The sequence below is a fragment of the Bradyrhizobium ferriligni genome (assembly GCF_056837965.1).
In genome coordinates, this window is record NZ_JBXEJO010000011.1 from 56,827 (window position 1) to 138,836 (window position 82,010).

63 protein-coding genes (1 of these 63 running past the window's edge) are annotated in these 82,010 nt (G+C 64.3%); 37 read left to right on the top strand and 26 right to left on the bottom strand.

The features are described 5' to 3' along the window. From AC1VNY_RS08730 to AC1VNY_RS08750, 5 genes are all read left to right on the top strand, one after another. Positions 1 to 636, top strand: partial view of a peptidase domain-containing ABC transporter gene (locus AC1VNY_RS08730; RefSeq protein ID WP_482404852.1) — the end only. 1,602 nt of this gene lie to the left of the window's left edge; 636 of the gene's 2,238 nt are visible here — the last part of the coding sequence; its start codon lies beyond the left edge, outside the window; the stop codon is at positions 634 to 636. Continuing rightward, positions 626 to 1,972: an HlyD family type I secretion periplasmic adaptor subunit gene (locus tag AC1VNY_RS08735; protein ID WP_026192529.1), complete on the top strand. Its 1,347-nt coding sequence runs from the start codon at positions 626 to 628 to the stop codon at positions 1,970 to 1,972. The genes AC1VNY_RS08730 and AC1VNY_RS08735 overlap by 11 nt, the downstream gene beginning before the upstream one ends. Beyond that, entirely contained in the window at positions 1,972 to 4,005 is a 2,034-nt protein-coding gene (locus AC1VNY_RS08740; protein ID WP_482404886.1) for an SEL1-like repeat protein, read from the top strand. The genes AC1VNY_RS08735 and AC1VNY_RS08740 overlap by 1 nt, the downstream gene beginning before the upstream one ends. A gap of 322 nt (positions 4,006 to 4,327) precedes the next feature. Further along, a complete protein-coding gene (locus tag AC1VNY_RS08745) occupies positions 4,328 to 6,538 on the top strand; it encodes a glycosyltransferase WbsX family protein (RefSeq protein ID WP_038387935.1) in 2,211 nt (736 codons plus the stop codon). Between the two features lie 12 nt (positions 6,539 to 6,550). After that, the gene (locus AC1VNY_RS08750; RefSeq protein ID WP_038387934.1) at positions 6,551 to 7,474 is read left to right on the top strand and encodes a glycosyltransferase family 2 protein; all 924 of its coding nucleotides are present in this window, start codon (positions 6,551 to 6,553) and stop codon (positions 7,472 to 7,474) included. Between the two features lie 95 nt (positions 7,475 to 7,569). Here AC1VNY_RS08750 and AC1VNY_RS08755 read toward each other — a convergent pair whose 3' ends face one another. Next, entirely contained in the window at positions 7,570 to 8,730 is a 1,161-nt protein-coding gene (locus AC1VNY_RS08755) for a glycoside hydrolase family 71/99 protein (RefSeq protein WP_482404853.1), read from the bottom strand. Between the two features lie 169 nt (positions 8,731 to 8,899). On the opposite strand from AC1VNY_RS08755, the gene AC1VNY_RS08760 reads away from it, so the two are divergent. Further along, positions 8,900 to 9,868 carry a hypothetical protein gene (locus tag AC1VNY_RS08760; protein WP_482404854.1) on the top strand — a complete coding sequence of 323 codons (969 nt, stop codon included), beginning with the start codon at positions 8,900 to 8,902 and terminating at the stop codon, positions 9,866 to 9,868. A gap of 102 nt (positions 9,869 to 9,970) precedes the next feature. Here the strand turns inward: AC1VNY_RS08760 and AC1VNY_RS08765 are convergent, their stop codons facing one another. The 3 genes from AC1VNY_RS08765 to rfbA form a co-directional block, all read right to left on the bottom strand. Next, on the bottom strand, positions 9,971 to 10,519 hold the full coding sequence (locus AC1VNY_RS08765) for a hypothetical protein (protein ID WP_482404855.1): 549 nt from the start codon (positions 10,517 to 10,519) through the stop codon (positions 9,971 to 9,973). Between the two features lie 285 nt (positions 10,520 to 10,804). Beyond that, on the bottom strand, positions 10,805 to 11,872 hold the full coding sequence (rfbB, locus tag AC1VNY_RS08770; protein ID WP_028345287.1) for a dTDP-glucose 4,6-dehydratase: 1,068 nt from the start codon (positions 11,870 to 11,872) through the stop codon (positions 10,805 to 10,807). Further along, entirely contained in the window at positions 11,862 to 12,773 is a 912-nt protein-coding gene (gene rfbA, locus AC1VNY_RS08775) for a glucose-1-phosphate thymidylyltransferase RfbA (protein ID WP_482404856.1), read from the bottom strand. The genes rfbB and rfbA overlap by 11 nt, the downstream gene beginning before the upstream one ends. A 109-nt stretch (positions 12,774 to 12,882) precedes the next feature. On the opposite strand from rfbA, the gene rfbC reads away from it, so the two are divergent. Both rfbC and rfbD read left to right on the top strand, forming a co-directional pair. Beyond that, entirely contained in the window at positions 12,883 to 13,437 is a 555-nt protein-coding gene (rfbC, locus tag AC1VNY_RS08780; RefSeq protein WP_016841672.1) for a dTDP-4-dehydrorhamnose 3,5-epimerase, read from the top strand. Beyond that, complete coding sequence (gene rfbD / locus AC1VNY_RS08785; RefSeq protein WP_482404857.1) at positions 13,437 to 14,348, top strand: dTDP-4-dehydrorhamnose reductase; 912 nt, start codon at positions 13,437 to 13,439, stop codon at positions 14,346 to 14,348. The genes rfbC and rfbD overlap by 1 nt, the downstream gene beginning before the upstream one ends. A gap of 238 nt (positions 14,349 to 14,586) precedes the next feature. Here the strand turns inward: rfbD and AC1VNY_RS08790 are convergent, their stop codons facing one another. Then, positions 14,587 to 15,894, bottom strand: coding sequence for a UDP-glucose dehydrogenase family protein (locus AC1VNY_RS08790; protein WP_212055175.1), 1,308 nt, complete (start codon positions 15,892 to 15,894; stop codon positions 14,587 to 14,589). 227 nt (positions 15,895 to 16,121) lie between these two features. Between AC1VNY_RS08790 and AC1VNY_RS08795 the strand changes: the two genes are divergently transcribed. Then, the gene (locus AC1VNY_RS08795; RefSeq protein ID WP_482404858.1) at positions 16,122 to 18,470 is read left to right on the top strand and encodes a glycosyltransferase family 2 protein; all 2,349 of its coding nucleotides are present in this window, start codon (positions 16,122 to 16,124) and stop codon (positions 18,468 to 18,470) included. Here AC1VNY_RS08795 and AC1VNY_RS08800 read toward each other — a convergent pair. Continuing rightward, on the bottom strand, positions 18,411 to 20,966 hold the full coding sequence (locus AC1VNY_RS08800) for a glycosyltransferase (protein WP_482404859.1): 2,556 nt from the start codon (positions 20,964 to 20,966) through the stop codon (positions 18,411 to 18,413). The genes AC1VNY_RS08795 and AC1VNY_RS08800 overlap by 60 nt on opposite strands. A 25-nt stretch (positions 20,967 to 20,991) precedes the next feature. Beyond that, entirely contained in the window at positions 20,992 to 21,915 is a 924-nt protein-coding gene (locus tag AC1VNY_RS08805) for a hypothetical protein (protein WP_028345282.1), read from the bottom strand. A gap of 194 nt (positions 21,916 to 22,109) precedes the next feature. Here AC1VNY_RS08805 and AC1VNY_RS08810 point away from each other — a divergent pair, with 194 nt between their 5' ends. From AC1VNY_RS08810 to galE, 5 genes are all read left to right on the top strand, one after another. Next, positions 22,110 to 23,345 (top strand): glycosyltransferase family 4 protein, encoded by a 1,236-nt coding sequence (locus AC1VNY_RS08810; RefSeq protein ID WP_016841665.1) that lies wholly within the window; start codon positions 22,110 to 22,112, stop codon positions 23,343 to 23,345. 15 nt (positions 23,346 to 23,360) lie between these two features. Beyond that, positions 23,361 to 24,023: a ParA family protein gene (locus tag AC1VNY_RS08815; protein WP_028345280.1), complete on the top strand. Its 663-nt coding sequence runs from the start codon at positions 23,361 to 23,363 to the stop codon at positions 24,021 to 24,023. Positions 24,024 to 24,241: 218 nt separating this feature from the next. Beyond that, complete coding sequence (locus tag AC1VNY_RS08820) at positions 24,242 to 24,871, top strand: transglutaminase-like cysteine peptidase (protein WP_482404860.1); 630 nt, start codon at positions 24,242 to 24,244, stop codon at positions 24,869 to 24,871. 158 nt (positions 24,872 to 25,029) lie between these two features. Further along, complete coding sequence (locus AC1VNY_RS08825) at positions 25,030 to 25,287, top strand: hypothetical protein (RefSeq protein ID WP_482404861.1); 258 nt, start codon at positions 25,030 to 25,032, stop codon at positions 25,285 to 25,287. Between the two features lie 139 nt (positions 25,288 to 25,426). After that, on the top strand, positions 25,427 to 26,422 hold the full coding sequence (galE, locus tag AC1VNY_RS08830; RefSeq protein WP_482404862.1) for a UDP-glucose 4-epimerase GalE: 996 nt from the start codon (positions 25,427 to 25,429) through the stop codon (positions 26,420 to 26,422). A gap of 120 nt (positions 26,423 to 26,542) precedes the next feature. Here galE and AC1VNY_RS08835 read toward each other — a convergent pair whose 3' ends face one another. Continuing rightward, positions 26,543 to 27,529 (bottom strand): UbiA family prenyltransferase, encoded by a 987-nt coding sequence (locus tag AC1VNY_RS08835; protein ID WP_482404863.1) that lies wholly within the window; start codon positions 27,527 to 27,529, stop codon positions 26,543 to 26,545. Between the two features lie 35 nt (positions 27,530 to 27,564). Continuing rightward, complete coding sequence (locus AC1VNY_RS08840; RefSeq protein WP_482404864.1) at positions 27,565 to 29,145, bottom strand: hypothetical protein; 1,581 nt, start codon at positions 29,143 to 29,145, stop codon at positions 27,565 to 27,567. Between the two features lie 126 nt (positions 29,146 to 29,271). On the opposite strand from AC1VNY_RS08840, the gene AC1VNY_RS08845 reads away from it, so the two are divergent. After that, positions 29,272 to 30,429: a hypothetical protein gene (locus AC1VNY_RS08845; RefSeq protein ID WP_482404865.1), complete on the top strand. Its 1,158-nt coding sequence runs from the start codon at positions 29,272 to 29,274 to the stop codon at positions 30,427 to 30,429. Next, positions 30,426 to 30,659 (top strand): hypothetical protein, encoded by a 234-nt coding sequence (locus tag AC1VNY_RS08850; protein ID WP_245313984.1) that lies wholly within the window; start codon positions 30,426 to 30,428, stop codon positions 30,657 to 30,659. The genes AC1VNY_RS08845 and AC1VNY_RS08850 overlap by 4 nt, the downstream gene beginning before the upstream one ends. An 18-nt stretch (positions 30,660 to 30,677) precedes the next feature. Here the strand turns inward: AC1VNY_RS08850 and AC1VNY_RS08855 are convergent, their stop codons facing one another. Continuing rightward, positions 30,678 to 31,037 carry a VanZ family protein gene (locus AC1VNY_RS08855; protein WP_482404866.1) on the bottom strand — a complete coding sequence of 120 codons (360 nt, stop codon included), beginning with the start codon at positions 31,035 to 31,037 and terminating at the stop codon, positions 30,678 to 30,680. 410 nt (positions 31,038 to 31,447) lie between these two features. Here AC1VNY_RS08855 and AC1VNY_RS08860 point away from each other — a divergent pair, with 410 nt between their 5' ends. The 3 genes from AC1VNY_RS08860 to AC1VNY_RS08870 all read left to right on the top strand — a co-directional run bounded on the left by AC1VNY_RS08860 (position 31,448) and on the right by AC1VNY_RS08870 (position 35,638). Continuing rightward, positions 31,448 to 32,110 carry a response regulator transcription factor gene (locus tag AC1VNY_RS08860; RefSeq protein WP_016841655.1) on the top strand — a complete coding sequence of 221 codons (663 nt, stop codon included), beginning with the start codon at positions 31,448 to 31,450 and terminating at the stop codon, positions 32,108 to 32,110. Positions 32,111 to 32,438: 328 nt separating this feature from the next. Then, positions 32,439 to 33,815: an ATP-binding protein gene (locus tag AC1VNY_RS08865; RefSeq protein WP_482404867.1), complete on the top strand. Its 1,377-nt coding sequence runs from the start codon at positions 32,439 to 32,441 to the stop codon at positions 33,813 to 33,815. Between the two features lie 428 nt (positions 33,816 to 34,243). After that, on the top strand, positions 34,244 to 35,638 hold the full coding sequence (locus tag AC1VNY_RS08870) for a hypothetical protein (protein ID WP_225641916.1): 1,395 nt from the start codon (positions 34,244 to 34,246) through the stop codon (positions 35,636 to 35,638). 196 nt (positions 35,639 to 35,834) lie between these two features. Here AC1VNY_RS08870 and AC1VNY_RS08875 read toward each other — a convergent pair whose 3' ends face one another. After that, positions 35,835 to 36,158 (bottom strand): DUF1127 domain-containing protein, encoded by a 324-nt coding sequence (locus AC1VNY_RS08875; protein ID WP_028345270.1) that lies wholly within the window; start codon positions 36,156 to 36,158, stop codon positions 35,835 to 35,837. A gap of 155 nt (positions 36,159 to 36,313) precedes the next feature. On the opposite strand from AC1VNY_RS08875, the gene AC1VNY_RS08880 reads away from it, so the two are divergent. The 11 genes from AC1VNY_RS08880 (at position 36,314) to AC1VNY_RS08930 (ending at position 50,554) form a co-directional block, all read left to right on the top strand. Beyond that, positions 36,314 to 37,894 (top strand): winged helix-turn-helix domain-containing protein, encoded by a 1,581-nt coding sequence (locus AC1VNY_RS08880; protein ID WP_092079683.1) that lies wholly within the window; start codon positions 36,314 to 36,316, stop codon positions 37,892 to 37,894. A 224-nt stretch (positions 37,895 to 38,118) separates the two neighbouring features. Next, positions 38,119 to 38,319 (top strand): DUF6494 family protein, encoded by a 201-nt coding sequence (locus AC1VNY_RS08885; protein WP_027547784.1) that lies wholly within the window; start codon positions 38,119 to 38,121, stop codon positions 38,317 to 38,319. Positions 38,320 to 38,377: 58 nt separating this feature from the next. Next, positions 38,378 to 38,746: a VOC family protein gene (locus tag AC1VNY_RS08890; RefSeq protein ID WP_482404868.1), complete on the top strand. Its 369-nt coding sequence runs from the start codon at positions 38,378 to 38,380 to the stop codon at positions 38,744 to 38,746. 542 nt (positions 38,747 to 39,288) lie between these two features. After that, positions 39,289 to 40,428, top strand: coding sequence for a c-type cytochrome biogenesis protein CcmI (ccmI, locus tag AC1VNY_RS08895; RefSeq protein WP_482404869.1), 1,140 nt, complete (start codon positions 39,289 to 39,291; stop codon positions 40,426 to 40,428). Between the two features lie 47 nt (positions 40,429 to 40,475). After that, positions 40,476 to 40,973, top strand: coding sequence for a cytochrome c maturation protein CcmE (ccmE, locus tag AC1VNY_RS08900; protein WP_038382192.1), 498 nt, complete (start codon positions 40,476 to 40,478; stop codon positions 40,971 to 40,973). After that, the gene (locus AC1VNY_RS08905) at positions 40,970 to 42,952 is read left to right on the top strand and encodes a heme lyase CcmF/NrfE family subunit (RefSeq protein ID WP_482404870.1); all 1,983 of its coding nucleotides are present in this window, start codon (positions 40,970 to 40,972) and stop codon (positions 42,950 to 42,952) included. Before ccmE ends, AC1VNY_RS08905 begins: the two co-directional genes overlap by 4 nt. After that, complete coding sequence (locus AC1VNY_RS08910; RefSeq protein ID WP_482404871.1) at positions 42,952 to 43,458, top strand: cytochrome c-type biogenesis protein; 507 nt, start codon at positions 42,952 to 42,954, stop codon at positions 43,456 to 43,458. The genes AC1VNY_RS08905 and AC1VNY_RS08910 overlap by 1 nt, the downstream gene beginning before the upstream one ends. Before the next feature lie 171 nt (positions 43,459 to 43,629). Then, entirely contained in the window at positions 43,630 to 45,216 is a 1,587-nt protein-coding gene (locus AC1VNY_RS08915) for a Do family serine endopeptidase (protein WP_057020253.1), read from the top strand. A gap of 265 nt (positions 45,217 to 45,481) precedes the next feature. Beyond that, complete coding sequence (locus AC1VNY_RS08920; protein WP_482404887.1) at positions 45,482 to 46,162, top strand: winged helix-turn-helix domain-containing protein; 681 nt, start codon at positions 45,482 to 45,484, stop codon at positions 46,160 to 46,162. Beyond that, entirely contained in the window at positions 46,146 to 47,600 is a 1,455-nt protein-coding gene (locus AC1VNY_RS08925; protein WP_038379574.1) for a sensor histidine kinase, read from the top strand. The genes AC1VNY_RS08920 and AC1VNY_RS08925 overlap by 17 nt, the downstream gene beginning before the upstream one ends. Continuing rightward, on the top strand, positions 47,597 to 50,554 hold the full coding sequence (locus AC1VNY_RS08930; protein WP_482404872.1) for a bifunctional [glutamine synthetase] adenylyltransferase/[glutamine synthetase]-adenylyl-L-tyrosine phosphorylase: 2,958 nt from the start codon (positions 47,597 to 47,599) through the stop codon (positions 50,552 to 50,554). The genes AC1VNY_RS08925 and AC1VNY_RS08930 overlap by 4 nt, the downstream gene beginning before the upstream one ends. A gap of 152 nt (positions 50,555 to 50,706) precedes the next feature. On the opposite strand, the gene AC1VNY_RS08935 is transcribed toward AC1VNY_RS08930, so the two are convergent. The 5 genes from AC1VNY_RS08935 to AC1VNY_RS08955 are packed head-to-tail and all read right to left on the bottom strand — an operon-like array spanning position 50,707 to position 56,682. Next, complete coding sequence (locus AC1VNY_RS08935; protein WP_028331549.1) at positions 50,707 to 50,928, bottom strand: formate dehydrogenase subunit delta; 222 nt, start codon at positions 50,926 to 50,928, stop codon at positions 50,707 to 50,709. Beyond that, complete coding sequence (gene fdhD / locus AC1VNY_RS08940; protein ID WP_482404873.1) at positions 50,912 to 51,748, bottom strand: formate dehydrogenase accessory sulfurtransferase FdhD; 837 nt, start codon at positions 51,746 to 51,748, stop codon at positions 50,912 to 50,914. Before fdhD ends, AC1VNY_RS08935 begins: the two co-directional genes overlap by 17 nt. Before the next feature lie 2 nt (positions 51,749 to 51,750). Next, complete coding sequence (fdhF, locus tag AC1VNY_RS08945) at positions 51,751 to 54,627, bottom strand: formate dehydrogenase subunit alpha (RefSeq protein WP_482404874.1); 2,877 nt, start codon at positions 54,625 to 54,627, stop codon at positions 51,751 to 51,753. 13 nt (positions 54,628 to 54,640) lie between these two features. Continuing rightward, a complete protein-coding gene (locus tag AC1VNY_RS08950; protein ID WP_482404875.1) occupies positions 54,641 to 56,209 on the bottom strand; it encodes an NADH-ubiquinone oxidoreductase-F iron-sulfur binding region domain-containing protein in 1,569 nt (522 codons plus the stop codon). Further along, entirely contained in the window at positions 56,206 to 56,682 is a 477-nt protein-coding gene (locus AC1VNY_RS08955; RefSeq protein WP_482404876.1) for a formate dehydrogenase subunit gamma, read from the bottom strand. Before AC1VNY_RS08955 ends, AC1VNY_RS08950 begins: the two co-directional genes overlap by 4 nt. Before the next feature lie 256 nt (positions 56,683 to 56,938). Between AC1VNY_RS08955 and AC1VNY_RS08960 the strand changes: the two genes are divergently transcribed. From AC1VNY_RS08960 to mdoH, 3 genes are all read left to right on the top strand, one after another. Continuing rightward, positions 56,939 to 57,835 carry a LysR family transcriptional regulator gene (locus AC1VNY_RS08960; protein ID WP_038382181.1) on the top strand — a complete coding sequence of 299 codons (897 nt, stop codon included), beginning with the start codon at positions 56,939 to 56,941 and terminating at the stop codon, positions 57,833 to 57,835. 241 nt (positions 57,836 to 58,076) lie between these two features. Next, the gene (locus AC1VNY_RS08965; RefSeq protein WP_482404877.1) at positions 58,077 to 59,543 is read left to right on the top strand and encodes a glucan biosynthesis protein G; all 1,467 of its coding nucleotides are present in this window, start codon (positions 58,077 to 58,079) and stop codon (positions 59,541 to 59,543) included. Beyond that, positions 59,531 to 61,651: a glucans biosynthesis glucosyltransferase MdoH gene (gene mdoH, locus AC1VNY_RS08970; protein WP_482404878.1), complete on the top strand. Its 2,121-nt coding sequence runs from the start codon at positions 59,531 to 59,533 to the stop codon at positions 61,649 to 61,651. Before AC1VNY_RS08965 ends, mdoH begins: the two co-directional genes overlap by 13 nt. Before the next feature lie 9 nt (positions 61,652 to 61,660). Here mdoH and AC1VNY_RS08975 read toward each other — a convergent pair whose 3' ends face one another. Both AC1VNY_RS08975 and AC1VNY_RS08980 read right to left on the bottom strand, forming a co-directional pair. Then, a complete protein-coding gene (locus AC1VNY_RS08975) occupies positions 61,661 to 63,982 on the bottom strand; it encodes a sensor histidine kinase (RefSeq protein ID WP_482404879.1) in 2,322 nt (773 codons plus the stop codon). Positions 63,983 to 64,175: 193 nt separating this feature from the next. Then, entirely contained in the window at positions 64,176 to 65,564 is a 1,389-nt protein-coding gene (locus AC1VNY_RS08980) for a cation diffusion facilitator family transporter (RefSeq protein WP_482404880.1), read from the bottom strand. A gap of 461 nt (positions 65,565 to 66,025) precedes the next feature. Between AC1VNY_RS08980 and AC1VNY_RS08985 the strand changes: the two genes are divergently transcribed. The 3 genes from AC1VNY_RS08985 (at position 66,026) to AC1VNY_RS08995 (ending at position 70,032) form a co-directional block, all read left to right on the top strand. Beyond that, the gene (locus tag AC1VNY_RS08985) at positions 66,026 to 66,622 is read left to right on the top strand and encodes a TetR/AcrR family transcriptional regulator (RefSeq protein ID WP_482404888.1); all 597 of its coding nucleotides are present in this window, start codon (positions 66,026 to 66,028) and stop codon (positions 66,620 to 66,622) included. Positions 66,623 to 66,714: 92 nt separating this feature from the next. Then, positions 66,715 to 67,566, top strand: a complete 852-nt coding sequence (locus AC1VNY_RS08990; RefSeq protein ID WP_482404881.1) for a DMT family transporter — start codon at positions 66,715 to 66,717, stop codon at positions 67,564 to 67,566. A gap of 444 nt (positions 67,567 to 68,010) precedes the next feature. Continuing rightward, positions 68,011 to 70,032, top strand: a complete 2,022-nt coding sequence (locus AC1VNY_RS08995; protein ID WP_482404882.1) for an alkyl/aryl-sulfatase — start codon at positions 68,011 to 68,013, stop codon at positions 70,030 to 70,032. 11 nt (positions 70,033 to 70,043) lie between these two features. On the opposite strand, the gene AC1VNY_RS09000 is transcribed toward AC1VNY_RS08995, so the two are convergent. Next, a complete protein-coding gene (locus AC1VNY_RS09000) occupies positions 70,044 to 70,187 on the bottom strand; it encodes a hypothetical protein (protein WP_482404883.1) in 144 nt (47 codons plus the stop codon). A gap of 208 nt (positions 70,188 to 70,395) precedes the next feature. Between AC1VNY_RS09000 and AC1VNY_RS09005 the strand changes: the two genes are divergently transcribed. Then, entirely contained in the window at positions 70,396 to 70,890 is a 495-nt protein-coding gene (locus AC1VNY_RS09005; protein WP_304499480.1) for a septal ring lytic transglycosylase RlpA family protein, read from the top strand. Positions 70,891 to 71,079: 189 nt separating this feature from the next. On the opposite strand, the gene AC1VNY_RS09010 is transcribed toward AC1VNY_RS09005, so the two are convergent. The 7 genes from AC1VNY_RS09010 to AC1VNY_RS09040 all read right to left on the bottom strand — a co-directional run. Then, positions 71,080 to 72,048, bottom strand: coding sequence for a zinc-binding dehydrogenase (locus tag AC1VNY_RS09010; RefSeq protein ID WP_482404884.1), 969 nt, complete (start codon positions 72,046 to 72,048; stop codon positions 71,080 to 71,082). Between the two features lie 207 nt (positions 72,049 to 72,255). Continuing rightward, on the bottom strand, positions 72,256 to 73,251 hold the full coding sequence (locus AC1VNY_RS09015) for an NAD(P)H-dependent flavin oxidoreductase (protein WP_283062544.1): 996 nt from the start codon (positions 73,249 to 73,251) through the stop codon (positions 72,256 to 72,258). Positions 73,252 to 73,497: 246 nt separating this feature from the next. Next, the gene (locus tag AC1VNY_RS09020) at positions 73,498 to 73,932 is read right to left on the bottom strand and encodes a CBS domain-containing protein (RefSeq protein ID WP_028331534.1); all 435 of its coding nucleotides are present in this window, start codon (positions 73,930 to 73,932) and stop codon (positions 73,498 to 73,500) included. 315 nt (positions 73,933 to 74,247) lie between these two features. Continuing rightward, the gene (oxlT, locus tag AC1VNY_RS09025; RefSeq protein WP_304499482.1) at positions 74,248 to 75,564 is read right to left on the bottom strand and encodes an oxalate/formate MFS antiporter; all 1,317 of its coding nucleotides are present in this window, start codon (positions 75,562 to 75,564) and stop codon (positions 74,248 to 74,250) included. Between the two features lie 237 nt (positions 75,565 to 75,801). Continuing rightward, positions 75,802 to 77,097: an oxalate/formate MFS antiporter gene (gene oxlT / locus AC1VNY_RS09030; RefSeq protein WP_304499483.1), complete on the bottom strand. Its 1,296-nt coding sequence runs from the start codon at positions 77,095 to 77,097 to the stop codon at positions 75,802 to 75,804. Between the two features lie 258 nt (positions 77,098 to 77,355). Further along, on the bottom strand, positions 77,356 to 77,493 hold the full coding sequence (locus tag AC1VNY_RS09035) for a hypothetical protein (RefSeq protein ID WP_016848357.1): 138 nt from the start codon (positions 77,491 to 77,493) through the stop codon (positions 77,356 to 77,358). A gap of 188 nt (positions 77,494 to 77,681) precedes the next feature. Then, on the bottom strand, positions 77,682 to 82,010 hold a 4,329-nt coding region (locus tag AC1VNY_RS09040; protein ID WP_482404885.1), incomplete at its 5' end, for an autotransporter outer membrane beta-barrel domain-containing protein.

Below are 82,010 nucleotides of genomic sequence, written 5' to 3' on the forward strand. Positions count from 1 at the left end.
CAGCGCCTGCACTCCGACTATGGCGGGTTGATCAAGGTCGACGGTATCGATGTTCGGGAATACGATGTCGACCATCTGCGGCGCAACGTCGGCGTCGTGCTGCAGGAGAACTTCCTGTTCAGCGGCACGATCCGCGAGAATATTGCCGCGGCAAAGCCGGACGCGACCTTCGACGACGTCGTCAGGGCGGCGCGATTGGCCGGCGCCGAGGAATTCATCGACAAGCTGCCGCGGGGTTACGAGACCTATGTCTACGAGGGCTCCACCAACCTCTCCGGCGGACAGCGTCAGCGCCTCGCGATCGCGCGCGCGCTGATCGTCAATCCGCCCATCCTGATCCTGGACGAGGCGACCAGCGCGCTCGATGCGGAGAGCGAGACGATCGTGAATGCGAACATTTCGCGGATCGCGCACGGCCGCACGCTGATCATCATCTCGCATCGCCTGTCGTCGCTGACCAAGGCCGACGCGATCCTCGTGCTCAATCGCGGCGTGGTCAACGATATCGGTCGCCACGAGGAACTTCTGGAGCGCAACGACATCTACAGCTCGCTCTGGTACCAGCAGAACACGCATCTCGTTCCGTCGGGCCGCAACGACAAGCCTAACTTCAGGAGTCCGACCCTTGTCTCCTAATCAAGCTTCGCTCGCGACCGTTCGCCAGTTCCAGTCCGAAACCGACGCCATCCGCGAGGCGCCCGAGCCGATGTTGGCCCGTGCGACGCTGTTCGTGCTGTCGGCGCTGCTGGTATCCATCGTGGCGATCATGTGCCTGACGCGCCTCGATCGGGTGATCACCAGCGTCCGCGGCAAGATCGTTCCGGTCGATCAGATCAACGTGCTGCAGGCCCTTGACCCGTCGATCATCAAGACGATCGATGTTCGGGAAGGCGAGCAGGTCGACACGGGACAATTGCTTGCGACCCTCGACTCGACCTTCACGGCGGCCGATGTCACCCAGTACAAGCTGCAGATCGCGAGCCTCGATGCGCAGGTTGCGCGTGACGAGGCCGAATTGTCCGGAAAGCCGCTGTCGTATGGCAACGCCAAGGATCCGGATGCCGCCAGGTACAACGCCTTGCAGAAGGCGCTCTACGACCAGCGCGTCGCCCAGTACAGCGCGCAGGTGACGAGCTACGATTCCAAGATCAGCCAGACCGAAGCGACGATCTCGAAGGCGAAGAAGGACGACGAGCGGTATGGTCAACGCGCCGAGATCGCCGGCAAGATCGAGGACATGCGCTCGACCCTTGCCGAAAGCGGCAGCGGGTCCAAGCTGAACCTGTATCTGTCGCAGGATACGCGCCTGGAGTTGTTGCGTCAGATCGACAACACGCACAACACGCTGCTGGAAGCGCAACACCAGCTCGACTCGCTGAGGGCCGATCGCAAGGCCTTCATCGAGCAGTGGAACGCGCAGCTGAGCCAGGATCTGGTCACGACGCGCAACAATTTGGATACGGCCCGGGCAGCCTACGACAAGGCCATCAAGCATCAGGACCTGGTCCGATGGACGGCTGCCGAGCCGTCGGTCGTCCTCACCCTTGCCAAGCTCTCGGTCGGATCCGTGCTGAAGCCGGGCGATCCCTTCATCACGCTGATGCCGCTCAAGACGCGGCTGGAGGCGGAGATCCAGGTGCTGTCCCGCGACGTCGGCTTTATCCGGCCGAATGACCCCTGCACGTTGAAGGTCGATGCCTTCAACGCGGCGGAGCACGGCACGGCGGCGGGCAAGATACGCTGGATCAGCGAAGGCGCCTTCACCACTGACGACGACGGAAAGCCCGTCGATGCCTACTACAAGGCGCGATGCTCGGTCGACCAGAGCAACTTCACCAATGTTCCGAACAATTTCCGCCTCATCCCGGGCATGACGCTGCAGGGCGACGTCAATGTCGGCACCCGTTCGGTGGCGATGTATCTGCTCAGTGACATGCTGCGCGGCATGACGGAAGCGATGCGCGAGCCATGATGGAGTCGACGAGATCCCTGCTCGAGTTGTTCCGGCCCGACTCCTCCCGTTCAGACTCAAAGCAGTTTGAACGGGGACTGGAGGCTTACGAGAACGGGCGATACCTTGAAGCCCTGCGCTTTTGGCGGCGTGCCTCGCGGGCGGGCAACCCTGAGGCGGATTACCGGATCGGGCTGCTCTATGCGCGGAACGAGGGCGTTATCGGCAGCATTCCGGACGCGGTAGCGTGGTATGAGCGCGCCGCGCTGAATGGACATCTGGATGCGCAATTCCAGCTTGGCCTGATCTACCTCAACGGGGTCAAGGCCACGCTCGGTCCGAACAGGCCCGAGATGTGGCGGCAATCCACTGCGGCCCGTCTCGGCGACAAGGCGATCAACCTCCACGATCTGGTCTTCCCGAACGGGATAGGCGTGGCCAAGGACGTCGACGCCGCATTCCTCTGGATGTCGGTGGCGGCGGAAGCCGGCAAGGCGGAGGCGCAATCGATTCTTGGCAACATGTACGCCAACGGGCAAGGTTGCGAGCGGGATCACGCTGCAGCGCTGCGCTGGTATCAGGCCGCGGCCGAGCAGAAAGCGGCGTCCGGCGAATTCGCACTCGGCGATGTGTATTATCAGGGCCGCGGCGTTCCCGTCGATTTCGCGCAGGCCGCAATCTGGTATCACAAGGCCGCCGAGCAGGGACATGTTCGCGCACAGGTTGCGCTGGCTTTCATGTGCCTCAAGGGTACCGGGCTTCCCGAAAGTGTCGAAGAGGCCGCACGGCTGTTCCAGAGCGCCGCTGCGCATGACGATTCGATCGCGCTCTACAACATTGCGCTGTTGCGGTTGAGCGGCAAAGGGGCTGTCAAGGATCTCGACAGGGCCGAGACCGCGTTGCGCAAGGCGGCGCGGAAGGACTATTTGCCGGCGATCCAGGCGCTCGCCGAATTCTATGCGCTCGGGACTGCCGCCGAGCCGGATCTGCGCGAGGCGGCGTATTGGTATGAGAAGGCGGCCGAGCGCGGCGATACGCAGGCGCAGTTCCTGACCGGACGCTTCTATGCCACCGGCACCGGCGTTCCGCCCAGCATTCGTCAGGCTGCGAAATGGTTCGAGCGTGCGGCGGAGGGCGGCCACGCCACCGCGGCCCACAACATTGCGGTGTTCTATCTCAATGGCAGGGGCGTGGCGCGCGATGTCGCGACTGCGATCAAGTGGTTCGAGCGCGCGTCCGAGGGAGGCATCAGCGCCGCCGGCGTGCAGCTCGGTCGGCTCTACTCTGCCGGCAACGGCGTGCCGCGCGATCAAGCGCGCGCCGCGGAGTGGCTCAGCAAGGCGGCCAACGGCGGCGATGCCGACGCGAAGACGGCCTATGCGATGTTTCTCATCCAGGACGAGCCGTCCGCGGAGCGTCTTGCGCAAGCACGTGCGCTGCTGACCGACGCTGCCGAGGCGGGCCATCCGGCTGCGGCATTTCAGCTGGGCGGGCTTCACATGGGCAGATCCGGCGGCGCCGTCGATCTTCCGGCCGCAGCCCAATGGTTCAAGCGTGCGGCAAGCGCCGGGCACGTCGAAGCCCAGCACACTTTGGCGCTGCTGTATTCCGACCCCAAGAGCGGCCTCAAGGATCCGCAGGCCGCCGCCGGCTGGATCGTCAAGGCTGCGGACGGCGGCAACGCCGCGGCGCAGTTCAAGCTTGCGGTGATGTATTGCACCGGGCAGGGCGTCGAGCAGGACCTCGCCAAGGGCGTCACGTGGTACGAGGCGGCGGCGCGCCAGGGCCACACGACAGCGCAATACAACCTTGCCGTGATGCTCGGCCGGGGACAGGGGCGCGATGCCGATGCGGCGAAGGCGGCCGAATGGTTCGAGGCCGCGGCGAAGCAGGGCATGGTCGAAGCCCAACTCGCGATTGGCGATGCACTGCGCGCCGGCGACGGCGTCGCGCAGGACCGCGATCAGGCGTTGCATTGGTATCGACAAGCGGCACAGCAGAACAACGAAGGCGCGCGACGTCGTCTGCAGGCAATGGGCGAGAGTGTTGGCTGAGATTGCTGGAGGCGGGCTTCGCACGCGGCCGCAGGCGCTGAGCGGCGGCTTTGTTTTTAGGCGCGAAGGCAACGAAGCAGGCAGCTTCGCGCGACAATCTGGGCAGAACTAACGGTGGCTTTCATATCGACGACAGAGAGATTGCGTTAATGTGGACGTCGCCAACAAATACTCATTGTGGTTGTGTGAAGTTGACTGATAAGCATCAGGTCACGATCCGGGGCAGGTTCGAACGGCAACGCGATCTCGGGATATCGATCTTCCGCACGGCTGAGAAAGAAACTGGAACCAACGTTAGACGTTGGTAGGAGATTGAGAAGCGATGAACAAGATGGTGGAACGGAGCGTCAGGGATACGAAGGATATGTTGCCCGTTGCCAGTCCGGTTCAGCAGGACGATCAATCGCAGAGCGTATTCCTGGATCCCGATGTCGGCGATCTCCAGTCGGGACCGAGGCTGCGTGGTGCGATCCTCGAGCACTCCGGACGAGTGATCTCCGGCTGGATTGTGGATGCGCAGTCGCCTGCTTCGACCGTTGCGATATCGCTTTTTGTTGCTTCCCACTGTGTCGAAGAGGGACGGACGGGCCGGTCTGTGCCGGCCAGCGTCGGTCCGCACACTGTGATCGGGCGTCCCGGATTTCGCATCAATCTATCCACGCCGGGCGTACGCCGTCGTCTGGCTCGCGCCCTGAAGAATACGCTGCTGGAACGCAAGCCTGTGCAGATCTACCTGCGCATCAGCCTGAACGACGGCGAATACTACGAAATACCGCTGTTCGAGAAACTCGAGTCGAACGAGGTGGTCGTCGCGCTCGGCTTCTCGACCGACGATTACGACGATCTGTTGTTTCCGAACAACGACAAGAAATTGGTCGCCGCCATGGCAGGTGCCGCCTCCGTGAAGGAGGTGCGCTACGTCTGCTTCTACCTGCCGCAATTCCATTCGTTCGCGGAGAACGACCGTTGGTGGGGTCCTGGCTTCACCGAATGGACCAACGTCTCCCAGATGCGTCCGCAGTTTCCCACGCACCAGTCGCCGTGGTTGCCCGCGGATCTCGGCTTCTATGACATGAGACTGGTCGAGACGCGCCAGCAACAGGCAGACCTGGCTCGCCGTTACGGCGTTCACGGCTTTTGCTATTACGCCTACTGGTTTCAGGGGCGAAGATTGCTGGAGCGGCCGCTGAGGCTTTTGCTGGAGGACGGCGAGCCGAACATCCCGTTCTGCATCTGCTGGGCGAACGAAAACTGGTCACGGCGATGGGATGGATCTGATACCGAGCTGCTGCTCGGCCAGAACCACTCCCTCGAGGATGATGTCCGCTTCATTGACGATATGGCCGATATCCTCCTGGATGATCGCTACATCACCGTTGACGGTCGCAAGATCCTTCTCATCTACCGTCCCTCGCTGATCCCGGACAAGGAACGCCTGTTCCAGACCTGGCGTGTGCGTGCAAGGCAACTCGGCATCGGCGAGCTGCTGATTTGCAATGCGATGACCTTCGGCGAGTTCGATCCACGAGAATTCCATTGCGATGCCGCCGTGGAATTCCCGCCCCATACCGTCAATGCGCGGGAGCTGAGCCGGGCGGAGGTCGAGACGCCGACGGAGTTCTCCGGCAAGCTCTACGACTATCTCGAAGCCATGCGCTCGACGCTCGGCAAGGTCTATGAGTTTCCGTTCTTTCCAACCGTGATGCCGCGCTGGGACAACACGCCGCGCAAGGGCTCGCGTGGACATGTGTTCGTGAGATCAAGCCCCGAGGCATTCGAAGTCTGGCTTCGCGAGGCGACCGAGCGGGCTCGCCGGAGTTCTTTCGAACAGCCGATCGTCTTCATCAATTCGTGGAACGAATGGGCCGAGGGAGCCCATCTGGAGCCGGACTCGCGTTTCGGCCGTGCCTATCTCGACGTCGTCAGGCGTGTGTCGGCCGGCGAGTCGATCTCGGCAGAACTGCGCTCGAACTCCGCGCTGCTGGACTGCTTGAGCCGATCGGAGCTCGAGCAGACGATCAAGAGCGCTGCAGTTCATGTCGAAGTACTCGCCAATTTGCAGCGCAATGAAGTCGCGCTCACCGGGTTCCAGAGCATTCGCGAAGGCTTGCCGGTCGAAATCGAGGGAGCCATCGCAAGTCCGGATGGCTCCATGTTCGTGATCGAGAACATCAATTCGCAGACGGAGGAGCGCGTGGTGGTTGACCCGCGCTACAGAGTGCTGGTCCGAGGGTGGGTTTTTGCCAAGGATGGCTTCGAGCCCCTGCGAAACCGCATCTCGTTTCTGGTGTTGTCTCCGGAAGGAGAGACGAACGCCGGCAAGAGCGGGTACTGCCTCGTCATCGATTGGCACGAGCGAATGGATGTCACGGAGTATATGAAGGCGACCGCTCGCGAGTGCTGCTTCGGCTTCGAGGTCAGCTTCATGCTCAAGGGACTGCCGGACGGAGAGTACAGGCTTTCGATGCTTGAGGTTGGCGAAGGAGAAAACCTGCTGGTTGGATCAAGCCATTCCCTGGTCGTTCGGCATTGAGTTGAGAGTCCTATGTTAGCCAGCGTGGTGATTGCTTGTTACAAGCACGAGGCCTATCTCGAGCATTGTCTCGAGACGGTCTTCGACCAGACCTATCCCAAACTTGAGCTGATCATTGTCGACGACAATTCGCCGGACAACAGCTTCCAATTGGCCGAAAGGCTTCTGAAGCGGAAGTCGTTCGCGAAGCGTTTTGCATCATGCAAACTGCTCAAGAATCCCACCAACATGGGAGCTCACTTTACCTGGAATCGCGCGCTGTCCCTTGCAAAGGGCGAGATGCTCTTCCTGCTCAACTCGGACGACGCCTTTTCGAAAGAGCGGGTCGAGACATTTGTCGGCCGCCATGGCGCTGAAAAGCTGTTCTTCGGCTTCTCCGCGATCGAACCAATCGACGAGAACGGGAAGTCCATCAAGAGCTTTCAGTTTCCGGCGCGTCTCAGATACGCAACGAGCCAGGCGGTAAGCGCCGATCGCCCGCTGTCGTGGTCCTTTCTGGAGTCGCAGATCGCCGCCTCGACGGGAAATTTTGTGTTGAGCGCCGAACTGTTGCGGCAGGCCGGGTGGTTCGCGGACCTCAAATATTGTCACGATTGGGAATTCGCGCTGCGCGCGATCACGATCGTCGAACCAAAATACGTGGAATCCGATCAATACATGTATCGATTGCATGCGACCAACAGCTTCCGTGGACTAAGTTCGGTGGCCGAAAGCGAAACGCGGGCTTGCATGCACAGCTATTCACTGCGCGCGATGACGTCCAAGCCGCCGAACGGGACCTGTCTCAGTCCGCTCAACATGGGGGAGGCGTTCTACAAGCTGATCAGGAACTACCCGAACTTCCGCTTCTGGATGCGGCAGCTCTACGCACCGTATCTGGCCGAGCACAGGACCGTGGAGCTGAACCAATGGACGGTCCCGGCCGAATGGCGCTAGCACAGCGCGGCTGACGCCAGATCACGCGCCAAGTCACGGCTGACGCCCGGTCGCAGCTGAAGAAGCTCGCGGGCGCCAGCCTCAGCACATCAGTGCTAACAAAGGTTTGGCCTTTGCTTGGATTGCGGGTCTTTCAGGACCTTGCGCAAGGCCTCCAGGCGCTCGGTCTTGCAGGGCAAGGTGGGGACAAGCCATCCGCCTTCGTCGTTTTCGTTCCAGGCATAAATCAGGATCGCAGGAGACTTCATCTCACCCGGCTGAGCAGCCCTCCATTCGATGGAGCGGTGCAGATGATCCGACAGCTCCGCCCCAGTCGGCGCAATGAAGAAGTTTTCCATTCCCACGCCCGGGCGCTGCTTGGCTTCCCAAGGCACTGGGCGTTCGATGCGTGGACGGCGATCCCAGCCGGTCATCACGGTGGGGATGACGGGAAGCCGGCTCTTGGCCAGTTCATTCCAGTCTCGCTCCGCGCCGCGCGTGAGGTCTGCGTAGGAACCACGGACGCTCCCGTAAACGCCGGCATAGGAACTGACCGCGTCGGCAGTCAGGAAAGCGCCCTGTTCATTGAGCAGTTTCTTGTCACCGGTGAGCACCAGGTACGGATCTCCGTGTCCCGCGGCCTTTACACGCGCTCTGAACTGCTCGATCTGGGCTCGAAGGTTCTCGAACCCACCCCATCGTTTTTCAACGTCGGCAACATGTATGAAGCCGAGAAAATACAGCGGTCTTCCGCCCGCTACTTTCAGGTAGTTGCTGTCGCCCATGAGTTTGACGTGTTCGTCAATCAGCGGGCTGACCTTGTCGTGGGAGCCCCATCGAGGGAACTCGGTAAAGATGCAGTAGGAAATCTCGTTCTTGATCGGGCTTTCCCTGAAGACTTTCAGAGCCCTCGACATCGGATCGGCGGAGCCGTAGGCGACAAACGCCCAGTAGTCGATGCCTGCGAAAACGGCCTGCTTGATTTCCTTGTCGATCGTCTGTTGCGTGATCTCCGGAAAGGCAACTTCACTGCGGCTCTTTCCGGTGGTCTCCTTCGCAAAGAATGGAACTCGCCAATGGTACTGCTGGGGAGAGAGTGATGTTTCAACCGCCTTGGTTGGCGTTGATCCGGGGGCATACCAGGCGTCCCACCGTAGCGCGCCCACCAGAGGCCGATCGGTGCGCGCAGCCACTTGCTGGGCGGCCAGGGCGCGCTCAACCGTATAGCTAAGGGCTCCAGCTGAACCCAGGGCCAGAAACAATCGTCGTGTCAGCATCTTCGAGCGCTCGCCGTTGTTTTCCCAAACATCCTGTTGATTCTCTTCAAAAACGCCCTAATGATCCACTGACAGTGCGGCTAATGATGGGCCAAACTTTTTCTGCGCGATGAGCTTAGATTGGCTAAAACCAGTCGATGTTGATTGCAACGCACAGGGACCGTGTTTGATGCAGCTGGTTGCATGGGAAAATGAATCTACGGCGATTTGCGATCGCATCCGGAGCAGCCATGGAGCGCTCAAGATCGTTCTCAAGACCAAGGATGATCCGTTTTTCCTTGCGGATTGGGTAGACCATCACAGGAAAATCGTGGGCGATGCGAACCTGATCATTTTTGACAACGGATCTTCCGACAGCAAGGTCTTGTCGGTTTACGAAGAGCTGGGGCCGGACTTGCTGATCGCGAGTTTCGGCGGATTTCACAACAATCTGCACAACCCCAAAAACTTCGAGGAGCTTTACGCCAGCCTGTCGGCTTCTTCCGATTTCCATTGCTTCCTGGATACGGACGAGTTTCTGGCGTTCTATGATGGCGAACGCTTCACGAGCGACGCTTCAATATTGCGTCACCTGAACGACAAGGAAGGTGGTGCGTTTATCCCGTCGACTTGGCTGTACAACGCGCCTTCCTATCGCGACAGAATGTTGTGCGGCACCGATTTGGGGACGCTCCGGAATGGCCTCACCTGGGGCAAGCCGTTGATCCGGTCGGCTGCCGCGCCTTTCTCGGGAGAGGTGAATCACAACTGCCAGATCGCCAAGGGAAAGAAGCCTCCCGCGCCGTTGTTTGGATTTTTCCTGCTGCATATGGCGACCTTGTCGCCCGCGCAGAGGATCCGCGCCAATCTAAACAAGCTGATTGCCCGCGGATTCATGCAGCGCGGAGACTCCCTTGAGAAAGTATTGGAGCGGGATATATCGCGGGCGACAGAGAACGAGAAGCTGTACGTGACCGAGATCAAGCGGATGCTGTCTCTTCGAGAGGACCGCGGTCCCGAGACGGCTCCCTTGGGAACCGGCTCGATGCGAATTGATCAGTCGGGCAAAGTTGAATTTGCGTCGCCCACCGAGGAGCGCGTCTTTGCCGAGTTCGCCGCATCCTTTGACGCGCTATGCGCGCAAACACTGCCTTCTTGAGGTGGGATCTACCCGCTTCGCCGGGGCATTGCCGCCTTTAACGCCCAGGCGGCAAGCCATGGTGCAACGTAGCCTTTGACGTCTATCGGGAGAGCTCGCCGCTCAGGACGGCTCTCCGCTGAACGACTGAAGGATGGCTTGGGCAGCCTCTCTGTTCGCAAGCGGCATGAAGAACGACATATCGCCGGCCGTCGCGATTTCGCGAGCTATCTCTCTGACGCAGTGATAGGCGGGGCGAGAGCTGAAGTCGTGCATGCCGATGATTGCAGTTGGGCCGCAGTGCAGGACGATCTGGGCGAAGCATGCGACCCTGAAACGACCGTCGACGAGATACAGATCAGCATTGGCGCTTTTCGGCGTTTCCCAGATGGTCGAGTGATAGTCCGGCCAACGCGGCTTTGTTGATGGGTCGACCGGGAAACCCCAATCGCCAGTCCGTCCGATGTCGATGAACGTCAAATGAGGTTTCGTACGAGCTGAGGCGCACGCACGATCCACCTGATCCAGCCAGTCCTGTGAGGAATCGATGGACAGTATCGAGTTCGTGACGTGCTTTGAGGCGATGACCGTACTTCCGCCTGTGCCGAATTCGACGTAATCGCGGCTATTTCTCACAAACGACAAGAACAGTTCCGCTTCTTCCCGCGACATTCTTGGTAGCAATTGACGTCTCCTCGTTGTTCGCAACCCCCGGGACAATTTCTCCTCACCGGGGGCGTTGGACGTGTCTGATCCCAGCACGTCTTTGCATATTCAGGCCGCGCCGCAGTTCATCAACGCCAGGTCATCAACGCCAAGTCATCACCGCCGAGTCACGGTCGCCAAGGCTTGCATCCTTGCACCCGATCGGCGGACATCTTCCGGCCGAGGGATATTCAGCAAGTCCCACGATGATCGGCGCTGCCACCGTTGCTGATGATCCGCGGTGATCGGCGGCTACTGGTTCAGGCCGACACGCTCCACCTTGTAGCCGCCCTCCAGGATGGAACGCCACCAGGGTTGCTCGTCGACATACCAGCGCACGGTCTTGGCGATGCCGGTCTCGAAATTCTCCTCGGCGCGCCAGCCGAGCTCGGTTTCGAGCTTGGTGGCGTCGATGGCGTAGCGGCGGTCGTGGCCGGGCCGGTCGGCGACGAAATTGATCAGCTGGCGGCGCGGGCCTGCTGCGGCCGGCACGACCTCGTCGAGCAGGTCGCAGATGCTCTCGACCACGTGCAGGTTGGTGCGCTCGTTGCGGCCGCCGACATTGTAGGTCTCGCCGACCTCGCCGCGCTCCAGCACAAGCGTCAGCGCCTTGGCGTGATCCTCGACGAACAGCCAGTCACGGATGTTCTTGCCGTCGCCATAGACCGGCAGCGGCTCGCCGGCGAGCCCCTTGATGATCATGTGCGGGATCAGCTTTTCCGGGAAGTGATACGGGCCGTAATTGTTGGAGCAGTTGGTCACCAGGGTCGGCAGCTCGTAGGTCTCGCGCCAGGCCCGCACCAAATGATCGGACGATGCCTTGCTGGCCGAATAGGGCGAGTTCGGCGCATACGCCGTGGTCTCGGTGAACAGCCCTTCGTCGCCGAGCGACCCGAACACCTCGTCGGTCGAGATATGCAGGAAGCGGAAGCGGTCGCGCTTCTCGGGCGAGAGCGAACGCCAGTGACGCAGCGTCTCCTGCAGGATCGTGAAGGTGCCGACGATGTTGGTCTGGATGAATTCGCCGGGGCCGTCGATCGAGCGGTCGACATGGCTTTCCGCGGCAAGGTTCATCACCGCATCGGGCTGATATTTCTCGAACAGCCGGCGCAGGTTCTGTGCCTCGCAGATGCAGGCCTTCTCGAAGGTGTAGTTCAGGCTTTCGGCGGCACGGGGCAGGGAAGCCAGGTTTGCCGCGTAGGTCAGCTTGTCGATGTTGACGACGCGGGCGTGGGTGTCGCGCAGCAGGTGACGGACCACGGCGGAGCCGATGAAGCCGGCGCCGCCGGTGACGAAAATCGTCGATCCCTTAAACCGCATGTTTGAATACCTCCGCCGCGCGGGGCTCGCCGTGGAACGAGCGGTAGACCGACAGCAGGTACTCGCCGTAGCTGCTCTTGGCGGTCTTCTGTGCGACCCTCGCGAAGGCTTCGAGCGAGATGTAACCCTGGCGCAGCGCGATCTCCTCGGGGCAGGCGATGCGCAGGCCCTGGCGCTGCTCCAGGATCTGGACGAAGTGACTGGCTTCGACCAGCGAGGAATGGGTGCCGGTGTCGAGCCAGGCAAAGCCGCGGCCGAGCACCTCGACATAGAGGTCGCCGCGCTCGAGATAGGCCCTGTTGACGTCGGTGATCTCGATCTCGCCGCGCGGCGATGGCCTGATGCCGGCCGCGATGTCGACCACATCATTGTCGTAGAAGTAGAGGCCGGTGACCGCGACGTTGGACTTCGGCCGCTTCGGCTTCTCCTCGATCGAGAGTGCCCGGCCGGTGCCGTCCAGCTCGATCACGCCGTACTGCTCCGGCGCGTTCACGACGTAGCCGAACACGGTGGCGCCTTTCTTGCGGATCGAGGCGGCGGACAGCATGCTCGGCAGGCCGTGGCCGTAGAAAATGTTATCCCCTAACACAAGGGCAACAGAGTCATCGCCGATGAAGTCGCGTCCGACGATGAAGGCGTCGGCAAGACCCCGCGGGGTCTCCTGCGTGGCATAGGCGAACCGGACTCCCATCTCGCTGCCATCGCCGAGCAAGCGCTGGAACAGCGGCTTGTCCTGCGGCGTGGAAATGATCAGGATATCGCGGATTCCGCCCAGCATCAGCGTCGACAGCGGATAGTAGATCATCGGCTTGTCGAAGACGGGCAGCAGTTGCTTGGAGACGACTGTCGTCACCGGATAGAGGCGCGAGCCGGTGCCACCGGCAAGGATAATGCCTTTCATGGTCCCTCACAATTTGACTATCAGAACATAACATATAGCGTGCGCTGCACAAGTTTGTTATGAGAGGGAAATTAACATTTCAAGCGCGTCAAACTGGAACAAATGTTAGATGAACGTCATCAAGACCGAGCTTCCTGAAGTCCTGATCGTCGAGCCGAAGCTGTTCGGCGACCAGCGCGGCTTCTTCCTCGAGACCTACCAGTCTCCGCGTTATGTCGAGCACGGCATCACGCGTCCCTTCGTGCAGGACAACATGTCCCGCTCGGCCTATGGCGTGCTGCGCGGGCTGCATCTGCAAAACCCGCTCACCCAGGGCAAGCTCGTGACCGTGCTGCGCGGCAAGGTGCTGGACGTTGCCGTCGACGTGCGCGTCGGCAGTCCGAATTTCGGCAAGCATGTCGCGGTCGAATTGAGCGAGGACAACCGCCGGCAATTATGGGTGCCGCGCGGCTTCGCCCACGGCTTCGTGGTGCTCTCGGAGACCGCCGACTTCTTCTACAAATGCGACGATTTCTACAGCCCCAAGGACGAGCTCTCGATCCGGTGGAATGATCCCGCGATCGGGATCAAATGGGGCGTCGACAAGCCACAGCTGTCGGCCAAGGATGCGGACGCGCCGCTCCTGGCCGACGCCAGCAATCTTCCGACCTATGGACAAATCTGATGCGGATCTTGTTGACGGGAACACGCGGCCAGGTTGGCAGTGCGCTCAAGCCTCTGCTGGAAAGCCACGCCACGATCATCGCGCCGCCCACCGCGGAGTTCGATCTGTCGAAGCCGGAGATGTTGACGAGCCAGCTTGAGAGTCTGAAGCCCGATCTCATCATCAATCCGGCGGCCTATACCGCCGTCGATCGCGCCGAAGACGAGCGTGAGCTGGCGTTCCTGGTCAACGCCAAGGGACCTGAAGTAATCGCCAAATGGGCTGCGGCGAACCGCGTGCCGCTGGTGCATTTCTCCACGGACTACGTCTTCAATGGTTCGGGCGACAGGCCGTGGCGCGAGGACAGCCCGACCGAACCGCTGTCGGTCTACGGCGCCAGCAAGCTTGCCGGCGATGTCGCGATCCAGGCGGCAGGCGGGGCGCATCTGATCGCGCGCACCTCATGGGTTTACGCCGCAAAGGGCACGAATTTCCTGCGCACCATCGCGCGGCTCGCCGGCGAGCGTAAGGAACTACGGATCGTGGCCGATCAGATCGGTGCGCCGACCACGGCATCAGCGATCGCCAGTGCGGTCGCCGGCATCGTCCTGCCGAACCTCACCACGTTGCACGATCAGCTCGTGCGCAGGGGTGGTGTCGTCAATCTCGTTTGCGCCGGCGAAACCAGCTGGCACGGCTTCGCAACCGCCATTGTCGGCGGGCTGAGGTCTCGCGGCGTCACGCTGGCGGTCGAGAATATCGCTCCGATCGCAGCGACCGATTTTCCGACCAAGGCGGTGCGTCCGGGCAATTCGCGGCTGGACTTGTCGCGGCTGCAGGCGCAGTTCGGCGTGGCGATGCCGACCTGGCAGGAAGCGCTGGCGCGCGAACTGGATGCATTTGTCCAGCTCGGCGCGCCCGCCCACGCCTAGAGCGTTTTCGAGCGAAGTGGATGCCGATTCGCGTGAAGAAAACGCGTCAAAACAAGAATCTAGAGCCCCGTTCCGATTCCATCGGAACGGGAAAAGCTCTAGGGCGGCTTCGGAAGCGGATGCCGGTGCGCGTGAAAAAAATCGTGTCAGACAAGAAGAGAGCCTTGGTTCTGATTTGATCAGAACCAAGGCTCCAGGATTGAACCGACCGGCGGCTATTGTCGTCAGGCGCGAGCGCTCAGCGCGGCCGACCGATGCTGTCGTAGGTGAAGCCGTGCGCGGCCATCTCGTCCGGACGGTAGATGTTGCGCAGGTCGACGACGACCGGATGCTTCATCTCCTGCTTGATGCGCTTGAGATCGAGCGCGCGGAACTGGCGCCACTCGGTCACGATCACCAGCGCATCCGCCTGGCGCGCGCATTCATAGGCATCCTTGCAGTACTCGATCTCCGGCAATTCCTTGCGCGCCTGCTCCATGCCGATGGGATCGTAGGCGCGAACCTTGGCGCCGAAGTCGATCAGGCCGTTGATCAGCGGGATCGAGGGGGCCTCGCGCATGTCGTCCGTATCGGGCTTGAAGGTCAGGCCAAGCACGCCGATGGTCTTGCCGCGCAGCTCTCCGCCGAGCACGTTGGCGACCTTGCGCGCCATCGCGCGCTTGCGGTTGTCGTTCGCGGTCAGCGTGGCTTCGACGATTTTCAGCTGGACGTCGTGGTCGAGCGCGGTCTTGAACAGCGCACGGGTGTCCTTCGGGAAGCAGGAGCCGCCATAGCCGGCACCGGCATGCAGGAACTTGGTTCCAATCCGGTTGTCGAGCCCGATGCCGCGCGCGACCTCCTGCACGTTCGCCCCGACCTTCTCGGAGAGATCGGCGATTTCGTTGATGAAGGTGATCTTGGTGGCAAGGAAGGCATTTGCGGCGTATTTGATCAATTCAGCCGTGCGTCGCGCGGTATAGAGGATCGGCGCCTGGTTGAGATAGAGCGGACGATAGACTTCGCCCATCACCCTCTTGGCCCGATCGTCCTCGGTGCCGACGACGATGCGGTCGGGGTGACGAAAATCCTGGATTGCGGCGCCTTCGCGCAGAAATTCGGGGTTCGACGCAACGGCGAAATCGGCGTCGGGATTGGTTTCGCGGATCAGGCGTTCAACCTCGTCGCCGGTGCCAACGGGCACGGTCGACTTGGTCACCACCACGGTGAACTTCTTGAGCGCTGCGCCGATCTCCTTGGCAGCAGCATAGACGTAGCTCAGGTCCGCATGGCCGTCGCCGCGCCGCGAGGGCGTTCCGACCGCGATGAACACGGCATCGGCGTCCGCGACGGCGCCCGCGAGCTCCGTCGTGAAGGTCAGCCGTCCGGCCGCGGCGTTGGTCTCGACGAGCTTATCGAGGTCAGTTTCGTAGATCGGGATCTTGCCGCGTTTCAGGGCTTCGATCTTGCCGGCGTCCTTGTCGACGCAAACGACCTGATGGCCGAAATCGGCAAAACACGCTCCGGACACGAGACCTACATATCCCGTTCCAACCATTGCAATCTTCATGAATCCGCTCGTCGATCAGTGTGGAGAGGAGGAGTTAGCACTAGCACAAATGGCGCCGATAACGCCAAGTTTTATAGCGTATAGTTTGTGTTGGAGCTCGGCGGCTTTTTGTGCAAACGGTGATCGCCTCGGTGCAGCTGAGCGCCCGTTAGTCACCTCGGGCGCACCATGGACACATTCTCAACTTGAAATCGACCGACAATCGAGCCGCCGTTTCAGGGGTGGACATGAGCACGAAGACGATTGGCAAGCAGAAGCCCTCGGGAGCTGGATACGCGTCGTTGCAAACGCAGTTCTCCAAATGCGATCGCACGACGTTTTCCGGGTTCGTCTACGATCGCGCCGATCTCGGCCGACGCTACACCGTCGACCTGCTCGTCGACGGCGAGCCATACATGTCATCATTGTGTGACGAGTTTGTAACGGAGCTTGCCGACGCCGGGATCGGCGATGCGCGATTTGGCTTTACCTTCAACGTGCAGGATCAGGTCAGCGCGAACGCCACGATCATTGAGGCAAGGCTGGCAAATATCGGCAGTCCGGTCGGGGCTCCGATTCGTTGCGATGTCGCCGCGCCGGAAGCGCGCTGGCACCGGATCGGCGATATCGAGTGGGTCGGAGGTTTGCGCTTCGAAGGCTGGCTTGCTCAGGACATCGACGAGGACATCGAAATCCTGATCGCGCAGCGCCCGGTGATGACCGTGAAGCCGACCGGGTGGACCAACGTCGCGCGGGGCGGCGAGTTCGGCGTCGGCCGCCGGATCGATTTTCATCTGCCCGAGCATTTTGCGGATGGCCGCATGCGCGGACTATCCGCGCGGACGATTTCGGGACGGAGCCTGATCTCGGAGCCGATTTCCTTTGTCGCTTTCGATCGCGGATTGGAGCAAACACTCGCGGATCTCGGGCGCTGGGATAGCGAGCGGCTTCGTGGAGAGCTGTTTGACCGGGTGCTGCCGGCCTCGATGCCGTTTCACGCCTATCGCGGCTGGAAGGAGCGCTTCTCGCCGACGGCACAATCTGAACAGTCTGACGTCGCATCCGAGGCGGCGGTCGTCCTGATCGGCGACGTCAGGGTGGACGAGAGCATCGAAAGCCTCGAAGCTCAACGGCATTCGGCCTGGTCGGCGGTGTCCCTGCCGGCGCGGGCGTTCAGTCAATTCGATCCAAAAGCAGCGCGCGAGTTTGTCGACGGCGATGCCGCCGGCAGCGCGTTCTTCGTGTTTTGTCTGAGCGGAACGATCCTCGCGGAAGACGCCTTGCAGCGCTTCGCCGATCTGTTCGCATCCGAACCCGGCTGCGATCTCGTCTATGGCGACGTCGAAGTTGCTGCGGGCGCCGGCGCTGTCTGGCCGCTGGCGTTTTCGGCATTCGATCTCGAGCGCGCGCTCGAGCAGGGCTATGGGGCGTATTGTTTTGCAGTGCGCCGGGAACGTGCCCTGGACGCGCTGCGATCGGCGACGTCGCTCTACGACATCTTCCTTTGCTGCATGGAGCCTGGTCGAACCTATCATCTTCCGGGATCGGTTGCGGCGTTGCCGCGGATTGATGCATCGGCCGCAACCTCCGAACTGGCCGCCGCAAGCAAGGCGTATTTTGCCAGGGCCGGCATCGAGACCAATGTCGAGCCGCGAAAAGCGGGTCTTCTTCCGGCCGTTCAGGTCAAGCGCGCCGTCGATTGGAACGAGCGCACCACCATCATCATCCCTACCAGAAATCGCGCCGAGCTGCTCAAGCGATGCATCGAGACGGTCATGCCGGCGGCAAATGAGACGAACGCCCGGATCCTTGTCGTCGACAACAGCTCAACCGAGCCGGAAACGCTGGACTATCTGGATGGCCTGTCGGGGCAGGAAATCGACGTCATCTCGGTCGAGGGGCCCTTCAACTTCGCATTCATCAACAACGCTGCCGTCGCTTGCGTCGATACGGAGAACATCTGCTTTCTCAACAATGACGTCGAGGCGCTCGACGACAGTTGGTTGGCGGAGATGCTGTGGCGGCTCGCGGCTCCCGACGTCGGAGCCGTCGGTGCAAAGCTGCTCTGGCCGAGCAGCGTCGTGCAGCACGGCGGAGTGGTGCTGGGGGCCAATTTCTCGGCCGCGCACGCCTTCAACGACCGGATGGATGGCGATCCCGGCTATGGCGATCTGCTTCAGGTGGCGCACGAATGTTCGGCGGTGACGGGGGCGTGCCTTTTGATGCGCAAGCGCGACTTCGTGGCCGTCGGCGGCATGGACGAGATCCGCTTTCCGATCAGCTTCAACGATATCGATCTGTGCCTGAAGCTGCGCCAGCTCGGAAAGCGGATCGTGTTCACGCCGGACGCGAAACTCGTTCATTTGGAGTCGGCAAGCCGCGGTCGCGATTCCGCGCCGGATCGCAGGGCACGCTTCAGGCGCGAGCTGTCGATCCTGCGCGCGAAGTGGGGAGAGGTGCTGCTCGACGATCCCTATTACAGCCCGCTGCTGGGGCTGGATTCGACGCCGTTCTCTTCGCTTGCATGGCCGCCGCGATCATGGAAGCCGCGCGCCAACCTGCCGCCGGTGCCGACCGCTCCTCCGATCGGGTTGTAGCAGGACGTCCTCGACCACCCAGTCGCGTACGGCAGCAATCGTTGCATCGGTATCAAAGCCCGGCTGCAGCTTCAGGTCCGTGCTTCGGCCATGCCCCGGGGGAGTAGGGCTCCATTCCGTCGCGGCGATCGGCAGCCCGGTTGCCAGCAGCGCGTCCACCAATGGATGGCCAAACGCCGGTTCGCCGATGTCGAGAACCAATTTCGTGATGCCGTGACCTTCGATGAGCGTGGCGACGTCGTCGACGACAATATCGCCGGTGACAATGACATTGGTGCGCTGCATCAGCTTGAGATCGTCGAGGGTACTCCCCAGCACGATGATCTCGACCTCTTCGTCGGCGTCGGCCAGTTGATCGCTCAACGCTCGTATGAAGCGAAATTCCGCGGCGTTGGCGTGCAGGACCAGCAGGCCGAGACGCGCGGGGCCGCTCACGGCGGGATACAGCGCCGGCGGCGCAGGCGGGTCGCTCAGCCTCACCGCTTGCAGGCCGAGAACGGCTTTCGAAAAGGCTGCGCCGTCGTCACCGATCGCAGTCACGCGCCGCGCCCCGGCGACCAGGCTTGTCCAATCCGGATCAACGCCTGATCCAACCGCCGCGCGCATCGCAAGCGCGGTGTCGGTGATCAGGAGGTCGTAGGCAAAGCGTTGCGTGAGCTGCACCAGCCATGCGCCGGGAATGCGGTTCGGCTCTGCGATCTCGAGCGACCGGATTCCGAGATCGGCGAGAAACGTCAGAAGAGCTTCGCGGCCCTCAGGCGTCGCAACATCGAGTGCGATCGACTGCGGCGCTCCGCCATCCGGATCGAACATCGCCGCCAACTGGCGTTGTCCCTCGGAGCGGATCTGCACGACCAGGCCGTGCTGACCCTCTGAAGCCAGCTGCCGGCAGCGTTCGATGGCAATTGCGCGGCCGGCGAACGAGCCGCACAGGATGACGGATGGGCCGGCGGCGACCTGCTGGTTCGTGAGCAGCTTGAGCTCAAGCGCGGCCCGGCAATCGCGGAGTGGATCGGCAAGCAGGAATGCGGCGCAGTCCGTCGCATAGCGCCGGTAACGGTGTTCGAGAACGCGAAGATTTCGCATCACGAGCGAACGCTTCTCGCCCAGAAACGAGCGCGAGCCCTCGTGCCCGACGAAGACCGAAGGAATGCACACGTTGCGGAAGCCGGCCTCCGCTGCGCGCAGGCAGAAGTCGACGTCTTCGAGATAGCCGCGATAGAAGTCATCGGAGAGCTCGCGCACGGCGTCGAGGCATTCGCGGGTAATGTAGAGGCAGAAGCCGATGCCGTTGGGGATGTCGATCGCAATCCCGGAATTTGCCCTGCCTGCAAGTTCATCCAGCAATTCGATCTCGCCGGGCGGGGGCAGGGGATTTGACCGGTTCGGGATTGGAAAGCTGGTGTATTCGCCGTTGTTCGACAGCGGGGTCGCCGTGCCCACGCGCGGCGTCGATTGCACGGCGCTTCGCAGGCGTTGCAGCGCGTATTTCGGCACGATCGTGTCCGAGTTCAGCAGCACGACGTCGCCGGCGCCGGTCTCGCCGAGCGCACGGTTGACCGCGCCGACAAAGCCAAGATTGTGCTCGTTGGTCAGCAGCCGGATGCGGAACTCGGCGGCGAGCTCGTTGAGCAGGCGCTTGATGTCGGGCTCGGGCGACGCATCATCCACGACGACGATGGTCGAGCCCGGCGTGCAGGCGAGCGCATTCAACGCGCTGTCGATGCAGGCTCGTGTCGCGGCCAGATCCCGGTATACCGGGATGATGATGGTGAGCGGAGGAGGTTCGCCGTTTCGAAGGCGAGCCGGCCGGCGTGGTGCGGCCCGGTGATCCGGAACGCGGTTGGCCGGGAGTTGAACACTTGCGATCACCCGGTCCGCCTGCGTGATCTGCAGGCGCTGCGAGGTCGCGGACGCGGGCCGGATCAGACGGAAGCTCGCAGCCTGCCTCCCGTCACGCGCGAATCTGTGGCGTGGATCGGCGGGAAGCTGGATCATGCTGGATTGATCCGCCTGCGCCAGCGAAAGGTGCGGGTCGTCCGGCCCGCGCCACGTCACCCATCCCTTCACCTCTTCATCGAGAAAGTCGATGCGGGCGCAGCTGTCCTGGCCGCTCTGTTCGAGCAGTAGCAGGGCGCCCCTGACCGAATCCGGATCGTCATCACGCCGCGTGACGCTTCGCGCCGCCTCGATCTGCTGAAGGTCGTCGCCCCAAGCCATCATTCGGCGGGCAGCGACCAGATCGTCCGGCTCGAGCTCGAGCGCTCTCGCCACGCCGGCGATCGCCGCATCCCTGAGATCGAGGTGAAACAGCGCTTCCGCGCGCAGCAGATGGGCGCGGGCGCCCGGATGCGGCAGGATCCGGCAGCGGCGGTCGGCGAGCGCGAACGCCAGGCGGAAATCACGCGCCTCGAGCGCCCCGACAGCGGCACGCTCGAGATCGACGTGGTGGAGCGTTTTGGACGTAAAGGCGATCCTGCGCGCGTCGGCGGTCAAGTGGCGCCCTTATCTGCCCGCATGGTCAGCCTGCCGTCTTGACGGCGCCCTGCCGGCTCCGGAACACCCGCACCCGTCCCTCGAGGCGTGGTTCCTCGTGGCGCGGCATCGGAGCGGCGGGCTCGACCCGCCTCGGCTGCTGGGGCGCGAGAGGGGCTGCCTGCACCCGGCGCTCCTCAAGATTGAGCTTGAGGCCCACCAGCGGTTCCCGTCCCGAAGGACCCGACACCACGATCCGGTTCCCGGTGACCCGCAGGGCGGGAGCCCCCAGGAAGATGGTTTCAGCCGCGATGGCGTAGCGATCCGCGCCGGGACCCGTGGCCTCCAGCGAGAACCCCGTGATGGCCAATGCGCGTCCCCGGGTTCCGGCAAAAGTTCCGAGAGGAACGAACTGGTTGTCGCCCCGCTGCGGCCTGGCGAACTTGACGGCATATTGCAGCTGGAGATCGTGCGGCTTGTTGGGCCATTCGAGCGAAATACCCTCGATCCGCGCCGGAGCGGACGGTCCGGCAATCCAGACATTCGAGCCGACCGTCACGTCGCCGAGGCCCGCGACATGCGCGAGCAGCTTGAGGTCGCTCAATTCGCCGGGGCCAGCCTCCGGCTCGAACATGTCGAATGGCTGGCTGGCCGGCTGCTCAGCCGGCTGTCCCTGGGTGAGCGGCTCGATCTTGATATTGGCGGCGGTCGACCCGCCGACGCGCCCCGCGGTGACCTCGACGATCAGGCGGCTCGGCCGCGCGACCGACACGACCAGCGCGGTCTCGGGCGCGAACAGGGTTCCATTGACCACGTCCGGCCCGGTAATGATATTACAATTGTTAAGACTGGCACGATCCGCGTATACGCGCACCACCGGAGGTGACACCTTATCATCTGCGCCATTGTACCGAACCAGGAAGAGACCCCGTGCCAGATCAATGGTTTTCTGCTGAATCTGTTCGTTCATTGTCGCCTGCGAGCCTAACGGAATGGATTGATAAGTCTCCTGCAGTGTGCCCCAAAAATCTGTGTGATAGAAGGGGTCTTAATGTTAATCCGGTAAGATAGTTTCGCTCGCCAATCGATGACACACCGCCGGTGATGATGCAGACCCTGACCCCAATCGAAGACCGCGCGGCCGGGGGGCGCGCTCGCCCGCCAATGAACGTCCTGTTCGTCCACAATAACTTTCCAGCCCAGTACCGCCACATTGCGCGCGCGCTCGCAGAGCAGCCCGGCAACAGGGTCGTTGCCGTCGGTTCATCGACCGCGAGCACGACGCCGGATATCCGGCTGCTCAAATATTCGACGACCAAGACGGATTCCGCCGTCGTCCATCCGTTTGCCCGGCGCTTCGATGTCGAATCGCGGCGTGCCGAAGAGGTTCTGTACGCGCTGTCGTCGCTGTCGGGGCAGGGCTTCGTGCCCGACCTGATCTTCGCGCATCCCGGTTGGGGCGAGACGCTGCCGCTGCGCACGATGTTTCCGCGCGCGCGGATCATCCTCTATTGCGAATTCTATTACGGTGCCGAGGGCAGGGACGTCGGCTTCGATCCCGAGTTTCCCATGACGGGCCTTGATGGCAATGTCGCGCTCCATCTGAAGAATGCGACCACGCTGCTGGCGCTCACGGAGTGCGATACGGGCGTTTCGCCGACGCCATGGCAGCGATCGACCTTTCCCGCCGAGTTTCAGAGCAAGATCGAGGTCATCCACGAAGGCGTCGACACCGACGAGGTGAAGCCCAATCCGGTCGCGCGGTTTCAGCTTCCGAACGGCGCGACGCTGTCGGCGGACGACGAGGTGATCACCTACGTCTCGCGCAACCTCGAGCCGGTGCGCGGATTCCATGTCTTCATGCGGTCCCTGCCGAGGATCCTCGCCGCGCGGCCGAATGCGCAGGTTGTGATCGTCGGCGGCAGCGGAACATCCTACGGCGCGAATCCGCCCAAGGGCTCAAGCTGGAAGTCGATGTTCCTGGACGAGATCAAGTCGGACATCGACCTGCGCCGGGTGCATTTCCTCGGCCGGATTCCTCGGGAACCGTATCTCGAGCTGCTGCAGATTTCCTCGGTGCACGTCTATCTGACCTATCCCTTCGTGCTGTCCTGGTCGCTGCTGGAGGCGATGAGCGCGGGATGTGCGGTGGTGGCGTCCGACACCGCCCCGCTTCGCGATATCATCTCGGACGGCAACGGCCTGCTGGTGCCGTTTTTTGATATTGATGCGTTGTCGGATCAGGTACTCTCGGTGCTGTCACGGCCCAAGGCCTTCAAGAAGATGCGGATGAAGGCGCGCAGCTTCGTGCGGGACAATTACGACGCAAAGCGGGTCTGTCTGCCGCGGATGCTGACGCTCGTTGATGAAGGTGTCCTCCCGCGCACGTACGGGGGATAACGCCAGGAGTTTGCGATGCCGCTTGTCATCTCGGTTGCCCAGCGCAAGGGCGGGGTCGGAAAGACGACCCTTGCGGTCTTGCTCGCCGCGGAACTGGATCGGCGCACGGGCGTGGTGGGACTGGTCGACGCCGACTCGCAGGCGTCCGCGTGTCACTGGGCCGAGCCCGGCAATCTGTCGTTCCCCGTCTACCAGCTTGATCCGGAAACCCGGCCGGTCGCCGAATGGGCCAAGCTGATGCGCCAGATCCCGCATCAGATCATCGTGGTGGACTCCGCGCCGAACGATCGGGTGCTGGGCGCCGTGCTCGCGGTCGCCAATATCGTGTTGATGCCATGCACGCCGTCCGGCCTTGATATCGAGGCCACCGCGCGGACGCTCGACATCGTGCGGGAAGTGCGTGCCACGCGGCGAACGGCGCTCCGTGCCATGATCGTGCCGAACCGCGTCGACCAGCGCACGCTCGAAGGCCAGCAGCTGATCGAGGAACTCGATACGCTCGACGAGGAGATCGGGCCGATGATCGGCAGTCGCTCGGCCTATGTTCGCGCCGTCGCCTTGGGGCAATCGGTCGCCGATTTCGCCGGCGGGACGCCCGCGGATCTCGAGATCAAGATGCTTGCCGACCTCGTGATGAGCTGGTGCGGGATCGCGCCCAGGCAGCGGGTGGCGATTTAACAGAGGGCGCCGGCTTTCACGACAGGCCAACCATGCCGGCATGGGAACGAGAGATTTCGGGCTGCAACCGGCGCTTGATCTGACGGCGTCCGCTGAAACGGCTTGGTTAACGGACTGCTCGCGCGCACGCTCGCATTTGAAACAAATGCCGCCGCGCGCTTGAGCCCAAGCTCAAGACATTTCCCGTACATGCTTCCCGTCACTGTGGGGAGTGAAGAATGTACAACGTCAAGAGAGTGATGGCCCTGGTTCTGGCCGTCCTTGCGCTCGGGACAAGCGCGCAGAACACCCAGGCTGGAATGGTCGGATTCCCGCTGCCGCTGCGCGGCGTGATCGAGAAGATCCGCTTCAGCGAGCCGACGCTAGCGCCGATGGCCTACACCATGTTCTGCATGCGCTATGCCGACGAATGCAAGCCGAAAGCCCGCGCCCGGATGGTGTTCCGTGGCGGCGCCACACGCCTGACCAAGCAGCGCATCGCCGACCTGATCGAGGTCAATGCTTCGGTCAATCGAAGCATCGTGCCCCAGCGCAACGAACGCGGCCTCGCCGGCGAGGAATGGCTGATCAATCCGGCGCGCGGCGATTGCAACGATTATGCGGTCAGCAAGCGCCACGAGCTTTTGGCGCGCGGCTGGCCGATGCGCGACCTTCTGCTGAGCGAGGTTGTGACCTCCTCCGGCGAGCATCATCTCGTGCTGGTGGTCCGCGCCAGGGGTGGAGACATCGTGCTCGACAATCTGAATGCGCAGATCCGCAGCTGGTCGCAGGCGCGTTATCGTTGGGTCAGGATGCAGACCCCGGCGAACCCCGATCACTGGGCCGCCATCGCGCAGGCCGGCGCCTGAATTTCTGAACGAGCCCCGTCGATCGAGAATGGCGCGGCGAGACATTTCGCCGCGCCATTTTTCGCATCAGAGACGATCGTCAGAGCGATGCGGCGACATTGCCGGAACGATTGGAGGCATCAACGGTTGACTCCGGTCCAACCCATCGAGGCATCGACATGCAGCTGGCCGGTCTTGTCACAACAGCGGCGCTGGTCGTCGCCCTAGCCACGCCGGTGCTTGCACAGGGCACCGGACAGACCACGCAGGGCGGAACGCGCTATTCGATCGATGGACCGGGCGGCGGCGTTCCGACGTCGCGGCCGCAGGCGACCCAGCCGGTCCCGCCGGCAACACCGGCTTACCCCTATGGCAGACCGTCGCGGCACGCGCCGCCGGTCGGTCAACGGACCAACGTGCCGCTGGGGTCGCGCTAGCCGTCGCTTCGGCTGCAAATCCGTTCGGTCTTAACGCTATTCCCATCGTCATTTTGCCGCCTCGGACGGAATGTCGTACCGATGCGATCACTGCGCCGGTTGAGGCGCGGGATTGGTTCGCGCAGGGACGACACTTTCAATGGCGAGCAGGGGTTCGATCCTGATCACGGGTGGCGCGGGATATATCGGGTCCCATTGCGCCAAGGCGGTTGCCGAGGCCGGGTTTCTGCCGGTCGTCTACGACAATTTGTCCACCGGTCACCGTGATTTCGTGCGATGGGGGCCGCTCGTGATCGGCGACGTCGCCGACCACGACAAGATCGCCGCCACCATCCGCGAGCACAACGCGCTCGCCGCGATGCATTTCGCTGCGTTCAGTGCGGTCGGCGAGTCCGTGGCGGATCCGCAGAAGTACTTCACCAACAACGTTGCCGGCACGCTCGGCCTGTTGCGCGGCATGCGGGAGGCGGGCTGCGACCGCCTGGTGTTTTCCAGCACCGGCGCGGTCTACGGCAACGCCGGACGCGATCCAATTCCCGAGAGTGCCGCAGGGCCGACCGTCAATCCCTACGGCCGCTCCAAGTTCATGATCGAGCAGATCCTGGCCGACTACCGCGCGGCCTATCGGTTCAACTCGGTCTGCCTGCGCTATTTCAATGCCTGCGGCGCGGATGCCTCCGTCACCATCGGCGAACTCCGCGATCCCGAGACGCATTTGATTCCGCGCGCGCTGATGGCGCTGCTGGGGCACGTGCCGGACTTTGCCATCTTCGGCGAAGACTATGACACGCCTGACGGCACCGCGGTGCGCGACTACATCCATGTCGATGACCTCGCGAGCGCCCATATCGCGGCGCTCGAGTTGCTGCTGAGGGGAGACGCCGGCGGTGTGTTCAATCTCGGCACCGGCACCGGCTATTCGGTGCGCCAGGTGCTCGACGCGATCCGCGCCGAGACCGGTGAAGCAGTGCCGAGCGTGGTGCGCGAGCGCCGGGCCGGCGATCCGCCGATCCTGGTGGCCGATCCCTCCAGGTCGGAGCGCGGCCTCGGCTTCAAGGCCAGCCGGTCCGATCTCGGCTACATCATTCGCTCGGCCTGGGCCTGGCATCAGAAGGCGCATCCGCGCCGGCGGTGAGCATGATCCGGACCCGGAGGGCCGCGTCAGCGCAAAGTGCGAAGCGGTTTTCCCTCGCGACAAACGCGGAGCGCGTTTGCGCGGAGATCATGCTCGAATAACGATCAAGCCGCGAGGGCCTCAGTTCAATGTGATGTAGTGCTGTTCGGCCAATCGCGCGAGGAACGGCATGTCGACAAGGCTTGCCACCAGGAAGACGGCGACCAGCGCCAGCACGAGCAGCATCAGGCCACGCTCGCCGTAGAGCTTCTCGGGCTTCTGCGCCGACGACCCCGGCGATGTCGACATCGAGAAGTAGGTGGTGAACAGCATCACCACCAGCGGCATCGCAAGGACATACTCGATGCGGTACTTCACCAGGAACACCGAGAGGAAGAACACCGAGAACAGCGAATAGCTGAGGCACGAGGCCGTCAGCGACACCTCGGTATAGTGCGCGAAGCTCGCGCGGTAGCGCGCCAGCAGCTCCCTGCCATGGGACGCGGCAATCTCGCGATATTCGGACAGCCGCTTGGCCGCCATCAGGAACGCGCCGCCAAACCAGTAGCACAGGATCACCGAGCCCGGCGGCAGCGAGGTCGGGTCGATCATCGCCCAGCCGATCAACAGCCGCAGCGGATTGTTGACGGATTCCGAGATGACGTCGAAATAGGCCTTGTCCTTGCTGCGCAGCGGCGGGACATTGTAGACGATGCCCTGCAGGGCGAAGATGCCGGTTGCGAACAGCATCAGGCGGCTGCTCGCGGATGCGCAGACGAGGCCGAGCGCGACCAGCAGCAGCCACTCGATTCCGATGATCTTGCCGTCCATCGCACTCTGGACCGCGGAGCGCTGCGATTTGGTCGGGTGATGCCGGTCGAAGTCGCGGTCGAACCATTCATTGATCACATAATTGGCCGACGCGATGCAGATCGCGGCCACGAGGCCGAGGACGATCGCGCTTGCAACATGCTCGCCTCTCGGGCCGCGCAACAGCCAGGCGAGGACAATCCCGGGAACGATGAAGATGTGCTTGGTGCTGTGATCGAGCCGCAGGATGGCGAGATACTGCCGGATGCTTGCGGCCGGCGGCTTGCCGGCTTCGACCTTGCTGTCCATCAGCGCCATCGCGCGGTCCTTTTCTGTCGTCGTTGATCGATCGCCTAGTTGAGGAGGTAGACGTCGAAACTCTCGTCGGTTTTGGCGGGGCCGAAGCGGCGGAGCATTGTGGTCGCTTCGCGGAAATCGCGGATCTGCGCCGCTGAGGCACGGAACGTCCGCCAGTCCTTGCCTTCGTCGTAGATCCGGTCGGGCGTGATCTCATCGAGGCGGTAGGCCAGCAGGACGATGACGGGCGCGCGGCTCGTGTCGCGAAGCTCGCGGGCAAGGCGCAGGGTCTCGCCGAGATCGCTGTCCATCTTGCCCTTGCGCGAGAAGATCACGACGCTGCCGAATTTGTGGTCGCGCGCGAGATAGACGGGGTTCTTGACGTAATAGGGCAGCGCCTCGACCAGCCATTCCGGCTCGCCGAGGATGACCGCGTCAGCCAGATCGGCGCGCGAGGCGATCAGGCGGCCGAGATCGGCGCTGCGGCTCGCGACCACGCCGGTCACTGCGTTGCGCAAATCGTTGATGCCGGCGGCGGTCTGGATCGCGAGCACCAGCAGGAGCGACACGCGTCCGATCGCCGGCAAGCGCCGGTCGAGCCATGCGCGAGAGACGGATGGCGCGGTGACCCGGCTCCAGCCGATCCAGTAAAGCGCGATCAGGAAGCTCAGCCAGACCGCGGCATGTCGGTAGGCGCCGTTGGCGGCGACGGCGAAGAACAGCGACGTCAGGAGCAGCGCGGCGATGGCGGCAAGAAAGGCCGGTCGTCGCGGCAGCAGCCCGAGCGTCGCGCCGAACAGCAGCACCGATCCCGCGATCCCCGGCAGCAGATTGGCAAACAGCGCGCCGAGCGACGTCGCGCCGGGGTTCACCAGCGAAAGGATTGCCGCCGCCAGCGGTGACTCGTGCGACCAATCCCGGGCCGCGGCGTCATTATAGGTCGGCAGCATCGTCACGGCGCAGATGACGACGCCAATCGTCGCGATCGTTGCATTGATCGCGAAATTGGCGAGTGGCGGCGACCAGCGCCAGCCATGGCTCACGAGTTGGGTGTCGAGCAGGTCGAGCAGCCAGAACAGCAGGAATGCGCCGGCCATGATCGCGCCGACGACGTTGGTGTTGGCGAGCAGGAATAGCAGCGCGCCGATCAGGACGCCGCGATCTCGGTGGGCCCGATAGCAGGCCGCGATCGCGAACAGGAACAGGGCTGAGATGCCGTAGTTTCTGGCCATCACGACATATTCAAACAACAGCGCATGGCCCGTGATCAGCAGCAGGACCAACGGCCGCGGGAATGGCGACCGGAAGATCAGCAGTGCGACCGTGATGAGCCCGACCACGAAGGCGACGGCGGGCAGCACCTCGACCCGATCGAATACGGCATGCGCGCCGCGGAGCAGAAGGTACCAAAGGGCAGGGTGGCCCTCGCCATGCAACCCTCTCAGCATGGCGACCGGATCGTCGCCGTTCAGGGCAATGGTGAGCGCGCGGACCTCGTCGCGCCACATCACGTGACGGCCGATCTGGAAGCCGACCAGCGCGACCCATCCTGCGAGGAGCAGGACGTCCGGCCAGGATCGGCGGTCCCGCTTGGGCGCGAACAACCGATGGTCCAGGATGTGCAGAGAACGGGTCAATGAATCCTGCTGCTGCTCGGATCGGGACGGTCAAACCGTGGCGTCATCCGCCGGCCTGGTGGTTTGTGTTAACAGTAAAATCCACATAGAATGTTGTAACATTATGGGCAAACCAGACTAACATTTATGACGCCGACGCCGGCCCAGAGAACGGTCAGGGACATCGGTCCTGCGCACCCCGAGGTGGAGTTCGCGCTGGTGCTGGCGCGAACCATCGATTCCGTGAGCGCCGACCCGCAGCAGCTGCGCAGCGCGGTCTACGAGCTCGCGCGTCAGAAGCTGCAACAGCTCGTGCACGAGGATCCGACGGAAAAGCAGCGTCTGATGCAGGCGCTGGAGGTGGCGATCGAAGGCGTCGAAGCGCACACGAAGAGCAATGTGATCGAGAAATTCGAGGTGCCGCCGGCGCGGGCGCTGCCCGCATTCCTCGAGGCGGCGGGCGCTGCACGGCGGATCGAGGCGCCGCCCCGGATCGATGCCGAGGCGGCATTTGTCACGACCCTCGATCGCGTCGAGCCTGCCGCGGTGTCGCGCCGTCCGCGATGGTCGTCGTCGGCGCCGTTGCGTTACGTTGTCATGCTGGCCTTCTTCGGGCTGATCGCGGCCGTTGTCCTGCTGCAGCAACGCGGCGTGTCATTGGCCGCGGCCCGCGCGATGATTGCCGGCACGCTGGCATCGGCGCCGCCTGAAACCCAAAGGCCGGCGGTGGTCGCGGCCGTGCCGGCGCCGGCCGTTGCGGCCGAGCCGCCGGCGCCGAGACGGCCGCTGCCGACCGCGTACGGCGTTTACGCCGAGAGCGACGGCAAGCTCTACGAGCTGCAACTGATCCAGGGGCGTGCGCCGGATCCGCGGGTGGCGATCTCGGCGGCGATCACGCGGCCGAGCGAGACGATATTGCCGGACGGACATCTCCGCTTCATCGTGTTCCGGCGCGAGGGTGCTGGCGGCGCCTCCGATCCGATCGATGTGCGCCTGATCGCGCATGTGAGCCAGCAGACCACGTTCGACGCCACCGGCAAGCCGGTTGTTTCGCCGGGCGACGACAGCTGGGTGATCCGCAACATCTCGATCCCGTTCCGCGCGGCGCCGCTCAAGGACGATCCGCAGATGTTCGAGGTCCTGCCGCGCGACGACGCGCCGCTGCCGCCGGGACGCTACGCGCTGATCCTGAAGGCCCAGGCCTACGATTTCACGGTCGAGGGCGCGGTCACCGACAAGCGGCACTGCCTGCAGCGGCTGGCAGCCGCCAATGGCGTGTTCTACTCGGAATGCGAGAAGCCGTGAGCGGGGTGTCCGTCCGGTTCAGCGCCGTGCTGGCGCTCCTGCTGGCGTCGAGTGCCGCCGTCGCCGCACCCGCCGCCGAGACCGCAAAGCGCTGCCTGCGCGCGGCCTACATGGTCTACCCCTACAAGCGACCGGGGGCCGTGCCGATGAACGGCGACCGGCTGCACTTCTTTCAGCAATGCATGGCGCAGGACGGCACGAGGTCAGCGGAAGCGCCGAAGCGCGATTGAGCGCAATGCGCCGGCCGCTCAGCTCGCGGACTGCTCCACGCCCGCCCTCAGCCGGCCGAACTGGTTGCGCAGCACGAGCAGCATGAAGCGCCCGACGCCGACGCCGGCGAGACCTCCCGCCACCTTGACGATCGCGTCGATCAGGCGGCCGTGACGGTCCGGTGTCAGGAATTGCATCGCTTCGAGCGTGAACGCGCTGAAGATGACAAGGAGCACGATCAGCGCGGTGCGCCGCGGGTAGCCCAGCACGAAGGCCAGCGCCATCACGGCGAACGCCGCGAAATGCTCGATCTGCGGATGGAATAGCGAGGGACGGTCCTGGATCGGGGACAGTGTCACGAAGGCGATGAAGGCAAGCGCAAGCCAGCCTGCAATCACGCCGAACCTCCGTATTTTTGAAACAAGCAACGCGTTCTTCCCGGTCCATGTGCGCTCGGCGCGCCGCCGTTGAATTAGCGCATCGCTCGTGTCAGCGACATGAAAATGGTCGTCGAAGGTTAACTTGCCGGTCGACTGTAAATGACCCGACATGTTCTCGGTGCCCTGGTCCGCCGGAAGGTTGCCAGCAACAATTGTCTTCAAGTTTAAGGTATCAAGATACCCTCAACTGAAACCCGATCTCATTTCGCGCGCATCTCATGGAGGGAACCAGGGGTGCTTGCGCGGGTTCCCGGGATGGTGCAACTGACGAAAAAATAAGCCGCGCTTGCGGGTCCATTCATAAGCCGTTCACGGCGGGAAGCCTCATTTGATGCCGGATATCGCAATGCTCACTCTCGGAGGCCAATGTGCGTCTGCTCGTCGTTGAGGATGACCCGGATCTGAACCGCCAGCTCACCACCGCGCTGACGGACGCCGGCTATGTGGTCGATCGCGCGTTCGACGGCGAGGAGGGGCATTTCCTTGGCGACAGCGAGCCCTATGACGCGGTCGTCCTGGATATCGGCCTGCCGAAAATGGACGGTATCTCGGTGCTCGAGGCCTGGCGGCGGAACAAGCGGGTGATGCCGGTGCTGATCCTCACCGCGCGCGATCGCTGGAGCGACAAGGTTCAGGGCTTCGACGCCGGCGCCGACGACTATGTCGCCAAGCCCTTCCACCTCGAGGAGGTGCTGGCGCGGATCCGCGCGCTGCTGCGCCGCGCGACCGGGCATGCCCAGGTCGAACTGAACTGCGGGCCGGTGGCGTTGAATACCCGCACCAAGCGTGTCACCGTCAACGGCAATCCGATCAAGCTGACCTCGCACGAGTACAATCTGCTCGACTATCTGATGCACCACACCGGGCGGGTGGTCTCGCGCACCGAGCTGGTCGAGCATCTCTACGACCAGGACTTCGACCGCGACTCCAACACAATCGAGGTGTTCGTCGGGCGCATTCGCAAGAAGCTGGAAGTCGATATCATCCAGACCGTTCGCGGCCTCGGGTACATGCTGTCGCCGCCGACCTAATATTACAGTTGCGTTTCATTCGGTGTCATCGTCCGCGAAAGCGGACGATCCAGTATTCCGAGACGCCGATGTTTTATCGAGGGGCCGCGGCGTACTGGATTCCCCGCATGTGCGGGGAATGACGATTGTAGTGCTGGAACGTCTTCGCGTGAAGAAAGCGCGGACCAAACAACGGGATAAGAGCATGTCCTATTCAATCGGATCATGCTCTTAAGGTGCTTGATCGCGATGCGGGCATTGGCATGATCCGCGCCAGGAGGACTGGATTCGCCATGTCTGAACTCGCCTTGTCGCGGCCCGCTGACGCGATGTTCGAGCTCGTGCCTTGATGGGCGGCAGCTCGCTCGCGACACGCCTGTTCGTCTCGGCGACCGCCTGGGTGGTGGTGATCCTGGCGATCACGGGCGTCATCCTGTCGTCGGTCTATCGCGACGCGACCGAGCGCGCCTTCGACCGGCGGCTCAATCTCTATCTGCGTACCCTGATCGCCGAAGTGGCGACGCCAGACGAGCCGGCGGACCGCCAGTTCCAGTCGCTCGGCGAGCCGCTGTTCGACCTGCCATTGTCAGGCTGGTACTGGCAGATCACCCGGACCGATACCGAAAAGGGCGAGACCCGCGCCTCGCGCTCGCTGTGGGACAAGAAGCTGCCCAAGCTCGAGGAGCACGGCGCCGAGCTGACCGCCGCCGGGGTCCGCCTCGGCTATGTCGACGGGCCCGAAGGCCAGAGCCTGCGCGTGGTGGAGCGGCCGGTCGATCTCGGCGCCGACGGAAAGTTCCTGGTCAGCGTCGCCGGCGATGCCACCGAGATCTTCGATGAGACGCGCAGCTTCGACTACTATCTCGGCGGCACCTTCGCCGCGCTCGGCGTCGTGCTGCTGCTGACCACGGTCTTCCAGGTGCGTTACGGCCTCGCGCCGCTCAAGCGCATTTCCGATGCGATTGCCGATATCCGCTCCGGCCGCGCCGAGCGGCTGGAGGGCCGGTTTCCGGTCGAGATCGCGCCGCTGGCGCGCGAGACCAATGCGCTGATCGATGCCAACCGGGAGATCGTCGAGCGCTCGCGCACCCACGTCGGCAATCTCGCCCATGCGATCAAGACGCCGCTCTCGGTGATCGTGAACGAGGCGGCGGCGCATACCGCCGATCCTTTCGCCAGCAAGGTGCTGGAGCAGGCCGATTTGATGCGGGACCAGGTCGCGCACCATCTCGAGCGCGCGCGGATTGCCGCCCGTGCTACCATCGTCAGCACCATCACCGACGTCGCACCCGTGATCGAGGCGCTGCGCCGGACCATGGAAAAGATACATCGCGATCGCGACCTCTCGATCGACGCGACGGCCGATCCGGCGGCGCGGTTTCGCGGCGAGCGGCAGGATCTCGAGGAGATGGTCGGCAACCTCGTCGACAACGCCTGCAAATGGGCGGCTTCGCAGGTGTTCGTCGAGGTGACCGTGGTCCCGCCCGAGGCCTCGGGCGCCGGGCCGAGGCTGCGCATTGTGGTCGACGACGACGGGCGCGGCCTGTCGGAAGCCGAGCGGGCCCAGGTGTCGCGGCGCGGCCAGCGGCTCGACGAGTCGAAACCCGGCTCCGGGCTCGGCCTGTCGATCGTGACCGATCTCGCCGGCCTCTATGGCGGCAATCTCACCCTGACCAACGCGCCGATCGGCGGCCTGCGGGCCGAGCTCACGCTGCCGGCGGTCTGAATCATGATGAAACTAGGCTGGACGGCCGCCGCGAAAGCGGTGCGCTCCCTCTCCCGCTTGCGGGCAGGGCTATCGCATATGAGCTCGGTCGCTCCACAAACTCGTCATGCCCGGGCTTGTCCCGGGCATCCACGTCTTTGTTTCCAGGCGAAGAAAGACGTGGATGGCCGGGACAAGCCCGGCCATGACGGTGCGGACAAATCCATTTCCTCCCATATGCGATTGCCCTGCCCGCAAGCGGGAGAGGCGAGGGGAGCCCGCGGACAATCTTCGCAGACGTCCTATGTGATTTGCCCTGCGGACGCGGCGCAGCCTTTTGGGCGGCGCTGCCGCTATTCTTCCTAAACGGCTTCTTAACGGGCCCGCCGCTATCATTGCGGGCGGACGGGCTGCGGCGCTTGCCGGGCACCAAGCTTTCACGACCGGGCATGAGCCAGAAATCGACCGAGCGGCTGAGGGATTATCTCGCGCAGCTTCCGCCGCAATCGCAGGCGCTGCTGATGCGGGAGCTGGAGCGCGCCGTCGAACGCGGCGATGACGTCGCCGTCGCCAATCTGGTCCTCGAGCAGCTGCGCAAGATCGTGCGCGGGGCCGAGGAGGACGAGCAGATCCAGCCGCGCAGCGACGATCCGGCGCGGCTCCTGTTCCGGCCGCTCGAGCCGTTCCTCGCCGAGACCAATTTCCCGACGCGAGCGGGCCAGATCCGGCGCGCCTCGCTGCTGCCGATCTGGCAATGGCTCGCCCGCGAGGGCGCGCCCGAAGCGGCTCGCGCGTTCGAGGCGGCGTTGGCCGCGGCCACGGAGAGCGGTCCGATGGAGACCGCCGCGCGCAAGTTCCAGCTTGCCGCCGCGGACGCCATCCTCAAGATCGCGGCGCCAAGTCAGGACGACCGCCAGCGCGCGCTGTCGCGCGTCGGCCCGCCAAACGTGGTCGAGGACCTGCTGCCGATCGGCCTCGTTCTGCAGGCCCGCGAAGCGCTGGAAACCCTGGGAAGCCGGCTGCCGAGCCAGATCCGGGTATTTGCCGATTCCCAGATCGCTTCAGCGACCGAAGCGCTCAAGCTGCCGTCGCTGCAGACGCCGCAGCTATTGCCGTTCGCGCTGTCGCTGATCGCGCAGCGGCTCGCCGCGCCATGGCAGATCGTCCGCCTCGCCATCAAGATGGCGGCCTCGGACGATGAACTCCGCGTCGCGGCAACGCCGTATGGCGTCGCGGTCACCATCGCGCTGCATGACCTGTCGTTCGTTGCGGCCTGCCTGCGTACCGACATCAGGCGCGGGCATTTCGATTATGTCGGCGAGCAGCTCAAGACGCTGCATGACGGCGTCCGCGGGCTGCGCACCGAGCTTGATCTGCGCAACGATTCCACCTGGGGCCGCCAGCTCACCTCGGTGCGTGCCGATACCTCCAACGCGCTGCAATCGGAGATCGACAGCGTGCCGGGCCGGGTTCGCCGCATCCTGCGCCAGCGCGCCGACAAGGACATTACGGCCGGCGCCAAGATCGATGCGACCGAGGTCGAGGATGCCGCGGCGCTGATCGATTTCGTCGCGGTGTGCCGCACCTATGCCAGCGAGCTCGCCATCAACGAGGTGACGCTGCGGACCTTCTCGGATCTGCAGCATTATGTCGAGCAGTCGACCGAGGGGCTGGTGCAGTCGCTGCGCGGCGGCGATGCCCGGGTGCGGGCCTTCCGCCAGCAGCAGGTCAAGGCCGCGATCCGCTTCTGCGAAGTGCTGTTCGGCCACGACTACGCCTCGCTGATGAACCGGGCGGCGGAAAACGCCGTGACCGGCGAGCGCAAGTCGTCGCGCGCGGGGTAGCGATAGCCTAGGTACGGTTCGAATCGCTCCAAATCCCACTTACCAGGGCGTGTACTTGTAAATCCGTCCGCCGTACGAACGTCCGCATTGCCAACGGTAAGCTGACAAAACAGGCGCGCTTGGTCATGTCGGCTAAGGGGCCAGAAGCAGCCATAACGGCTTGCGTAGCAGACCGCGATGGTTTCCGCGCATTGCACTAGCGAGGTTTGACGCGTGTTTCTGAGAGGTGCTTGTCCCAATGTGGGTGGATTTGGCCGTCCACTGTTGGCAGGTATTGGACCCATTCGGCTCGTATGCCTCGCGGGTCGATATCTCTGTTCGACACGACGTAGTCAATCTCGCCTCGCGTCGTGCCAATATCCATCAGCTCGCGGTCCGTCAGGCGGCATAATTCCGTTTGCAGCCTCCGGCGTTTGCGCCACTCCTGAAATGCCTTCCAATATGCTTCGAGCGGACTATAGACCGGCCGGTCGGCAGTTGCTCTGTGCTGCAACTTGGTGATCTCTTGGACTGTGCTCATTGCCGTGTGTCCTGTCTACTTTTCGCAGGACGAACATGCTGTACGACGAGCCACCGCGCCTGACATCCGGCTTACATTTTCCTTACCAGCGGCTTATTCTTTGCGTTCGAGGGCGTTAAAGCCTGAAAATCGAACGCCCTTTAAGGGATCGCCAGATGCGCTATTTCTTCGAGGAGTACGCATTCGATACTGACCGTCGCGAGCTACATCGCGGGACCATCCCTGTTCCCATCACGCCGCAGGTCTTCGATCTACTAGACCATTTGATCCGGCACAGGGAGCGCGTCGTCAGCAAGGACGATCTCATCAGCGCAGTTTGGAACGGACGCATAGTCTCAGATGCCGCGTTGACGACCCGCTTGAATGCCGCTCGCGCCGCAATCGGTGACGATGGTGACAAGCAGCGCCTAATCAAAACGTTGCCGCGCAAAGGCTTTCGCTTCGTTGGCGTAGTGCACGAAGGGCAGACGCCCGAAACTGCGGCGGCTAGTTCGGCGGCGCAGAACGACGGCACGGCACAAATGTCGCTTTCATCGCCTCACCTCTCCATCGTTGTGTTGCCCTTCGCCAACCTCAACGGCGACCCAGAGCACGACTATTTCGTTGATGGTGTAACGGAAAGCCTCACTACGGACTTGTCGCGGATCAGCGGCTCATTGGTGATCGGGCGACACACCGCATTCACCTACAAGGGCAAAGCAGTTGACCTCAAGCAAATCGGTCGCGAGTTGAACATCCGGTATGTGCTAGAAGGCTCCGTGCAGCGTCACGAAAGCCGACTTCGCGTCAACGTGCAGCTGGTAGACGCTGAAACCAGCGCGCACTTATGGGCGGACCGCTTTGACAAACCCGTCGCCGATCTGTTCGATATGCAGGACGAGATCATATCTAGGCTAGCTAACTCCTTAGACGCGCAGCTCGTCGCAGCCGAGGCCGTGAGAGCACAACGTTCGGCGCATCCCAATTCAATGGAGTTGTACTTCCAGGGCAGAGCTAAGCTCAATATGGGGTTGACTTCCGAATATATCTTGCAGGCGCGCCACTTTTTCGAGCGTGCCCTGACGCTTGATCCCGGCAATATCGAAGCGTGTCTGGGCTTAGCGCATGTTGATGGCATTGTTGGTGCCGGCTACATGACCGACAATCGGATAAAGTACCTTACCGTAGCAGAAGTGGCCGTTATGCATGTCCTGACCCTCGCGCCGAACCACGCCTTGGCTCACTTACATTTGGGAACAGCAAAAATTTTCACGAACCGCGTGTCCGAGGGCATTGACGAACTACAACACGCTTTGGCGTTGGACCGAAATCTGGCCCATGCGCACGGGTTAATCGGTCAAGCCAAGATTTTCCTCGGTCGCGGCGGGGACACTGAGGCGCATGTCTTAGAGGCACTCCGCCTGTCTCCCCGCGACATTCATGCCTTCATGTGGATGCAGTATGTCGGTTTCGCTAAGTTGCAACTTAGTGCCGATAGGGAAGCCGTCTGTTGGCTCCGCAGGAGCATCGACGCCAACCGAAATTATCCGTTTGCGCATCTTGGGCTCGCCGCTGCCCTAGCACTGCTTGGAGCACTCGATGACGCGCGGGCCGCGGCGCAAGCAGGGCTCGCGCTTCAACCTAATTTCAGCATCCGCCGCTTCCGCGCCAGCCCGTCGAGCGATAATCCAGCTTATCTCGCCAAACGTGAGCGCATTTATGAAGGCATGCGATTGGCAGGAGTACCGGAGGGGTAATGTCGCAGATGGGTCACAAGCAGCGGTCGAGGACCGCGCTCAGCCGTGTCCGGTCCACCTCAGCGTGCCGACATTGCAGCGTCAGGTGTAGTCTTCAGATCCGGGCCGAGGTTGGTAGGCGATCCAGGTAAGGAGGAAGTCGGCGGCGACGCGAGCGCGGCCTCGATGTTTGGGGTTTGCTCACCTCGTGTTAGACTTTGGCTACCCGATCAGGGAGAACAGCCATGACCGCCGAGTTCGATGAAGACCGCTTCAATATGGCTATCCGTAAATTTCTGAAGCATGTCGGAGTTACATCGCAGCGTGAAATCGAGAACCTGGTGCGTAGCGGGGCGGTGAAAGGTGGCGAGCTCAAACTGCGAATGACCCTGTCCGCTGAGGGGACGCCGCTGAAACATGTTGTCGAGGAAACAGTCGCACTCTGACCGCGAGAGAAGTCTTACCTACAAACGACGCAGGAAATAGTGCAGGAGAGTTGTTTCCATGATCGCGGGGATCAGCGCGGTCACGCTTGGCACCCACGAAATGCCACGGGCTGTCCGATTTTACCGCGCCTTGGGATTTGAGGTCCTGCATGGCGGCGAACAGTCGTCATTCACCAGCTTTCGGGCTGGTGCGAGTTATCTCAACCTCATCGCCCAGCCTGCCGATCGGTGCTGGTCCTGGTGGGGACGCATCATCTTTTATGTTGCCGATGTTGACAAACTCTACGACCGTTCGCTTGCAGCCGGATACCAGCCGGCTACTGTCCCCCGCGACGCCGAATGGGGTGAGCGCTACTTCCACCTGATTGATCCCGATGGCCACGAACTCAGTTTCGCCCGGCCTCTGCTCCCAGTTTCCGTCGAATAGCAGCTCGAAGCGACCTACCATCCCGCGCGGCAGCCGGCCTGGGTGCTCAAATGCCACGCTGCATAACAATGATCCTCGGTGACGGCGTGACGCGTTCATCCGCCGCCCGTCGCCGCGTCGCGCTAATGCGAACATCCCTGGATGTCGCAGAAGGGTCGCAGGACGATATTGCCGGGGTCGGGTCGCGTGTCCACTTTGCCCTGAAAGCGGGCGGGAAACCGACGAGCCTGGCAGGTCGGGACGACAAGCATTTGCGCAATTTCGGAATAATGGAAGTGTGGCACTGAGTTGCCCGACGTGTCAAGCGTCGATCGAGTACCGGCGGAAGCCGGCTACTGTGCATGGGGTTGTTTTCGATATTTTGGTCGCGCGCGCCTTCGCCCGGAAATGCCGTTGCAATACCGCCGGAACGGCACCGGAAACCGGCTGATTTCGACCTTCGGTCGATCCAGCAATTGTCAATTGCCGGGCTCGCCGCCGGTAGTGTAAAGCGATTCTAAGGCGGCTTGCCGGAAGCCGCCGTTCCATCCGGGAACCGCTTGATGACGCTGTGGTTTGTGTTCGCGCTGATGACGGTCGCGGCGATCTTTGCCGTGCTGTGGCCGCTCAGCCGCCGCGGGCGCGCGGATACCGGCGGCAGCGAGGTCGTGGTCTACCGCGACCAGCTCGCCGAAATCGACCGCGACATGGCCGCCGGCATCATCGGCGCCGCCGAGGCCGATGCCGCGCGGGTCGAGATCAGCCGCCGGCTGCTGGCCGCCGCCGATCAGAGCGGACGTGAGGCCCCGGTGCAGGGCAGCCTCAATCTGCGGCGCACTGCCGCGATCGTCGGCCTGGTCGGATTGCCGGTGATTGCCTCGAGCTTCTATCTCGCGCTCGGCTCGCCACGCCTCGGTGACTTTCCGCTCGCCGAGCGCGGCCGGGTGGCCGACGCCAACCAGCCACTCGCCAATCTGGTTGCCCAGGTCGAGGCGCATCTCGAAAAGAACCCGACCGACGGCCGCGGCTGGACGGTGCTGGCCCCGGTGCTGTCGCGCCTCGGCCGCTACGATGACGCCGTCCGCGCCTATCGCAACGCCATCACCTATGCCGGCGACAGCGCCGATCGCCGCGCCGATCTCGGCGAGGCGATGATGGGGACTGCCGGCGGCGTCGTCACCGCGGACGCCAAGGCGGAATTCGAGCGCGCGGTCGCGCTGAACGGCGACGATGCCAAGGCGAACTATTTCCTCGGCCTTGCCGCCGAGCAGGACGGCCGCAAGGCCGACGCCGCGGCGCTCTGGCAGAAGATGCTGGCGAAGGGCCCGGGGGACGCGCCGTGGCGGCCGCTGGTGCAGGCTGCGCTGGTCCGGGTCGGCGGCAGCGTGCCCGGCGGCGTCAGCGCACCCGGTGGCGTCAGCGCACCGGCGCTGCCGGACAGTGCGGTGGCTGCGGCCAGGGACATGAGCGAGGCCGACCGCGGCACCATGATCAAAGGCATGGTCGATCGGCTGGCGACGCGGCTGAAGACCAATGGCGACGACGTCGAGGGCTGGCTGCGGCTGGTCCGCGCCTATCTCGTGATGGGCGAGCGCGACAAGGCAATGAGCGCGCTCGCGGATGCCCGTCAGGCGGTCGGCAACGATGCCGACCGGTTGCGTCAGCTCAATGAGGGGCTGAAGAATCTCGGGCTGGATGGATAACGCATGACGCCGAAAAGTGCGGAGAATGTCATGCGCAAGGATGGAACATGACCAGGAAGCAACGGCGTTTGACACTGATCGGCTGCGCGCTCGTCGTGCTTGCGATCGCCGCGGGCCTGGTGCTGAACGCGCTGCGCGATTCCATCGTGTTCTTCTCGACGCCGTCGATGGTCGCCGAAAAGCATCTTGGTCCGGGTAAGCGTTTCCGGCTCGGCGGCCTGGTGGAACAGGGCTCGCTCAAGCGCGGCGACAATCTCGCCGTGACCTTCACCGTTGGTGACGGCGGCGCGACGCTGCCGGTCGCCTACAAGGGCATCCTGCCGGATCTGTTCCGCGAGGGGCAGGGCGTGGTTGCCGAAGGCGCGCTCGACGCGAACGGCGTGTTCCGCGCCGACACCGTGCTCGCCAAGCATGACGAGACCTACATGCCGAAGGACGTCGCCGACGCCTTGAAGAAGCAGGGCCACTGGAAGGACGATTACGGTGCCAAATCAAGCAATACGCCGAGCGCCTCCGCGGCGCCGACCCAGGGAGCCGTGCGGTGATTGCCGAAAGTGGACATTACGCCCTGGTGCTCGCGCTTGGGCTGGCGCTGATCCAGTCCATCGTGCCGATCGTCGGCGCGCGCTGGCGCGATGCGGCGCTGATGAACGTCGCGCGTTCGACCGCGCTCGCCCAATTGCTGTTCGTCGCGGCGTCGTTCGCGGCGCTGGTGACGCTGCACGTCACCTCGGATTTCTCGGTCGCCAATGTCTACGAGAATTCGCATTCGCTGAAGCCGCTGCTATACAAGATCACCGGCGTGTGGGGAAACCATGAAGGATCGATGCTGCTGTGGGTGTCGATCCTGGCGCTGTTCGGCGGCCTCGTCGCAGCCTTCGGCAACAATCTGCCGCTGTCGCTGCGTGCGCATGTGCTGGCGGTGCAGGCCTGGGTCGCCAGCGCGTTCTATCTGTTCATCCTGATCACCTCGAACCCGTTCCTGCGCATCGCCAATCCGCCGCTGGAAGGCCGCGACCTCAATCCGGTGCTGCAGGATATCGGCCTCGCCGTGCATCCGCCGATGCTCTATCTCGGCTATGTCGGCTTCTCGATCTCGTTCTCGTTCGCGGTGGCGGCGCTGCTGGAAGGACGGATCGACGCCGCCTGGGCGCGCTGGGTGCGGCCGTGGACGCTGATGGCGTGGATCTTCCTGACGCTCGGCATCGCGATGGGCTCCTACTGGGCCTACTACGAGCTCGGCTGGGGCGGCTGGTGGTTCTGGGATCCGGTCGAGAACGCCTCGCTGATGCCGTGGCTTGCCGGCACCGCGCTGCTGCATTCGGCGCTGGTGATGGAGAAGCGCAACGCGCTCAAGGTCTGGACCGTCCTGCTGTCGATCCTGACCTTCTCGCTGTCGCTGCTCGGCACCTTCCTGGTGCGCTCCGGCGTGCTGACCTCGGTCCACGCCTTCGCGACCGATCCGACACGCGGCGTGTTCATCCTGCTGATCCTGTTCGTCTTCATCGGCGGCAGCCTGTCGCTGTACGCCTGGCGCGCGCCGGCGCTGAAGCAGGGCGGGCTGTTCGCGCCGATCTCGCGCGAGGGCGCGCTGGTGCTCAACAATCTGCTGCTCACCACCGCCTGCGCGACCGTGTTCATCGGCACGCTGTATCCGCTGGCACTCGAGGTGCTGACCGGCGAGAAGATCTCGGTCGGCGCGCCGTTCTTCAATTTCACCTTCGCGCCGCTGTTCGTGCCGCTGCTGCTCGCGGTGCCGTTCGGGCCGCTGCTGGCCTGGAAGCGCGGCGATCTGCTCGGCGCGGCGCAGCGGCTGATGGTGGCCGGCATCGTCGCGCTGGTTGCGATGGCGCTGGTGTTGGCGTGGACCTATGGCGGCGCGACCTTGGCGCCGCTCGCGATTGCGCTTGCGGTGTTCGTGATCATGGGCGCGCTGTGCGATCTCGCCGAGCGCATCGCGCTGTTCCGGATTCCGCTGTCGCTCTCGCTGCGCCGGGCGCGCGGCCTGCCGCGCGCGACCTGGGGGACTGTGTTTGCGCATGCCGGTCTCGGCGTCGCGCTGATCGGGATCGTCTGCGAGACCACCTGGAACAGCGAATATATCGGCGCGATGAAGCCGGACGACGTCGCCCGCGTCGCCGGCTACCAGTTGCGGCTCGACGGCCTGAACCCGCGGCAGGGGCCGAACTTCCGCGAGATGGTCGCGCAATTCACCGTGACGCGTGACGGCGAGAAGGTCAGCGTGATGACGCCCTCGAAGCGCAACTTCACGACGCGCGGCGCCTCGACGACCGAGGCCGCGCTGATGACGCGCGGCGCAAGCCAGCTCTACATCTCGCTCGGCGATACCTCGGCCGACGGCGCGATCGCGGTGCGCATCTATCACAAGCCACTGGTGCTGATGATCTGGTGGGGACCGATGCTGATGGCGTTCGGCGGCATGCTGTCGCTGTCCGACCGCCGCTTGCGGGTCGGCGCGCCGAAGCCCGCGAAAGCGGCGCGCGCATTGCAGGCGGCCGAGTGATGCGGTCGCGCGCGCTTGCAGCCGCCGTGCTTGCGACGGCCCTGATGCTCGGCGCGATGCCGGCCGGGGCCGTGCTGCCCGACGAGATCATGGCGGATCCGGCCAAGGAGGCGAGGGCGCGCGAGCTCTCCAAAGAGCTGCGCTGCATGGTCTGCCAGAACCAGTCGATCGACGATTCGGAGGCGCCGCTGGCGCGCGACCTCCGTCTTTTGGTGCGTGAACGCATCTCGGCCGGCGACAGCGACCGCCAGGTGATCGATTTCCTGGTGGCCCGCTACGGCGAATTCGTGCTGCTCAAGCCGCGCCTCAACGAGCACACGCTGCTGCTGTGGCTGACCCCGCCGCTGGCGCTTCTGCTGGGCGGTTTTGCGCTCTGGCGCCTCGGACGGCGCAAGGCAAATCCGGCCGCGGGCGGGGGCGATTCCGCCGCCGGACTGACGTCCGACGAGCAGGCGCGCCTGAAACGCCTGCTGACGGCGGAATCCGCGCCGGACAAGCCGCTTTAGTTCCCTTTTAAGTCCTTTATTTACCTGCGCTATTCTGCCGCAGCGGTGGCCTGCTCAATTACCAAAGTTTAATTCCGCAGCCAGCGCGCTGTAAGGCTGATGACCCCATGTTCAGACCCATCAGGTGCTCGCCCCCGGCACCAATGATTCTGGCCCTGGAGATTTCAAGACATGACCGACCGTCCCGACCTCTCGACCCTTCCGTCCTACAAGGCGCCGAAGCGCTCGCTGTTCTCTGCCCGCAAACTCGCGCTGATGGCGTCGGTCGTGGCCGGCCTCGGTGCCGCCACCTACGGCTTCAGCCCCTCGCACAACCCCGCCGACCTGTTCACGACGCCCGCGCATGCGCAGGTCAATAACGAGGTCAAGAAGGTTCAGCAGCCGGTCGGGTTTGCCGACATCGTCGAGCGCGTGAAGCCGTCGGTGATCTCGGTCAAGGTCAACATTCGCGAGAAGGTCGCGAAGGATGACAGCAACAACAATGACGATTCGCCGTTCCAGCCGGGTTCGCCGATGGAGCGCTTCTTCCGCCGCTTCGGCGGTCCGGATGGCTTGCCCCCGGGCCTGCGCGGTGGACCGCGTGGCGGTGGCGTGGTGACGGGCCAGGGCTCCGGCTTCTTCATCTCGGCTGACGGCTTTGCCGTGACCAACAATCACGTCGTCGACGGCGCCGACAAGGTCGAAGTCACCACCGACGACGGCAAGACCTATTCCGCCAAGGTGATCGGCACCGATCCGCGCACCGACCTCGCGCTGATCAAGGTCGAGGGTGGCTCCAACTTCCAGTTCGCCAAGCTGTCCGAAACCAAGCCGCGCATCGGCGACTGGGTGCTGGCGGTCGGCAATCCGTTCGGCCTCGGCGGCACCGTGACCGCGGGCATCGTCTCGGCCTCCGGCCGCGACATCGGCAACGGCCCTTATGACGATTTCATCCAGATCGATGCGCCCGTGAACAAGGGCAATTCGGGTGGCCCGGCATTCGACGTGTCCGGTGAGGTGATGGGCGTCAACACGGCGATCTACTCGCCGTCCGGCGGCAGCGTCGGCATCGCGTTCTCGATCCCGGCCCAGACCGTCAAGAGCGTCGTCGCCCAGCTGAAGGACAAGGGCGCGGTCAGCCGTGGCTGGATCGGCGTCCAGATCCAGCCGGTGACCTCCGACATCGCCGACAGCCTCGGCATGAAGAAGGCCGAAGGCGCGCTGGTTGCCGAACCGCAGGCCAACGGCCCCGCGGCCAAGGCCGGCATCGAATCCGGTGACGTCATCACCGCCGTCAACGGCGAGCCGGTGAAGGATGCGCGCGAGCTCGCCCGCACCATCGGTGGCCTCGCGCCCGGCAACGCCGTGAAGCTGAACGTGCTGCACAAGGGTCAGGACAAGACCGTCAACCTCACGCTCGGCCAGCTGCCGAACAACCTGGAAGCCAAGGCTGACACCGACAAGAGCGACAAGGGCAATTCGTCCCGCGGCACCGACGTGCCGAAGCTCGGCCTCACCGTCGCGCCCGCCAACAGCGTGGCCGGCGCCGGCAAGGATGGCGTGGTCGTGACCGAAGTCGATCCCAAGAGTGCTGCCGCTGAGCGGGGCTTCAAGGAAGGCGACGTGATCCTCGAGGTCGCCGGCAAGTCCGTCGGCACCGCCGGTGAAGTGCGTGATGCGATCACCGCGGCGCGCAATGACAGCAAGAACAGCGTTCTCATGCGCGTGAAGAGCGGCGGTTCGTCGCGCTTTGTGGCAGTGCCGCTGGCGAAGGGATAACTATCTATGAGTTGGAAGGCGTCGCCGGCATCAGTCGCCCCCGCCGACGGCGCTTTCCGGGGGGCGGGCCCCTTGCTCGCTCCCTACGTTGCCTTTCGATGGAATATGCCCCCCTCTGTCGGAAGGTCTCAGGGCGGTGAGGTCCCCCAGCTTCACCGCCCACTTTTTCCAAGCAATCGAGAATATGCGCGGTCGTCTTGCATGTGCAGGCCGGCCGCGTCATGCTGACAGAGGGCCAATTCCCGTGACCGCAATCGCTCCGCAAATGCGCATCCTGATCATCGAAGACGACCGTGAGTCAGCCGACTATCTGGTCAAGGCATTCCGCGAAGTCGGCTACATCGCCGATCTCGCCTCCGATGGCGAGGAAGGGCTGTCGATGGCCGAGACCGGCGACTATGACGTGCTGGTTGTGGATCGCATGCTGCCGAAGCGTGACGGCCTGTCGCTGATCGGCAGCCTGCGCGACAAGGGCAACCGGACGCCGGTGCTGATCCTCTCGGCGCTCGGCCAGGTCGATGACCGCATCAAGGGCCTGCGCGCCGGAGGCGACGACTACCTGCCGAAACCCTATTCCTTCGCCGAGCTGCTCGCGCGCGTCGAGGTGCTGTCGCGGCGCAATGTCGGCCCGGCCGAGGAGACGACTTACCGGGTCGGCGACCTCGAGCTCGATCGGCTGTCCCATCGCGTCGCCCGCGGCAAGGACGAGTTGACCTTGCAGCCGCGCGAGTTCCGCCTGCTCGAATATCTCATGAGGCATGCCGGGCAGGTGGTGACGCGCACCATGCTGCTCGAGAATGTCTGGGACTATCATTTCGATCCGCAGACCAACGTCATCGACGTCCACATCTCGCGGCTGCGCTCCAAGATCGACAAGGGTTTTGAGCGGCCGCTGCTGCATACCATCCGCGGCGCGGGGTATATGATCCGTGACGGCATTCGGTAAACTGATCCGGACCACGGCGTTTCGGCTGACGCTGGTCTACCTGTTCCTGTTCGCGCTGTTCGCCGCCTCGCTGCTGGCTTACTTCGCCTGGAACACGCGGCGGCTGATCACCGAGCAGATCACGACGACGGTCAACGTCGAGATCAGCGAGATCACCGACATCTACAACCGCCGCGGCCTGCGCGGCCTGCTGGGCACCATGGGCAATCGTGCGCTGCGGCCGGGCGCCAACCTCTATCTGGTGACGGCGCCGAACGGGCAGATGCTCGCCGGCAATGTCGGCGCGCTGGCGCCGGGCGTGATGAGCACGCAGGGCTGGACGGAGACCGCCTATCGCCGGCTCGACGACCAGGACAAGACCGATCACCGCGCGCTGGTGCGGGTCACCCAGATGGACAACGGCTTCCGTCTGCTGGTCGGGCGCGACCTCGAGGAACGGCGGCGGCTGTTCGGCATCGTCGCCAAGGCCGCGCAATGGTCGATCCTCGTCGTCGTCGTGCTCGGCATCGGCGGCGGTATCTTTGTCGCCCGCCGCGTGCTGCACCGGATCGACGCCATGACCGGAACCACCAAGCGCATCATGGCCGGCGATCTGTCCGGCCGGCTGCCGGTCGGCCGCAGCGGCGACGAGCTCGATCGCCTGGCGGAAAATCTCAACGCCATGCTCGAGCGCATCGAGGCGCTGATGACGGGGCTGAAGGAGGTCTCCGACAACATCGCCCATGACCTCAAGACGCCGCTGACGCGGCTGCGCAACCGCGCCGAGGAGGCGCTGGCGCGGTCGGGCTGCGAGGCCGACTATCGCGCGGCGCTGGAGCGGACCATCGAGGAGTCCGACGGGCTGATCCGCACCTTCAACGCCCTGTTGATGATCGCGCGTGCCGAGTCAGGCCAGGCACGCGGCAACATGGACGATTTCGACGGTGCCGATGTCGCCAACGGCATCCACGAACTGTACGAGCCGCTGGCCGAGGACGACGGCATGACGCTGCAGGTGAAGACCGTGCCGGCGCCGATTCACGGCAACCGCGAATTGATCAGCCAGGCGGTCGCCAACCTGGTCGAGAATGCCATCAAATACGGCAAGCCCGACGCCAGCGTGCAGCCGCTCAATGCGGATGCGCGGGAGATCCTGATCGAGGCGCGGCGCGAGGGCGACCAGGTCCTGCTCAGCGTCACCGACCACGGCCCGGGCATTCCCGAGGCCGACCGCAAGCACGCGGTCGAGCGCTTCGTCCGGCTCGAGGCGAGCCGCACCTTACCCGGTTCCGGTCTCGGCCTCAGCCTGGCCTCGGCGGTCGCCACGCTTCATGGCGGCGAGCTCAGGCTCGGCGATGCCCATCCGGGGCTGGTCGCCACCCTGGTGTTGCCGGCGCGGGCGGGCGGCAGTGACAGGCTTGCGGCTCAAACGCAGGATGTGCCACAGAAGGCGGCATGAATGCCGCCGCGCCGGGAAACGCGGATCGACATCGTCTGGCCGCGCGGTTCGCGGACGGACCGCGTGTCGCCGCGCCCGTATCCGCCGATCAGCGCCTGACCGACTGGTTCGCCGAGCTCGAGCCGGCGCAATCGGCCGCGCTCAATGCGTTGCTCGAACATCCGTTCGCACGGGACATCCTGCGCGGCATCGCCGAGTTCTCGCCCTATTTGTTCGAGCTCGCCCGCGCCGACGCCGCGCGGCTGATCCGGATCCTGTCATGCGACCCGGAGTCGCATCTTGCCGGCCTGATCGAGACGACGTCGCGCGAGGTGCTCGCCGCCGGCAGCGAGGCCGACGTGATGGTTCTGCTTCGCCGCATGAAGGCGGAGGCTGCGCTGATGATCGCGCTGTGCGACATCGGCGGCGTTTGGCCGGTGATGCGGGTGACGGCGGCGCTGACCGACATCGCGGTGAATTCGGTGCAATCGGCGCTGCGATATTTGTTCCGGCAGGAAGTGGCCCGCGGCCGGATGACCGCCGCCGATCCCGATCACCCCGAGGCAGGCTCGGGCCTGATCGTGCTCGCGATGGGCAAGATGGGGGCCGGCGAGCTGAATTATTCCAGCGACATCGACCTGATCGTGTTCTTCGATCGCGCGGCCACCTCGCTCGCCGAGGACATCGAGCCGCAGCCGTTCTTCGTGCGCGTCACCCAGGCGATGGCGCGGATGCTGCAGCAGCGCTCGGGCGACGGCTACGTGTTCCGGGTCGATCTCAGGCTGCGGCCGGACCCGGCCTCGACCCAGGTCGCGATCTCGACCGACGCGGCGCTGCATTATTACGAGCGCGAGGGGCGCACCTGGGAGCGCGCCGCGATGATCAAGGCGCGGCCCTGCGCCGGCGATCCCAAGGCCGGCGAGGCGCTGATCGCCGAGCTCGCGCCCTTCGTCTGGCGCAAGCATCTGGATTTTGCCGCGCTGGCCGATGTCCACGACATGAAGCGGCAGATGCAGACCTATCGCGGCCAGAGCGAGATCTCGGTCGAGGGCCATAACGTCAAGGTCGGCCGCGGCGGCATCCGCGAGATCGAGTTCTTCGCCCAGACCCAGCAGCTGATCGCCGGCGGCCGCCATCCGGAGTTGCGGGTGCGGCCGACGCTGGAGGCGCTCAACGTGCTCGCCAACAGCAACTGGATCACCTTTGAAGCGCGCGACGAACTGACGACGGCCTACGAATTCCTGCGCCGGGTCGAGCACCGGCTGCAGATGATCGCCGACGAGCAGACCCATTCGCTGCCCGAAGCGCCTGAGGATGTCGAGCGCTTTGCGCATTTCTTCGGCTACGAGAATCGCGAGGCCTTCGCCAGGGATTTGCTCGGCCAGCTCAAGATCGTGCAGAACCATTACGGCAAGCTGTTCGAGGGCGACGATCCGACCGGCACTGCGAAGCTGCCGGATATCGACTATGGCGCCGGGCCCGAGGATGCCCGCCTGATCGAGCATCTCGCCAATCTCGGCTTCAAGAAGCCCATTGCGGTTGCCGGCACCGTGCAGCAATGGATCGGGGGCGACTATCGCGCGCTGCGCGTCGAGGCGACGCGCGCCGCGTTCCTCGAATTCATCCCCGGCCTGATCGACGGCCTCGCGAATGCCGAGGAGCCTGATGATGCGGTGGCGGCGTTCGACCGTTTCCTCGGCGCGCTGCAACGGGGCGGGCGGCTGATCTCGCTGCTCAGCCAGAACCGCGACTTCGTCGCGCTGGTGGCACTGATCCTCGGCGCGGCACCGCGGCTCGGCGACATGCTGGCGCGGCAGCCGCAGATCATGGACGGCCTGGTCGATCCGCGCTTCTTCGGCGCGATGCCGGACAAGAAGGAATTGTCGGAGCGGCTGGCCGCCACGCTGCAGGATGCGTCGTCTTACGAGGATTTCCTCGATCGTCTGCGATTGTTCGGCCAGGAGAGCCTGTTCCTGATCGGCACGCGGATCCTGTCCGGCACGGTGTCGGCGCAGCACGCCAGCACCGCCTTTGCCGATGTGGCCGAGGGCATCGTCCACACCGTGCACGGCCTCGTCACCGACCAGTTCGCCGCGCAATATGGCCGGATCAAGGAGCAGGAGACCGCGATTGTCGCGATGGGCCGGCTCGGCAGCCGCGAGATGACGGCGTCCTCCGACCTCGATTTGATCCTGCTGTACGATTTCGACAGCGAGGCGCCGGATTCCGACGGCGAGCGCTCGCTGCACGGCGCGCAGTATTTTGCCCGCTTCACCCAGCGCCTGATCAGCGCCTTCACGACCCGGACCAATTACGGCGTGCTCTACGAGGTCGACATGCGGCTGCGCCCGTCGGGGCGCGCCGGACCGGTCGCATCGCGGATCGACTCATTTGCCGACTACCAGGAGCGCGAGGCGTGGACCTGGGAGCACATGGCGCTGACGCGCGCCCGCGTGATCTCGTCGTCGCCGGAGTTCCGCGAGAAGATCGAAGCGATCATCCGCAGCGTGCTGACCCGGCCGCGCGATGCGGCGTCGACCGCGGCCGACGTTGCCGACATGCGGCGCGCGATCGCGCTGGAGAAGGGCGAGGACGATGTCTGGGATCTCAAGCTCGCCGCCGGCGGGCTCGTCGACATCGATTTCATCGCGCAATATCTCCAGCTCGCGCATGCCTCGGTGAAGTCGGAAATTCTCAGCGTCTCCACGCTGCAGGTGCTCGACAATGCCGCCAAGCTCGGCCTGCTCGGCCAGTCCGAGGCCGAGGTCCTGCGCTCGGCGGCGCGGCTCTATCATGACCTGACGCAGATCCTGCGGCTCTGCGTCACCGGCAAGTTCAATCCGGAGACCGCGGGCGAAGACCTGCTGCGCGTGATGGCGCGGGCAGGTGACACGCCGGACTTCTCCGCGCTGGAAGCGCGCCTGCGCGAGACTCAGGGCGAGGTGCGCCGCGTCTTCAACACGATCGTGGGTTAGGGGAAGCTATGATCTCAATCCCGTCATCCTGAGGAGCGCGTAGCGCGTCTCGAAGGATGCACGGCCACGCTCGTGCCCGTCGCCCTTCGAGACGGCCGCTTTGCGGCCTCCTCAGGGTGACGGTGAGAGAGCGCGGTGCAGAGTTGAGCTCGCTACGCCTGCTGCTTCAGCTTCTGCAAGGCATCGCGGACGTCGGGATCGAGGCCGGTGCCGCCGGCGTCGAGATGGGCGAAAATCTGCTTGCGCATCCGCGGGTCCCAGAACTTCCAGATGTGCTCGGAAATGCCCTGCACGGCGCGATCGCGCCCCTGGCTCTGGAAGAATTTTCCGATCTGGTTCGCCATATAGACCAGTTTGTCAGGCGACGACGACATAAGCGGACTCCTTGCCGGCCACCGCGCCTGTGACGCGTTCCGGATGCGTAAAGATTTCAAATCCATCGGCGCGAGCGATCGCGGCGAGCGTGATGCCGGCGGCATCCGCCATCCGCACCGCGAGCGCGGTCGGCGCCGACACCGCGGCGATCAGCGGCGCGCCGATCGCGGCGGTCTTCTGCACCATTTCGACCGAAACGCGGCTGGTCAGCAGCACCATTCCGTCGCTGGCTGCGACCTTGTCGCGGGCCAGCGCGCCGGCGAGCTTGTCGAGCGCATTGTGGCGGCCGACATCCTCGCGCAGCGCCACGATGCCGCGCCCACCCGTCCAGAACGCCGCGGCGTGCACGGCGCGCGTCTGGTGGTTGATCTCCTGCAGCGGCGCGACCGCCGCCATCGCCGCCATGATCTCGCGCGGCGCGAAGACGCGACCTGCGCGCACCACCGCGGCCGGCCGGACCGCCTCGCTGATGGAATCAAGTCCACACAGGCCGCAGCCGGTCGGGCCGGCGATGTTGCGCCGCCGCTCGGCGATCCGCTCGGCCCTGTCAGGCCTGAGCCACATCCGAAGCTCGATGCCGTCATCGAGCTCGACGATATCGAGGGTCTCGATCTCGTCGGCCGATTGCACGATGCCTTCGCTCAGGCTGAAGCCCACGGCGAAATCGCCGAGGTCCTCGGGCGAGCCCATCATCACGGCGTAGGTGCCGCCATTATAGGTCAGCGCGAGCGGCGTCTCCTCCGGGATCAGGCGCGCGCCGTCACTGAAGACGCCGTTGCGCCAGACCTTCCGGTTCGCCTGATAGACGGGCTCGCGCATCGTTACTCCGCGGCTTCCACCACCGGCGCAATGCGGCGGGAGTGGCGTGCCTGCTCGTCATAGGCCTTCTGCCAGTCGGACGGACCGTTCGACGGCGAGATCTGCACGGCGGTGACCTTGTACTCCGGACAGTTGGTGGCCCAGTCGGAGAAGTCGGTCGTGATGACGTTGGCCTGGGTGTCCGGGTGGTGGAACGTGGTGTAGACCACGCCCGGCGCCACGCGGTCGGTGATCTCGGCGCGCAGCGTGGTCTCGCCGGCGCGGCTCGCCAGCCGCACCCAGTCGCCGTCGCGCACGCCGCGCTGCTCGGCGTCATGCGGATGGATTTCCAGCCGGTCCTCGGCGTGCCACACCACGTTCTCGGTGCGGCGGGTCTGCGCGCCGACATTGTACTGGCTGAGGATGCGGCCGGTGGTGAGCAGCAGCGGATAGCGCGGGCCGGTGCGCTCGTCGGTCGCGATGTATTCGGTGAGGATAAACTTGCCCTTGCCGCGCACGAAGCCGCCGATATGCATCACGGGCGTGCCTTCCGGCGCCTTTTCGTTGCAGGGCCACTGCACCGAGCCGAGCTCGTCGAGCCTGGCATAGGAGACGCCCGCGAAGGTCGGCGTCAGCGCGGCGATCTCGTCCATGATCTCGGATGGATGGACGTAGTTCATCTCAAAACCCATCGCCTTGCCGAGCATGATCGTCACTTCCCAGTCGGCATAGCCGTTGAGCGGCGTCATCACCTTGCGGACGCGCTGGATGCGGCGTTCGGCATTGGTGAAGGTGCCGTCCTTCTCGAGAAAGGTCGAGCCGGGCAGGAAGACGTGGGCGTAGTTCGCGGTCTCGTTCAGGAAGAGATCGTGGACGATCACGCATTCCATCGCCGACAGCGCCGCCACCACGTGCTTGGTGTTCGGGTCGGACTGCAGGATGTCCTCGCCCTGCACGTAGAGCCCCATGAAGCTGCCTTCGATCGCGGCGTCGAACATGTTCGGGATGCGCAGGCCCGGCTCGTTGTTGAGCTTGACGTTCCACATCGCCTCGAACTGCTCGCGCACCGCATCGCCGGCGATGTGGCGGTAGCCCGGCAGCTCGTGCGGGAACGAGCCCATGTCGCAGGAACCCTGCACGTTGTTCTGGCCGCGCAGCGGGTTCACGCCGACGCCGGGCCGGCCGATATTGCCGGTCGCCATCGCGAGGTTGGCGATCGCGATCACCGTGGTCGAGCCCTGGCTGTGCTCGGTGACGCCGAGCCCGTAATAGATTGCGCCGTTGCCGCCGGTAGCATAGACCCGCGCCGCCTCGCGCAGCGCCTTCGGATCGACGCCGGTCATGATCGCGGTGGCTTCCGGGCTGTGCTTGTCCTGGGCGACGAAGGTTGCCCAGTCCTCGAACTCGCTCCAGTCGCAGCGCTCGCGCACGAAGGCCTCGTCGACGAGCCCTTCGGTGACGATGACATGGGCCAGCGCGGTCAGCACGGCGACGTTCGTGCCGGGCATCAGCGGCAGATGCAGCGCCTTCACATGCGGCGATTCCACCATCTCGGTGCGGCGCGGATCGATCACGATCAGCCTGGCGCCCTGGCGCAGCCGCTTCTTCAGCCGCGAGGCGAACACCGGATGGGCCGAGGCAGGATTGGCGCCGATGATCAGCACGACGTCGGTGTCCTCCACCGAGTCGAAATCCTGCGTACCCGCCGACGTCCCAAAGGTTTGCGACAGACCGTAGCCGGTCGGCGAATGGCAGACGCGGGCGCAGGTGTCGACATTGTTGTTGCCGAAGCCGGCGCGGATCAGCTTCTGCACCAGATAGGTTTCTTCATTGGTGCAGCGTGACGAGGTGATGCCGCCGACCGCGTCGCGGCCGTATTTCTGCTGGATGCCCTTGAATTTCGCGGCGGCGAAATTCAGCGCCTCGTCCCACGACACTTCCTGCCAGGGATCCTCGATCCGCTCGCGGATCATCGGCTTCAGGATGCGCTCCTTGTGGGTGGTGTAGCCCCAGGCGAAGCGGCCCTTGACGCAGGAATGGCCGCGATTGGCCTTGCCGTCCTTCCACGGCACCATCCGCACCACTTCCTCGCCGCGCATCTCGGCCTTGAAGGCGCAGCCGACGCCGCAATAGGCGCAGGTGGTGACGACCGAGTGTTCGGGCTGGCCGATCTCGATCACGGATTTCTCGGTCAGCGTCGCGGTCGGGCAGGCCTGCACGCAGGCGCCGCAGGACACGCATTCCGAGCCGAGGAAGCTTTCGTTCATGCCAGGCGAGACGCGGCTGTCGAAGCCGCGGCCGGAGATCGTCAGCGCGAAGGTGCCTTGTACTTCCTCGCAGGCGCGCACGCAGCGCGAGCAGACGATGCACTTCGAGGGATCATAGGTGAAGTACGGATTGGATTCGTCCTTCGGCATCCAGTTGTCGTTTTCGCAGCCGTGCGATTTGGCGAAGACGTGGTTCTCGCCCTCATAGCCGTAGCGCACGTCGCGCAGGCCGACGGCGCCCGCCATGTCCTGCAATTCGCAGTCGCCGTTCGCGGCGCAGGTCAGGCAGTCCAGCGGGTGGTCGGAGATGTAGAGCTCCATCACGCCCTTGCGCAGCTTCTTCAGCCGATCGCTCTGGGTGTGCACGACGAGGCCGGGCATGACCGGCGTCGTGCAGGAGGCGGGCGTGCCGGCGCGGCCCTCGATCTCGACGAGGCAGAGCCGGCAGGAGCCGAAGGCGTCGACCATGTCGGTCGCGCAGAGCTTTGGAATCTGGGTGCCGGCTTCCATCGCCGCGCGCATGATCGAGGTACCCTCGGGCACCGTGATCTGATTGCCGTCGATGGTCAGCGTGACCATCGTCTCGGATTTGGATTTGGGCGTGCCGAAATCGGTTTCCTGGATCAGCGACATCGTGATTTCCTTGCTATTCCGCGGCCTGCAGGTGGGCCGGTGCGGGACCTAGATCTCCGCCGAAATCTTCCCGGAAGTGTTTCAGTGCGCTCATCACGGGATAGGGCGTGAAGCCGCCGAGTGCGCACAGCGAGCCGAATTTCATGGTGTTGCAGAGGTCTTCGACAACGGCGAGGTTTTCCGCCACCCGCTCGCCATTGATGATCTTGTTGATGGTCTCGACGCCGCGGGTCGAGCCGATCCGGCACGGCGTGCACTTGCCGCAGGATTCGACCGCGCAGAATTCCATCGCAAAGCGCGCCTGCTTGGCCATGTCGACGCTGTCGTCGAACACCACGATCCCGCCATGGCCGATCAGGCCGTCGCGTGCGGCGAACGCCTCATAGTCGAACGGCGTGTCGAACAGCGCGCGCGGGAAGTAGGCCCCGAGCGGGCCGCCGACCTGCACCGCGCGCACCTCGCGTCCGCTGAAGGTGCCGCCGCCGATCTCGTCGACGAGTTCGCCGAGCGTGACGCCGAACGCGGTCTCGAACAGCCCGCCATATTTGATATTGCCGGCGAGCTGGATCGGCATCGTGCCGCGCGAGCGGCCGATGCCGAAATCGGCGTAGGCCTTGGCGCCGTTGTCGAGGATGAAGGGGATCGCCGCGAACGACAGCACGTTGTTGATTACGCTCGGGCGGCCGAACAGGCCCTTATGCGCCGGCAGCGGCGGCTTGGCCCGCACGATGCCGCGGCGGCCCTCGAGGCTTTCCAGCAGCGAGGTTTCTTCGCCGCAGACATAGGCGCCGGCGCCGACGCGCACCTCGAGATCGAACTCATGCTTGGTGCCGCCGATGCGCTTGCCGAGCAAGCCGGCGCGGCGGGCCGCCACGATCGCCGCGTTCATCGCTTCGACCGCGTGCGGATATTCCGAGCGGATGTAGATGTAGCCCTTGGTGGCGCCTACCGTGATACCTGCGATCGTCATGCCCTCGATCACGACGAAGGGGTCGCCTTCCATGATCATGCGGTCGGCGAAGGTGCCGCTGTCGCCTTCGTCGGCGTTGCAGACGATGTATTTGCGGTCGGCGCTGGCCTGCGCCACGGTCTTCCACTTGATGCCGGTGGGGAAGCCGGCGCCGCCGCGGCCGCGCAGACCGGACGTCGTGACGTCGGCGAGGATCTGGTCGGAGGTCAGCGTCAGCGCCCGCTCCAGGCCCTTGTAGCCGCCATGGGCGCGATAGTCGTCGACCGAGCGCGGATCGATCACGCCGCAGCGGGCGAAGGTCAGCCGGGTCTGGCGCTTGAGCCAGGGAATTTCGTCCGTGACACCAAGCCGCAGCGCGTGCTGGCCGCTGCCGGCCATCGCGTCGAGCAGGGACGGGACGTCCGCCGCCGTCACCGGGCCGAATGCGATGCGGCCCTGCGCGGTCGTAAGCTCGACCATCGGCTCGAGCCAGCAGAGCCCGCGCGAGCCGTTCCTGACGATCTCGATGGTTGCGCCACGCGCCGCTGCGGCCTGCGCGAAGGCGAGGGCGACATCGTCGGCGCCGACGGCGACGGCCGCGGCATCGCGGGGGACGTAGATTCGCATCGTCATCGCTGTGCCTCCGCGACCAGCGCGTCGATCCGCGCTTCGTCGAGCCGGCCGACCACGCGGCCGTCCAGCATCGCCGAGGGCGCGGTGGCGCACAGCCCAAGGCAGTAGATCGGCTCCAGCGTCACGCGCTCGTCCGCCGTGGTATTGCCCAGGGATACGCCGAGCTTGGCCTCAGCGCGCGCCGCAAGCGCATCGCCGCCGGCGGCCTGGCAGGCCTCGGCGCGACAGAGCTTGAGGACGTGGCGTCCGGCGGGCTCCTTGCGGAAGTCGTGATAGAAGGTGAACACGCCGTGCACCTCGGCGCGCGACAGATTGAGCGCCTCCGCGACCATCGGAATTGCAGGCTCCGGCACGTAGCCGAAGGCTTCCTGAAGCGCGTGCAGGATCACCAGCGTGGCGCCTTCAAGCCCGGCATGCTCGGCGATGATTTCAGCGCCGCGCGCTTTGTCCCAAGGTTCGTATCCCACCGTCATCAGCGCTTCTCACGATCAGATTTTTGCTTCGCACATGAGAGTTGGAATCCTTCGAAACATCAATAAAGCTGTCTCATGCGGCGATTGCGAAACGCGATTAATAGCGTTGCCGAATGGGCCGATCCCGGATCGTAATAATGTTCTGGAATCACGCACTTCCGGGGCGCTTTGGATTTCGGGATCGCACCCCGATCGTGCTACCTATGGACGTGTTGGGCTGCCGCTTGGGGCGCCGTTTTCCGAAGGGATTTGAACCTTGATCGACAAGCTGGAACTTCTGCTGGCGCTGGCCAAGGAGCGGCATTTCGGCCGGGCCGCGGAGGCGTGCGGCGTCACCCAGCCGACGATGTCGACCAGTCTCAAGCAACTCGAGGAAATCCTCGGCGTCATGCTGGTGCAGCGCGGATCCCGCTTCCAGGGCTTCACGCCGGAAGGGGAGCGGACGCTGGACTGGGCGCGGCGCATCGTCGGCGATACGCGCGCGATGAAGCAGGAGATCAACAGTCTCAAGGACAAGCTGTCGGGCGAGATCCGGATCGCGGCGATCCCGACCGCGCTCGGCATGGTGGCCTCGCTGACCACGCCGTTCCGGGCGCGCCATCCCGATGTGCGTTTCCGGATCCAGTCGTGCACGTCGGCCGACGTGCTCGGCCTGCTCGAGAATCTCGAGGTCGATGCCGGGCTGACCTATATCGAGAACGAGCCGATCGGCAAGGTCCGCACCATCCCGCTCTACAATGAGAGCTATCGCTTGCTGACGGCGCCGGATGCGATGTTCGGCGACCGCAAGCAGGTGACGTGGAAGGAAGTCGGCACCGTGCCGCTTTGTCTGCTCACGCCCGACATGCAGAACCGCCGCATCATCGATCGCGCGCTGACCTCGGTCGGCGCGGAGGCGACGCCGACGCTGACGTCGAACTCGCTGCTCGTGCTCTACACCCATGTGAAGACCGGCCGCTGGGCCAGCGTGATGCCGGCCAAGCTCGCCGAGACACTCGGCCTTGCGGATGCCGTGCGCAGCATTCCGATCATCGATCCGGTCGTGGACTACAGCATTGGCCTCGTGATCCCGCAGCGCGATCCGATGACGCCGCTGATCGCAGCCTTGGTGCAGGTCGCACGCGAGGTCGCGCCGACGCTGGAGAGCGCGTAGCTCCGGCATTCTCCTGCGGCCGTTCCGCCGCGGTTCCGGCACAGCGGCAAGCGACCACGCGTTGTGTGCTTGCGTTGAAGCAAGTCCTGGTGTTCAGCCGGCGGACAATCTTCGCTTGCTCGCAGCAAAGATGGAACTCAGCGCCGGTTCGGCGGTTGCATTGCGGCGTCCCGGTCAGCGAGCAGGAGCTGCTTTGAATCGTCGCCAGTTACTCCACGGATCGGCCGTGTTGCCGACACTCATGTTCTTGCCACAGCGCCAGGCCGCCGCCGCAGCGAGCGCGACGGACGCACCCTTCAACCCCGCCATGGTCAGGGAGCTTGCGCGCAATCTCGCCGCCAAGTCGTTCGAGGCGCCGGACGAGAAGTTGCCGAACGGCCTGACGGACCTGAACTACGACCAGTACCGCTCGATCCGCTTCACGCCCGAGCGCGCGCTGTGGCGCGGCGCGAAGCTGCCGTTCGAAGCGCAGTTCTTCCACCGCGGCTTCTTCTACAAGAACAAGGTCAAGATCTTCGAGGTCGCCGACGGCAAGGTCAGCGAAGTCAAATACAGCAAGGACATGTTTTCGTTCGGCGAGACCGTGCCTGACTTCACCGAGACCGACCTCGGCTTTGCCGGATTTCGGATCCACGCGCCGATCAACAAGCCGGACTATTACGACGAGGTCTGCGTCTTCCTCGGCGCGAGCTATTTCCGCGCGGTCGCCAAGGACGAGACCTACGGCCTGTCGGCGCGCGGCCTGTCGATCGATACCGGCGAAGCCAAGGGCGAGGAGTTTCCATTCTTCAAGGCGTTCTGGCTCGAGCGCCCGGTGCCCAACGCGACTTCGCTGGTCATTCACGCCCTGCTCGACAGCAAGAGTTGCGCGGCAAGCTATCGGTTCACGATCAGGCCCGGAGCGACCACGGTGTTCGATGTCGAGGCATCGCTCTATCCGCGCGCCGATCTCGAGCATGTCGGCCTTGCGCCGATGACGAGCATGTTCTTCTTCGGGCCAAACGATCGCAACGAGGTCGACGACTTCAGGCCGTCCGTGCACGATTCGGACGGGCTTGCGATCTACAACGGCAAGGGCGAGAGCCTGTGGCGCCCGCTGAGCAATCCGCGCGACCTCCAGATCAGCACGTTCCAGGACGTCAATCCGCATGGCTTCGGGCTGATGCAGCGCGAGAAGAATTTCTTCGCCTATCAGGACATCGAATCGCGCTTCGAGAAGCGTCCGAGCCTGTGGGTCGAGCCGATCGGCGACTGGGGCGAGGGCGCGGTCATCCTGTTCGAGATCCCGACCAAGGAAGAGATCCACGACAACATCGCCGCGTTCTGGCGGCCGAAGGCGCCGCCCAAGGCCAAGAGCGAGACCAATTTCACCTATCGCCTGCATTGGGGGCCGGACGCGCCGAAGCCGCATTCGCTCGCGCGCTTCACGCGCAGCGGCATCGGCGCGCATGGCGAGAACAGCAAGCTGTTCGTGCTCGACCTGTTCGGAAACAATCTTAAGGGGATCGATCCCAATAGCGTCAAGGGCGTCGTGACGGCCGAGAAGTCCGAGATCACGAACGTCGTCACGCAGCCGAATCCGAATACCGGCGGATGGCGGCTCAGCTTCCAATGCGCCGTCAAGAAGGACCCGATCGAGCTGCGTGCGCATCTGGCGCAAGATGACAAGCCGCTCTCCGAGATCTGGGTCTATCGATGGGCGCCATAGTCACGTCGCCTCAGTCCGACGTCGCCACGGCGGCCGACGGCTTCCTGCCACAAGAGAGCCCGCTTGCGATGTCGGCGGCCGATCTCGGCCGGCCGCCGCATGCGGTGAGCAAGCCGGTGGCGGTCGGCGCGGGCATGTTGATGCGCCGCGCGTTCGTCCTGCTGTTGACTGCGGCGCTGACCGGTGCCGGCGCCTACGAGATGTACATGGTGGTCCAGGTCGGCGGCGTGACGATCATGGAAGGCATGGTGCTGGTGCTGTTCGTCGCGCTGCTCGCCTGGATCGCGTTTTCGTTCGCTTCGGCGCTCGCCGGCTTTTTCGCTCTGCTTCGGCGCAACGGCAACGCCCTGCCGATCCGCGACGATGGTCCGTTGCCGCAGCTCGCGAGCCGGACCGCGGTCCTGCTCCCGACCTACAACGAGAATCCGCATCAATTGATGGCGCGCCTGCACGCCATCTACGAGTCCGTCGAGGCGACCGGGCAGGGCGACAGCTTCGACTGGTTCGTGCTCAGCGACACCCGCGATCCCGATATCTGGATCGCCGAGGAACGGGCGTTCCTCGAACTGTGCGAGGCCTGCGGCGCGCAGCGGCTGTTCTACCGGCATCGCGCCGACAATACGGCGCGCAAGTCCGGCAATGTCGGCGAGTGGATCACGCGGTTCGGCGGCGCCTACCGGTTCATGATCGTGCTCGACGCCGACAGCCTGATGTCGGGCGACACCATGGTGCGGATGGTACACGCCATGGAGACCAATCCGCAGGCGGCGCTGCTGCAGACGCTGCCGGTCATCGTCAACGCGCGCAGCCTGTTCAGCCGCCTGCAGCAGTTTGCCGGCAGGCTCTACGGACCGATGGTCGCCGCCGGCGTTGCGTGGTGGCACGGCTCCGAGGGCAACTATTGGGGGCACAATGCCATCATCAGGATCGAGGCATTTGCGCAGCAGGCGGGCCTGCCCGAGCTCTCCGGACGCAAGCCCTTCGGCGGACACATCCTGAGCCACGACTTTGTCGAGGCGGCGCTGATGCGGCGCGCCGGCTGGGGCATCTACATGGCGCCGATGCTCGGCGGCAGTTTTGAGGAGGTGCCGCCGTCGCTATTGGATTTTGCCGCGCGCGACCGGCGCTGGTGCCAGGGCAATCTGCAGCATCTCGCCGTGCTGAGGACCCGCCGGCTGCACTGGATCTCGCGGCTCCATTTCATGACCGGCATCGGCTCCTACATCACCGCGCCGCTCTGGCTATCGTTCCTGCTGCTCGGAATCCTGATCTCGTTGCAGGCGCGCTTCATTCGCCCCGAATATTTTCCGAAGGGCTTCTCGCTGTTCCCCAACTGGCCGGCGCAGGATCCGGTGCTCGCCGCCTGGGTGTTCGGCCTCACGATGGCGCTGCTGATCGTGCCGAAGCTGCTCGGCTTCCTCCTGTTGCTGACACGGTCGGACGTGCGCCGGCAATTCGGCGGCGGCTTCCGGGCGTTGACGGGTGTGATCGCCGAGGTGCTGATCTCGGCGATGATCGCGCCGGTCATGATGGTGTTCCAGTCGATCGCCGTCGTCGAGATCCTGCTCGGTCGGGATGCCGGCTGGCAGACACAGCGGCGCGACGACGGCGCGGTCGAACGGCGCGAGCTCTATCGGAAGTATGGCGTTCCCACCGCCTGCGGTGTCGCGATGGCGATCAGCGCCTGGGCGGTGTCGCTGCCGCTGCTGCTGTGGATGTCGCCGGTGATCATTGGCCTGCTGTTTGCGATCCCGATCGGCGCCTGGACCGCGAGGCCCGCGATGCACGCGCTGTTCGTGACGCCGGAGGAAGCGAAGCCGCCGCGGGTGCTGGTCCGCGCCAATGAGCTGGCGGCGTCGCCGGCACCCGCGTCGGCCCCCGCGCTCGCGACGTTGCGGCAGGATTCCGACCTGCTGCATCGCCATCTCTCGTCGCTGCCGCCGGCGCGGCGCGGCGGTCCGGGCGAGGTCGATCTTCACCTCGCGGTGGCGCGGGCGCGGATCGAGGCAAGCGACAGCTTCGACCAGGCAGTCCGCCATCTCACGCCTCGCGAGACGCTGGCCGTGCTCGGTGATGCCGCGCTGCTGGAAGGGGTGCTTGCGAAGTAGTGTGGGGCGTCAAGCCGCTTCCGGCAGCTTCGTCTGCAGGGACCGCGGATCGCGCGGCAGCGTGACCCGCACGACGGTGCCGACGCCGAGCTTGGAGCGCAGCCGCATCGAGCCGCCGTGCAGATTGGTGAGCGAGCGCGCGATCGCAAGTCCGAGACCGGAGCCCTGGTAGCTCTTGGTGAGCTGGCTCTCGACCTGCTCGAACGGCTTGCCGAGCCGGCGCAGCGATTCCGGCGCGATGCCGATGCCGCTGTCGGCGATCAACAGCACGATCGAGTCGTCCAGCATCTGGCCGCGCACCAGCACGCGGCCGTGGTCGGGCGTGAACTTCACCGCATTGGAGAGCAGGTTGACGATGATCTGCTTGACCGCGCGGCGGTCGGCGACGACCGAGATCGTGCTTTCGATATCCGATTCCAGCGACAATCCCTTGTGCTCGGCGCGGCCGGAGACCACCCGCAGCGACTCCGCGAGGATGCCGGAGAGGTCGAGCGGCTCCATGTCGAACTTCATGCGGCCGGCCTCGATCTTCGACATGTCGAGAATGTCGTTGATGACCTCGAGCAGGTATTTCCCCGATGTCAGGATGTCGTGGCAGTACTCCGCGTACTTGTCCGAGCCGAGCGTGCCGAACAGGCCAGAGCCCATGATCTCGGAGAAGCCGATGATGGCGTTGAGCGGCGTGCGCAGCTCATGGCTCATATTGGCGAGGAATTTCGACTTCGCGGCGTTGGCGTCCTCGGCGCGGGTCTTTTCCTGCGAGTATTTTTCGGCGAGGTCGGCGAGCTCGACGGCCTGCCGTTCCAGCTCGGCTTGCGAGCGCTGCAGGTCGATCACGGTGGCGCGCAGGCGCAGGTCGTTGTCGACCAGCTTCTGCTCGTGCGCCTTGATGCGGGTGATGTCGGTGCCGACGGAGACGTAGCCGCCGTCCTTGGTGCGGCGCTCGCTGATGTGCAGCCAGCTGCCGTCGTCGAGCTGGGCCTCGAAGGTGCGGGCGCCGGGCGCCGGCACGCCGCTCTCGTGCAGGCGGGTGCGCACCTCGGGCATGCTGCCGACCTCGATCACGGTCTCGTAGGAGGTGCCGGGGCTGACGGCGGAATCGGGCAGCTTGTGCAGCCGCTGGAAGTGCGAGTTGCAGAGCACGAGGCGGTCGTCGGCATCCCAGAGCACGAAAGCCTCGGGAATGGTCTCGATCGCATCGCGCAGTCTGAGATCGGCTTCCACCGACTTCTCGGCGAGGCTCTTCTGCTCGGTGATGTCGACCGCGATGCCGATCAGATGCAGGCCGCCGTCGGCGGCGGCGTGGCTGAGCTCGCAGCGCACCCGCAGCCAGATCCAGTGGCCGCCGACATGGCGCATGCGGAAGCTCTGGTCGATGTGATCGATCTTGCCCGAGATCAGCTGGTCGGCGATGTCGAACAGGTTGATGTCGTCGGAATTCACCAGCGCGTTGACCTCGCCGAAGGTGAGGAGGTCGTTGCGGGTGTCGAGGCCGAGCAGGGTGAACATCGACTGCGACCAGAAGATCCGGCCGCGCGACAGGTCCCAATCCCACAATCCGCAGCGGCCGCGGTTGAGCGCGGTGTCGATCCGGCCGCGCACGGCGTCGTTGATCAGGTCGCCTTCGCGGGCGCGGGTCGATTGCCAGTGGAATGCGAAGCCGAGGATCAGCACCACGAAGCTCGTGGTCGCCGACAGCGTCACCGAGAGCGCGGCGTCCGATCCCCAGATCGGCTCGTTCATCTCCTGGATCACGACGACCTGGCCGGGCAGCGACTTGACGAGCTGCGAGATCGCCAGCGCGCCGGTGCCGCCGGGCAGCGTCATGTCGCTGACCGTGCCCTGCTGGCCGGGCGCGACGAGCAGCTGCGCGGTGGAGACGATGTCGAGGATGCGGTCGTTCTCGCCGGCGCCATCGACCGGCACGCGCGCCAGCACGCGGTGATCGGCGCTGGTGATGATGACGTGGCGGCCATAGGCGATGCCCCAGGACGGGATCAGGTCCGGCAGTAGTTCCTGCATCCGCTCGATGTTGGTGAGCCGGTCGCGCCGCACCGAGGTCAGGCGATCGAGACGTTCGGCGAGGATGTCTGACAGCGCGGCAAGGTCGCGCTTCATCGCGCCGCGCTTCTGCCGGTTCTGGTCGATCACCTGGACGAAGGCGCCGAGGCAGATCGTGATGAGGAAGGCGATGATGAGCGTAGGGACAGCGCGGCGCAGTGCAGGCTCGGCCGTCAGGAGCCTGTGATAGGCCGGTTTTGCGATCGACTGCGCCAATCCCTTGATCGAATCGGATTGGACGCACGCGTTCGCTGCATGCGCGCGCGCCATGCCTTAGACCCCCGCTCTAAGCTGATTTTTTACCCGGTTCGGATGCTCCCCACGATGCATCCGAATCATGATCATTTGAATCCAGATTTCCGGGACTGTCGAGAGTCAACGATTCGTTAATGCGAAAAAATTCTTGTCCCGGAGAGAATCATGCAGCGCAAAGTGAGTCCGAAACAGGAACGGGCCCGTAGAATTACGCGCGCGTCGGCTCTGCGTGACTGATCACACGCTTCACGGTGGGGAACGCACGGCGCAGTTTGCGTTCGATCTCGTCGACGCTTTCGTGCACCTTGATCACACTCATCGAAGGCCGGGCGCGGCAATGGAAGTTGACGATCTCGCCGGCGTCGGTGTTGCGGACCCGCACATTGTGGATGTCATGGATCGCGCCGCCATCGGCAAAGCCGGTCAGCGCGGCCTTGATGGCCTCGACGCGATCGGGCGCGGCGTCGGTTCCCCACGGCAGTTCCGGCTCCAGCGGCTCGATATGGGTGTCGACCTCGACGTCCTCGCCGAAATCCTCGCGGATCGCGCGCTCGAGCTCGTGGGCGATATCGTGCGCCGCGTCCAGCGCCATGTCGCCGTCGACCTCGAGGTCGATGCCGACGATCAGCTTGCCGCCGATGTCGTGCACCGTGACGTGGTGGATGGCGAGGCCGGAATTGCGCGCGATCACCATGATGCGCTCGCGCACGCTCTCATTGTCGCGCGCCACCGGCACCGCGGTGAAGGTGAGGTCGGCGTCGCCGAACGTCTTGGTGACAGCCGCCTGCGCCCTGCGCTTGATGTCCTCGACGCGGTCGATCGGGTAGGTGCGCGGCACCTTGGCGATGGCATCGATGAAATGCGTGGCGCCGACCATGCGGACGCGCAACCGGTCGACATCGACCACCCCCGGCACGGCCTTGATGGCGGCGGTGGCCTTTTCCAGCGCGCCTTCGGGCGCGCGGTCGAGCAGGGTCTCGACCGTCTCCCGCGCCATGCGCAGGCCGAGCAGCGCGATCATCACCGCGACCGCGATCGCCGCCGCGGCGTCGCCCCACCAGAAGCCGAAGCCGGCCAGCACCAGGCCGACAATGACGGCGGTCGAGCCCATCACGTCGGAGGCGAAATGCAGCGCGTCGGCGGCCAGCGCCTGGCTCTTGGTGGCGCGCGCTGCGCGGTGCAGCGCGCGGGCCCGCCACAGATTGACGCCGATATCGATGACCAGAACGATGAAGGGAATGGCCGAGATCGACGGCGGCGGCGCGCCCTCGCGCAGATGGCTGTAGGCCTGAACCAGGATGCCGCCGGCCAGCACATAGAGCAAAGCGATGATGCCGAGCGCCGAGACGCTCTCGAACTTGCCGTGTCCGTAATGATGCTCGGCGTCGGCCGGCTGGTCGGACACCCGCACCACCGCCCAGGTGATGATGGTGGCGACCAGGTCGATCGACGAGTGCAGCGCCTCGGAGATCAGCGCCAGCGATCCGATCGCGATGCCGACGACGAACTTCGCCACCGCCATGCTGCCGCTGGCGAGGATCGAGATCGCGGCGACCGATGTCTTGGTGGAGGGGGCGCTGGTCTTTGAAGAGCTCATGGGCGGCGGTGTAGCAGGGAGTTGGTGAACATCAAGTGTCATTCGACACGCGCAATCGCCACTCACTTGCAAGAGCAGTTGTTGCGAGCGATTTCAGATTGAGAATTGCGTAGGGTGGGCAGCGTGCTTCGCCGGACCCGCCAGCCAGTGTCGTGTTCGTGCCGAAATCCCGCTGTCGTCCTGGCGAAAGCCAGGACCCATAACCACAGGGTTGTGTTGTTGAAGTGAGCTGGTGCAATTGCATCGCCTCATGACTCGCATTCGGGGTAATGGGTCCTGGCTTTCGCCAGGACGACACTGGATGCGTTGCGCAGCGAAACCCATCAGTTGTTTCCGCGCGGTAACGTGAAGTTTCGCTCGCTCTACCCATCCTACGGACCCGCCGGGTTGTTATCCGAAGCCGGCACTTGCTATTTAAAGACCAATCGGTCTATATATCGGCAATGAGCCGCCAAACCGCCATGCAGTCGCCCCGTGGGCGCCCGCGAAGCTTCGACATAGAGGCCGCTGTCGAGCGCGCCATGAATGTGTTCTGGTCGCGCGGCTATCACGCCACGGCGCTCCCGGACCTGCTGCGTGCGACGAAGCTCTCGCGCGGCAGCCTTTACGCCGCTTTCGGCGACAAGCACTCGCTGTTCCTGCGCGCGCTCGATCGCTACATTGCCGATGCCCTGACGCGGATGGATGATGAACTCGACCCCCGCAGAGATCCGGTCGACGGCCTGCGAGCCTACCTTGCCGGCTACGTTGAACGCGCGTGCGGGGCCAATGGCCGGCGCGGCTGCCTGTTGGTGGCGACTGCGATGGAACTGGCTGGCCAGGATGCCGAGGTTGGCCGTCGCTTCGCGAGCTTCTTCAAGATCATGGAGGCCAGGGTGGCGGACGCACTTTCCCGTGCGGAGACCGCGGGCAGATTGGCTGATGGCGTCGAGCCTTCGAGTGCCGCCCGAATTCTGATCTGTTTCCTTTGGGGGCTGCGAGTGGTCGCCAAAACGGCGCCGGCGCGCACCACGTCGCAAGCCACTGCCGACGCGCTGCTCGATCGCTTCATCAAATAAGCAACTGTTGGAATGACCCTTGATGTCCTCTGGACGTCTACGCGATCGGCGCGCCGATATATGGACCGATCGGTCTTGAAAGGAATGGTGCGATGTCTGCGATCCAGATCGTCTGCGCGGTGGCCGTTCCCTTGCTCTGGGGTTATCAGTTCGTGGTCATCAAGGTCGGTGTCACCGAGTTTCCGCCGCTGTTCTTCCTCGCACTGCGCTTCCTGGCCATCGCGCTGCTGCTTGTTCCGTTCGTCAGAAGGCCGACACGCCAACAGTTCGGCCCTGTCGCGGCTATTTCGCTTTTTCTTGGCGGACTGAACTTCGGCCTGTTCTATGTCGGCCTTGGGCTCGGCTCGGGAAGCATGTCGGCCGTCGCCTATCAACTCGCCCCGCCCTTCACCGTGTTGCTCGCCTGGCCGCTGCTCGCGGAGCGGCCGTCCCTCATCACATCCGCCGGCGTGGTACTGGCGTTCGCCGGCGTGGTGGTGCTGGCGGCGGGGCCGGGGCTGTCGGCCAACGTACTTCCGCTGCTGCTCGTGGTTGCCGCTGCCTTCGCATTTGCGGTGTCCACCGTCCTGACGAAACGCTATGGCCCGTTCGATCCGCTGATGTTGATGGGATGGTCGTCGCTGCTCACGGTGCCGCAGGTGATGTTGATGTCGCTGTTGCTTGAATATGGACAAGCGGCGAGCCTTGTCACGGCTGATCGACGTGGCTGGCTGGCACTGGCCTACACCGTTTTCATCGGAGGCATCGCCGGGTTCGGCCTCTGGTTCTGGCTGATCGCGCGTTGCTCCATGGGCCGCATCGCGCCCTTCGGTCTGCTGCTTCCGGTGTTCGCCTTGATCTCGAGCGTGCTGTTCCTTGGCGACAGCGTGACTCCGAAACTGGTTGTCGGCGGACTGCTCGCGATCTCCGGCGTCGCCATCACGCAGGTGAGACCGAGCACGTAGGGCGGACCAGTCGTAGCGCTCGCAGGGACGGAACTCGGCCGCAGCTGATGGCTCCGCTTCGACAGCAGGGGACCGCCTTCGGGCGGTCTCCCGTTTGCGCAAAATGCGAACGGTTCGCCGTCGCCAGGACGCGAGCGCGTGCGGCAAAGCAGCGCGCTCCCGGCCATGGCCGTGGCGCTGTGCCTCACCTTCAAAGCCGGCCGTCGCGGCGTGCACGGCTGCCCGGAGCGTGATTTCTCGCGCTGGACACCTCTTTTGGCGGCTCTGCCCGCAGCGTTGGTATGCAGTTTGTGCCAAAGGGCGCGCAGCCATGCGGACAGATGCGGCCGGACATGTTTCGACGCCGCAACCACGGGTGGAACGATCATCCTCTGGAGGTGTTTGGCGGCGATGCTCTCGGTGTTCAGGGAGTGGACCAATATCCAATGTAAAGGGAGAGGCCACATGAGGAGCGTTTTCGCGAAGGCGTCAATCCTCGGGGTTATCAGCGCGGGCCTGATCGGCGCGGCCGCGGCACAGACTCAAGATTTGCGCAAGGGCGCGGCCGATGCGACCAAGCAAGCAAATTCGGTCTTGCTGAAACAGCTGCCGTTTAACGACACCTCCGATTTCGACGCCGCGAACAAAGGCTTCATGGCCGCACTGCCTTCGGAGGCAATCAAGGGAAGCACGGGCAACGCGATCTGGAACCCGCAGCAGTACGGCTTCATCAGCGACGCGACGGCCCCCGATACGGTCAACCCAAGCCTGTGGCGACAATCTCGGCTGATCAACATCTCCGGCTTGTTCGAGGTGACCGACGGCATCTATCAGGTCCGCAATCAGGACCTGTCGAACATGACGATCATCGAGGGCAGCGAGGGCATTACGATCGTCGATCCCCTCGTGTCGGCAGAGACGGCAAAGGTGGCGCTCGACCTGTACCGCTCGAAGCGCGGAAACAAACCGGTCAAGGCCGTGATCTACACCCACAGCCACGTCGACCACTATGGGGGTGTGCGGGGCGTCACCAGCGAGGACGACGTCCAATCCGGCAAGGTCAAGATCTACGCGCCGGATGGATTTCTGGAGGCTGCGGTCGCCGAGAACGTCATGGCCGGCACCGCGATGAGCCGGCGCGCCAGCTACATGTACGGCAACCTGCTCAAGGCGGATCCGAAAGGTCAGGTCGGCGCGGGTCTCGGCACCACGACCTCGGCAGGTACGGTCACGCTCATCGCGCCGACCAACATCATCAAGGAAACCGGACAGAAAGAGAAGATCGACGGCTTGACGTACGAGTTTCTGATGGCACCCGGTTCGGAAGCGCCTTCGGAGATGATGTGGTTCATCGAAGAAAAGAAGGCGATGGAATCCGCCGAGGACGCGACTCACACGCTGCACAATACATATTCGCTTCGCGGCGCCAAAATTCGCGAGCCGCTGCCCTGGTCGAAGTACCTCAACCAGGCTCTGGTGATGTGGGGCGACAAGGTCGATGTGGTGTTTGCGCAGCATCACTGGCCGACATGGGGCAATGACAAGGTGGTTTCACTTCTGGAGAGCCAGCGCGACCTTTACCGCTTCATCAACGACCAGACCTTGCGCATGGTCAACCACGGCATGACGATGCGCGAGATCGCCGACGGATTCAAAATGCCTGACAGCCTCGCCAATGTCTGGGCAAACCGCGGTTACTACGGCTCGGTCTACCATGATGTCGCCGCCACCTATGTTCTTTATCTTGGCTGGTTCGACGGCAACCCGGCCACCCTGCACGAACTGCCGCCGGTCGAGGCGAGCAAGAAGTACGTCGAGTTCATGGGCGGCAGCGACGAGGTTCTCAGGAAGGCCAAGGCTTCCTACGACAAGGGTGAATATCGCTGGGTGGCGCAAGCCGTCCACCACGTCGTGTTCGCCGATCCCGACAATCAGGCCGCCAAGAATCTCGAAGCTGACGCGCTCGAGCAACTCGGCTATCAGGCCGAGTCCGGACCGTGGCGCAACTTCTACCTGACCGGCGCCCAGGAACTGCGCAACGGTGTCGCCAAGCTGCCGACGCCAAACACCGCGAGCCCCGATACGGTGCGCGCGATGTCGGCGGATTTGTTCTTCGACTATCTCGGAGTTCGCCTCAACGCGGAGAAGGCCGGCAACGCGCATGCGAAGCTCAACTTCGAGTTCGGCAAGGACGGCAATTACTTCGTCGAATTGAAGAACGGAGTGCTGAACCACACGGCGAACATGAAGTCCAACAATGCCGATGCGACGGTCGCGTTGTCGCGCGATACGCTGAACAGCATCATCCTGCAGCAGACCAGGTTCGATGATGCCGTCTCGTCCGGCGCGGTGAAGGTCAGCGGAGACCAGACCAAGCTGCGCGATCTCGTGTCGTATCTCGACACGTTCGACTTCTGGTTCAATATCGTGACGCCGAACGCGACGGCTCAATCCGCCACGACAGGGCGAGGGGGATCGTCGCGATAGTCATACGATAATCATACGGTCAAGCGGCGCGGGGCACTTGCCTCGCGCCGCTTCGCTATGCGCACCTTGCCGAAGATCGCGCGGATCTGCTTGATCGAGCGGGTGCGGAAGGTGACGCCGATATGCTGGTCATGCGCTGTCGAAGACAGCTCCATTCAGTCATTTTGCTGACGCATTCTCTGTCTTAGTCGGGCGAGAAACTGAAAACGCTGTGTGAGGACCGCCTCGGTTCTCACAACGGTTCCGTCGCCGGAATTGGCACGAATCCGCAAAGAATTGGCACGCATTAGCGCCTCCGCGTTCGCTTGACCATGTTTTGCGGCATCGGGAACCGGAAGATCGAAGAAAATCAATCAAGGAGTTATGATGCTGTTCGGCTCGAGCGCCGCGATTTGCGGCGCCCTGGTTGCGCTCGCCTTTTCTGGCACCGCTGCTCGAAGTGAAATCGCTGCGGTTCATTCAAGCGCCGTCGTCAATGCCGCGTGTGGGGATGCAATCGTTGGCGCGGCATCCATGTACAATCCGTTCAAGCCCGGCAAGGAGGAGGGCGGTCCGAGCACAGCTTCCGGCGAGCGCTATGATCACTCGGTCTGGGCGGCTGCCATCAAGACGAGCTTGCGTCGGAAGTTTGGTGGGGTCCAATTTGGCGCGAGGCCGAAATATGCCCTCGTCGAGGCTGTCGGCAAGAAGGTCATCGTGAAGATAAATGACGTGGGGCCGCTACGGCCTGGCCGCATCATCGACCTCAATGAGCGGACGATGCGCTACTTCGATCCAAGCCTGGAGCTCGGAGTCATTGGTGGCGTCAAGGTCAGCCCGCTCGCGGGGGACTATTGGATTCCCGGACCGGTCGGCTGAACACCGCACGCGAAAGAGCCTGGGCGTGGCACGTAGCAGGCGCGGATCAGTCCACCGGGTCCGCGCGAAGCGCGGTCCGATGACAGGCTCCGGCATCATCGGCCGTTGCATCCGGCGAATGATGGCGGATTGCGCTTCGCTGATCCGCCCTTCGCTCGCAATGACGATGACAATCGCCGGACGCTGCTGCTACAGCGTCACCACGATCTTGCCGAGATGCTTGTTGGCTTCCATGTGCTCGAACGCCTTGCCGATGTCGGCGAATTTGTAGACCTGGTCGATCGGCAGCTGCAGCTTGCGTGCCTCGACCGCGGGCCAGATGTCCTTGCGCACCTCGTCGAAGATCGCGCGGATTTCCTCGATCGAGCGGGTGCGGAAGGTGACGCCGATATACTGGATGCGGCGCGCCGCATGCAGGTCGAAGTTGAAGTCGCCGTGGGTGCCGCCGAGCCGGCCGACATTGACGATGCGGCCCTTGACCTTGGTCGCCTTGAGGTTCTGGTTCGCGACCGGTCCGGAAACCTGGTCGACGATCAGGTCGACGCCTTCGCCTGATGTCGCCTGCAGCACCTGATCGACCCAGCCGGAATCCTTCGAATCCACCGCGAGATCGGCGCCGAACTCATTCAGCCGGCCGCGGCGCATCGCGTCGGTCGATGAGCCCACCACGAGCCTGGCGCCCTTCAGCTTGGCGATCTGCATCGCCATCAGCCCGACGCCGGAGCTCGCGCCCTGGATCAGCACCGTCTGGCCGGGCTGCAGCGCGCCATTGGTGACGACGGCGTTGTGCATGGTGGCGAGCGCGACGGGCAGGGTTGCGGCCTCGTCGAAATTCATGTTCGAGGGCGCGTGGAACAGCCGGCCGTGATCGGCCAGCGTGTATTCGGCGAATGCCGCGCCGCCGGAGCCCATGATCTTGTCGCCGACCTTGACGCCTTTGGCATCGGGGCCGAGCTCGGCGACCTCGCCGGCCCATTCCATGCCGAGCACGGTGCCGACACCGCCGGCCGCGCCGTGGACATGGCCCTTGGTCATGCCGAGATCGGCCCGGTTCAGCCCGCAGGCATGGACCTTGACCAGCACCTGGGTGCCCTTCGGCACGGGCTTGGCAACGTCGGCGATTTCAGGGCCGTTAGGGCCGTAGACATAGGCTTTCATGGGCTTCTTCTCGTTTGAGTCTAACGCGAGATGACTTGAATTCCGTTCGTTTGAGTCTAACGCGAGATGACTTGAATTCCGTCATCCTGAGGTGGCCGCTCTTCAGCGGCCCTCGAAGGATGGACGGCCCGGCTGGTGGCCGTCGACCCTTCGAGACGCGCTTCGCGCTCCTCAGGGTGACGGATAACACGCGTGCTCCGCTCCGGCCTATTCCGCGGCCTGGCGCTTGGCGCCGGACATCATGGCTTCCAGCCGCTCGCGGATGATCGCTTCCGCTTCGTGGACGATGCGCGACACCAGCTCGGCGCAGGACGGAATGTCGTGGATCAGGCCCTGCACCTGGCCGGCCGACCAGATGCCCTCGTCGGCATCGCCTGATGCGTAGACCATCTTGCCGCGGGCGCCGGCGACCAGCTCGCGCACGTCCTCGAACTTGGCGCCTTCCTTCTCCATCTGCACGACCTTGGTCGAGATCGCGTTCTTGGCGACGCGCGAGGTGTTGCGCATGGTGCGGAAGATCAGCTCGGTCTCGCGCTCGTCATTGGCGACGATGCGTTCCTTCACGAGCTGGTGGATCGGGCTCTCCCTGGTGCACATGAAGCGCGTGCCCATGTTGATGCCTTCGGCGCCGAGCGCGAGCGCAGCGACGAGGCCGCGCGCATCGCCGAAGCCGCCCGAGGCGATCATCGGGATCTTCACCTTGTCGGCGGCGGCGGGGATCAGGATCAGGCCGGGGGTGTCGTCCTCGCCGGGATGGCCGGCGCATTCAAAGCCGTCGATCGAGATCGCGTCGGCGCCCATCCGCTCGGCGGACAGCGCATGGCGCACGCTGGTGCATTTGTGCAGCACCTTGACGCCGTGCTTCTTGAACTCGTCGACATGTTCCTGCGGCTTGTTGCCGGCGGTCTCGACGATCTTGATGCCGCTCTCGATGATGGCTTGGCGGTATTCGGCGTAGGGCGGCGGCTTGATCGCGGGCAGAATGGTCAGGTTGACACCGAACGGCTTGTCGGTCAGCTCGCGGCAGCGCGCGATTTCCTTGCGCAGATCGTCCGGCGTCGGCTGCGTCAGCGCGGTGATCATGCCGAGTGCGCCGGCATTGGCGACGGCCGCAACCAATTCGGCGCGCCCGACCCATTGCATGCCGCCCTGCACGATCGGGTGGTCGACGCCGAACATCTCGGTGAAACGTGTCTTGATCATTCTGCCCTCGTTTCCATCGGAATTTTCCGTGACGCGGACGGCGGCGCACGGTGTTGTTATGGGATGTCGAGGGAAGGATGCAGTCCTGTCCGGCAATTGTCTACCGGCGACCTGCGGCGCGCCCATGCGGAAATGACAGGCCGCGGCGGTCAGGCGAGGGCGGGACGGAAATCTTTCGTCATCTGTTCAGGCGCTCGTGATCGAACACGCAGCGCCTGGTTGAGAGCAAGGCACAGCAGGCGCTTGTTACGCCGGCACGGCGTCTTTCTTCGACGCGGCGGTCTCCTCGTCGAACGCGGCGGCGATGTCGCGCATGCTGACGACGCCGATCAGGCTGTAATTGTCGATGACCGGCACGTGACGAATGTGGTGCTTGGTCATGAGATGACGGATGTGCTCGAGCGTGTCGCTCGATGTGCAGGAGACGAGCTGCTGCACCGAGACGAATTGCGACACCTTCATGCTCGCGCCGGCCGCACCGTGCTCGGCGATCGCGCGCACCACGTCGCGCTCGGTGAACATGCCGACGGCGGTGTTGCCCTCGGTACGAACGACATCCTTGACCACGAGCGCGCTGATATTGCTGGCGCGCATCAGTTGCGCGGCAATCGCGACGGTCTCGTTCATGCGCACCGTGGCGACGCGGGGGGTCTTCTTGCGCAGGATATCTCCGACTTGCATGGCAACCTCCTTGGTTATCGTTGACTGGAGTCTGGTATACAAAATGCCAATTGTCAACGTGGCTGTCACAGGAATCTACCATCAGGAAACGGCTTAAATAGGCAGGTTTGCTGACGTTTCCGACGATTGTGAGCGGCGAGGGCGATCTACTGCACTAAGCGTTCTGGTATCTGGCATCCCTGTCTTTGGCAAAAAGACCTTGGCAAAAGAAAAGAGGCGCACCGAAATGCGCCTCCATCAGTCTCCGGGGAAATGTCGCGACCAAGCGGTCCTGATCGGGTGTCTCTGGCCAAGCCGTCCTGTTAAGCCGTCTTGTTAAGCCGTTTTGGCGCTCGTCGCGGTCTCTTCCGCGGCGGCAGGCTCGTTACCGTTGATGAAGGCGCGGCGCATCGGCTTGATCACGAACAGCGCCATCAGCGCCGCGGTGGCGTTGAGGGCGACCGCGATCACGAACACCGCCTGCCAGCCATAGCTGGCGGCAACGATGCTGGCGGCAGGCACCAGGAGCGCTGCGGTGCCCTTCGCGGTGTAGAGCATGCCGTTGTTGGTGGTCGCGAACTTCGAGCCGAAGGTGTCGCCGCAGGTCGCCGGAAACAGCGAGTAGATCTCGCCGAACACGCCGAAATAGACCGCGGTCGCCAGCACGAACACCACCGGGTTGTGACCCCAGGTGGACAGCGTGAGCAGCATCAGCGCGCCGGTGCCGAACGCGATGAACATGGTGTGCTCGCGGCCGATATTGTCGGAGACCCAGCCGAAGAACGGCCGTCCGAAACCGTCGAAGATGCGGTCGAGCGAGATCGCAAATGTCAGCGCGGCCATCTGGAAGCCGGCGAGCGTGACCGGCGTGTTCGCGATCTTGTAGTCGTGCGCGATCGGCGCGATCTGCGCCGCCGCCATCAGGCCGCCGGCGGCGACCATCACGAACACCAGATACATCACCCAGAAGATCGGGCTGCGCAGCACCTGCGGCGGCGTGAAGTCGACCTTGGTCTGCGGCAGATTGAGCTGCTTCTTCTTCGGCGGGATCGAGACCGCGGGCGGCTGGATGAAGAAGGCGAGCAGGAAGACGATCAATCCCTGTCCGATGCCGAAATCGAAGAACGCAGTCTGATAGCCGCTCGCGGCGATCATCTTTGCAATCGGCACCACGGTGAGCGCGGCGCCGGCGCCGAAGCCGGCCGCGGTTGCGCCGGCGGCGAGGCCGCGGCGATCGGGAAACCACTTCAGCGCGTTGCCGACGCAGGTGCCGTACACCGCGCCGGCGCCGATGCCGCCGAACACCGCAGCGGTGTAAAGCAAAGCGAGCGAGTCGGCATAGGAGTTCAACACCCAGGCGAGCGCGATCATGATGCCGCCGAACATGATGACGAGCCGCGGGCCGTATTTGTCGACGAACCACGCCTCGACCGGCACCAGCCAGGTCTCCGTCACCACGAAGATCGTGAAGGCGAACTGGATCGCCGCGCGGCCCCAGTGGTGCGCGCCGTCGATCGGATCGACGAACAGCGTCCAGCCGTATTGCAGGTTCGCGATCATCGCCATGCAGACGATGCCCATGACGAGCTGCAGCCAGCGGAAGCCGCTGGACGAAGGTTGAGCTTGTGTGACGGCAGTATTGCTGGAAACCATCAAGTCCTCCCGAGCGCGCTGGTCTTGTGACCGAGTGTCGCAATTATTGTGGCGTATCGTCGCAAGCGCTCGGCGGAAGTTGGTATACTATATTCCAGAAAGCAAGCCCTTCATTCTGCTGCAACGCAGCAAATCTGCCCTCCGACGCGCCGCTCCGGATGGCCTCTTCCTAACGGCAAAACGAAAAGCGCCCGGCTTTTGACCGGGCGCTTCGCAAGCGATGGTGGAGGCGGTTGCTTAAGCCGTAGCCGAGGACTTCGCGACCACGATTTTTCGCCAGGGCTTGAGCAGGGCGATCGCGAGCAGCGAGGCGAGGATGTTGGCGCCTGCCGCGATGATGAACACCTTGTCCCAGTTGCCCGACGATTGCTGCATGTAGTTGGCGATCGGCACCAGCAGCGCCGCGGTGCCCTTCGCGGTGTAGAGCAGGCCCGCATTCGTAGTTGCGAACTTGGCGCCGAACGTATCGGTGCAGGTCGAGGGGAACAGCGAGTAGATCTCGCCCCACGCAAAGAACACGAAACCCGAGAGCAGCACGAACCAAACCGGGTCGTGTCCCCAGAGGTAGAGCATCCAGATGCCGATGCCTTCCATGCCGAAGGCGATGAACATCGTGTTCTCGCGGCCGATCATGTCGGAGATCCAGCCGAAGAACGGACGCGTCAGACCGTTGAGGACGCGGTCGATGGTCGCCGCGAAGGTCACGGCCGTCATCGTCACCGCCATCAGCGTGACCGGCACGCTGTCGACCTTCCAGTCGACCGCGATCGGCTTCAGGTTCGCCGTCACCATCAGGCCGCCCGCGCCGACGATCACGAACATGAAGTACATCAGCCAGAAAATCGGCTGCCGCAGCACTTCGGTCGGCTGATAGTTGCGCCGGGTCTGGATGATATTGGCATTCGCCACGACGGCCGGCACCTGTCCGGCCTTCGGCGCCAGCAGGAAGAAGGAGAGCAGCACGATGATGATGCCCTGGCCGAGACCGAAATACAGGAAGGTGGTCTGGAAGCCGGAGTCCTTGATCATCGCCTGGATCGGCGCGACCGTGAGCGCCGAGCCTGCGCCGAAGCCGGCAGCGGTGATGCCCGCGGCAAGTCCGCGCTTGTCCGGAAACCATTTCAGCGCATTGCCGACGCAGGTGCCGTAGACGCCGCCGGCGCCGATGCCGGCGATGATCATGCCGAGATAGTAGCCGTTCAGTGTCGTCGCCTGCGCGTTGATCGCCCAGCCGAGCGCGCAGAGGATGCCGCCGACCAGAACGACGATGCGCGGACCGTATTTGTCGACGAACCAGCCTTCGACCGGCACCAGCCAGGTCTCGAACAGCACGAACAGCGTGAAGGCCCATTGGATCGATGCGCGATCCCATCCGAATTTCTTCTGGATGTCGGGGACGAAGAACGTCCACCCGTATTGATAATTTGCGATCATCACCATCGCGGCGACGCCGATCGCGAGTTGCGTCCAGCGATAGGTGTCGCTGACACGCGCGGCCGCAGGGGCCGCAGTTGCCTGAACCATGTCCGACATAGATCCTCCCAGTGCGCCCCTTGTCGTTGCTTATGAGCGCGCGACGGCCATCTTGGTATCCGATATGCCAAGGTTCAAGCTGTCGCAGGGGCAGCGCGCGCTTATGCCGCACAGGACTCAGCCCGGGCACCCCGGGAGACTAGTTCAGCACGCAAGGAAATGGCCCCGAAAATCGGGGCCATTGGTCGAAGGTTCAATGTCAGGTCGCATCTCGCGACCGAAGCTGCGTCCGGCGCAGAGCGCCGGAAATCCCTTGGCTTAGAGGCCGAAGCGCGGCAGGTCGCCGTTGCGATTCGAGATCTCCGCGCTCTTCATCAGCAGGCGGTCGATCGAGGCCAGCAGGCGGCCGAACAGGGTGGAGGAGGGCGCGAGCGTCAGTGCAGTGGTCTTGGACATTGGTGTCCCCTTTCATTGGAGGCCAGCAATGGGCCGGCTCATCATCTGCAGCCAAACTATGTATACCAGATGCCAGATACAACGGGCTTGTTTGCATAGCAGCATTCACGACTGTGCAATGCAGCAAAATCGGCTGATCGGCATCCCGGATTGGCGTGGAAGGGGAGCAGCCCGGCGGCGCCGCCGGGTCAGAATTTCCAGCTAAAACTGGCCTTTACCGAGTGATCCTGGACCCGGTCGGCGAGCTGGCCGACATAGGCGATGCCGATGCTGGCCTGCGGCGTGACCCGCAGGTCGAGCCCGCCTTCGACCAGCGCCGCGTTCCGCGCCAGCGGGACGCCGGACACGGTGAATCCGGTTCCCAGGCTCTGGAACGCGAGCGCCGCCGTCGGGGTCACGTCGCCGAAGGCGTACTGCCAGGCCACCGAGGCGCGCGGCGTCAGCTGCATGCCGTTGGTGAGGGCGAAGCTGGTGGCGATGCGGGCGCCGAGCGAGGAGTAGCCGACATCCTGGTTGCTGCCGGCGCCGAGCAGCGCGGCGGCGCCGCTGCCGCCGGTCTCGGCGAAACTGTCGGTGTTGAGGTGGGCCCAGGCGAGGCCTGCGAACGGCTCGAGCGCAGTGCGGCCGAGCGATAGCCCATAGCCGATCTCGCCGAACACCTGCGCCGTGGTCGCGTCATAGCGGGCGCGCGCCGTGTCGAAGAAGCCCGGGAACACGATCGAACGGCTGGTGTCGAGCGTGCTGAAGCTTGCCGAGGCGCCGCCGCGCAGATTGACCGCGCCGTAGCTCGCGCCGACATAGCCAGCGAGATGTGCGGTCTCGATATCGGCCGAGCTCGCGCGATCGCCGACATGAACCGACGAACTGGTGTAGCCGCCGGCGATGCCGGCGATCCAGTTCGGCGCGAATCTGTGATCGACGCCGCTGAAGAAGCCGGCGAGGTCGCGCGTCATTCCTGCGGCATTGCCGTCGCCGTTCAACCGGCCCCAGGCGCCGACCCCCTGTGCCCAGAACGTGGTGTCCGGAATCTGCGCAGGACGTGCGAGCGGCGGCGCCTTGACGGGAAGCGCGGACCGCTCGGTGCCGGCATAGGCGAGCGCGGTGCTCACCGACAGCTGTTCCATCGCGGCGGTCTGCGGGCCACCCGAACCGAGCGCCGCCATCGGCCCGCTGCTGCCGGCGAACGAAGCCTGCCGCAGACGGCCGAGCACGGCTTCGCGCAGATAGCGCGAGTCGTCGAGCATCGCGGTCTGCGCGCTGGCATGCACTTCGCCGGACAGCGCATCGAATGCCTGCCGCGCACCGGCGGCGTTCTGGTTCAGCACGGCGATCATCAGCGGATTGCGCTGCTGCCCGCTTGCATCCAGCGCGTCGGCCACGGCGATCTGGTTCGGTGTCGTTGCGACGCTCGTGAGCGAGGTGGTGTTGCGGGCGAGCGTCAGGAAGACGTCGTTAGCGTCGTAGCTCAGCGTCGGCGTGAGGAACGTCAGGCTGCTCGTGACGTCGCTGAACGTGCCGTTGACGCCGCCATTCGCCGTGAGGATGGTGTAGACGGTCTGCGGCGCATAGGTGCCGGTCTGCGCCAGCGCCAGCACATTGCCGCCGGCGAGCGTCGCGGTGCCGGTGGCGACAATCTTGTCGGACTGGCCGGCCGCGTTGGCCTCGACCTGGTAGATCGAGCCGGCCGCGAAGGAAACGTTGCCGGCGACGTTCAACGTGCCGATCGAATTGCCGGGCGCGACGATGCCGCCGGCATTGGCCGTGATGCCGCCGACGGTGCCGATGCCGCCGAGCGTGCCGCCATTGTTCACCGTGACGGCGCTGGCGAGGCTTGCGCTGCCGTGGCTGTCGTCGCCGACCACGAGCTTGCCGGCGTTGACATTGGTCGCGCCGGTGTAGGTGTTTTGGCCGTTCAGGGTCAGCGTGCCGGCACCGGTCTTGGTGAGCGAAGCGCCGCTGCCCGCGCTTGCGCCGCCGTCGGCGATGACGCCGCTGACGATAGTCGACAGGTCGTTGCCGCCGACGGTCAGGGCGTTCGCGCCGAGATTATAGCGGCCGGCGCCTTCGACCGACCCGGCCGCGAGACGGCGGTCGCCGGCGGGGCCCGTGCTTGCGGAGAAGTCCACGACGCCGCCGCTGTCGGTGACGAGACGGGCATTGCCGGCCGTGCTGTTGCCGGCAAACGCGGTCTGGCCGCTCGCTGTAGTGGTGAGCGTGACGGCGCCGGCCGAGGTCGCGTTGCGGAAATTCAGCTTGCCGTTGTTGGTGATCGCGGTCAGGCCCGAGGTGTCCGCGTTGACGATCTCGAACGTGGCGTTGTTGAGCGCGCTGCCGACGATCTTGCCTTGATGCGTCGTATCGCCGAGCTGCAGCGTGCCGGCGTTGATCGTGGTGCCGCCGGTATAGCTGCCGTTGCCGGCCAGCACCTGCTTGTAGGTGCCGTCCTTGACCAGCCCGCCCGCGCCGGTGATGGCGCCGTAATAGAGTGCGGTGGTGATGGTCGAATTCAGGCTGGTGGTGAGATTGCCGGCGGCCAGATCGACGGTGCCGAAATCGGCGGCGCCGGACGACAGGGTTGCGACTTTCTCGTTGTTCAGCAGGCGCAGCGTGCTGCCCCCGAGCACGATGACGCTGGAATTGTCGCCAATGGCATTGCCACCCTGGACCACGAGGGTGCCGCTGAGCAGCTGCGTGCCGCCCGTATACGTGTTGTTGCCGGAGAGCGTCAGCGTGCCGGTCCCGCTCTTGGTGAAGAGGCCGCCGCCGCTGATCGAGCCGGCGAAGGTGCTGTTGTCGGCGCGGTTGAAGATCAGCCGTCCGTCGTTGAAGACGTTGCCGGTGATCGCGCCCGACGTGCCGCCATTGCCGATCTGCAGCGTGCCGTTCGCGATCGTCGTGCCGCCGCCGTAGCTGCTGTTGCCGGTCAGGATGGTGGTGCCGCTGCCCTTCTGCACGAACGCACCGTTGCCCGAGATGGTGCCGCCGAAAGTATAGGTGTCGGAGCGGTTGATGGCGAAGGTGCCATTGTTCACCACCTGGCCCAGGATGGAGCCGGAGGTGCCGCCGTTGCCGAGTTGCAGCGTGCCCGCTCTGATTGCGATGCCTCCTGTCAGGCTGCTGTTGCCGGTCAGGGTCAGCGTTCCGGCGCCGAGCTTGAACAGGGTGCCGTTTCCGTTGATCGACTGGCCCAGGGTGAAATTGTTGGCGGCGTCAGCGATATCGAAACCACCGCCGCCGGTGCCCAGATTGATCGCGCGCGTGGTGCCGGTGAAGCTTGTGCCGGTGACCCGCAGCAGGCCGCCGCCGTCGAAATTCAGGCCACCCAACGCGGCGCCGAGATTGCTGTCCGATGACACCTGCACTGTGCCACGCGACATAGTCGTGCCGCCGCCATAGCTGTTGGTGCCGGTCAGGATGGTGGTGCCGATGCCGATCTGCGCGAACGCACCGCTGCCGGAGATCGTCCCGCCGAACGTATAGATGTCCGATCGGTTGACGGCGAAAATGCCGTTGTTCACCACGTTGCCGGTGATGGATCCGAAGCTGACGCCGTTGCCGAGTTGCAGCGTGCCGGCGGAGATGGTGGTGCCGCCGGAGTAGTTGTTGCTGCCGGTGAAGGTCAGCGTTCCGGCGCCGGACTTGGTCAGCCCGCCGTTGCCCGTGAACGAGTTGCTGACGACGAAATTGTTGGTGCCATCGACGATCTCGAAGCCGCCGCCGCCCCAATTGATGGTGCGTGACGTACCGGTGAAGCTCGTGCCGGTCACCTGGAGCGTGCCGCCGTTGAAGGTCAGGGAGCCCGAAGCCGCGCCGAGGTTGGCCTCTGACGACACCGACAGCGTTCCGCCCGCCAGCGTCGTTCCTCCGGTGTAGGTGTTGGTCCCGGAGAGAGTGAGCGTGCCTATTCCGGTCACGGCCACGCTGCCGGCGCCGGATACCACACCGGTGACTGAAAGATTGGCCGGCGTGGTGTTGAAGGCGACGAGGGAGCCGGAGCCGAGCACGATGTTGTTGCCGAGCGCGAACCCGTTGTTTTGTGCTGCAATCGTTGCAGCGGCACCCGTAATCAATTGAATATCGCCGACAAGCGTCGAGCCGGTCAGCAAATTCAGGACGTTGCCGGTTCCACCGAAACGAATTGCGGCCGCATGGGTCACGCCGTCGGCGTTGAGCCCGCCACTGATCGTGCCGGCATTGTTGATGGTGCTGCTTCCATTGGTCATGACACCGACGCCGGCCGTACCTCCGCCGGTCGCGGCACCGCCCGTGACGGTGCCGGTGTTGCCCAGTGTATTATTGCTGCTGACCAGATTGACGCCGGCGCCGCTGCCGCCGGTGCTGGCTCCGCCAAGGGAGCCGATCCCGCCGCTGCCGCCGCCGCCTCCGGTAATGCTGCCGGCGTTGCTGATCGACGTTCCATCGCCGAGCACCAGCAAGCCATCGCCGCCGCCCCCTCCGCCGCCGCCGAGTCCGGTCCCGCCGCCTCCGGTCCCGCCTTGCCCTCCCGTGATCGTCCC

Excerpts from the sequence above, each read along its gene's own strand:
- AC1VNY_RS08870 (WP_225641916.1), top strand. The coding sequence starts at position 34,244 with ATGAGCCAGAAATCGACCGAGCGGCTGAGGGATTATCTCGCGCAGCTT.
- AC1VNY_RS09010 (WP_482404884.1), bottom strand. The coding sequence starts at position 72,048 with ATGAAAGCCTATGTCTACGGCCCTAACGGCCCTGAAATCGCCGACGTT.
- AC1VNY_RS08950 (WP_482404875.1), bottom strand. The coding sequence starts at position 56,209 with ATGACGATGCGAATCTACGTCCCCCGCGATGCCGCGGCCGTCGCCGTC.
- AC1VNY_RS09005 (WP_304499480.1), top strand. The coding sequence starts at position 70,396 with ATGATGCTGTTCGGCTCGAGCGCCGCGATTTGCGGCGCCCTGGTTGCG.
- AC1VNY_RS08790 (WP_212055175.1), bottom strand. The coding sequence starts at position 15,894 with ATGAAGATTGCAATGGTTGGAACGGGATATGTAGGTCTCGTGTCCGGA.
- oxlT (WP_304499483.1), bottom strand. The coding sequence starts at position 77,097 with ATGTCGGACATGGTTCAGGCAACTGCGGCCCCTGCGGCCGCGCGTGTC.
- rfbB (WP_028345287.1), bottom strand. The coding sequence starts at position 11,872 with ATGCGGTTTAAGGGATCGACGATTTTCGTCACCGGCGGCGCCGGCTTC.
- oxlT (WP_304499482.1), bottom strand. The coding sequence starts at position 75,564 with ATGGTTTCCAGCAATACTGCCGTCACACAAGCTCAACCTTCGTCCAGC.
- AC1VNY_RS08805 (WP_028345282.1), bottom strand. The coding sequence starts at position 21,915 with ATGAACGAACAGATTCAGCAGAAAACCATTGATCTGGCACGGGGTCTC.
- ccmI (WP_482404869.1), top strand. The coding sequence starts at position 39,289 with ATGACGCTGTGGTTTGTGTTCGCGCTGATGACGGTCGCGGCGATCTTT.
- AC1VNY_RS08930 (WP_482404872.1), top strand. The coding sequence starts at position 47,597 with ATGAATGCCGCCGCGCCGGGAAACGCGGATCGACATCGTCTGGCCGCG.
- AC1VNY_RS08910 (WP_482404871.1), top strand. The coding sequence starts at position 42,952 with ATGCGGTCGCGCGCGCTTGCAGCCGCCGTGCTTGCGACGGCCCTGATG.
- AC1VNY_RS08890 (WP_482404868.1), top strand. The coding sequence starts at position 38,378 with ATGATCGCGGGGATCAGCGCGGTCACGCTTGGCACCCACGAAATGCCA.
- AC1VNY_RS08990 (WP_482404881.1), top strand. The coding sequence starts at position 66,715 with ATGTCTGCGATCCAGATCGTCTGCGCGGTGGCCGTTCCCTTGCTCTGG.
- AC1VNY_RS09015 (WP_283062544.1), bottom strand. The coding sequence starts at position 73,251 with ATGATCAAGACACGTTTCACCGAGATGTTCGGCGTCGACCACCCGATC.
- rfbA (WP_482404856.1), bottom strand. The coding sequence starts at position 12,773 with ATGAAAGGCATTATCCTTGCCGGTGGCACCGGCTCGCGCCTCTATCCG.
- AC1VNY_RS08765 (WP_482404855.1), bottom strand. The coding sequence starts at position 10,519 with ATGTCGCGGGAAGAAGCGGAACTGTTCTTGTCGTTTGTGAGAAATAGC.
- AC1VNY_RS08825 (WP_482404861.1), top strand. The coding sequence starts at position 25,030 with ATGCAGCTGGCCGGTCTTGTCACAACAGCGGCGCTGGTCGTCGCCCTA.
- fdhF (WP_482404874.1), bottom strand. The coding sequence starts at position 54,627 with ATGTCGCTGATCCAGGAAACCGATTTCGGCACGCCCAAATCCAAATCC.
- AC1VNY_RS08935 (WP_028331549.1), bottom strand. The coding sequence starts at position 50,928 with ATGTCGTCGTCGCCTGACAAACTGGTCTATATGGCGAACCAGATCGGA.
- galE (WP_482404862.1), top strand. The coding sequence starts at position 25,427 with ATGGCGAGCAGGGGTTCGATCCTGATCACGGGTGGCGCGGGATATATC.
- AC1VNY_RS08760 (WP_482404854.1), top strand. The coding sequence starts at position 8,900 with ATGCAGCTGGTTGCATGGGAAAATGAATCTACGGCGATTTGCGATCGC.
- AC1VNY_RS08745 (WP_038387935.1), top strand. The coding sequence starts at position 4,328 with ATGAACAAGATGGTGGAACGGAGCGTCAGGGATACGAAGGATATGTTG.
- AC1VNY_RS09000 (WP_482404883.1), bottom strand. The coding sequence starts at position 70,187 with ATGGAGCTGTCTTCGACAGCGCATGACCAGCATATCGGCGTCACCTTC.
- rfbC (WP_016841672.1), top strand. The coding sequence starts at position 12,883 with ATGAACGTCATCAAGACCGAGCTTCCTGAAGTCCTGATCGTCGAGCCG.
- AC1VNY_RS08750 (WP_038387934.1), top strand. The coding sequence starts at position 6,551 with ATGTTAGCCAGCGTGGTGATTGCTTGTTACAAGCACGAGGCCTATCTC.
- AC1VNY_RS09020 (WP_028331534.1), bottom strand. The coding sequence starts at position 73,932 with ATGCAAGTCGGAGATATCCTGCGCAAGAAGACCCCCCGCGTCGCCACG.
- AC1VNY_RS08980 (WP_482404880.1), bottom strand. The coding sequence starts at position 65,564 with ATGAGCTCTTCAAAGACCAGCGCCCCCTCCACCAAGACATCGGTCGCC.
- AC1VNY_RS08865 (WP_482404867.1), top strand. The coding sequence starts at position 32,439 with ATGGGCGGCAGCTCGCTCGCGACACGCCTGTTCGTCTCGGCGACCGCC.
- AC1VNY_RS08885 (WP_027547784.1), top strand. The coding sequence starts at position 38,119 with ATGACCGCCGAGTTCGATGAAGACCGCTTCAATATGGCTATCCGTAAA.
- AC1VNY_RS08915 (WP_057020253.1), top strand. The coding sequence starts at position 43,630 with ATGACCGACCGTCCCGACCTCTCGACCCTTCCGTCCTACAAGGCGCCG.
- AC1VNY_RS08880 (WP_092079683.1), top strand. The coding sequence starts at position 36,314 with ATGCGCTATTTCTTCGAGGAGTACGCATTCGATACTGACCGTCGCGAG.
- AC1VNY_RS08820 (WP_482404860.1), top strand. The coding sequence starts at position 24,242 with ATGTACAACGTCAAGAGAGTGATGGCCCTGGTTCTGGCCGTCCTTGCG.
- AC1VNY_RS08955 (WP_482404876.1), bottom strand. The coding sequence starts at position 56,682 with ATGACGGTGGGATACGAACCTTGGGACAAAGCGCGCGGCGCTGAAATC.
- mdoH (WP_482404878.1), top strand. The coding sequence starts at position 59,531 with ATGGGCGCCATAGTCACGTCGCCTCAGTCCGACGTCGCCACGGCGGCC.
- AC1VNY_RS08810 (WP_016841665.1), top strand. The coding sequence starts at position 22,110 with ATGAACGTCCTGTTCGTCCACAATAACTTTCCAGCCCAGTACCGCCAC.
- AC1VNY_RS08795 (WP_482404858.1), top strand. The coding sequence starts at position 16,122 with ATGAGCACGAAGACGATTGGCAAGCAGAAGCCCTCGGGAGCTGGATAC.
- AC1VNY_RS08920 (WP_482404887.1), top strand. The coding sequence starts at position 45,482 with ATGCGCATCCTGATCATCGAAGACGACCGTGAGTCAGCCGACTATCTG.
- fdhD (WP_482404873.1), bottom strand. The coding sequence starts at position 51,748 with ATGCGCGAGCCCGTCTATCAGGCGAACCGGAAGGTCTGGCGCAACGGC.
- AC1VNY_RS08740 (WP_482404886.1), top strand. The coding sequence starts at position 1,972 with ATGGAGTCGACGAGATCCCTGCTCGAGTTGTTCCGGCCCGACTCCTCC.
- AC1VNY_RS08845 (WP_482404865.1), top strand. The coding sequence starts at position 29,272 with ATGACGCCGACGCCGGCCCAGAGAACGGTCAGGGACATCGGTCCTGCG.
- AC1VNY_RS09035 (WP_016848357.1), bottom strand. The coding sequence starts at position 77,493 with ATGTCCAAGACCACTGCACTGACGCTCGCGCCCTCCTCCACCCTGTTC.
- rfbD (WP_482404857.1), top strand. The coding sequence starts at position 13,437 with ATGCGGATCTTGTTGACGGGAACACGCGGCCAGGTTGGCAGTGCGCTC.
- AC1VNY_RS08965 (WP_482404877.1), top strand. The coding sequence starts at position 58,077 with ATGTTCTTGCCACAGCGCCAGGCCGCCGCCGCAGCGAGCGCGACGGAC.
- ccmE (WP_038382192.1), top strand. The coding sequence starts at position 40,476 with ATGACCAGGAAGCAACGGCGTTTGACACTGATCGGCTGCGCGCTCGTC.
- AC1VNY_RS08875 (WP_028345270.1), bottom strand. The coding sequence starts at position 36,158 with ATGAGCACAGTCCAAGAGATCACCAAGTTGCAGCACAGAGCAACTGCC.
- AC1VNY_RS08835 (WP_482404863.1), bottom strand. The coding sequence starts at position 27,529 with ATGGCGCTGATGGACAGCAAGGTCGAAGCCGGCAAGCCGCCGGCCGCA.
- AC1VNY_RS08995 (WP_482404882.1), top strand. The coding sequence starts at position 68,011 with ATGAGGAGCGTTTTCGCGAAGGCGTCAATCCTCGGGGTTATCAGCGCG.
- AC1VNY_RS08815 (WP_028345280.1), top strand. The coding sequence starts at position 23,361 with ATGCCGCTTGTCATCTCGGTTGCCCAGCGCAAGGGCGGGGTCGGAAAG.
- AC1VNY_RS08975 (WP_482404879.1), bottom strand. The coding sequence starts at position 63,982 with ATGGCGCGCGCGCATGCAGCGAACGCGTGCGTCCAATCCGATTCGATC.
- AC1VNY_RS08755 (WP_482404853.1), bottom strand. The coding sequence starts at position 8,730 with ATGCTGACACGACGATTGTTTCTGGCCCTGGGTTCAGCTGGAGCCCTT.
- AC1VNY_RS08985 (WP_482404888.1), top strand. The coding sequence starts at position 66,026 with ATGCAGTCGCCCCGTGGGCGCCCGCGAAGCTTCGACATAGAGGCCGCT.